The sequence below is a fragment of the Leptolyngbya sp. DQ-M1 genome (genome assembly GCF_039962505.1).
Lineage (GTDB): Bacteria > Cyanobacteriota > Cyanobacteriia > Leptolyngbyales > Leptolyngbyaceae > Leptolyngbya.
The window spans coordinates 914508-1029850 of sequence record NZ_JAMPLJ010000001.1; the positions used below are offsets into that span (position 1 = coordinate 914508).

The window sequence follows — 115343 nt, forward strand, 5'->3', positions numbered from 1 at the left end:
ACAGTTCGCGATCGTTGCGGATCAGTTAATTCTTGAGCATGATTTCGCGGTGATTTTTACAGGGACTGCGATCGAACTCGATATCGTGGCTCAAATTCGGGCAAAAATGCAGGCGACGGCTCACTCGCTGGTTTGTCAATTAAGCTTAGGTGAGTTCGCAGCACTGATCGAACTTGCACCCGTCGTCATCTCAAATAACACTGCACCCGCGCACCTTGCCGCCGCGCTCGGAACTCCAGTTGTTGATTTATACGCTTTGACCAATCCACAACACACGCCGTGGCAAGTTCCTCATCGACTGCTGTTTCAAGATGTGCCTTGTAAGTATTGCTATAAGAGCATTTGTCCAGAAGGACACCACAACTGTTTAGCGCAAGTTGCCCCTGAAACCGTGGTAAAAGCAACCTGTGAATTGCTCGAAGAAGTAACACAAATGCTTGAAGTTTCGGCTTAAAAGTTATCAGGCTTAAACGTTTGCAAGCAGTTTAGCTGATTCTAAAAAGTCTCTCTTCCCTGGGACATTTTTGATTATCACTTCTGACAGATGGGTAACTACGAAGTCACTTGATACTTTGTATCTGTGAGCTAAAAACTTTTAGGAGAAACTGATTATGAATCTTATCGCTTGGATTATTTTAGGTTTGATTGCAGGCGCGATCGCAAAGGCAATTTATCCTGGAGATCAAGGTGGCGGTATTCTTGGCACAATTATCTTGGGAATTATCGGCGCATTCATCGGTGGTAGCCTTTTCACCTTCCTGACGACAGGGGCATTGAATCTAACCGCCGCTTCCTTGAGCTTTGGTGGTATCTTGATTGCAATCTTGGGCGCGATTGTTGCAATCTTCCTGTGGGGTCTGTTGACTCGTCGTGCTGCTTAGTTCAGCGATCTAGAGCATCCGCAATCTTTCTAATGACAAAAGCTTTCTCTGCATAAGTTCAGAGAAAGCTTTTAATTTATGGAAATTATTTAGTTTTAGGCTTGATCCAGACTAATTTGGGGTTAATTATTCTCCTTTCGGTTTTGCTTTATTGACGCGAAGCTCCCGACCCATCCACTCCGCTCCATCGAGTTCACTGATTGCAGCGTCCTCTTGGCTATCTTCTTGCATCTCAACGAACGCAAAGCCTCGCATCCGTCCTGTTTCTCGATCGGTGGGTAAGACAACGCGCTTTACCGTTCCATATTCAGCGAACACAGATTTGAGGTCGTCTACAGTCGCGTTGTAAGAAAGATTTCCAACGTAAATGGTCATGAGAATTTCCGAAACAAAGAGCAAAACTGGATTTTAACGGCGATCTCACTCAACAAATTGCTACTGAGTGACGGTTTTTGCGACCGGACTCCAAAGGAAATACTTCAGAAGCTTTTTGCGATTCGGATCGAATGGTTAAAATTCCGCTCTAATCATCGCTCTTTTCTTGCCATTCGGTTTGTTTTACTGACTACATCTTCATAAAAATATCGAATTTATTTGAAGCAATTTTTCAATGGATGGATTTCTGGACGTTTTTGAAGCGGTGCTGCTCAAGTCATCATCTTGAGCAGCACCCAGGTTTAATACTTAAACAGTCCTACGCCTTGAACTTTATATCCGGTAGGTTCAAGAATCTTTTGAGCCGCTTGTTTCCCGGAAATTGTTGCGCCTTCCATGCTGTCGATATAGTCTTGCTGGGTGTAGCTTCCGGCTAAGAAGAAATTTGCGATCGGCGTTTTTTGCGAAGGGCGGTACGGGTCTTTACCAGGTTCTTCGCGATAAAGCGATTGTGCCAGTTTTACCACGTTGTACCAAGTCATATTCAATTCCCGTGATGAAGGGAAGAGATCATGAATCTGTTTGAGGGCGTGTTTGGCTATCTCCTCATTGCTCATCGGCACAAAGGGATCGCCAGGAGTGAGAACCACCTGCATTAGTGAACCTTGTCCCTCGCGGTAATAGTCTTTCGGGCTGGTGAGCGCTAAATCTGCAAAACAAGAGAAATCTGCATCGGAGCTGTAGAGGAGATTGTCAATTCCTGCCGATCGCTCGACTTGATGCCGCGCTTGGGGATCATTCATTTCTGTTACCCAGCCATCAAACCGCAGTTGCACGGTCGCAACGGGAACCGCTTCTAGCTTGTAAATATTGTCAAATTCCTTGATGCTGCGCCATTCTTGCGGCAAGAGTCGCTGAATTCCAGGCACATCACAAGCGGCAAGATACACATCAGCAGTAATGATTTCTTCGGTTTCACCGTTTGCTATTGCTAATCCAGTCACTTTGGTATTCTGCCCTTCTCCTTCAAACAAAATCCGTCGGGTTTGTCTACGGATGTGGATTTTTGTACCTTTCGCTTCGAGGTAGTCAACGATCGGTTTATGCAGGTATTCCGCAGGCGATCCCGATAGCATATTTAATCGTGATGCTTCCGTTTTTGAGGCGAACATCATAAAGATCGTCAGCATACAGCGAGCAGAAATATTTTCGGTGTCAATAAATCCCAACGCCAGTGCGATCGGATCCCACATTTTCTTCAGGCTATTCTGCGATCCGCCGTGACTGCGAAACCAATCGGCAAAGCTGACGTTATCGAGGGCGCGAATCATTTTCATCGCCACATCAAAATTGATTAAGCCGGGAACGATCGGGCTTGTCCCAAGCGCAATCGCATTCTGCAATTTGTCTTGAATCGTTAACTGTCCGGTTGTAAAAAATGCTTTTAATCCATGAAACGGCGCACCGACCAAAAAGCGAAAATCGAGTTTTCCTAACTCCCCGCCCCGATTTACAAACGTATGGACATGCTCTTTGGGCAAGAGTTCATCATAAACGCCCACCTTTTTCATCAGCGCAAAAAGGTTTGCATAGTTGTTGAAGAAAACGTGCAAGCCCATTTCGATGTGATTGCCGTCGGCATCAATCCAACTGCCGACCTTTCCACCCACAAACGATCGAGCTTCAAAGATTTCGACTTCGTGACCCGCATCGACTAATTCCACGGCGGCGGCTAATCCTGCCAAACCTGCCCCAACGATCGCAACACGCATTCTGCAATTCCACTCGCGACTTTCTTAAGAAATTTTAACGCTCTTGTGTAATCAAAAGCTGAAATCGAGGCATTCTAACTGGGTCGAATTTGTTCCACTGTATGGGCTTTGGTATGAGCTTCGGTTTGATCAAAGGACTGTCGATCGTTTCGCTTTTAGGGTTGCTGATTGGCTGTAACCCTCTGCCAACTCGCATTGTGCAATACACCCCGCCCCGCCCTGTCGATCCGACTCCTTATGAGAAAAAAGGCTTTGTTTCGGGAAAAACTGCCGATCGACTGCCACCAAAATCTGAGATCAAAGTCCCGCGTACTGTCGTAGCAAAGCCAGGCAAAAAACTCTCGGAAGAAGACTTAAACACTTTGCTGAGTCAGGCAGAAGATAAAGCGGTGAGTGCCCGGAACCTAGCAGGATCGGCACAGTCGAAAGACGATTGGAATTTGGTCATCGAGCGGTGGAGGCTGGCGATCGATATTCTCAAGCCTGCGGCACAGTTACCGCGTGTCCGCAAATCACTCACAGAATACGAGCGCAATTTATCCGAAGCTCAGGTGCAAGCTAAGACAAATCCGCGTCAGCTTGATACCAGTGGTCGATCGTCCAGCAATGGAATTCCGTTAACCGTTAAATCCTCGCCATCGCCTTCCCCGTCGCCCTCAGCCTCACCATCACCTTCAGCGTCACCTTCGCCTTCTCCCTCGCCGTAATTCGATCAAAGTCTGTTCGATGCCAATACCATAGAGACGTTTCGGCGAAACGTCTCTACCAGAAATCCTGCGATCGCCCTAAACCAACGGGTAGGTTGGCAAACCATCAATGCTGACCTCATTGTTATCTTTGCGGTACTGCTCCAAGCCTTTGCTGCCTTTCTTGATCGACCAATTGATCAAAGCGTCGCGATCGCCCACAAAGTCATAAAGCGGAACCCCGCCACCGCAAGAAGTCGAGAGCGAATCGATCGCTAGTCGAACAATTTGCCGCGCTCCGGGAATCGGCTCAAACAAGGAATACAGCATGTCCCACTTTTCATGATTGGGGGAAATGACCGATCCAGTTCCGTAAAGTCTTAAGATGACGGGCTTTCCGATAAAGCTGCAAAACATAATCGTCATCCGCCCATTTTCTAGCAGATGAGCGCTGGTTTCATTGCCGCTTCCGGTGAGATCGAGATAGGCAACGGTTTGACGATCGAGAACGCGAAACGAATTAATCCCTTTTGGAGAGGCATTCACTCGACCGGCGATCGGAGCTGTCGCCGTAAAAAAGATGTGTTGTTCTTCGATAAATTGCTGAAGCGCGTCTGTCAGTTCCGGGTAAAACTTTGGCATTGTTCAATGCAGTAAACATGGCGGTTCACATTAACACTCTTTAGTTTTATGAACCGCTCATCGTTACATTTCTTAGTACCCGCTAATCTCATGCCCGGTTGCGGTAATCGCTTGCTTGAAGGTTTCTTCTGAGGCTTTCGCTTCAACCGTTACAGTCCTTTGCTCCAGATCGATATCGACCTTCGCGTCGGGTTCGTGCGTCAAAATTGTTGCTTTGATATCTTCAGCAGCTTCGGGACTATCCAAAGTGGGAACGTGCAGTTTTAATGCCATAACATTCAACTCATACAACACTTTCAATGGTGTTGGGATTCGCGCGATCGAGACCCCCACTTGAGATAGATTTTGTTGCAGAATATTGCGTTGTCCGGATTAAATCTTCGCTCTAGTGGAGAACACAGGTGCAGACTGCATAACTTTTTTCAATCGTCCCTATTGATAAATGATGGTCGCAGCTAAACATGCGGTGCCATTAGTATCCCTTTTCAAAAACGCCCCTATGAACATCCATCGCGGTATCGTTGCAGCGAGTCTTTTAGCCTTTGCCTGGATGAGTCCAGCCCTAGCAGCATCCGATCTCCTGACTCGCGGCGAAGTTTATAAACTCACAAACAGAGCGCAACTGCTTCAGAATAATCGTCCTGCTCGTCCTGCTCGATTAGCGGATGTGTTAGCACCTCAAGATGCAATTCGGACGGCGGCTCGATCGAGAGCAGAACTGTTATTTAACGAAGGTTCCCTGGCGCGGATTGGATCGAATGCGATTTTCCGATTTATCCCAGGGATGCGAGGTTTTCAGTTGCGAAACGGAACAGCGCTGATCATGAGTCCACCCACAACCGTCGCAACTCGGATCGAAACGCTCGAAGGACAAGCCATTGCAGAGCTACCGCCCAGCGCAGTTGATGTTCCTTCCACTAGCGAGCAGTTTCCGCCCCGCAGCTTGGCAATGGCAATTGTAGTGGATGGCACAAATAACAAAGCGCAGTTTTTCAATCTCACTAACAATCCGATTCGAATTCTCGATGCAAAAGGCAACTCCGTTCTCCTCAATGCGGGTCAAACGGTTGCAGTGCAAAATGGCGTAATCGGACAGGTGCAAACCTTTGATCTCAGACGGTTTTATCAAACCAGTTCCCTTGCCCTCGGCTTAGCACCCGGACAAGAAGCGACGATCGCGGCTGAATCTGCGCGAGTCCAGCAGACGTTGAACTTAGTCCGAGCAGCAACGATCGCAGCCTTGAATTTACAGGCACGTCAGCTAGAGGGACTCTGCACCCTGAATGCACGAGGCGGAGCAAGCACACTCAGCACCAATTGTGTCACCACTGATTCAGATGACCCGCTCAGAACATTCGAGGAGCGGCGCGATCTCACAAATCCCCGACCTGATCAGGGAAGACCCACCGATATTCCTGTAGATACACAACCTCCCCAAACACAGCCTCCTGGAACAACGCAACCTGGAACAACACAACCTGGAACACAACCTACGACCGGCCAAGGAACCGTCATACGCTAGTTCACTTGAGTTCAGCATTCACCTAGTAATTCTTATGCGACATATTCTGATTGCTTTCTCTGCACTTGCAGTTGTGGGAGTGGGTTGTCCTACCGTTGCACAATCCATTCCCGATCCGGTTTCCTCTCCCATCGATCGCGCTCCCGAAAACAGCTCACAAAACAACTCACAGTCGAATCTCGAGCCGCTTGATCCAGAAGACACAAAATCCGAACTGGGTGAAATTCAGATTATTGATCGCCCCCCGCCTCCGCGCCGTCAGCCGGATGTGCAATTGTTGGTGCGATCGTCTGCTTTCTCAAGCTCTAACATCACCGCTTTAGATGCCCTCAGAATTGGTGATGCGGTCTTCGTCAACAGTGCCCACCTGCTTGCAACCCCCAAACTCGGCGAGAACACGCGACTGATTGCGGCGGCAGGCGGCGGTATTACCCGCTTTGCCTCAGAAGGCGCTTCTAACTACAACTTCGTCAATTACAACGTTGCTGTTCAGCAGCGTCTTGCACCGGGAACCTTTGGACAATTGGGATGGGTGCAAGATACGCTGTACCGAGATTCAAACGGACAGCGATTGCTGCAAGACAATGCGGTTCAACTGATCGTAGGGCGACAAGACCAGATCAGTGAACAACTGCGGCTAGATTCGTTTTATGAACTCAGAGCGAGTTTTGCCAATCCAAATGAGCAAAGCCGCGTTACCAATACGATCGGCGCGAGGTTGCGCTACGACATTACGCCCACTGTGCAAGGTGCATTAGATTATCGACTCACGTTCAAGAGCTTTACGCAGGTTGATCGATCCGACACCGAGCATCAAATCAGCGCGTTAATGACCTACAACATCAGCCCCGATGTCTTCTTGACGGGATCAGCCTCCTACTTATTGGGTCGATCGTCGAATAGCGCCATTAACCTAGATAACCTTTCCTTTGGTCTGGGATTGGGCTTTAACCTGCCGCTGTTCTAAGCCTGCATATTCTAAGCCTGCATATTCTAAGCCTGCATATTCTAAGCCTGCATATTCTAAGCCTGCAATTGTTTCCAGCGCTGCTGTAAGTCAACGATCGTATAAACCGCTCGAAACTTCAAGCCCTGCTGTTGATAAAACTCTGCCCCTCCTTGTTGACGATCGACGAGCGAAATGACTTCCTCGACTCGATAGCCCGCATCGCGCAGTCGATCAACTGCTTTCATCGCCGATTGTCCGGTTGTCACCACATCTTCTAACACCACAACCGGACTTCCCTGCGGCAGCGTTAATCCTTCGATATACGCCTGTGTGCCATGTCCTTTCGCTTCTTTACGCACAATCAGCGCCGCGATCGTGCGCCCTTCATACGCCGCGACAACGCTGGTTGCAGTGACGATCGGATCAGCCCCTAGCGTCAATCCCGCCACCGCCACCGTTTCCGCATCCAGCAGCGATAATAGGACTCGACCTACTGCCAGCGCTCCTTGAGGATGCAGCGTTACCTGTTTTCCGTTGATGTAGTACGTGCTGCGCTGTCCCGAAGATAAGAGAAAATCACCCTCGCGATACGCCCCTGCACAGAAGAGATCCAACAGCCGATCGCGCACCTCATCGATCGCGGCAGTTACCCAAGGAAATGATTTTGCGTCGAACTTAGTTACATTTGTCATATACGGGCAAACTAATGAATGTTACGTGGCAAAAATTAGAGACTTGGTTAAATTCATCACTCGAATCGCAAAATATACGGACTCGATCGAAGAAACACCAGTCTCGCTGTCACCCTTTAACCAATCATTGAGGATAAAGACTATGGGCGTTAGGATCAAGAGCCTGATTCGCGCAATTGGATTTAGCGCTGTTTCGAGCATGGTTGCCATGTCCGCGAACGCGCAAGATTCTGCATCTTCCGTGTTCCGTCCCCGCGAAGTCATCCCGAATGCAGTCGATCGTGCATTTTACGGTGCCTTGGGCGAGTTTTCTGATCGCAATCCCCTCAGAACCACGCAAACCATTCTAGGTACACCGTTTGGCTTTCCTGAGAACCAAATTTCTCGCGATGGTGAGCGGGTTCATCGCCTCTATGTGGATTTGCTCAATCAGCAAGTTTCAAGCGATCCGATTATTCGGACGGCTGATCTGCCCAATCCGTTTAATCTCTCAGTGTTGACGCTACCGACTGCCAGCAATCCGATCGCAGGCAGCGAATTCTCGATCGATCAGCCTTTAGATCCGCAATTCCCAGTCCAGGCCGTCCCGGTAGCGCAGCCCCCACGCCCAACACAACTGCTTCCCCAACGGTTTTAAAGGGTTTGGATTTTGGATTTTGGGTGACGCTAAAATCCAAAATCTTTTTAATCCAGGGTGCAGGAGTTGAACCCGCCTAAGGCGAATTATGAGTTCGCTGCCTAAACCGCTCGGCCAACCCTGGAACTAGCCGTATTGTAGCTGAGATTTTTCGGGTCTGTTCAAAAAATCGATCGCACACTCAAGTCTGCTCAAATTCAAATTTGCAGCATACAATTGCTGATGTAATCATTGCCCGATCGCTCATGAAAATCAATCCTACCGTTGCCCTCACGTTTTTATTGCTCGTTCTGATGACGGGAGCAGGCGTATTTACTGGAGCGTTGGGATTTGCGATCGGGCGGGAAGCGCTCAAGGGCATTACCCAACCAGATTCACGCCCAACGAATAAAGGAACAGCTCAAAACTCTAGTGTGCGCGAAGATATCGTGCTGCTTAAAGAAGAAGACATTCTAAAAACCGTGAAAGGACGAACAAGCGCTGGGCGTTCTAGTTCACCCAGTCCCAATGCTTCTCCTCAATCAAACTCAGAAGAAGCCAAGCCTGCGTCCAATGCCGCCGCTAAACTACCGATGACGACTCAAACGAATGGAGTCGCGATGGATGTCACAGGCATTCGCAAGCAGGGTGAGTTTCTCTTGCTTGATGTTGCGCTGAAAAACAACAGCAATCAACCCGTAAAATTTCTCTACAGTTTTCTCAATGTCACCGATGATAAAGGACGCTTGATTGTGGCGGATACCGCCGGATTGCCGCCTGAATTGCCGTCAAAGAGCGATCGCTTTACCGGAACGATTAGCATTTCCACGTCGATGCTTGATGATGCTCAAAAAATTTCGCTGCAACTGAGCGATTACCCCGATCAGAAGCTTCAACTTAAGATGGCAGATATTCCGATCAAATCCCCTTAAACTGATCTACTCTGGCAATGTTCATCTTAAGCGCTCAATGACTGCTTCTATTCCGCCCGTGTTGGCAGTTCCGACCCAGGATTTAAGTTTTACCGATATCGGATTGCGATTTCTTTCAGTATTGCTGCTGATTGCGATCAATGCCTTTTTTGTGACTGCGGAATTCTCGATCGTCTCGGTGCGCCGCTCCCGAATTAATCAATTAGTCGATGCTGGAGACGTGCAAGCCCGAACGGTGCAATCGCTCCAGCGCAGTATTGATCGATTGCTCTCCACCACGCAGCTTGGCATTACGCTGTCGAGTTTGGCGCTGGGCTGGATCGGGGAATCGACAATGGCAGTGGTCGTTGCGGTGTGGTTGAATCACTTGCCATTGCCCAGCGCATGGATTCAGCCAATTTCACACTCACTCTCGACGGCGATCGCGTTTCTGATGATTGCTTATTTACAGATCGTATTAGGTGAACTCTGTCCCAAATCCGTCGCGCTTTTATATTCAGAAGAAATTGCCAGATTTTTAGGTCCGTTTAGTTTAGCGATCGCTCGATTTTTCAATCCATTCGTCTGGGCATTAAATCAATCCACTCGATTACTATTGCGCTTGATCGGCATTCAGTACACCGGACAGGGTTGGTATAACCAGGTCACACCCGAAGAGTTGCAGCTCATCATCGCAACTTCAACCGAATCGAGCGGACTGGAGCAAGAAGAACGTGAACTGCTGAGTAATGTCTTTGAGTTTGCGGAAGTTTCAGCCGAATCGGTAATGGTACGTCGTCCTAGCATGATCACGTTACCGATCGATGCGACAGTCCGCGATCTACTCGTCGAAGTCGCGGAAAGCGGACATTCTCGCTTTCCCATTACCGGAGAATCGCTGGATGACATTTGCGGGTTTGTGCATCTGAAAGAATTTGCAGAACCGTTGGTACAAGGAACATTGGATCTAGAAAGTCCGATTAAACCCTGGATTCAGCCGGCTCGATTCGTGCCAGAGTACACGACTTTAGGAGAATTGCTCAGCTTGATGCAGCGCGATCGACAACATATGGTGCTAGTCGTCGATGAGTTCGGGGGTACAGCAGGATTAGTCACAATTCAGGATTTAGTCACTCAAATTATTGGGGATCCGCCTGAATCCGAAAGCGATGAAGATCAAGAGATTCAGATCGTCGATGAGAATACCTTCTTAATCCAAGCGCAAGTCGATGTCGAAGAAATCAACGATCGACTGCACCTCGGTTTGCCCATGATGGATGAGTACCAAACGCTGGGAGGCTTTCTGTTTTATCAGTGGCAGAAAATCCCACACAAGGGCGAAACGCTGCAATATGCCAACTATGAGCTAACCGTTGTCTCCGCAGAAGGGCCACGCCTACACGAAATTCGGGTGCATCGGATCGAAACACCCGCCATGCTCGATGAATTCTCTAAGCCGGATTAACCCGCATCAAAGGCTGTCCATATTCTACGGGTTGCCCGTTCTGCACTAGCACTTCGACAACCTCGCCCGCGACTTCGGCTTCGATTTCATTCATCACTTTCATCGCTTCGATGATGCAAACAACCTGCCCTTTTTGGATGCGAGTCCCAATATCAGCAAAAGGCGGCTCATCCGGAGAAGGAGCGCGGTAGAACGTGCCAACGATCGGCGAAACCACATCAACGAGCTTGCGATCGCTGATGGGTGCAGCGCTGGGTGCTTCCGGTTTTACAGGTTCAGGCGGCGGTGCAACTACAGGTTGAGGCATTACACCCGGAACAGGCGCGATCGCAGGCGCTTCGACTCGCGACCCGCGCCGTACCGTCAATTCAAAATCATCTGCTTTTAACGTTAATTCCGAAATATCTGTTTGATTTAACGTCGTTAATAATTCACGCAGTTCAGTGAGATCCAGTGGCACAGTATTGGTACTCCTCAAAAATCGGGGTCGAGATCAGAAAAAGCGAAGAGAGATTCTCTGATCTCTGACTCATTATTCTTTCTCTCTTCCCAAATAAGTATCATTTCGGGTATCGATTTTGATCTTTTCCCCGATGGTGATAAACAAGGGAACCATCACTTGTGCGCCTGTTTCGACGATCGCGGGTTTTGTGCCACCCGTTGCGGTATCGCCTTTCACGCCCGGATCGGTTTGCGTCACTTCGAGAACGACAGAGTTGGGCAGTTCTACTTCGAGAACTTGCTCGTTCCAGCGCACGACGTTCACTTCCATGCCTTCTTTGAGGTATTTGACGCGATCGCCAATTTGCGCCGCGCTGAGACGACCTTCATCGTAGGTCTCCATGTCCATAAACACATACTCATCACCTTCTTTGTAGGTGTGCTGCATCGTGCTTTTTTCGAGCGTAGCTTGGGGAACCGTTTCCCCTGCCCGGAAGGTGCGTTCAACCACGTTGCCGTTTTGAGCATTCTTCAGCTTGGTGCGAACAAATGCAGACCCTTTACCCGGTTTAACGTGCAAAAACTCCACCACGCGCCACACTGAGCCATCAAGCTCAATACTGACACCGGGGCGAAAATCGTTACTGGAAATCATGACTTTAAATAAATGGGGAGAACGTTCGGCACTTCATTTTACCGCTCACTGATCGCTTTTTATCGCTCCCCAACATGGGACAATCAAAGCGGGCTGACTGATCTCTAGGTTTTAAGCTGTATGTCTTTTTGTAATGTTTCCTTCAAACGCTCTGTTGGCGCACTGATTTGTACGATCGCGCTCTTGATCGGGGTTGCCGCGCCTGTTTACGCGCTTCCTCAAGGGAATGCGATCAAAGATCCAAAAGCATTATTGCGCTATGCGTTGCCGATCGACAATGACGAAATTCGCCAAGTGCAATCGAGTCTCGAAGAGATCTCGACTCAACTGCGAGCAAATCGTCGCTGGGGAGCGGTCACTTCAGATTTGAATCGAGCAGATCGGATTTTGTCGCTGAAAAAAGATAAAATTTTGGCAAGTGTGGTAGACGATCGCAAGCCCGAAGCCGAGCAATTAATCGAGCAGCTAAAAGCCGGAATCGCGGAACTGACGGAAGTTGCTGCTGCGAAAGATAAGTCAAAAACATTAGAGAAGCGGGCGGAATTGCTCGATAAAGTGGGCGATATTGAATCGGCGATGGTGACTGGCTTTCCGTATGAAGTGCCGCAAGAGTACAACAATCTGCCGCAACTGAAAGGACGAGCCACGATCGCAGCCAAAACCTCGAAAGGTGATTTAACGATCGTGGTGGATGGTTATAGTGCACCCGTGACGGCTGGAAACTTTGTCGATCTGGTACAGCGCGGTTTTTATAACGGCTTACCCTTTACTCGCGCTGAAGAATCTTACGTGCTGCAAGTTGGTGATCCACCCGGAAAGGAAGTGGGATTTGTTGACCCGAAAACAAACCAATATCGGGCAGTTCCACTCGAAGTCTTAGTGAAAGGCGATAAGGTTCCGACCTACGGCATTACTTTAGAAGATGCAGGACGCTACCTTGATCCCCCTGTGCTACCGTTCTCAGCGTATGGTGCTTTGGCGTTGGCACGTCCTGACTTTGATCCCAATGGTGGATCGTCTCAGTTCTTTTTCTTCCTGTTTGAGCCAGAATTAACTCCAGCAGGTGCAAACTTGCTCGACGGTCGATATTCGATTTTCGGCTTTGTGACGGACGGAGCAGATGTTTTGGGACAACTGAAAGCAGGAGATACGATCGAGTCAATGAAAGTTGTAGATGGCTTAGAAAACCTGGTCGAGCCAAAAGATGCTTAAAAGAAGCAGCGCTACTAACTTCAAAACTTAGTAGCGCTGCCTTCAAGATGATGCCGTAATTTGCTTTAGGATTCCTATGGACGAGAGTGACTTCAGTAGCAATCAGCGTAGCTATACGTTCCAAGCCGTTGAAGTATGCCTAGCATTCGTCACCTCTTAAATTTATGTCTCTGACCGTTCAAGATATCGGCGAACAAGGGTTATTAAAGCGAGTTCAGGCATTCTGTCCGAGTGCGATTGTTGGAGACGATGCTGCTGTTTTGCCCACAGAACCGGGAAAATCACTGGTCATTACTTCTGATGTTCTCGTCGATGGTGTGCATTTTAGTGACCGAACCACACCGCCAGAATCCGCAGGTTGGAGAGCGATCGCTGCAAATCTTTCGGATCTCGCTGCAATGGGAGCCTTACCGCTTGGTATCACAGTCGGTTTAGGTCTACCGAAAACAACGCCCGTAGAATGGGTCGAACGGCTTTATCAAGGAATGTCGGATTGTTTGAACCGGTTTGGTGGAACGATCGTCGGCGGAGATTTATGTCGATCGCCTGTAGTTACGTTGGCAATTACTGCGTTTGGACAAGTTGATCCAGATCGTGTGATTCAGAGATCGACCGCTCAACCAGGTGATGCCATTTTCGTCACCGGAGTTCATGGCTCATCTCGCGCAGGTTTAGAAATGTTGTTGAACTCTGATCACGCTCCAGAACGAGCTTCTCTGATTCGCGCTCATCAATATCCGATTCCGCGATTTGATCTACCCCAGTTTTCGGGTCGTGTTTCTGGCATGGATAGCAGCGATGGACTCGCAGACGCAGTGCTGCAAATTTGCCGGATGAGCGGAGTTGGGGCAAAGCTCGATCGTGCGTTGATTCCGATCAATCCTGCCTTAAAGCAATGGGTTTCACCCCAACAAGCGATCGACTGGGCACTCTACGGCGGTGAGGATTTCGAGCTTGTTTTATCTTTACCGTTCAAGCAGGCGCAACAGTGGGTGAAGCAAGTGAAAGGATCAGCGATCGTCGGTGAAATTACTTCTGATTTGGCAGTTCAATTAATTGATTCTTCGGGTGGGTTTGACGATCGACCTTTGAGCTTAGAACAGGGATTTCAGCATTTTAGCGGCTGAGAACCTGCGTTACTGTAGGCATAAGCGACTGAAATTCGCTGCGTTTTCTCTGGCAAGCTCCCATCTAACAAAAATTCCCGGTCGCACACTGGTGCGACCGGGAATTTCATCAAAAAGAACTCTCTTATTTTTCCCACTTCTGGGCAACAACTTCAGCCAGGTCAACCACTCGCTGAGAATAGCCCCACTCGTTGTCATACCAAGCGACCACCTTCACCATGTCGCCGCCCATCACCATCGTCAAAGCCGCATCGATAATCGATGATTCATCGGTTCCCGCGTGATCGCTGGACACCAACGGCAGATCGCAATATTTCAGAATTCCTTTGAGCGAAGTTTCTGAAGCCTCTTTCAGCACTGCATTCACTTGATCGGCGATCGTGCTTTTCTCCACGTTCACCACAAGATCCACAACCGAAACGTTCGGAGTCGGAACGCGCAATGCAATCCCGTTCAGCTTTCCAGCCAGTTCGGGGAGGACGAGCGCAACCGCTTTCGCTGCACCGGTCGAAGTCGGTACAATGTTAATCGCCGCTGCCCGTGCCCGACGCAAATCCCGGTGGCTCGCATCAAGAATCCGCTGATCCCCAGTGTAGCTGTGGGTCGTCGTCATCGTACCTTTGATAATGCCAAAGTTTTCGTGGATCACTTTCGCGATCGGCGCTAAGCAGTTCGTCGTACAGCTTGCGTTACTGATGATGTGGTGCTTGTGATGGTCGTAATCTTCGTGGTTCACTCCCACGACAAACGTCCCATCTTCATTCTTGCCAGGCGCAGTGATCAGAACCTTTTTTGCACCTGCATTGAGATGCTTGGTTGCGCCCTCTTTCGAGATGAACACACCCGTTGATTCGATGATCAGATCAATGTCCCAAGCCCCCCAGGGTAGGTTTTCGGGATTGCGATCGGAGGTGCATTTAATCGTCTTACCGTTCACCGTGATCGTATTCTCGTCCGCACTCACTTCGCCGGAGAATTTACCCAGCATCGAGTCATACTTGATCAAATGCGCGTTCGTTCTGGGATCAGACGTATCGTTAATCGCAACCAAATCCAGTCCCGTCGTCTGCCGCCCTGCCCAGCATCGCAAAAAGTTGCGTCCAATACGTCCAAAGCCGTTGATCGCTACTCTAACCACTGCGTCTTGCCCTCTGAATATAAATACCTATTGATGAGTCACATCATACCGTAAAAGGCAGCCGACTTCTCATCAACAAATGAATTGGGATCAGCAAGGCATAGCAAAGTCATTCGATCGCAGCCTCTACTCCTCAAGATAGAGCCAAAGAAGGTCAACCGAATCATTAATCTTCAGAACGACGACGGGCAAGCTAAAAAATAGATGCTATTTCAAAATAGTTGTGGCAAAATCTGTAGCACTCTGACGAATAAGACTGCAACTTGGGGGTGATTTTGGCAATAAATTGGAATTCGATCGAGGCACTCTTACAAGTCCTTTGAAAGAAGATTCGATCTAAAACAAATTTGAGTCAGCAGAACTTAGAAGCAGGGTTGATTCGGCGCTCTTCAGCGCATAAAAGATTTTAATTTTTCAGGAATCAGCCCGAATTTAAGTGAAGAGAATTGATTACAGTCCATCTAGAGTGACAACTTTGCAATCAGAATAATTCTTAGCTAGACTAAATCGTTTTGAATTGCGCTGAAGCGGCATTCTAGGAAGGCAAACTAGCTATCAAATTGTTTCAAATTACCGTATCGGTAAAAAGAGATCCTTGATATGATAGCGCGTGACATTGGTGTGGTGTGTAAGGAGAAAAATGCTGAGTTCCGTTGACTTCAGCGGCAGACCATTTCATTTTATCGGTATCGGTGGAATTGGAATGTCGGCCCTAGCTTATGTCTTGTTAGACCGTAAGTTACCTGTATCGGGTTCCGATCTGCGATCGAGCCATATTACCGAGCGATTGCAAACCTCAGGCGCACAGATTTTTATCGGGCAAGATGCCTCAAATTTTGATCGTTTGCGATCGCGGACGACAGTGCCGCACCCTGTCGCAATCGGGGCTAACGTTGCCACGCTGGTTCCGCCTCAGAGCAAAACCGAACTGCCGCAAGTGGTTTGCTCCACCGCAATCAATCCCGCCAATCCTGAATACCGAGCCGCATTAGAGTTAGGCTGTCCCATCTTTCATCGATCGGATATCCTCGCTGCATTAATTCAGGAATATCGCAGCATCGCAGTCGCCGGGACTCACGGCAAAACCACAACGAGCAGCCTGATTAGCTACATGCTTCACGGAGCAAATCTTGACCCTACCGTGATTGTCGGCGGTGAAGTGAAAGCTTGGGAAGGCAACGCCCGCATCGGCCAGGGCGAATACTTGGTTGCAGAAGCCGACGAATCCGATGGATCGCTCGTAAAATTTGCGCCTTACATCGGAATCATCACCAACGCCGAACTAGACCATCCCGACCACTACAGCACCCTTGATCAAGTCGTCGAAACGTTCCAAACCTTTGCGAATCGCTGCAAAGTGACGATCGGATCAATTGATTGTGAAACGGTACGAGATCGCATCACACCCACCATTAGCTACAGTCTTGATCCTGCCACAAACGCAGATTACACCGTCGATCAAGTCCAATATCGCGGAGATGGCACAACCGCGCGAGTGTGGGAGCGAGGACAAGTCTTAGGACAGATTAAACTCCAAATTCTCGGCCAGCATAATTTGAGTAATGCACTCGCCGCGATCGCGGTGGGTCGGTTATTGGGGCTGGAGTTTCAGACAATTGCAGCAGCGATCGCACCGTTTGAAGGAGCGCGTCGTCGGTTTGAGCATCGGGGTGATTATAACGACGTACTATTTATCGATGATTACGCTCACCATCCGAGCGAACTCCGGGTGACTTTGGCAGCCGCACGCCTGCAAGCCGGGAAAACTCATCCGCGTCGGCGCGTTGTAGCGATTTTTCAACCGCACCGCTACAGCCGCACTCAAACTTTTCTAGCAGAGTTTGCGGAATCGTTTGGGGATGCTGATGTGGTTGTTCTCAGTGACATCTACAGCGCTGGAGAAGCGAATACCGGGGAAATTAGCGGTCAGACGCTCGCGAATCTGGTTGCAACTCATCATTCCAGTGTGCACTACCAACCATCCCTTGCTGCGATGGGCGATTTTCTAGCCAAACTTCTGACTCCGGGCGATCTTGCGATCTTTCTAGGGGCTGGAAATTTGAATCAGATTATCCCCGATGTGATGGCTTACCAACAGGGCGTTGAGAAAGCTGCTTCCTAGAAGTCGCACCCCCAATCTTGCTTGTAAGTCGTGCTTGTTGTGTTTCGTGCAATGGAGATCTAACCGTAACTCTAGCGATAGGTTGCGGTTAGATCTCGGGTTGAAGCCATACCTGTAGAAATGTTATGACACTCTCTATTGATTCTCGGACTGTTCATTCACCTGGTTCCGACGGTTCTCGATCGCCTAATGCGCTGGATCAACCGATTCGGTCTAAGATACTCACGATTCCGATCGTTGGTAGCGACGCTGTGCTGAAAGCTAATGTTCTCCTCGCCTCACTGACTTCATTTCGAGTCGGCGGACCTGCGGACTGGTATGCCGCACCCCGAACCCTTGAAGAACTACAAGCCTGTTTAGAGTGGGCGCATTCACAGGACGTACCGGTGACGATGCTAGGAGCGGGGTCGAATTTGCTGGTCAGCGATGCAGGCTTACCGGGGTTAGTGGTTTCAACCCGGCATCTACGGCACATTGAATTTGACGATGCGAACGGGCAAGTCACCGTAGGCGCAGGTGAACCGTTACCGCGTCTCGCTTGGAAACTCGCCGATCGAGGATGGCAGGGATTTGAATGGGCGGTGGGAATTCCGGGAACGGTGGGGGGTGCAGTGGTGATGAATGCAGGCGCACACAGCAGCAGTGTCTCGGAAATCTTGGTGAGTGCAACGGTATTGCTACCCGATGGAACGACGCAGATTCTTACGCCAGAGGAGTTGAAGTACGAATATCGCACCTCGGCTCTACAGGGCGGTTCGCGCTACGTGACTCAAGCAACCCTTCAACTGCGTCCGGGTGCGGATCCCACCGCAGTGAACACGGTTACAGCGAACCACAAACAACAGCGCCAGAACACCCAGCCGTACCATTTACCGAGTTGCGGCAGCGTGTTCCGCAATCCCGGAAACTATAAGGCAGGCTGGCTGATTGAGCAGGTGGGCTTGAAGGGCTATCAGATCGGGGGCGCTCAGGTCGCGCAACGTCATGCGAATTTTATTCTCAACTGTGGGGGCGCGACAGCCTCGGATATTTTTCAACTGATTCATCATGTGCAACAGCGAGTGCAGCAGGAATGGTCGCTGTTGCTAGAGCCAGAAGTGAAAATGCTGGGTGAATTTTAGAGAGGGTAGGGAGATCCCTATACAATCGAGAATTTCCAAGTGCGTCGGATTTGCGCCTCGATGTCATAATAAAGCAGTTTGATGGTGTCTAGTGATTTCGATCGCTTTGGGCACCGCTATTCCACTCGTAACTTAATTAGAACGTTATGTCACAAGGACAGGGATTTGGCTTCGGGCTTGGCAAAATGCGCGAATTGACTGATGCCATTAAAAAAGCACAGCAGGTTCAAGAAGGCGCGAAACGGCTTCAGGAAGAACTAGAGCAAATGGAGATCGTGGGCGAATCTGGCGGCGGTCTGGTGAAAGTGACGATGAGTGGAAATCAGGAGCCGCTAAAGGTTGTGATTTCGCCAGATGCGCTGAAAGAAGATGCAGAAACGCTGTCTGATTTGGTTTTGGCAGCGACTCGTACCGCTTACGAAAACTCGACTGCAACCATGCGCCAGAAAATGGAAGACCTGACAGGCGGATTAAATTTGCCAGGATTGGGTTAAGGCGAGATCGTTCAAACTTATGATTAAACCGAGCTAGACTTTCATGGCTCGGTTTTTTAGCGTGGATGGATTAGAAACATGGCATATCGCTTATTGTTTGTGTGTTTGGGCAATATTTGTCGATCGCCCTCTGCCGAGAATATTATGAATCACTTAATTCAGCAGGCGGGATTAGAGCATGAGATTGTTTGTGATTCGGCGGGGACATCGAGCTATCACATCGGCAGTCCGCCCGATCGCAGAATGACGGCGGCGGCAAAACTGCGGGGAATTCAGTTAGTCGGGCGGGCGCGACAATTTGAACGATCGGATTTTGAAGAATTTGATCTGATTTTGGCGATGGATCACGACAATTATGAGGCGATTTGCTCGATCGATCCGGCTGGAACTTATCGCGATAAAGTTCAATTAATGTGTAATTTCTGCACAGAGCACACGCTGCGGGAGGTTCCTGATCCTTACTACGGTGGGCAAGAAGGATTTAACTTTGTGATCGATTTGCTGCTGGATGCGTGTCAAGGATTGTTGGACTTCATTATTAAGGAACAGAACTTAACGCCCTCTTCCGCCCGCTCGATCGAGCGATCGTGATAGACTAAACACATTCAACACAATTCCGAGCGGCATACCGGGAATAAATGCTTACGGCAGCTTGAGAATCATCAAGTGCCGCATTGCTGTCTTTAATTGTTGTCTTTACACCGATCGCAGCCAGTCACAAGTCAATGGTTATTTCTTCTACACCCATCGTCCGCAAACCCTCTAAAGTTGAAGGCATCAAAGAGCGCAGTAATTTCTTGCGTGAACCCGTTGCTTCAGAATTGAAACTCGACACAAAAGCATTCAGCGAAGACGGGATTCAACTGATCAAGTTTCACGGTTCCTATCAGCAAGATAATCGGGATAACCGCGTCAAAGGTCAGGAAAAAGACTACTCGATGATGCTGAGAACCCGATCGCCGGGAGGATTTGTACCGCCAGAGCTTTATTTGACGATCGATCGCTTATCAGATGAATACGGGAATCACACGATTCGGGTGACGACTCGTCAGGCGTTTCAGCTTCATGGCGTGTTGAAAAAGAATCTGAAGGCGACGATTAGCGCGATCGTGAACAGCATGGGATCAACGTTGAGTGCTTGCGGCGACGTGAATCGAAATGTCATGGCTCCGCCTGCTCCGTTTAGAAATCGCCCGGAATATGAATACGCTTGGAAGTACGCAAATAATATTGCAGATTTATTAACGCCCCAATCCGGAGCTTATTACGAAGTTTGGCTCGACGGTGAGAAAGCGATTACGGGCGAAGAAGATCCCGAAGTGGTGGAAGCTCGGAAACGGAATATCAATGGCTCAAACATTGAAGACTCTCCGGAGCCAATTTACGGTACACATTACCTACCGCGTAAGTTCAAGATTGGTGTGACGGTTCCGGGAGATAACTCGATCGATTTGTTCTCTCAAGATATTTCGTTAGTGGTCTTGACGAACGAACAAGGCGAACTTGAAGGATTTAACGTTTATGCAGGTGGCGGACTCGGACGCACCCACGGCAAGGAAGAAACCTTCCCGCGACTGGCAGATCCGATCGGTTACGTAGACAAAGCCGATGTGTATGACGTGGTGAAAGCGATCGTCGCCACCCAGCGCGATTATGGCGATCGCAGCGATCGCAGACATTCGCGGATGAAGTATCTGGTCGAAGAATGGGGCGTTGAGAAGTTCCGCGCCAAAGTTGAGGAATATTTTGGCAAAGCGATTCAGCCATTCCGATCGCTGCCTGAATTTGAATTCAAGAATTATTTGGGCTGGAATGAACAAGGTGACGGCAAGCTGTTCTACGGAATTTCGGTTCTGAATGGTCGGATCAAAGATGATAGCGGCTTCAGGCTGAAAACGGCGCTGCGGAAGATTGTCAGCAAATTTAATTTGCCGATGCTGCTCACACCGAGCCAAAATGTGTTGCTGTACGACATTCAGCCAGGAGATAGACAGCGAATCAATCGGATTCTGCGCGAACATGGCATTGAGCGACCGGAGAAAGTTGATCCGTTAGTTCGAGATTCGATGGCGTGTCCGGCGTTACCCACTTGTGGACTGGCAACGGCAGAATCTGAGCGTGTCAGTTTACCTGTGTTGACTCGAATCCGGCTTTTGCTAGATCAAGTCGGCTTGCCGAATGAGTCGTTTATTGTGCGGATGACGGGTTGCCCGAATGGATGTGCGCGTCCATATTTAGCAGAATTGGCATTTGTTGGAAATGGCCCAAATACGTATCAGGTTTGGATGGGAGCGGCTCCGAATCAAACGCGACTCGCGAAAGTGTTCATCGAAAAGATGAACATGGATGATTTGGAAGCGGTGTTTGAACCTGTGTTCATTCTGTTCAAAAAAGAGCGGAAACCCGGTGAAAGCTTTGGGGATTTCTGCGATCGTATCGGATTGGATGCCATTCACCAATTCGCTGGAGTCTAAAATAAAGGGGCGTGAACAGCGCCCTTTTTTAATGAGCCTACTAATTTCTTCCATGAGCGTTATCATTTCTGATGAAATTCTTCAAGCTGCACAAATTTCTGAGTCAGAGTTGAAGCGTGAAATTGCAATTTTGCTCTTTCAACAGAAGAAGCTAGATCTGAGGAAAGCACGAGAATTGGCAGGACTTCCACTAATTGAGTTTCAGCGAGAATTGGCGCATCGAGGCATCGCAATTTATGAAGATGTAACCAGCTTTCAGACAGAAGTAGAGAATTTGAAAGCTTGGGGTGATTTGCGACGATCGTCTGCAACACTTCTCCGATTACGAATCTTGCAGCGATTACCCAACTTGAGCTTCTACACTCGATTTTTGGTGAGATCGTAATTCCTCAAGCCGTTTACGACGAACTAACAAACGTGGGCTATCCTGTACCCGGAACGATAGAAGTTCAGACGGTGAGTTGGGTCAAAGTGATGAGGGTTCAAAATCGCGCTCAAGTTGCAAGTTTTCAGCAACGGGTTGATGCAGGTGAAGCCGAAGCAATTGTTCTAGCGTTGGAGCTTTTTGCTAAGCGATTATTAATTGATGAAGCAATTGGACGATCGATTGCGGAAGAAGCAGGGCTGAAAGTAACAGGAATTCTAGGCGTGCTGCTCATTGCCAAGCAACAAGACTTAATTTCGCTGGTTCAACCTCTAATCGATTCACTCATCGAGCGAGCGGGATTCCGAGTTAGCTCTGGCTTGTATCAAGCAATTCTCTCTGCGGCTCAGGAGTAGATTCAATGTCGCAACTACAACGATTAGTCATTGATCAATCACAGATACAAAACGCGATCGTCTCTTTATCCCCAGAGCAACAGCACTATCTTCAGCGCGTTTTAAGATTGAAAAATGGCGATCGCTTCATTGCACTCGACGGCAAAGGACAAACCTGGATTGCCAAGCTTGAATCAGATCAAGCAACACTAATCGAATCGCTGCAAGCATCATCAGAACTAACAGTATCAATCACATTAATGTTAGCGCTACCAAAAACGGGATTTGATGATGTAGTGCGACAAGTGACAGAATTAGGAGTGAGTTGTATTGCGCCTGTGGTGAGCGATCGTACTCTACTGAATCCGAGTGGAAATAAGCTCGATCGCTGGCGACGAATTACCCAAGAAGCCGCAGAACAATCGGAGCGCCAGATTGTGCCAACGATTTTAGAGCCAATGCCATTCAGATTAGCGCTAGAACAATTGCAAGCGGATTCACGCTATATCTGTGCAGAGCGGAGTTCATCGCAGCATTTGATTAACTGTAAATTTGAAAATTCCGTGATTGTTGCGATCGGCTGTGAAGGCGGTTGGACAACCCAGGAAATTGAAAGCGCGATCGCTCAGAACTATCAGCCTGTGACATTAGGCAAGCGAATTTTAAGGGCTGTTACCGCTCCGATCGCAGCCGCCGCATTAATCGCAGGCATGGTAGAAAGCCCCGCAGAAAGTGAAACCTAAAAAGGCAGATTTTCCCGTTGAACTATGTCACTGGATCAGATTGCAGCAGCGTTCGATCGCAAAGATTACAAAAGCGCGGCTCGATTGCTGAAAGCGTTTCTCCAAACTTCTCCCGATCATCCCTGGGGACAACTGTACAAAGCGCGATTGTACGAAGTGTCGAACAATTTCGAGGGTGCGATCGCCCTGTATCAGCAGCTTTTGAAAACGGTGACTCACCCGAAGATCATGTCTCAAGCAAGACAAGGACTCCAGCGGATCGCCAGCCAGATTGAGACTCAACGACAACAGGCGATCGAACAAGCCAAATCTGCACCCGAAAACACTGAGCCCGGTTTATTGGTTCTCGAAGCGATCGCGCCAGAATCCCGCACTCAAGCCGCTAAAGACTTTGCGCGGATTTTGAACCTTGATGTCTATACGGCTCGCCTACAGTTGCCCAATCGCGGCTGGAAAATGTATCGATTAGGCGCGATCGGAGAGCTAGATTTTTATACTCAACAACTCAGAGCCGCAAACATCCCTGCGTTCTGTGCACCTGAAGCGAGTTTGAAACAGATCGCAGTGTTTGAAGTCGCGTATTTTCTCGATTATGCACCGCAAGCGATCGTCGTCTGTCAGAATGACCAAGGGCAACTCGGATCATTAACGTTTGATTGGTCAGAAGTGAGTCAGCGCGTCGAGGGACAGTTACCAATTTTTGAGCGAGTAATTGATAGCTCAATGCGTGAAGGAGTGCAGCGGCAGCGCAAAGAGAAAACCCAAGATTATGTACAGATTTGTGATCTGCATTTACCAGCAAGACGCTGTATTCTACGGCTGTGTGACTGGCGCTATCGATTTGAGCAGGGCATTGAGTTCGGGGCGATGGGTGATGCAACGATCGAGCTTGATCAGGCGATTAATCGATTGCACTGGAATAGCTTGCTTAATTTTCTCACCGAGCAAACCTCTGAAAAATCGATTTGGTCGGATTTCACGTCGTTTGGAGAAACTGCGATCGAGTTTCCGTTATTGCTAGATCGTTTACCTGCACAAATCCATTCTTATGGCCAGGATGAAAGCTTATGGGGTGCAGCCTTTCAACTGTATAGCAATCTTGCTTTTATCCGCGATTCGCAATGATTTCGAGGCGTTGTTCGGGAGTGAATCGTGTTTGCTTTAACCATTCACTTGGCTGAACTACACTTGCATCAACATCAGCTCCCCATTCTTTCTGCAACGCTTGAAGTAATACATCTTGCTGATGTCGCAACTCTAGAATGTCTGTTCCACGGTTGATAATTGCAAAACAAACTAAACCACGATCGCGCGTTGGCAATACACCCGCTAAAGCACTCACTTGATTGAGCGTTCCAGTTTTAACCACTGATCGTGCTGGCATCGATCGATCTTCTAATGTTCCCTCACGATCAATGCTAGATGCAGGAAAGAAATCCGCGATCGATAGATTCAACGGGTGCATGATGCGATCGATTGCCGCAAACATTGCACAAGCCGCATGAGGTGAAACCTGATTCTCCATTCCGAGTCCAGATCCATTGATTAATCGAACTTCATCAGGTGAAATGTTCGCGGCAGTTGAGGCTTTCTGAATCACAGCGTTCACACCCCCTAGATTGTTTGCTAGCAGTTGCGACATCTCATTCTGGCTGTGAACATTGAGGTATTTGATTAGATGAACCAACGGAAGCGATCGGTACTTCATCAATAAAATCTGTTTTGGAGGGGCTGATCCAGTCTGCACTTTCCCTTTTATTTCGATCGCTGGGCGGATCATTTCTTTCGGCATTTCTCCGAACTCATCGCGAATGTCCTCATCCCAAGTTTTAGAATTAAATGCTTTTTTCAACAGTTCACCGGACTTAACAGCATCGTCGCGAAAGCTCATCATAAAGCTTCCGGTAACGATCAAATTGCCTGAAATGCGAGTGATACCCAACTGACGCAGAGCATTTCCAACCGCGATCGCATCTTCCCACAAGAACAATGGATCGCCGCCACCCTGAACGATGAGATCGCCTTGAAGTGTACCGTTTTCGATCGCACCTGTTGAGCTAATCAATGTTTCAAACTGGTGATCTGCTGACCAAGTTTGCAAGGCTGCTAAGGATGTTGCAACTTTGGTAATCGATGCCGCAGGAACCGGAGTTGTCCCCTGATTGCTCAATAGTAAATGAGATCCCGACTGTAGCCAAATTCCTTGTTCAGTTGGTTTTAACCCTTTACTGCTGAGAAGTTTCAGATAGTCACTGACGACTTTCTCTGCGGTTCGATCGCTAGCTTGCCAAAATGGAGATTGGATCGTTGTTTGAGCGAATATTTCACTTGGGTCAAACGAAGTAGGCAACCCTGCAAGCTTTAACCACCCTGAAACCAATCCAGCACTGATTAGATCTAGCAAACCGCATCCTCCCGTAAGGTAGGCTAAAAGAATACTGCGAAACCTGGAACGAAACTTTGAGCAATGGCAAAGCCTGATCCGAATCGAATTTTACGCCTTTTACCGATCGTTATTGGCGCTCTCGGTGGAAGTTTGTTGTTCACCAATCGCATTCTTACCCCTGCGCTCACCGATTCTCAAGCGCGATCGGATGCGCTGGGCGTAATTTTGAGTGCGATTCTGATTCTGACGGGCTTAATCTGGCAGCAAATTCAACCTCGCACTCCGGACAGTGTGGAACTTATTGGAGAGGAAGGCTTTGAACTCGATGCAGAATTACCGGATGCGGTGAAAACTGAGCTAGCTTGGGCTTCTCATATTTTGCTGACGAATACGGTGACGCGATCGCTCATTGTCTTCTATCGCGGTAAAGTTCTTTTACGTCGCGGCATTCTCAGCCCCAACAAAGAAGTAAAACCAGGTGCAATTTTACAGCGCGTTTTGGACAAGCAAAAACCAATTTATCTCGTCGCGCTGAATGTTTATCCAGGAAAAATTGAATTCAGCTATCTGCCCGAAAATACTCAAGGTGTGATTTGTCAGCCGATCGGTAAAGAAGGCGTTTTGATTTTGGGGGCAAATGCGCCACGGAGCTACACGCGGCAAGATGAGAAATGGGTGAGTGCGATCGCGGAAAAACTCGACAATACACTTAGCCAACCAATACACAGTTAAATTCATAATCTATACTGCTGAGCTACAGAATTTGATCGCTGCAAAATAAAACCACAAGTTGTAGCATAGTGAGATTACTTGGATCTCCTGACTATGACATCTGCCAAGGCTCACCCACTGCAACGGCTGTTTAACTACGATCGCATTTACCGTTCCGAAGCGATTCGAGCCAGCGTTTATTCGATTCTTAACAAAGTGTTTGATCTGGCTCCGCCTTACCTAATTGGGATTGCGGTCGATATTGTGGTGAGCCGCGATCGCTCTTGGATTGCTGCACTTGGAATTACCGATCTCATTGGTCAGCTTACGTTTATCTCATTCCTAACACTGTTGATTTGGGGATTAGAATCGCTGTTTGAATACTTGTACGATCGCAAATGGCGAAATCTTGCCCAAACCATGCAGCATGATTTGCGATTGGATGCTTACCAGCATTTACAAGAATTAGAGCTTGGCTTTTTTGAAACCGAAACTACAGGTAATCTTCTTGCGATTCTCAATGATGATATCAATCAGCTTGAAAGATTTCTTGATAGTGGTGTAAATCAGCTTTTGCAGTTTTTCACGACTGTATTGTTAGTGGGTGGAACTTTTATTGCATTTGCGCCTTCAGTATCGTGGCTTGCAATGTTGCCGATTCCATTCATTTTATGGGGATCGATCGTATTTCAAAAACGATTAGCACCCCGATATGCAGATGTGAGACAGAAATCGGGATTGATTAGCGCGAGATTGGCGAATAACTTATCGGGAATTGCGACGATTAAGAGCTTTACGGCTGAAGATTACGAACTCGATCGCGTTGGCTCTGAAAGTAACGCTTACCGGAATAGCAATCGAAAAGCGATCGAGCTTTCTGCCGCATTCGTTCCTTTGATTCGATTTGTGATTCTGATCGGATTTACGGCAACCCTGTTTTTGGGTGGACTTAAAGCCGCAAATGGTGAGCTTTCGGTCGGGACTTACGGCTTTATGGTGTTTATCATTCAGCGATTGCTGTGGCCCTTCACAACTTTGGGACAAACGTTGGATCAGTACCAACGTGCAATGGCATCAATCAATCGTGTGATGAATTTGTTAGATACACCGATCGCGATTCCCACAGGCAACCGATCGTTTCCCACGCACCAAGTTAAAGGTGATGTACAACTTCAGAACATTACCTTTGCATATGCGGATCGCACGGCTGCCCTGAAAGATCTTTCGTTGCATATTCCTGCCGGACAAACGATCGGAATCGTCGGCGCAACAGGCTCAGGCAAAAGTACGCTAGTAAAATTGCTGCTGAGATTTTACGAAATTCAGCAAGGACAAATCCTAATCGATGGCGTTGACATCCGAGAATTGCAGTTACGGGACTTACGACGCTGCATCGGTTGGGTGAGCCAAGAAGTTTTTCTGTTTCATGGAACTGTCGCCGAAAACATTGCTTACGGAACATTTGATACCAGTCGTGCAGAAGTTATTCAAGCTGCCAAACTTGCAGAAGCGCATGAATTCATTGAGCAATTACCGCAGGGCTATGACACGATCGTCGGTGAACGCGGTCAAAAGCTTTCCGGTGGACAACGACAACGACTGGCGATCGCAAGAGCAATCCTAAAAGATCCACCTATCTTGATTCTCGATGAAGCCACGTCTGCGGTTGATAACGAAACCGAAGCCGCGATTCAACGATCGCTCGAAACCATTACCCAACATCGCACCACAATCGCGATCGCGCACCGTCTTTCCACCATTCGACAAGCACACTGCATTTATGTGATGGAACACGGGCGCATCGTCGAGCAAGGCACTCACGAAGCACTGCTTGAACTGAATGGACTGTATGCCAGCCTATGGCGGGTTCAATCGGGAATTCGCGGCAATTGAGCATTGCAATGTGCCTGGAACAGGTGAGGTCGCAGGAGATTGAGCATGAGGCGATCGAGCACTGTGACTCTCTCAAGTCTCTGGCAAAGCCTGCCGCAAAAGTTCATAAGCTTTGTACTGTCGTCGAAAACGGTCAAGTCGGGGTTCGATCGAGTCGTCTAGACCTGAGTCGGAGTGATCGGCTCTGTGTCGTGAAAAGTTTTGTAATCAATAAAGCGGTGTCCTTCTGGTGTTCGATGTACCAAATCGATGAAGCGATGATTCCACAGAATTTCCTGTGGCACGTAGATGTGCCGATCGTTGAGCACTTGTGACACCGTTTCATCGAGCCCACTTAGCATCACTTGAATCATGCAGTGTGTTTTAACGAGCGACTCCGGAGTCATGCCGTAGAGCGGGCTATTTTCGTCGATCGGGTGCATGACGAGCCAAGTGAGCGCGAAGGTTGGAGTCTGGCTGCGAACCAGCGCGAGATCGTGAATGCGGCGAATGTAGTTTCCTTCTAGGGTCACTTCGTCTCGCAGCAAATAAACGCGCATTTGTGCTTCTAAGATCTGGTTGCGGCGCTGATTGGCGGCACGAAAGCAGAGCATTGGAATGCCGTCATGCGGTGCGATCGTGGCGACCTGACTAAAGGCAACGCGGGCAGTCGGACGAGAAAACCTGGCAAACGACAGTCCTGTAAGAATCGCGATCGCGAATAGTCCCGCGATCGCTTCGAGCGTCATCACCGAAAGCGCGTAAAACGTTTTCGGGTACATTGCCCCGTACCCGATCGACGCAAAGGTTTGAACACTAAAAAAGAAATGATCCCAAAACGATCCCGGTGTAGCATTGGCAATACAATCTCCACCAAGTAAGTACAGCAACGCAAATACGACGTTAATGCCAATGTAAGTGGCAGAGATGATGCTGATAAATCCCTGCCAAGGAACTGTGAGAACTAGGTGGTAAGGATCACGCCAGTAAGAATACCAAGCGTTCATGCCCACAACCTGAAAGCGTCCGTCTTCGATGTGGATGTTGATGCGCCGGGAGCGTCGATGTCTAAGTTTCAAGGGTCTAACCTCGTGGATCGAATCGCAAGTTACTCTAAGGAACCAAATTAACGAATGATAAGCTGATCGAGATTCAGCCAGTTTCGACTTCCCTTCGATTGATTAAAAATGATAGAAACTGTATTGTTTCCAGTTTTTAGTGCAACATTTGGAATCGTTGCCGTGTTCCAGGTTGTCCAATTTCCGGTTCCAGGAAACACATGAGCATTCACAAGTGCCCGACCATTGACAAAAATGAATCGAATAGCATTTCCTGCGGCTGCCGCATAGCGCAGAACTAAATCAAATCGTCCGGCGTTTGGCAAGGTGAAATTAAAGTCCACCCACTGCCCGTCCCGGTTCCAGCCTGCAATGTAGCCTGCACCTTCATAACCTGAGTGAACGGCTTCGATCGTTAAGTTATGCAGAACCGAAGTTTCGGCCTGCAGGATGAGTGGCGTTCGACTGGCGACGATCGAGGCATTGAGCGCGTCTACCGCAGCACTTTGGCGGGCAGCATCGGCTTGATCAAACTGCTGCGCCCAACATAACCCAAACTGATTCTTAGAATTGCGGCATTCTTCCCAGATCGAATCGGCGTTGCGGAGAATGAAATCACGGTACGAGATTTTATTTACGCTGCGATAGAGATCCGATAGGTTACGGATAAAAATTCCCTTGAATTGCGGCCCATCCAATCCGCAGTTGGGTTCACACGGTTCGCGCAACACGCCGTTGGGGGCGAGTGCTTTTGTTGCGGCATCTGCGATCGATTGTGCGACTGTTAATAGGGATCGATCGTTGGTGCATTTTGAGAGATCAATCAGCGCTCCCAAAATTACGCCCTGATTGTATGTCCAGGTGGGCTGACCATTGTTTTTACACTGAGCATTCAGCCCGTCATTGATCAAATTGTTTTGATTGATCATTCCGGTTCTGCGGAACCAGTTCCAGGTGCGATTTGCCCAGTCGAGATAGCGCTGATCCCGCGTTCTGAGAAACAATCGCGCTGCGATCGCCAGAAATAACTCATTCGCGATCGCGTTTTTATACTTATGTTCTTTGTTCCACCAGATTCCACCTCCGCAAGTGTTGTCCCATCCTTTCGTCATGTCGTTAAAAATAACCCTCGACATGTCCAAATACCGGGTTTCACCGGTGAGATCAAAGGCTTTGATCCAGGTCAACGCCCACCATCCCTCATCGTCGTAAAATTCGTTTAAGAAATTGTTACGTTTATTTTTCTCAAACGTATTGAAAATGTTTGTTCGGTACGTGAGCGAATCGGTGAAGGTCAAGTAATCGATCGTGGTTTCTAAAACATTGGCACTATTCCACCAGCCTGTCGTATTCCACAATCCAGTTGCCGTATTATAAAACGTTTGCAGCGTTGCCATTCCTGCATCGGCTCGTTCCCGGTAAGTTGCAGCACACATCTGTCTCTTCCAATCACATTACTGTGAGTTATAGCGCAATCATTCAAATTTGCTCTTCACTCATCCAGAAAGCTGTTACGATTAACCTCCGTATTCTAGAAATGCTGACCAGAAGCGATTTAAAACAGGCTGCTGGATGGTTAAGTTTAGAGTTGCCATTGCTGGGGCAATGGTTCGTTTACAATGGCTCGTTTACAATGCCACTTACGTTGAAGCCGAAATCAAAGCGTCTCCGCACATCCGCGTTAATTCTTAGCGCGATCGTCTTGAGTGCGATCGCGGCGGGTGGATATTGGTATGTTTTTGTCTTGGGCGCACCGCAACTCGACACGCCACCCGTTGAAGAAGTTGCGGGAATTAATTTCCAGGTTAAAAGCTTCTACAGCGAAGCTCTGGGACAACAGCGGCGATACGGCATACTTCTGCCGCCTGGATACGAAAAACATCGGGAACAACGCTATCCGGTCATCTTTTTGCTGCACGGCGGACATGGGGATGAGCGGGACTATTACGAAAAAGCGGCAATTACAACGACAGTAAAGAATCTATACCGCGATCAAAAGCTTCCTGCCTCGCTGATCATCATGCCAGATGGCAACGACAATCGCGGCACCAGTCCCTTTTGGGATACGGATTACTACGATGGTGAGAATGGAAAAATTGGAACTTACATTGGCGTGGACTTAGTGCAAGAAGTCAAGCAGCAGTTTCGCACGATCGAAGACTCACACTATTGGGCAATGGGCGGATTGTCTTCGGGCGGCTGGGGTGCGTTTAATATCGGACTGCGGCATTTAGCGCGATTTACGATCTTCTTCAGTCACACAGGATATTTCATGGATAACAGCGGCGCTCAGAACAGTCCGCAAGTGTTTGCTGAGCAAATTCCGATCACTGATCGCAAGCGTATCCGAGCTTATTTAGATGCGGGTGAGGCAGATGAAAAATACTTAGATGCCACCCGTGATTTTCACACGGTCTTAGATCGCTTAGGAATTTATAACGAATTCTATGTATTTCCTGGTGGTCACGGCATTGTCGGGCAGAATGTCGGCTGGAATTATTGGAGAACGCATCTAGCCGATTCTCTGAGTTTTGTCGGTCGCCAGTTCCGTGACGTTCAAGAGCAGAAAAACCATCGACATTTTTGAGTGTATGCAGCAGTTCCCTCCCAAACTCGGCTGGAATCGGAAACGTCTAGAAACCCTCGATCGTAGAACTCGCATCGGGGTATGGTCAGCCGCACTGCTTACGGGAATTATGGGGGTCGTCAATCTGTGGTCTGCGGTCGTGCCGAGTTATCCAGAGCGAACCGCTTGGTTAAAGCACTTTTTCCCATTCTCGGTGCGGGTTGGCGGACATTTGTTTGCAGCGCTGGCAGGATTCATTTTACTGACATTGGCAGCGAATTTATTACGCCGTAAGCGCGTTGCCTGGTATGTTACTGTTGCATTGCTATTTATATCAATCTTCAGTCATCTGATTAAAGGATTTGACGTTGAAGAAAGTGTTCTTGCAACAGTTCTATTAATTCAATTATTTGTGCTGAGAAAAGCCTACACAGCACAATCCGATCGACCGTCGATCGCTCAAGGCATTCGCGTTTTAATTGCAGCGATCGTGTTCACAATGGCGTATGGCACGATTGGATTTTATATTCTCGATGGTTACTTCAGTATTAATGGAGCGCCTATTAATTTCAGTTTTTCAGAATCTCTGTGGCAAACGCTTGCCATGTTCTTTACTGCTGATAATGCTGGGCTAGAACCGAGGCGACGTTATGCAGAATTCTTTGCGAATTCGATTTATGCAGTTGGAACGACTACGTTAACGTATGCGTTGTTTATGCTGTTGCGTCCAGTATTATTACGAGGTGATCCTGCGACGCTGCAAGACCGTAAAAGAGCGCAGCAAATTATTGATGAATTTGGTAAAACTTCGCTGGCGCGGTTGTCGTTGCTGCCGGATAAATCTTATTTTTTCAGTCCGTCGGGTAGAAGTGTGATTGCTTATGTTGCTAAAGGGCGAGCCGCGATCGCACTGGGTGATCCGATCGGGCATCCAGAGGATTTGAAAGAAGCGATCGTCTCTTTTCAGCAATTTTGTAATCAAAACGATTGGTTTCCCACGTTCTACGAAGTTTTGCCGGGTACTTTGTTGCTGTATCAAACTCTCGGCTATCGCTGGGCGCAAATCGGCGAAGAAGCAATTATTGATTTGCATACATTCAATCTTAAAGGCAAAGCAAATCAAGACTTTAGAACCGCAATGAATAAGCTCACGAAAGCAGGCTATCGACTGCAAGTGTACGAGCCACCGATCGATGATGGATTGATCACGCGATTAAAACCTGTGAGTGATGAATGGCTGCAATCGAAGCAGGGATCAGAAAAGCAGTTCTCGATCGGCTGGTTCGATCGTGAGTACCTGAGCGGTTGTCATATCGCGGTGGTTTACGATGCACACGCAAAAATCATTGCCTTCTCGAATCTGCTTTCTGGCTACAACCGCAAAGAAGTCACCGTAGATCTGATGCGGCATCGCAATGATGCGGAAAAAGGCACAATGGACTTTTTATTTGCCTCGCTGCTGCAACACTTTCAGCAGGCGGGATACGATAGCTTTAATTTCAGCTTATCGCCGCTAGCCGGTGTAGGTGAGACTTCTGATTCTTTGCGGGTTGAGAAGGGCTTGCACTACTTTTTTGAGCATCTCAACCAGTTTTACAACTTCAAAGGACTGCATCAATTCAAAGAGAAGTTTCGACCACGCTGGGAGCCTCGCTATTTGGTCTATCCGAGTCTAACGGTACTGCCCGATATTGCGGTGGGACTGGTTCGAGCCGATTCGGGCGATCGACTGCTCGACTACTTGAAATCCGACAGCTGAGCGTTATTCATCACCACGCCTGATAGAATTACGAAATGTAAAGCCGAGTAATGATGAACGATCGTATGCGAATGTTGCGAGTCTTTTTCGCGCTGATTTTGGCGCTCATGGTGCTAATTGGCTTGCCAGAAACGGTTCATGCTGCGAGTTCCGGTGCGATTCGAGCGATCGATGATGTTAAAGCTGTTACCAAGGATTATTCTGGACAGAATCTGATTCGAGCCGAGTTTAGCAATGCTCGACTCTCAGGCAGCAACTTTAGCGATGCAGATTTGCGCGGTGCTGTGTTTAGCGGTTCAGACTTGAGCAAATCGAATTGGCAAGGAGCCGATTTTGATAATGGCATCGCTTATCTCACTGACTTATCGGGCGCAAATCTACGGGATGCGGTTCTAACTTCTGCAATGATGATTGGATCGGTGTTCAAGGGCGCAGAGATCACCGGAGCAGATTTTAGCGAAGCCGTGTTGGATCGATCGCAGGTCGTTGAACTGTGTAAAACCGCAAGCGGCGTGAATCCGAAAACGGGAATCAGCACCCGCGACTCGCTGGAATGCCCCTAGCCGCCACAACTCGCGAATCGGTGATCTATCCTGGGAGCAGATCTGTCATCGCTCATCCTCATGCTGAAATCTATTCTTGCGGCAAGCATTCTGTTCAGCGCTGTGCCGACTGTGAGTCTTGCGGCTCCGTCTCAGTCGATTAACGCTCAAACTCCACCACAGCCCACTACCGAGCAGATTTACCAAGCCTGTACTCAAGATCGCGCAGAAACGCTGCCAAATCCGTTCGTTGATGTTGCTCCGAATCATTGGGCTTACAAGGCGGTGTTATCGATGCACTATTGCGGTGCATTTCGTCGTGCGGCTCCGAGAAGCTTATTTGAGCGCACTCAGCCTACACCGACGACACCTCAATCGACAACACCGCAATCTTAGATCGCAATCTTAGATTGCAATAGGTTCTAGAGGAGTGAGATCAAAATTCTTGCTCCTCTAAAGGATTTAAAGCGTCGATCGCACCTGACCCCAATACTCTAGAATCAAAGCTATTCTTGATTGAATTGCTCCCCGACTTGCTTGAGGGACAGCTATCTACATCGCTTATGCAAACGCCTCGTGAATCGCTCCGCAAGTTTCCGCAGCCGCTTGATCGGGTTGCGATCGGGTTAATGGTCGTTTTGATTGTGCTGATCGGAGTTTTGCTGCTCAGCGGCGATCGTAGCGCTCCTAGAATCAGAGAGTTTAACTGGGACGGAAAACAGGTCGGAGCCGACGATCGCGCCTTTTTGCTGGCGTTTAGTCGTCCGATGGATCACCCTAGCGTCGAGCAAAATCTCAAAATTCAGCCGGATTTGAGAGGAAGAATTAGCTGGGCTGGGCGACGGATGGCGTACACGCTCGATCAACCTGCGCCGTATGGCACAGAATTTACGGTTTCACTCACGAATGCTCGCGATCGCTTTAGTAAAGAGGGTGCAAATAACGGGATTTTGCGAGACTTTCAGGCAAAATTCAAGAGCCGCGATCGCGTCCTTGCGTTTATCGGAGCCGAAGGCAATGAAGCAGGACGGCTGATTCTCTACAACTTAACGCAGCAAGATAAAAAAATTCTCACACCGGAAAACTTAGCGGTCATGGATTTCAAAGCCTATCCGCAAAACGACAGAATTTTATTTAGCGCCGTTGAGCGCACCAACCCCCCGCAATCCTTAGCAGAACAAAAGCTTTTCACGGTCACAACTGGAATTCAAATTAACGCTCCGGCTGATCTGAGTGCTCCCTCGGCTCCGACCGCCTCTGCTTCTCCAACCCAACCTGGGCAAATTACCCAAATTCTCGACAATCGCGACTACCAGAACCTCAAGTTTGATTTATCTCAAGATGGTCGAACGGTCGTCGTTCAGCGCCTCAGTCGCCGCGATCCCAACGATGCGGGCGCTTGGCTGCTGCGAGACGGTCAACCCGCAAAACCGATTAGCAATCAACAAACAGGCGGCGATTTTCTGATCACACCGGATGGCGGTTCGATCGCGGTGGCTCAAGGGCAAGGACTCGCAATTTTGCCGCTACAACCCAACGCTGAGCAAGACCAAACCCAACCGCTCGACTTCTTACCAAAATTTGGCACCGTGTTAAATTTCTCCCCGGATGGAACGGCGGCAGTGATGGTGAAATTTAACACCGATTACACGCGATCGATGTTCCTCGTCTCGCAAGGGGTACAAAAGGAAATTCTCAAAATTTCAGGCTCGATTGTCAGAGCCAACTTTGCTCCGAATAATCAGGTGCTGTATTGCTTGTTAACGAATTTGATTCCGGGCAATACGTTTCAAGAACAGCCTTATCTTGCAGCGATCGACCTCAAAGCAGTGCGGGAAGGAAAGCCAATGGAGCAGACTCTACGCCCGTTAGTGTTGTTACCCAACCAGCGAGAAATTCAGGTTGATTTAGCTCCTGACGGAAAGGCATTGATTTTTGATCAAACGCAAGCAGATGATCGCGCCAAATCTGAAGTGAGTCAGGCTTTATCAGGAAGTAAACTGTGGCTGCTGCCGCTCAAAGGAGATCTCAGCGCCAAAACTCAGCCAGAAGAGTTGCCCTTCCGGGGTTTGCATCCACGATGGTTGCCCTAGTTTGCGTTACTTTAATAAAGAACATCTTTTGATAGCGCGATCGCCCTGACATGAACATTCTGAGCAATCTTCTTCCGACTCCCAAGCCTGCCAAAAACCGTCGCGGGATTGAAATTAAATCCGATCGAGAAATCGAAATCATGCGGCAAGCTTCGCGGATCGTCGCAACCGTTCTAAAAGAAATCTCAGAAATGGTCGAACCTGGCATGACAACCTGGGATCTTGATGTTCATGCAGAAAAACGAATCCGCGAAATGGGCGCAACTCCCAGCTTTAAGGGCTATCACGGGTTCCCGGCTTCGATTTGTTCGAGCATTAACCAAGAAGTGGTGCATGGGATTCCGAATAAGAAAAAGGTGATTCGGACGGGCGATGTTCTCAAGGTTGATACGGGGGCATTCTTTGAAGGATTCCACGGCGATTCTTGCATTACGATCGCAGTCGGTCAGGTTTCTCCAGACGCGGCAAAACTAATTCACGTAGCAGAGCAAGCCCTCTACAAAGGGATTGAGCAAGTCCGGGCGGGCGCATTCCTGCTCGATTTAGCAGGCGCAATCCAAGATTATGTCGAGTCGAACGGCTTCAAGATTGTGGAAGACTTCACCGGACATGGTGTGGGACGGAATCTACATGAAGAACCTTCTGTGTTTAATTTCAGAACTTATCGGATGCCGAATGTGAAATTGAAAGCGGGGATGACGTTGGCGATCGAGCCGATCGTCAACGCCGGATCAAAAAATACGCGAATTTTGCCCGATCGCTGGACAGCCGTAACTGTGGATCGATCGCTCTCGGCGCAGTTTGAGCACACGGTTTTGGTGACAGAAACCGGATATGAAATTTTGAGCGATCGCAGCTTGGTTTAGCACGATCGCTGGATGCGATACATTCATCCTGCCAGAGTTTTAATAGAATCAGGAGTATCATCTATGGCGATTGACTCTTTGAATGCTTGACTCTGGCACTTTTACACCCCAATCACATCCTGCGTCGGACAGCATACGTCCGCGATCGATCCGTCCAATCGGCACGTATGCGCTTTATGGGTTAGCGGTCTGGCGCGATCGATTCGTGGCGCTAGATACAATCCGGGGGTTTTTACTGCAAATTAATCCCCGAAATGACAACACGATCGTTCTCAACTCTTGCCACACTGACCAGTTTATCGATGCAAAAGGCTTTGCTATCTGGGAAGAAACAGTCTGGTTCACCAAAGACAACAGCGTTTACTTTTGCACGTTTGAGCAATTTGAGCCGCAACTGTTTACAACCTTGCCTTACGATATCGATGGTGTTGGCGTTTGGGAATCTACGATTTATGTGACTTCTCAGAAGTTAGGCTATGTCCTAATTTACGAGCGCAACACAAAGCGCAAAATCACGCAGTTTCCCTTGCCCGGAGTGGGTGTGACCAACTTAACGGTGCGGGGCGAAGAGTTGTGGCTGTGCGATCGTACAGAAGAAACGGTGTACTGCCTCGATCGTGCGACCGGAGAGCTTCAGTTTAGTCTGCTGACTCCGTTTGAAAATCCAACCGCGATCGCTTTTCTGAATGGTTCCAATACAGATCAGTCAACGCTATATGTATCCTATGCAGGAGAAGAAGCTTATATTCGCGACAATCCAAATGCTGATCCGAATTTAGAGTTAACGTATCGCGATCGTACTTTTATTCATCCGCTTTATTTTCGTTATTATCCCGATGAGCGCTATACGCTATCGAATGGATATTTAATTGAAATGACGTATGTTGAGGAATTACTGCCGCTCGATGAAGTAGAAATCCAGAATTTAGAATGGCGAATTGCATTACCCGCAGAGACGCATCGACAAAAAATTCGCAGCGTTGAAGCGATCGGTCTTCCGTTTACCGAAGATGTTCAGGAAGGGCAGCGAGTTGCTGTGTTTAAATTCAATTCGCTCAAATCTCAGGAGCGGCATATCTTTGGCTGGAAAGCTCTATTAGAGGTACGAGGCATCAAGTATCAATTCAACTTTGAAGCTGTCGAGAACGCTCCCGACTTGAGCGCAGAGTTTCGCGATCGTTATCTTGTGGACGATGATGAGTTGGCAATGGATACGCCTGTGATTCAGCAAGCGGCAAGAGAAGCGATCGGGACAGAAACGAATATCCTTCGTAAGATGCTGAAGATTCGCAATTATGTTTACGATCGCTTGTCTTACGGCATTAAACCTCACATTGATTCTCCTGATGTTGTTCTTGAACGCGGAATTGGTTCCTGTGGTGAGTACGTTGGTGTGCTATTAGCATTGGCGCGATTGAATGGAATTGCCTGTCGAACTGTAGGACGATATAAATGTCCGTCGTTTGCCGATCGTCAGAACGTACCGCTTGAACCCGACTACAATCACGTTTGGATTGAATTTTACATTCCCGGTTATGGTTGGTTGCCGATGGAGTCGAATCCCGATGATATTGTTGAACGTGGGCCGTACCCGACTCGATTTTTTATGGGATTACCCTGGTATCATGCGGAAATTGGTAAGGGGATTTCGTTTGAATCGCTGAGGTCTCAAGGGATGCCGCTAGGAGATTTGATGGATATTTCGATCGGCGATCTTGCCCTGAATCACATCCGGTTTATGATCCTCGAAGAGTTGCCACCGTTGTAATTGCGGGGTGACGATCGGATCTCCATCGTTTGGGCTAAAGTAATTAGATTCAATCATTTGAGCGATTGAGGAATGGAGCTTCTATTACTTGCAGGTTCGATCGTCATCACAGTCCTGGTTTTTCTCTGGCTGGTTCGAGTGATCAGAGCCACGCTGAAGACTGCGTTATTGATTGCTGCGATCGTGTTTGCGCTGCAATTTTTTGGCATTGGGGGCGATCGGATTTTCTCCGAAATTCGCAAGATTTTTGATTATCTCTGGCGCTTCGTTCCTGGACAGCAATCTTCTAATGTTGATTCTGTAATGTATCAAGTTGCACACACCGCCCATACTGCTTTCGGACAGCTTTCAAGCTGGTAGTCGCGCTGAGTTCAGCAGCAAAATGGTTGCGCAATTAATTCTCAGGAGAAAAATCTTAGCGCTCTTAACTCTGGAGTGGTAAGTATAATCGCAATGGTTCTTCACAGCCTGTAATAAAAGGCACTAGCTCATGCTGAAAAACGCCGCGATCGCGACTCTCATCCTTTCAAGTACCGCTCTAGCAACAACCTTACCTGCTCACGCTTTAACGATCGCTGGATACGATTTTGGTGCTACAGGATTCGAGACTTTAAATGCTACTACCACGGACTCTAATGTTACAGCTAGTCCCTTTGGTACAAGTGGTGTTATCGCAACCCCAAATTCACCCAGACCTGATGGATTCGCTGCTGGAGTTAACGGTCAGGGAACTCTCCATAACGATTGGGCATTGAATCCGACACTGATTGATCCAAATAAATACTACACATTCACTGTCACGCCTAACGCTGGCATCAGTATGAGCCTCAACCTTCTGACCTTTGCTGCACGGCGATCGAGCTTCGGACCTCAGAACATTGCAGTCCGCTCAAGCGTAGATAACTATGCCGCAACTCTGTCAACTTTAACACCCGGCACACCTAATTCTAACTCCGCAACTAACGATTTTAATACAGGTCTATCAACCAACCTTTCGGGTGCAGCATTCGAAAACCTAGCTACTGCTGTCACCTTTAGAATCTATGGCTATGGAGCAAGTAATACAGGCGGAACCCTCAGACTTGACAACGTAATTTTAGATGGGACAACTCAGGCAGCAGTCCCCGTTCCTTTTGGTTTTACTCCGATCTGGGGAATCGCTGCCAATGGAGTCGTGTTTGGATTGCGAAAATTGAGAAATAAACAGATGAAAAGCGGTTTCCAGAGCAGCGTTAAAGCTTAGACCCAGTTTTTGATGTGTTTGAATGTCGCGATCGGTGAGACGATCGCGCTATCCCTAATATCCGCCCAACTTACCGCGCCGCTTCGTTTCCCGCTCCGACCAGCGAAAGAGAAGAAGACCGATCGCGAAATAAACCGCTCCATTCAAAAACGCGGCTCCTAATGCAACCCAATCTAACCCCGCCTGCCGCGCCATCAAATCTCGAATGACTCCTGCACCCGTTGTCATCGGAATCAAATATCCCAAATAGCGCTGCACTCCTGTCCAAGTCTCAGTCGGAATGGTCAACACAAACAGAAGCGAGAAGTTGAGAATTCCGGCAATTTGTTGAACGGTTTTGAAAATCAGCGTTAGACTGCCGATCGCAAACGCGAGACCGTATGCGCCGAGAATCACAGTGATCAATGGCAAAATCAACAGGGGCGAAAATGTCAGCCATCGTCCAGTCAGCGCCATGATAATTAGTAGTACGAACGCAATTAGAATTAATTGAAAAACCAGATCAGAAACGGCTCTTAGCAAAATAATTCTTCTAACCTTGAACGGTGAGATGAATAGCTGCTCTAATGTTCCAACTTGTGCTTCTCGCTGCAAAGTTGCATTAATGCCATTCATAATAAAAATGATCAGCGACCACAGAATATATCCCACGATCACAGCATCTAAGCGATCGCCAAATCGAACATTTCCCCCCGCAATATATCCAACGCTGAGAAATAATCCGTAAAACGTCACGGTCAACGCAACAATGCCACCAAAAAGCTCATGGGCATAGCGTTTATACTGAATCCAGCTCCACTTAAGCTGGGCAACGAATAACTCAAACATTTACTTATTTACCAATTTCAGAAACACATCGACCAAATTTGCTTGATCTTTTTCCAACCGCACGATCGAGAACGGCTTCAAAATCTCCAGCGCGTGATACAGCAATTCAATTTGACGAACATAAACCGTTTTGCCTTCAATCACCGCATCGATCGCGCTTAATTTACTGATGCGATCGTCGTCTAGTTCCTGCTCCAATTCAATTCGATATGAATCGCCAGAAAACTGCTGAATGAGCGTCTCGGTTCTTTCTTGTGCGACAATTTCGCCTTCTTTGATAATTGCAACGCGATCGGACAATTCTTCAGCGATATCTAGCTGATGTGTGGTTAATAAAATTGCTCGACCTTCTGCGGCAATCTCTCGCACTAAGCGCTTCACGGTTTGAGTCGCTTCTACATCTAGCCCCAAAGTTGGTTCATCCAGCAGAAGTAACTGCGGTTCGTGAATTAATGCAACCGCGATCGCCAGCTTTTGCTGCATTCCGCGTGAGAGGTTCTGAACGATCGTTGTTCGCTTCGGCATCAGTTCAAATCGCTCTAGTAAAGCCTTGGCTCTCTGACGCGCCACATACCCGCTTAATCCCCGCAATACCCCGAAATACTCTAAATTTTCTTCTGGAGTCAGTCGCCAGTAGACATTTCGATTGCCTTCGAGAACGGCTCCGACGGACTTAAGCGCGATCGATTGACGATGCGGATCTCGTCCAGCGATTTTGACCTGTCCGCGATCGGGCAGAATCAATCCCGCAATCATTTTGATCGTGGTCGTTTTTCCTGCTCCGTTTGCGCCCAGAAACGCCAAGACTTCACCCGCACCGATATTGAATGAGACATTTCTTACAGCTTCAACGGTCTTTCCGCCGCTTTGATACGTCTTTTGTAATTGCTCAACTTCTAGAACTTGCATCAACTTGCACACGCAACATGCTTGTCTTCATCATGACAGACTGATTCCTCTGTCCGTGGTCTATTGCTGACCTACCCATTTCTGAGTATATTAAAATTTGTAAATTTAGGCTTGATTAAATATAACGGAAGTGATGAAGCTTCCGAATCAAAGCGTATAAGTGCTGTAGCTACTATTTACTCTCTCGAAGGGGCAGTGTTTATGACTGTATCTGTACTTTCTTCCACAGCGGATGATCAGTTGATCGAAGCGTTTTTTCAACAATCCGAAGGGCAATGGCGTTCGGAGCGTCGCTACTACACCTTGCCCGATGGTGAAGTGAAAGAAATGATCAGCATGATCACGATTCGCTTTTTACCGCAGGGAGCGCCCGAACTGGTCGAACTGGCTCATCTGCATGGACTCGAAGACGAAACTGCTATGACCTGCGGTGCAGCCGTCACCTGGGATAGCGAAAACACCGTTTCCGGGCGGACAGAATCGAAAGGCTCGACGTTATTTGGCGTGATTGGCTCAGTCTTATACCGCGATCGCGGATTCGCAACCACGAAACCCATCACCGCAGGCTTCTACTTCACCAATCCTGATACGCTCTGCCTCAGAACCGAATACAAAGGCTCGGTGTTTGAAGAAGAACTTAAACTGATTGGCAGTAAATACCGCACTCGACAAACGATCATTTCCCGCGCTGGCGAACAGCAAATGATCGGACAATACATCGAAAAGCGCATCGCTTAAGGCGTTTACCAAGGTGGGAAAAATTTTTCTCACCTTTTTTGTTGGCGACCTGCATAAAGCGCGATCGTTCCTCCTACTGAGTGAGTGTAGAGGATGAAACACCTCACAACACACACTCAAGCAAGGAAACTGATTATGAAACTCGTTCAATTCTCTGGCGCTTTGGTTCTCGCTTCGACTCTGTTTACTGGAATGATGCCTGCTCGCGCGAACGATGCTCTATTCGGCAAATTGGCAGACAAAATTCAATGCAGCACGGCGGATGTTGGATTGGGTAACAACACACAGAACAACATTCAAAGCAATAGTTCTTCCCGGCAATCCTCAAGCTCTAACAGCAACAACGCTTGGGGTAACGCCTCGAATAGCCAATCGAGCAGAAGAAATCAGAATGCGGGTGGGGGTGGCTCAGTTAGCGTATTTGGATTGGTCAGCGTTGGCGGTTCGGGCGGTTCACAAAGTAGCCAGCAAAGTCAATCGAGTCGCTCCAGTGCTTACGGGGGCAACAGTAGCGCTCAAAATTCGAGTCGCTCTAGCAATTCTTCGTTTAGCGATCGCAGTTCGTCCACCGTCGTTGTCGGTGAGGTGAAAGACTGCGATTCCAATAACGCTGCTGCCGCATCAGTCATTACAACGCTCGATAGCAACCGGACGGCTGAAAAAATGAACGCGGACAACAACCGGACTGCCATTGAGTTGTTCAACTCCCAACGCCGAGCAGGTCAAGTCAACAACCTGATTCAATGGTATACACCGCAGCGCTAATCAAATTGATTTGAACTCAGGGCTGAGGAGTGCGAGATGCGCCCCTTTTTTGGGATCGTTCTACTAGAACACAGCGAGACCGATTGATAGGAGATTGCTACGATGGCGAACGGACTTCTCAAGGTCGATCGAAGTCCGACGGAGGACGGAAGCGCTCAACCGGGACATCTTGCAGCGCTTGAGACATGAAATCACGCCAGATTGGAGCCACAAACGTGCCTCCCGTTGCCCCACCTCCCAGAGTTGTATAGTCATCATTCCCGACCCAAACGGCAGTCGAAAGCTGAGGCACATAGCCAACAAACCAGATATCACGCTCGGATGACGTGGTTCCGGTTTTACCTGCGGCGGGACGACCAATCTGCGCAGCAGTGGCAGTTCCGCGTGTGATCACCCCTTGAAGCGTATCGTTGGTTGCAGCAGATGCCCAGGGATCAAGCACCAGTCTCGGTTTCGGCGTGTTATCTAGGAGGACGTTGCCGCTACTATCGGTCACTTGTGCAATTAAAGTCGCTTCTGAGTACCACCCGTTATTTGCGAAGGCAGCGTAAGAGCTTGCCATTTCTAGCGGAGTCAGGTCAACGGCTCCCAAGGGCAGCGAAATCACGGGGTTAATCGGGCTTTTGATTCCAATGCTGCGACAAATTTCGACAATTTTATTAAGACCGATTTCTTGCCCAAGCTTCACGGCGGGAACGTTGCGAGATTGCTCTAGAGCGCGTCTCAGGGTCATGGCACCCCCGAAGCTACGATCGTAGTTCTGGGGGTAGTACATATCATAGCCATCGGGATATCCCACAGGCGCATCGAGGATGGTGGAATCTGGCGCGTACTTGCCGGACGCATAAGCCGCATAGTACACAAAAGGCTTAAACGCTGATCCCGGTTGCCGCAACGCTTGAATCGCGCGGTTGAACTGGCTCTTCTTTGCATTGACACCGCCGACCATCGCTTTCACAAACTGTGTCCGGGGATCAACCGCAACGATCGACATCTGATCCGCGCCGACTCCTTGAGCATTGATCGAGGCAAGCGATCGACGTGCTGTGTCTTCAGCGATGCGCTGCATTCGAGAATCGATCGTCGTTTGAATCCGCATTCCGCCCTTGAGGACTGCATCTCGCCCGAATTTGCGCGTCAGTTCTTGCACCACTGCATCGGTGACATACGGCATTTGACTGGTCTGGAACGAGGTAATTTTTCCGAGCTTGATCGGATATTTGCGGGCAGCAGCTTCTTCAGATGCTGTGATCCAACCGAGTTCTCGCATTCGATTCAGCACATCGGCTTGACGCGCTTTTGCCGCCTTCATGTCCGCAAAGGGGCTGAGGGCTTCGGGCGATTGAATCAGCCCTGCCATCATTGCCGATTCTGCCAAATTCAGACTGGCTGCATCTTTGTTGAAATAGCTTCTGGCGGCGGTCTGCGCTCCATAGGTGTTGTGCCCCCAATAGACCTGATTCAGATACATCTCAAGAATCTGGTCTTTTTTGAAAATCTGCTCGATTCTTAGCGCTAAGACGGCTTCCGCAACTTTTCGACTCAGGGCACGCTCCGGCGACAGAAATAGGTTCTTCACAAGCTGCATCGTCACCGTAGAACCGCCCTCAACGGTGCGCCCGGATGTGAAGTTTGCTACCCCTGCCCGTGCGATCGCCCCTGCATTCACGCCGCTATGCGAATAAAAATAGCTGTCTTCGATCGCGATTACTGCCCGTTTGAGATGCGGAGAAATGCTGTTGAGCGGCACGACTTCCCGGTTTGCTTCACCGTGAATACTGGTGAGCTTTTTGCCTTTTATGTCGTAGATATGCGTCGTTTCGCTGGGTTTAAAGGCACGCAGCGATCGTACATCCGGCAAATTACGAAAACTAATCGCGAGTCCGACAAGACCGCCTGCAACGACTGAACTCGACAGCATCGTAATCGCCAGCAGCGTTCCGCCCGTCACTTTGCCCACCGACTGGAAAAATTCCTTTGTGGTTTCGGGTTGTTGCTGCTGCTGCTTTTGTCTAAGGGTATTGGACGACACGGCAAACTCTCTTTCAGTTAAAGAATCAGTTAAAGAAGTAGGGCATGAGAAAGGATTCAGAGATTGGAAGAAAATTCCGTCAGACCTTGAATCGTTGAGACAATTTCCGAGATGAGGTGAAACAACTTTAGTAGGATAATTGAGACTCAGGCAAATGGAGCAAATCGATCGAGCAATATCGTTTAGTCGTGTGGATTCGATTTAGGTCAAAATAAGAAGCCGTTGTTTAGACTGTTGATTTTTCTCAAAAGTATAAAGTATGTCTCATTCTCTTGACTGGCTGTTTCGGGGTACGACCGAGATTTTCCCGGATCAGCCAGATTCGGCTCAGCCGACTGAAAATTTACGGGTGCGCTTGGAGAAGAGCAACCGCCCATTGCGGATTAAGTTTGGCATTGATCCGACGGGAACTGATATTCATTTGGGTCATAGTACCATTTACCGCAAGTTGCGGCAGTTTCAGGATGCTGGACATACAGCGGTGCTATTGATTGGAGATTTTACCGCGAGAATCGGCGATCCGACAGGAAAATCCGAGGTGCGGAAGCAATTGACCGAAGAGGAGGTGAAGGCAAATGCTGCAACTTATCTAAAGCAGTTGCGCCCGATTCTGGATTTTGAGACCCCAGGGCGGTTAGAGATACGCTACAACTCGGAATGGCTCTCTAAGCTGGATTTGAGCAAGATTCTCGAATTGCTGGCAACGATGACGGTCGGGCAAATGCTGGCGAAGGAAGGCTTTGCGGAGCGCTACAAGCAAGGAAGCGCGATTTATCTGCACGAATTTTTATACCCGTTGATGCAGGGCTACGATTCGGTGGCGCTAGAAGCCGATGTCGAACTCGGCGGAACCGATCAGAAGTTCAATCTCGCCGTCGGACGGGATTTGCAGCGTCATTTTGGGCAGACTCCGCAGTTTGGATTGCTGATGCCGATTTTGCCGGGGTTAGATGGCGTTCAGAAAATGTCTAAGTCTCTGGGGAACTATGTCGGATTGTCGGAAGATCCGCTCAGTATGTATTCGAAATTAGAGAAAGTTCCAGACAACGCGATCGAGCAATATTTTGAGCTTCTGACCGATTTACCGCTCGATCAACTGCCGGAGAAACCTCGCGATCGTCAAAAACTTCTGGCGCTGGATGTGGTGAGCCACTATCACGGCAAAGAACGCGCTCTTGAAGCGCAAAGCGCAGCGCTGAATCTGGTTCAAGGTGGGGGAACCGAGAGCGATTCGGTGCCAGAATTTTCGCTGTCTGGGGTGCAATTTCCGGCGAAACTGTTTTATCTCGTGAGTGCGGCGGGTCTGTGTAAAAGCAGCTCCGAAGCGCGGCGACAGATTCAAGGCGGAGCGGTGAAACTGGACGGTGAAAAAATGAGTGAGGTCGATCGTTTGTTTGAGTCACCAGAAGCGCTGAGCGGAAAAGTGCTTCAGCTTGGTAAAAGTAAGTTTGTGCGGTTTGTGCCATGAACGATCGCATCATTGTTCCGTTAGATGTGCCGTCGGAAGCAGCCGCGATCGCGCTCATCGATAAGCTGCCTCAAGTTACCTTTTGGAAAGTCGGCTTAGAACTCTTTGTCAGCAGTGGATCGAATATTTTGACGATTCTGAAGCAGCGTCAGAAACGGATTTTTCTTGATCTGAAGTTCCACGACATTCCGAATACGGTTGCGGGCGCTTGTGCGGCGGCGGCTCGATTTGGTGTGGATTTGATTACGATTCATGCGACTGCCGGGAAAACCGCATTAGAGCAGGCGCAACGAGCGATCGAGTCAAATACCCCAGAGGGGGCTACGCCGTCGAAGCTGATCGCAATTACGGTGTTAACGAGTTTATCGGCGCGATCGCTAGCGTTTGAGTTGAAGATTCCACTCGAACTGCCTGAATATGCGTTAGAAATGGCGCTTTTGGCAAAAGAAAGCGGGTTATCAGGGGCAGTTTGTTCGCCGCAGGAAGTCGCGCAACTGCGGCAAGTGTGCGGTGATGAATTTGTGCTGGTTTGTCCGGGGGTGCGTCCGACTTGGGCGGCTGCGGGAGATCAGCAGCGAATAATGACTCCGAAGCAGGCAATTGCGGCGGGCGCAACGTATTTGGTGATTGGGCGACCGATTACGGCAGCGGATGATCCGGTGGGGGCGTTCGATCGAATTTGTGAGGAACTTGCAGGATGAAAATTGCTCTACGGACTCCTAATGGCGACGTATATCAAAATACCCTGATTTCTCCTGGCGGTGTTGACCTTATGGATGAGACCGCCGGACTTTGAAGCAGTTTATTTCAAGCGTGGGGAGGATTCTTCTGTTTTGCGCTGCCTGGTAGTCTACCTCTTAATCTTGGTAGTCTTAACTACCATTTGATGATATTAAGGAGAAGATTTATGGTTAACAATACAAGCGACTCATCTAATCGGGTTAACAGAGATACCTACGATCGTGGAATTGTTCCAGCCGAAACAGCCGCCCGCAAGGAGCGCGAAGGTGAGCAATTCAAAACAACACCGACCGAAGCACGAGAAGCGAGTGCAGCAACTGATGATCAAACGGATGAAGGCAGCATCAAAATGACGGATGGGTATACCGTTGATCAAGAAGGCTTGCTGAACAACTATGCCATTGAGCCAGAGATGTACTACGAAGTGCCGGGAGATGCGCGGCAAGCTGAAGAGGAGGCAAAGGCAGAGCGGGCTGAAGAACTGCACGACATCAATCAAGATGAAGCAGGAGCTTTAACGATGGATGCTGACCAGCGCGGAAAAGGATCAGGGATAATCTAATTCTGGGAACTTCTGCAATGCAGATTCTCGTCGATCGTGGTTCAAACTACGATCGACATTTTATTTCTAAAGTCTCTGAATAACGATGCAGCGAATTATTGCTCTTGGTGTTGCGATCGCCACTCTCCTGCCAATTTCTCCGGCTCATGCGGCGCGTGTTGCCTGCCCGACCGAAGTTGAACCGATGATAAAAGCAATGCTGCCGGCTCTGCCTGGATATGCCAATCGCATTGCTGCTCGATCGCGCCTTGGCACCATTCGTTCACCGAGAAGCTCAGTCCTGCTAGCCGGACGACCTGAATTTGAGCCGTTACCGCTTAACAGCGATCGACCCGTTGATCCCACACTCAAACAAGCCTTTATCACAACGTTAGGACGTGAATTTGTCAGCGGTAAAGGAGTCGAGCTGCAACAATTTCACTGGCTATTTCTCACCCGCACTCCAGAAGGTTGGCAACTAGCGCTGATGTTTACTCGAATTGGTACGACTATCCCCAGTCAGCCGATCACTCCGCCCAGGGAAAGCCGTGACGGAGTAATTGGGCAAGCGGTTCAACTGTGGCTACGGGATTGCAATGCTCAAGGAATTCGAGTCCGCAGTGAGTGATCGACTAACTTCTAAAGCCTCTTGCTGCGTTGATATCCAGTTCGATGCTGATTGAATAGAGCGGTAATGCAACGTCTCATACCGAATCAATTTGTTAATGCGACAGATCCTTCGCCCCCTAAATCCCCCATACTGGGGGACTTTGAGAATCCGAAACAGATTGGGCTTGAAGTCCCCCAGTATGGGGGATTTAGGGGGCTTCCAAGATCTGTCGCATTAACAAATTGATTTGGTATCAAGAGACAATCTTTGCTTGGCAATGAGGACAGTAATACAATCGCCGTCCTGCAAGGATTTCTTTCACAATCAAGGTTCCACAGACAAAGCAGGGGCGATTCTCTCGATTAAACACAGAATGCCGATAGTCACTTCGCTTTTGTCCTTGGGCTTTTAATTGCATTGCAAGGGTTAAATCATTGGTGATGCCCTTTGTCTGATAAGACTGTTGTGTGACAGTTAGAACAGCTTGTGCTAGTGCATGAATTTGATTGTCAGAACAATCGATCGATCGCAACACCGGATACACTCGCGCTACAAATAGAATCTCACTGCGAAGATAGTTTCCCAATCCACCCAGGAAATGCTGGTCTAACAATAAAATCGGTAACTGTCTACGATAAAACCGCTTGTCTCGAAACCTTGCTTCAACCTGTTCGACAGTCACTGCTTCGTCTAACACATCTAATTCAATCCGACTCAAGAATGGATGCGTCGCTAACTCGGATTGTTGTAATACATCAATCTCAGAAGCACTGTACAGCAATGCAGATTTCTGAGCATTGTGAATAGCTAGCCGTAACTGTCGATTTGTTTGTGGATAAGAATGAGGTTGGCGTACATACCAGCGACCATAAAGCTGATTGTGGCTGTAGAGATAAAGCTGATTGCTAAAGCAAATCACCATGCCTTTGCCGCGAGTCCGCACCGCCGTTACACACTGCCCGATCAACTGAGATTCGTAGGGTTTTAATCGCTCAAACGCAAAGAAGATTTCTGTCACTCGTCGATCGACCAGTGCTGCTGCAATTTGGTCAGCCGAGATGCGAATTTCAGGGCCTTCAGGCATTGGGGTGCGCTAGATTAGAGGTATGTTAGAACTACATTGTCACACAACTTACTCAGACGGAATGCTGAGTCCGACCGAACTCGTAGGGATGGCGATCGAGTCCGGTGTGCGTGCGCTTGCGATTACCGATCACGACACAGTTTCCGGGTGGGATGAAGCGATTGCGGCGGCTCCTCCCGAACTCGAAATCGTTCCCGGTCTAGAATTAAGCACCGTTTGGCGCGATCGCTCTCTGCATATTTTGGGCTTTTATCCGGATCGCGATCGTCTCGTTCCCCCGTTGAGCGAACGCCTCGAAGGACGAAAACGCCGTGCTCAAGAGATGATCGATAAACTCGCAGCACTGGGATATGAAATTGAGCTTCCCTCGATGGGTGAAGGCATGGCTCCGGGTCGTCCGCATATTGCCTCTGCCCTGGTGAGAGCGGGTCATGTGGAATCGACGCGAGAAGCCTTCGATCGATTCTTAGCCGACGATCGCCCCGCCTTTGTGCAATACGAGAAATTTAGCGCGATCGCAGGCATTCAATTGCTGCGTGAGTGTGGTGCAGTTCCGATTTGGGCACATCCGTTTCTATTTCGAGGCGCACCTGTCAAAGAGGTTCTACCGCAACTGGTCGAAGCGGGATTGATGGGGCTGGAAGTCTATCATCCAAGCCATACACTTTGGCAAGCAGAACGGCTGAAAGAAATGTGCGCTCAGTACGGATTGTTGATGAGCGGGGGCAGTGATTTTCACGGCATTCCGGCGGATAGCAAGCCGGATGAATATCGATCGCTCAATAGCTTAAAGGTGTCGATCGATCTCCTTGAGCCGATCAAGCAGGCGGCGAACCACCTTAAGGGCTGAACAATTCTCAGGTTTCTCCGGATAAGTTCTAGAAGACTCGAATACGGTGATTGGTAGATGCACCCTGATGATTTAACCTCCGATGTTAAAGTCGGAGGTTTTTTGTGTTTTTGAAAGTTCTCAGTATCGATCGTTGCGACTGGAGATTCTGATAGAAACCCGCGAGCGCACGTCAGTTTCCTTTGGGATGATCTTTTGCCACCTGTGCGACTCGTTGAGAAATCTCTGGATTGTAAAGTCTCAGATAGTTCCAATAGTTGCCTAACACGGATTTCACATATCCTCTCGTTTCAGAATAGGGAATTGCTTCGACAAATTCATCTGGATCTTGTGATTTCGCTTTACTTACCCATCCTGCCACTGCACCGGGCCCGGCATTGTAGCTAGCTACTGCTAACATCGAATTATTGTCGTACTGCAAGTGTGTATAGTCTAGATACCAGGTTCCAAACTTGATATTCGTTTCAGGGTCAGCGAGTTTGAACTGCTTAACTTTAATATTGTTGGCAATGTATTCGCCTGTTTCGGGCATCACTTGCATCAGCCCAACCGCTCCTACGCTGGATTTGATGTCTGGTTCAAAGCGCGATTCTTGTCGAATCAAAGCCGTTACCAACATCGGATTAAGTTGGCGCTGCTGTGACCAATTCTCGATCGTTTCTACGTAAGGGAACGGATACAGCGCTTGCCAGTACCCGATCTGCTTTCTTAGCTCCTGATACTTCGCTTTATCTTCCGGTTTTTCACGATCGCGCAAACTCCCGACCATATAAAGCCCATCGAGATTTTCCCCAACGCCCAACCGCATTACGCCATCGGTGAATTGTTCTGCGATCGATGGTTGTACCCGATTCTGAAATTCGATCTGCCAATGTGACCAAGCATCGCGCTCTTGACCGAGTTGATAGAGCTCCTTGAGGGCAGGTGAACCTGCTGGAAGTTCTGGACGAGCGAGCGGCTTTTGCACTTGGGGATTCATTGATCGCACCGTGTTAAAGTCGCCCACATTCCAACCGAGCATCGCTGCCGATCTCCATGCGTAATAGGACTCTGAATGTTCGCTCAGGACTTTTTGAAACAGTTTTGCTGCTTGATCATTGTTGCCGATTCGTTGCGCCCATTTTCCTGCCCAAAACCCCGCTTCTGCTGCAATCTCACTGGTGGGATTGTGGGTTAACACAGGTTCTGCCCACTGTTTTGCAAGCTTGAGGTTTCCAGTTTTGGCGCTGCGTTGAGCATAGTCCCAGCGCATCTCAGCAGCAGCCTCCGAATTGGCATATTGAGTCAGAACCAACTGCCGCATTTGTGCAGCCGTTTTCGCACTGTTCATCTTGTCGAGCAGCTTCGACTTTTCTACTAAAGCCTCTGGTGCACGATCGGGAAAGTTTTGAATCACTTGATCAAGATACGCGATCGCAGTGGGGGGAGTGTCGGCTAATGCGGCTAATCGCGTCAACGCTAACCCTGCCTCTGGAGAGTTGGGAAACTGCTGCACCATTTGACGATAGCGTTCGACGGCTCCGGGTCTGCCGCTTAGATGCAGCCCTCGCGCCGATCGATATGCGGTCAGTGGAGTTTGAGGAGCGCGAGCATACGCGATCGCACCTTTATCATAAACTTGGTTCTCCCAGTAACCGAATGCGATCGCTTCCCAGTCCTGTGGCTGTAACTGAGTGCCATACTGCGAAACGAGTTTATCCAGTAGCTCAGTGTATCCATTGCTGCTTGTGCCGTATTTGGCAACAATCAACAGTAAGGGAAGCTGCTTCGGATTTTGCTTGAGGCGAGTTTTAGCGATCTCGATCGATCTTGGATGCGATGGAAATTGGGCTAAAGCTTGATCCCAATATTGGGAATTTTTGCGCCCTAAAGTAAAGAGTGCTTCTGCCGTGGCGGGTTCTTTCGGAAACTGTTTAACGATCGCTTGTAAGGTCTGCGCCGCTTCTTTCTGCTTGCCTGTAACTTCATACGCTTGGGCGCGTTTCATCCCAATTTGCGCCGCTAAAACTGGATAGCTTTTCTCTAGATCCTTCAGTTGCTCTAGTGCTTTTTCACCTTGACCTTGAGCAATCAAATCGGTTGCCAACAAATATCGAGCACGATCGCGCTCTAAAGTCGAACTGGCGCTTTGTGTCGCCTGCTTGAGCGCCCCGGCTCGCTCCGTCGCCGATTTTGCCACCAATGGGCTAATTAACCGGCTCGGAGTTCCAACGCCACCCGATGCGGGAGCTGTCACAGACTGTAGCGAATTTACAACATTCGAGGGCACTTGCGAGACTTGCTGAAGTTTTTCGATCGGGATCAGCGCACCCGCCACGATGCCGATCGCTCCAACTCCAGTTGCTAGCACTAACCAAAACTTCCGCGCTTGAAACAGTGGCTTTCGCATTGGAAAATCCAGAAAGAAGGGGCAATTTGACGCAAACTGTAAGCAGTTATAGCAAAGTTTTAATGATTCTGAAGCAATCAATTCAGCGAGGAGTGCGGAGATAGGGGCAAAGCCACATCATCTTTTGCAAAGGGAATAACGCCACACCCCAGAAAATCGCTTCCCCCTCCCGACTCCCGACTCCCCACTTTATGATCGATACTGGAAAACAGACGTTAGAACCCACTCTTAAGGGCGATTGGCATGAATTTAACAGTCACGGGAACTCCCCTACTCGAATGGTCAGGTGATGGCCTAGCGATCGGGCTATTTGAAGGCGCAGAATTGTCGAGCGATGTGGCAGCGCTTGACCAAAAATTATCCGGTGCGATCGCAGAATTAATCGCAGATGCTGAGTTCAAAGGGAAATCCGGCAGTACGGCATCGACTCGAATCGCAGGCAGCCCGATTCGGAAACTTCTCTTGGTGGGATTGGGTAAACCAGAGGCGTTCAATGGCGAGGCATTGCGGCGATCGGGTGCTGCGGTTGCCAAGTTAGCCAAGCGCGAACGCTGCAAAACGCTCGGTGTGAGCTTGCCGCTCTGCAACGATGATGCGGCGACAACCACGCAAGCGATCGTTGAAGGCATCGAACTGGGGCTTTACAAAGATGTGCGCTTTAAGTCAGAACCCGACGAAAACGGCAAGATCGACGCGATCGAGCTGCTTGGTTTAGCCGGACAAGAAGCAGCAATCGAAAAGGCGCGTCAAATCTGCTCTGGTGTATTTCTAGCGCGTGAACTGGTAGCGGCTCCAGCAAATTACGTCACTCCGGTCACGATGGCAGAAACCGCGCTGGCGATCGCGAATGAACACGGCTTAGAGATTCAAATTCTCGAAAAAGAAGATTGCGAAAAGCTGGGGATGGGAGCTTTTCTGGGTGTCGCTCAAGCGTCTGACCTGCCGCCGAAGTTCATTCACATCACCTACAAACCGCAAGGAACCCCGCGCAAGAAAGTGGCGATCATTGGTAAAGGTCTCACGTTCGATTCCGGTGGCTTGAATATCAAAGGTGCGGGAAGCGGCATCGAAATGATGAAGACCGACATGGGGGGCGCGGGTGCAACCTTTGGAGCCGTTAAAGCGATCGCGCAACTGAAACCCGATGTCGAGGTGCATTTTATCTCGGCAGTGACGGAAAACATGATCAGTGGTCGGGCGATTCACCCCGGAGATATTCTCACGGCATCGAACGGCAAGACGATCGAAATCAATAACACCGATGCGGAGGGACGCTTAACGCTGGCGGATGCATTGGTTTATACAGAGAAATTAGGGGTGGATGCGATCGTCGATCTAGCGACTCTTACCGGAGCTTGCGTGATTGCGTTAGGCGATAACATTGCGGGCTTGTGGAGTCCCAACGATGAACTTGCCGATCAACTCCTGAAAGCGAGTGAGCAATCGGGCGAAAAACTTTGGCGAATGCCGATGGAAGAAAAATACTTTGAAAGTATGAAGTCGGGCATTGCGGACATGAAGAACACCGGAGCACGGGCAGGTGGTGCAATTTCAGCAGCACTGTTTCTCAAGCAGTATGTCAAAGAGACTCCTTGGGCGCACCTAGATGTGGCAGGCCCAGTTTGGACGGATAAAGAGAATGGCTACAACGGGGCAGGCGCAACGGGTTACGGCGTCAGGCTGCTGGTAGATTGGGTGCTGAGTTAGGTTTAAAGATCTGTGAGTTGGGGAGGGTTGTATTCCCCAACTCACAGTACAGTCTGAAAAGCAATCCTCCCTCGATTCTGGGTGGAGGCTGAACGGCTTACAGCAACCATTTAGAGATTTGAGATCATACGGTGGCGGCTCTGGCGACGATTCCACGATCGAACACCAGTCCATCTGTGCCAATCCCTTCGATCTGGAGACGATCGGGATAAACTTCGATCGCGCTGAATCCATAGCGAGACACAGCGTACTCCGTCGTCTTTGAGCGTCCAACGCGGCGGAGATGCGCGCCACCAATTCCGGTCACTAAATAGGTTGTGCCGTCGATCGAGGTCGATCGCTCGTAATGATGTTCATGTCCATTGATATAAAGCTGGACTTGATGTTTCTTGAATAGCGGGGCGAACCTCTGAATCATGACTGGATCGGTGCCGTACACGCCCGACGAATAAATCGGATGATGCCCATAAACAACTTTCCAGGGTGCAGAACTGCGCCCCAACTCAGCATCGAGCCAAGCAATCTGGTCTTTCCAATCGGCGTTACCGTTAGTATCGAGCACAAAGAACTGGACATCTTTTTCGCGGTAAGTATAGTAACGTCCGTTCATGTTGAACCCGGCATAACGAACTTGCGGATCGCCGTTTTCGGTACGGATGTCATGATTTCCCAAGCAGGCGCGGAAGCGGACATTTTGCTTCAGAAGCGGGGCGTAAGGTTGCTCAAAGGCAACGCCAATCCGCTCCATTTCGCCACTGTCGTAAATGTTGTCGCCTGCTAGAGTGACCAGCGAATAGGGATTTTTGCGGTGATAGGCTGCCATCGCATCTGCTGAGGCAAACTGGTTGCGATCGCCTGCCCCTGAGTCTGCTACGGCAACAAAGCGCAGCATCAGTTCATTAGCAGAGGGCTTAGGCGGCTCAGACACGGTTTGAGCCATGCCCGAAGACGGTTCAGGGGAACGACTCAAGGTTTTTCCAGCAACCACGAGACCGAGGCTACCTAATCCTCCTAAAACCAGAAGTTGACGACGCTTTAGACTCATATCGGCTAGTTCTCAACAACAGTGCGATCGACAGATGATAGATTGAAAGTTCAACTGATTTTCACTCTACCGGACGCTAACGGATTTCATTTGTCGAGGAGATCACATCTATGTCACACCCAGACGCAAATTCCCCTACAAACTCACCGACAGAATCCCAGTCCAGTTTGCCACACTCTCAAGCCACCGCCCGCAAGATCCTGACGACGCTGAAAACGAGAACGATCGGGACACTCCGATCGACGAGCCGGATTCTAGAGAGCGCTGCCGATCGCGTCGAAGCGGCGAACGAACTCAATCCGCTACTGGTGAAAATTGCAACGGGTTTGACGATCGCCGCAGAACGATTCTTGCCTATTTGGAGAAAATTGCTGAGTGTGATTCGCGATCGTCTGCCTGCAACTCTGAACGGAAAACTGGGCGATCGAGCGTTGAGCGGCATTGTCGCAGGGGCGATCGTCGTTTTATTTTGGTTCACGTCTTCGCTCTTTGCCTCGAAACCTCCACAACCCGTTCAAGTTGCCAGTCGTCCACCTGTGACGGCTCCAGTTCAACCGACTCCATTCCCGACTAATCTCACTACTCCCGAAGCGGCTCCTGAGATTGTTTCGACTCCGGTAGAGGTGATTGAACCTGCTGAAATCTCTGTTGCCGAGGCTCCAGTAGCACCTTCGACAATTGAGCCGATCTCTGAACCAGCCCCTGAACTAATTGTTCCTGAACCAATGGTCGAAGAACCAATGGTCGAAGAACCAATGGTCGAAGCAGCACCCCAGCCTGAACCAGTCGCAGAACCGATTTCAACTCCTCCAGAACTCACCCCAGAACAAAAACAAGTTGCTGCAATTCAATCTCAAATCATGGAAATTAGCGATCGATTCATTGGGGGTTTGGTAATGGGAGTTGAACCGCAAATCGATCGCGCCCAGATGAAGGTGCGCGTCTCCAAAGATTGGTATCGCTTTAGTGCAGAGCAGCAGGATCAATTTGCCAACGAACTCTGGGCACGATCGCAGACCTTCGACTTGCCTAGACTTGAAATTACTGATGCTCAAGGATCTCTACTAGCGCGTCCCCCGATCGTCGGCGAAACAATGATCATCCTCAAACGCAAAGCTGCGCTCTCTTAGCTCTCTTAAATGTCATACTCATTTGATTGATGAACGTTGATTGGTGAACGTTGCACAGAATCGATCATGGCGGAATTGTTGGTAGCGACGCGATCGATCACATCTCTACAGTCATGCTATTTTTCAATCAACAAAAACTAAGATAGATCTGGGAGGCGGGTAAACTCTTAGACAATCTCTTTATCAAATCTAAGGTGCTGGGGTGATGGCAAAACAGCAACCCTTCCCCTGTGAGCAAGTCTCGCCAGAGGACTGGGAAAAAACACCAGAGTCTGTCAAGCTCTTAGTCGAGTCTCTGATTGCAGGCGCAACCGTATCCGGAGACGAACCTCGTCTAATTCAGTTTCTAGATGCTACGCCGATCGGGATTACTGTGCATAGTTCCGTTGGGAAAGTCGTCTATATCAATCAGGCTGGACGCTCATTGCTAGGGGTGCATTACGCAGCCCAAGTGCATTCCGAACGACTCTCTGAAACATTTCAACTGTATCAGCAAGGAACTCAGCAGCTTTACCCAGTGGATGCTTTACCCAGTCATCGCGCCTTAAAGGGCGAAGTCGTTTGGGTGGATGACATAGAAATTCACCATGCTGACCGTGTAATTCCTCTGGAAGTTTGGGCGACACCAATGCTGGATCAGCAGGGACAGGTGAGGTACGCGATCGCAACGTTTCAAGATATCAGCGAGAGAAAGCGCAGTGAGGCTGAACGCAAACGCCGCGAACTAGAGCAGCAGGTCGTGGAAAATACGCTGTTAGTTAGTGAATACCGCTACCGCCAGTTAGTACAGGCGCAAACAGACTTAATTTTACGATCGCTGCCAGATACCACGATTACCTTTGCCAATGATGCGCTCTGTCATGCGCTAGGTCGTACTCTAGATCAAATTGTTGGGACAAAGTGGAGTAGCTTTGTTCCCCAACATGACTTAGAAAAACTTCATTGCAAGATTGCTACGCTTAGCCCAAATCATCCGATCTTTGAAAGTATTAATCAAGACGTTCGTGCAAATGATCAAACGGGCTGGACGCAGTGGCTAGATTTGGGGATTTTTGATCAGCAGGGACAACTGATCGAAATTCAATCGGTGGGACGTGACGTTACTGCACTACAAGAAAAAATCCTCCGCGAACAGGCATTAAATCGAGTATTTCAGGCAATCCGTAACTCGTTAGACTTAGACACCATTTTTGCGACTGCCACTAAAGAAACGGCTCTGCTGTTGAAAAATCTCGATTGCTTTGTGGTGCAGTACCTACCAGAGCAAGAAATTTGGAAGTATGTTGCGGAATTTCATCATGATCCGAGCGCCCCAGCCATGATCGGGTTAGAAATTGCCGATGCGGGAAATCCGTTTGCAGAGCAACTCAAGCAATTGCAGCAAGTCCGAGTTGAAGATACATCCTGTCTGGAGGACTCGATTAACCAGGAAAATGTTCGATGCTTGCCCGGAGCACGGTTACTGATTCCCTTGGTGATTGACGGAAGAATTTGGGGTAGTTTTACGATCGCGACAACCCAACAATCCCTCGTCTGGCAAGACGATCAGCTTGAACTCGCTCAGTCCGTTGCAGACCAGCTAGAAGTTGCAATTCAGCAAGCCAATCTTTATCAGCAGGTACAACAGGAACTAGAAGAGCGCCGCCGCATAGAAACTGCACTTCGGGAAAGTGAAAGCCGATTTCAAAAGATGGCAGACAATGTGCCTGGAATTCTCTATGGTTATCGCCTCCGACCCGATGGTTCTGATCAATTCACTTACATTAGTTCTGGTTTTCGCGATGTCTATGGCTTTGAATTTGATGCAGCACTGCAAGATCCAACGGTTGTGTGGGGATTAACGCATCCTGATGATGCAGAACAACTGCACGCTTCTGTTGCAGTGTCTTACGAAAGCCTGCAAACCTGGCAATGTCAATATCGCGTGATTACTCCTGCGGGAACATTGAAATGGTTACAGGGAGTTGCACGCCCCACTCGACAATCCAATGGCGACGTGCTTTGGGATGGATTGATTGTTGATATTAGCGATCGCAAATTAGCGGAAGAAGCATTGCGAGAGAGCGAAACCCGCTATCGGTTATTAGCCGAGAACATAAACGATTTGGTTTGTCTTCACGATTTGCAGGGAAGATACTGCTATGTGAGTCCGTCTTGCGAAGGGCTTCTAGGGTATCGACATGACGAAATGTTGGGGAAAGATCCCTATTCATTTTTTCATCCTGACGATCGCGATTACATCCACAAACAAGCTCACATCACGGCAGTGCGTGGAAAACCGTTGCCCGTGACCTATCGAATTCGTCAGAAATCGGGTCACTACATCTGGTTTGAGACGTTGACAAAGCCGATTGTGAACGCGAAAGGGGAAATTGTTCAGCTCCAGACCACCTCTCGCGATGTCACAGAGCGTATTCAAGTTCAAAGTCAGCTCAAACATGATGCTTTACATGATGCACTAACGGGATTACCCAATCGCCATTTGTTAATAGAGCGGTTAGAACTTGCGATCAATCGAGCGGGATGTTTACAGGATCATTGCTTTGCTGTGCTATTTCTGGATCTCGATCGCTTCAAGGTGATTAACGATAGCTTGGGGCATTTAGCAGGCGACCAATTGCTAATTGCGATCTCCCAAAAATTGCAAACAACAGTCCGCCGCATTGATCTAGTCGCTCGATTAGGGGGGGATGAATTTGTCATCTTGCTCGATGAGATTCAGGACATGCAAGAAGCGATTCACGTCGCCGAGCGAATTTTCTTCACGCTACAGACTCCGCTCCTGATTGAAGAACGAGAGGTCTATACCTCAGCTAGCATCGGTATTGTGCTAGGCACGAAAGCGTATGCTGAAGCTTCTGACCTATTGCGCGATGCTGATATTGCGATGTATCGGGCAAAAACCAATGGCAAGGGACGGTATGAAATCTTTAATGCTTCAATGCACACGCAAGCATTGAAGCATCTGGATTTAGAAAACGACCTGCGCCGAGCGATCGACAATCAAGAATTTGTGCTGCACTATCAGCCGATTGTTGCGCTGGATACAGGCTGTGTGATTGGATTTGAAGCGCTGATTCGCTGGCAGCATCCGACTCAGGGCTTGAAACTCCCTGGAGAATTCATTGCAGTTGCGGAAGAAACAGGACTGATTACCCGGCTAGACTATTGGGCACTTCGGACAGCTTGCGATCAGCTTGCTAGATGGCAGTCAACTTTTCCTGAAGTTTCTGGAATGAAGATGAGCGTAAATCTTTCGGCTCTGGATTTACGCCGATCGGATCTGCTCAAAGAGATCGATCGTGTTCTTGCTCAAACCCGCCTGCAAGGCGATTCTCTGACTTTAGAGATTACTGAAAGTATGTTGATTGAGGATACTGAGTCTACGATTCGGTTGCTCGACCAGATTAAAGAACGAGGGATTCAAATTAGTATTGATGATTTTGGCACAGGATACTCATCGTTAAGCTACCTCCATCGTTTACCAATTGATAATCTCAAGGTCGATCGCTGCTTTGTGCATCAGATTCAGTCCGGCAAACGCGATCGTCAAATTGTTGAAACAATTGCGGCTTTGAGCAATCAGTTGGAACTGAACACGATCGCGGAAGGCATCGAAACCCAGCAGCAACTCGAAAGACTCCGAGAGCTGGGCTACAAATTTGGTCAAGGACGATTACTCTCAAAAGCCTTAAGCCAAGAAGCGATCACCACGCTCTTATCAAGCCAGCGCTTCTATAGAGCCGATTTAGCATAGGTGTGATACCGAATCAATTTGTTGATACGACAGATCCTTCGCCCCCTAAATCCCCCATACTGGGGGACTTTGAGAATCCGAAACAGATTTGGCTTGAAGTCCCCCACTCGTGGGGGATTTAGGGGGCTTCCAAGATCTGTCGCACTCAAAAATCAATTTGGTATGAGAGGATGTCAAAGCCAAATGAGCAAAAAAAACAAGGAGCAAGACCACGCCTTACTCCTCGCTTCTGGAAAAATTAAACTCTAATTCACCACTTCTGCAAGCTCTACCACTTGTCCAGAGTAGTCTTTTACCAAAAAATTCAGCGGTCTTTCGCGACGAATTTTGTGCTTAATGCCGCGAGCTTGAACGCGCAACAGAATTTGATCGAGACAATCGCGATCAAAACACACATGCCGCTGACGATCTTTCTCGCCCAGGGTCGCGCCCGAAATCACATGAAGCTGTGTATTTTTCTTCAACTGATACCACAGTCCATCATTGCCATTGCCACGCGCAGTTGTGCTACCCATCGAACCCGATAAATACATCGGATTAATCCCTGCCGTTCCCAGCGACTGTTCGTAGTTGTAGTAATAGTGCAACGGAACCTCAGCCACCGCCAGTTTCAACATTCCGCCATAAAAATCGCGGGCACTTTCAAGATCGGAAACCATGACCGTGTGAACTTTGGGTGCGCTCGTCAGGAAAAGCCACATTGCAACGGCATATGCACCGAGCAACATGATCATGATGCCTTGAGTAGAAAACAAGCTATCCATAGATTAATGACTAGAGCAACGGGCTGCCGAAAACGTTCTATTCATTCTATCAATACCAAAGCGGAGGCATCCGTAAGCTTTAGAAAAACACAGCGTTTTTCAGATAAACGACCAAAAAAAATGCGCCGTTTTCGCCATTGCCTGTATATAGTAGTTAACTCGACTCAGGCAGGATCTATGAAAGCCGTCACGATTCCAACTTTTCCAGAGGCAGATCATTCGATCGTTAAAGCGCTGTTTCATCACAGCGATCAAGAATTGCTGACGCTGTTTCAGCGCTACCCGGATTCAGGGCAGTTTTTTACGGCGCTATTTTGTCGCTACAGTCCGCTGGTGTATTCGCTGATTACGCGATCGGCGCGATCGCCCGTTCAAGCAGAATACTTGCTGGCCCTCATCTGGCGGCACGTCTTTCATGAACTGGCTGGAGTCGATTTACGCGCTTTTAGTCAAGGTGCAACGTTTCAAACTTGGCTCTTAGCCGTGACTGCATCGGGCATTAATGAAGCTGAACTGCCCGCAGTCGAAGAAATCCATTACGATATTCGCGCTTGCTCTCCGCCGTTTTGGTGTTATCTCGATCGGGCACTAGAACAGATGTCGCCTGCACTGCGATTAATGGTCGTCATGGCGCAAACGTTTCACTGGAGCGAAACCCGAATTGCGGCATATTTGCAGGCAGAAGGCGAAGAAGTTAATCCCGAAGAAGTGAAAGCGCGATTGCAGGAAGGCTACCAAGCGTTAGAAAAACTTTTACCCGACGATATTAGAACGATTTATCTAGGTGGGAATGCTAGAGAGCAAGAGTCAGTTTCCGAGTCGGCGGCTGATTCGCTCGATCAAAGCCTAGAAGAACTCGAATTTTTCTAATGTTGAATCTCAACCTCGTTTGCTCACTTGCGCTCAATTTGCTGATTAGCGGAGCGTTCATCGCGCCCAGTTTTGCCTCAGACTTGACTCGCCAACTGAATCCTGCGTTTGGCACTCAAGGCACAGTCCGGCAAACCGCCGATCGCTTGGTTCAGTCCGGTATTCAGGCGCAGCAAGCCGGAACACTAGAGCAGGCGATCTCCAACTGGCGGCAAGCGATCGAGCTTTATCACCAAGCAGGTGAAGTGCCGTCGCAGGGGCGCGTTTACGATCTGCTAGGCATGACCTACATCAGTTTAGGACGGCTGGATGAAGCGGAGAATGCGTTTCGGCGCAGCTTAGCAACGGCACGAGACGAGGGCAACACCATTCGTCAGATTCACGGCTATAACAACGTGGGGCAAGTGATTCTGCGGCGCGGACAAACCCGCGAGGCGGCACGATCGTTTGCAGAAGGGTTGAGACTGGCGCAGACCATTAAACATCGGCCCGGACAAGGCTTATCGCTGAGCAATCTGGGATTAGCAACTTACGCTCAAGGAAATTATCGCGGCGCGATCGCCTTGCTTGAGCAAGCACGAGGATTCCGCGATCAGGCGAAAGATCCGATCGGAGCCGCGAACACGCTGAATCATTTAGGTGAAGCTTATTTGGCGATCGGCGATGCGCGATCGGCATTCAGCGCTCACGATCGAGCCATGACCCTAGCGCGAGAAAACGGCGATTTACCGTCTCAATTTCGAGCCTTCGACGGACTGATGCTGGCGTATCGCGGCATGGGACAAGAAACTCGCTTCGTCGAAATGCTCAATCAACGTTTAGCAATGGCATCGGAGCGCAACGACACTTGGCAAATGCTTGCTTCCCTGAAAATGATGGCGCAGCATCAGCGGCAAACAGGCAAATTATCAACAGCAGAAACCTATTATCAACAGGCATTTTCGATCGCGCAACGACTCAATGCCGCTGAAGAGCAAAAAGAATTACGAGAGCAATTGAGACAACTGCGATCGCGCAAATTCAAATGGTAATGATCTTAAAATTCTGAACTGCCTGCAAGTAGGCAAACTGCATTAACCATCAGACCACCAATCTGCCCTCACCCCAGCCCTCTTGCGGAGCGTGGCGTTAGCCCAGTTCCGCAAGAGGGGATGAAGGTCTTCAATTCAATGACATCCACCGACTTAGACAGTCATGATGTCCTTTTCTTTCTCAGCCAAGACCTTTTCCACCTCAGCAATATATTTATCCGTCAGCTTCTGAATTTTCTCCTGCGTGTCGCGAGACTGGTCTTCAGAAACCTCCTTGTCTTTTTCCTGTTTCTTCACCGTATCCACGCCATCCCGCCGGATGTTACGGATCGAAACTTTTCCGGCTTCTGCATACTTCGCTGCCAGTTTGACCAGTTCTTTGCGTCGATCGCTGGTCAGCGGTGGAATATTCAACCGAATCGATGAGCCATCATTATTCGGCGTTAAACCGATGTCTGAGAGCGAAATCGCCTTCTCGATCGCGCTCATGCTGCTGCGATCGTAGGGCTGAATTTGAATCGTGGTTGAATCCGGGGTGGAAATATTTGCCAACTGTCTGAGCGGTGTTTCTGCACCGTAATACTCGACGGTAATTTTGTCGAGCAGACTCGCATTGGCGCGACCTGTCCGGATCGTATTGAAATCGCGGCGAACAGCCTCGATCGCCTTTTTCATGTGGTCTTCAACGTCAGCAAACTTCACAAAAACCTCCGACAATGGTTCCGATAGATTCTCCTGTGACTGCCCGCTTAATATTTCCGCGCACAGACAAGTCAAATACGATAATGGGGATAGCGTTATCTTTACACAATGCGATCGCGGTGCTGTCCATGACCTGCAAATCCTGCGTTAAAACGTGCGAGTAGGTTAAACTCTGGTATCGTTTGGCAGCGGGATTTTTAACCGGATCAGAGTCGTAGACTCCATCTACTTTTGTCGCTTTAAACAGCACTTCTGCATTGATTTCGGCGGCTCTCAGGGCGGCGGTGGTGTCTGTTGTGAAGAACGGATTGCCGGAACCCGCCCCAAAGACGACGACTCTTCCTTTTTCCAAATGCCGGATGGCGCGGCGACGGATATACGGTTCCGCCACTTCTTGCATTGCGATCGCGGTTTGGACTCGTGTTTGAATGCCGATCTGCTCTAGCGCATCTTGCAGCGTCATGGCGTTCATGACCGTGGCGATCATGCCGATATAGTCAGCGGTGGCGCGTTCCATGCCTGCGGCTGCACCCTTCATTCCTCGAAAAATATTTCCGCCGCCGACGACGATCGCGACTTGAATTCCTTCCTGCACCAATTCTGCCACTTCTTCGGCAATGCCATGAACGACGGCAGGATCAATCCCGTAGGAAAGCTCTCCCATTAGAGCTTCACCGCTAAGTTTCAGCAAAATCCGCCGATACGTGACTCCCATGTATTTTTTTGTCGATAGTTGTTCCAACTAAAGATAGCAGTTGATCGGAATTTTGTGACCCTATTTGGAGATCGCGTCGCAATTTTTGACCCGCTAAACTGAGGCAAAAACTAGATTGTTCAGGAGATGGCTCAAACTCTAGCAATTCCAGATTAGAGTGGCTGATGCAATGTGTTGCAAATTCTACAGTGCTTGAAAGTTTTATGGAATTGTTGAAAACTCAAGAAAATATTTTGCTGTGAGTTCGGGTTTTTCCAGGTGGGGAACGTGACCGCACTGCTCGATCCAGATGAGTTTGCTGTTGACGATCGCGCTTTCAAACCGAGTTGCGTCTTTCGTGCCTAAAATTTGATCTGAGTTGCCCCAAAGAATCAAGGTTGGACAAGTAATTTGAGAGATTTTATTGCTCAAGAAGTTATAGCCGCCGCTTTTTGTAAAGGCAATTAAGGCTTCATTCCAACGAGAAAGCTTCAAGTGCAGAGCAGCACAAAGTTCGGCATCTGCGGTGACAAAGGCTGGATCGTAATAAGCTTTCAGACTGACGCTGCGCCGCACATTCGGTCGTCTGAGAAATTCGGTGGCAAGATAGCCGAGCGGAGGAATGAGGAATTTACCGATCGCAGGCCCCGCCGCAAATCCTGCACTGTCCAGTAGAACTAATTTCGCAACCGCATCCGGATAAGTCAGAGCAAAATCGATCGCTGCCGCCCCGCCCATTGATGCACCCACTAAAATCACAGGCTGATCAATCTTCGCTTTCCAAAAATCATAAAGATGCGTTTTGATGGCTTCTGGGCTGAAGGGCAGATTGATGGGGCGATCGGTAAACCCAAATCCGAGTAGATCAACTATCCAAGTGTCATGATGCTCTGCAAGCTGCGGTAACAATCGACGAAATTCAAAGACTGAGCTATCAAAGCCATGAAGTAAAAGAATCGGAGTACCACCCGCGCCTTGATGCACGTATGCAGTTTCGATCGGTTCGGGACTGATTGAAGTGGGAATGGGCGATCGACGAATTTGACGGGCGAGCGCGATCGAGGTCTCTTCGGTGAGTTGAGCGACTTCGGGCGGTAGAAAGCTTTCAAACATTATCAATACAAGAGGTGCAGCTTCTACATCATTGTAAAACGATGTTTGCGCTTACCTTGCAACACTGAATCAGCTTCTTCTCAGGATTTTCCGCAGAGATTAGGCGACAGCAAGTAGTTTTACTGAGAAAATTGCGACGTTTGTGGCGAATGTCGTAACGTTTGCGATGAATGTTGTAATGTTCGTGGCGAATGCTGCGGTTTTCACCAAGAACGGCTTAACGATCGTAATGACAAGTTAAACCGATACGATGACAAGCAAAGCAGATACGGCGACAAGCAAAGCAGATACGGCGACAAGCTGAACGAATGCAACGACAAGCAGAGCGGATACGGTTCTAGCTGCGAATGAAGTCGAATCGGGTTATTTATTCGGGAATTTGCATTTAACCTCAATTTCAAAGTTACCTTCGCTCGTTGCTTCAGCCAGAAAAGGAATGCCCGTTTTACCACCAATTTTTAAGCCAAACTTTAAGTTAACTTCCTCGATGTGTTCTGTGCTGAAGTTTTTGAAAGCACCGATCGCATAACGAGTATAAGCCTGGATGGCTTGATGCACTTCCACCATTTCAACCATGACCGCTTGAAGATCAATGCCGTAGCTTTCACGATCGGAATCTTCGAAGGGAGGGAGAATATCAGCGTCATCATCTTTGACCGCAACATAGATGGTGTAAGTTTCGCCGTTTTCTTCTCGGATTTGCAGGGGTTGAATTTCTGACATCAAAGTTCTCCGAATTGGGGCTAGGCGATAGGGTTTCATTAGAGAAAGTATAAAATATAGGCAGTCTGTTTTCCGGGTTTATGGCGCGGTATGCACTCGTAATCGGCATCGATACCAACCAACTTCCGCTGAAATCGTTGAGTAAGACGAAAGGGGATGCAGAAGCGATCGCGCAAGTATTACATCGTGATGGCGGGTTTGAAGTGCAGCGACTCGTGGGGCAAGTTAAGCGTCGAGATTTGGAACAGGCAATTGAACGATTGCTGGAGCAGGCACAGAAGCAAGAAGCGCTGATTTATTATACGGGGCACGCATTTCCATTGAAAAAGGGGTTTGGGAAGACGGAGGCGTTTCTTGCCACTTCAGATTGCATCGTGAGTGTTGATCGAGAGCAGTCAGTGACCCAGCAGGCACAGGGATTGTCGCTCAATGATTTGAATGCGGTGCTAGGAGAGGCGGATCTGGGGAATTTGGTCTTGCTGTTGGATTGCTGTCACAGTGGATATTTGTTAGAGAAAGAGCTTTTAGCGCAGACCTTTAACAGTTTCTCGAAAAAAGATTATTTGGCGATTACGGCTTGTCGCAGTTTTGAGCAGGCTTATGCAAAGCGATCGGATCAGCATAGTTTGTTTACGGGGGCAGTGTTGGCAGGGTTGAGTCGAGACAATGCTGACCCGAAGACGCAAGCAGTGACGGGTGATCGCTTGTTTTCGTTTGTCTATGAGCAATTGAAGGGGACAGGACAAGAAGCGGTGCGGCTGAGTGTGGGTCGTCCGATCGAAGTGGTGCGGTTTCGGGTCGAGCCAGTCATGCCTCAACCGATCAATGAGACGAATCCTTATCAGGGATTGTTCGTCTTCACGCCTGCAACGAAGCAGTTTTTCTTTGGGCGCGATCGCGTGGTGCAAGATTTGGTGGGGAAATTGTATCAGTCGAACTTTGTGCCGCTAATCGGGGCGAGTGGGAGCGGGAAATCTTCGGTCGTTCGGGCGGGATTGATGCCACGGTTGGAAGAGTTGGGCTGGCGGGTGTTGGAGATGAAGCCAGGGGCAGAGCCGATTTATGAACTGAAGCGATCGTTTAACGAGGTGTTCGATCGCAAGAAGCATGATGAGATTTATCGGTTCATTGAGCAAGACGGACTGCGCGGCATCGTCGATCGCTTGCCGGATCAAAAGCATTTATTGGTGATTGATCAGTTTGAGGAAGTGTTTACGCTATCGAGCGATCGAGCAAAGCAGCGAGCGTTTATTGAGAAGTTGATGGGGTTAAGCGATCGATTGGTGATTGTGACGACGATGCGATCGGACTTTGTGGAGGATTGGCAGGCGCACAGTGATTTGGTGGAGATGCTGCAAGACCATACGGTGTGGATGCCGCCGCTAGAAGGTGAGGAATTGAAAAGCGCGATCGTGCGTCCGGCTCAAGTGCAGGGCTATGGGTTTGAGGCGGAACTGGAGGAGCTAATTTTAGAGGATGTGGCGGAAGAGGGGAATTGCTTGCCGCTGTTGGAATTTGCGCTGTCTGAGTTGTGGGCGCGGCGCGATCGACAGACGCATTGCTTGACGGTGGCAGCTTATCGGGAGATGGGGCGGTTAATGGGGGCGCTGAATCGGTATGCGACGGACTGGTATGCGGAGTTGCCGGAGGAGCAGCAGGGGTTAGTGCGGCGGGTGATGCTGGAACTGGTGCGCGTGGGGGTGGAGGCGAAGGATACGCGCTGGCGGCGGAAGCGGGCAGAGGTGGTGGCGCTGGGGGATGGCGCGGCGGAGGTGGTGGAACTGCTGGTCGATCGGCGGTTGTTGGTGCGGGAGGGAGAGGAGATTGATCTGGCGCATGAGCGGCTGATGGAGGGGTGGGAGTTGTTTGCTCAGTGGCGGCAGAGCGATCGAGATTTACGGCGATTGCGGCAACGGGTACAGGATGAGGAAAAGAACTGGCGAGAGAAGGGTCGGAATGATGAGTATTTGATGCAGGGGGGATTGCTTTCGGAGGTGCGGGAACAGTTTGAGGCTTTGTCGCTGAGTCCAGATGTTGCGGCGTTTTATCGGTTGAGTGAGCAGCGTCATCAGGAGAAGATTGAGTTTTTGGAGATGGCGTTAGCGGAAAGCCAACTGCAAGAACAAGCGATGCGGATTCTCAACTTGCTGCCTGCTCAGCCTCATCAAGCTGCGGTAGAAGCGATTCAGGCGACGGACAAGAGTGTGAGCAAGCTGCGAAAAAGAGTGTTGCCTCCTGCTCAAAGTAATCTTCGCCAGGTGATTGAAAAAGTTCGAGAACGCAATCGACTTCAAGGTCATAACAGTGGTGTCTTGTCAGTCGCATTCTCCCCGGATGGTCAAATGATCGTCAGTAGTAGTGAGGATGGCACGATTCGACTGTGGGACTTGAGCGGCAATGCCATCGGGCAACCCTTCCAGGGTCACAACAGTAGTGTCAGTTCAGTCGCATTCTCCCCGGATGGTCAAACGATTGTCAGTGGTAATGGCGATAAAACGATTCGACTGTGGGACTTGAACGGCAATGCCATCGGGCAACCCTTCCGAGGTCATAACAGTATTGTCTGGTCAGTCGCATTCTCCCCGGATGGTCAAACGATTGTCAGTGGTAGTGAGGATAAAACGATTCAACTGTGGGACTTGAGCGGCAATGCCATCGGGCAACCCTTCCGAGGTTATAACAGTGGTGTCTGGTCAGTCGCATTCTCCCCGGATGGTCAAACGATTGTCAGTGGTAATGGCGATAAAACGATTCGACTGTGGGACTTGAGCGGCAATGCCATCGGGCAACCCTTCCGAGGTCATAGCAATGGTGTCTTGTCAGTCGCATTCTCCCCGGATAGTCAAACGATTGTCAGTGGTAGTGGTGATAGAACGATTCGACTGTGGGACTTGAGCGGCAATGCCATCGGGCAACCCTTCCGAGGTCATAACAGTGGTGTCTGGTCAGTCGCATTCTCCCCGGATGGTCAAACGATTGTCAGTGGTAGTAATGATAGAACGATTCAACTGTGGGACTTGAGCGGCAATGCCATCGGGCAACCCTTCCAGGGTCACAACAGTAGTGTCAGTTCAGTCGCATTCTCCCCGGATGGTCAAACGATTGTCAGTGGTAGTGATGATGGAACGATTCGACTGTGGCTCGGTGGCACTTGGCAAGACTGGCTCCGCATCTGCTGTAACCGCTTCCGCCACCACCCCACCCTCAACGACCCCAACAATCCCGCCGCCGTCGAAGCTTGTGAAGTCTGCCGCAAGTACGTTTGGAACCAAGAGGAGTGAGGCGCTTAGATTGAGTCACGCCTCAGGATCGTATTCAACGCATTCGCGATCGACAAAACTAATCCTCCCAATCTTCCACATCCAACACTGAGAATTCAGCCAGTTCTGGATCGGTCTTATCTCATCTGATAGAGGAGCAGGAATCGATCGCTGTCTAAGATGGTTCGGCTAGATCAACAAATTGCTTCAAATCGTAAGTTAATCACGGAAACATCACGATGAAATATCGCAAGTTAGGAAACAGTGATCTCAACGCTTCAGAGATTATTTTAGGCTCTTGGTTAACTTACAGTGGTGGTGTAGAACGACAACAAGCTGAGGCCTGCATTCATCAGGCATTTGATGTGGGGATTAACTTCATCGATACCGCGAATGTCTATGGACGGGGTGCAGCAGAATCACTATTAGGGGAAGTATTGCAGGGTATTGATCGCGCTTCCTACATTCTGGCAACGAAGGTTTACTTTCCGATGTCCGATGTCGATCGAGGCTTATCTGCCGCCCAAATTCGCAAACAGATTGATGCTTCCCTTCAACGACTCAAAACCGATTACGTCGATCTGTATCAATGTCATCGCTATGATACGAACACGCCGTTAGAGGAAACAATGGAAGCCTTAACGGAAGTCGTTCGGCAAGGAAAAGCTCGATACATTGGCTTTAGTGAGTGGAATTCATCGCAGATTCAAGCCGCTTTGAACCTTCCGAATGCTGAGAAGTTCGTGTCGAGTCAACCTCAGTATTCAATGTTATGGCGCAAACCTGAAGCTGAAGTGTTTCCGTTGTGTGCGGCGAATGGGATTGGTCAGATTGTTTGGTCTCCGCTGGCTCAAGGAGTGCTCACAGGCAAGTACAAACCGGGTGAAGCCATTCCTCAAGATTCGCGTGCGGCAAACGATAAGATGAACGGATTTATGACGGATTTGCTCAACGATCGTGTTCTTGGTGCAGTGCAGAACTTAAAGCCGATCGCACAACAGCTAAACATTTCAATGGCACAACTTGCTTTAGCTTGGGTGTTGCGGGATCAGCGCGTGACCAGTGCAATTATTGGTGCAAGCCGTCCTGAGCAAGTGGTCGATAATGCGGCGGCGGTTGATGTGAACTTGGCGGATGATGTGCTGAAAGAAATCGATCGCATTCTTGAACCAGCCTTACCTTCTACAGCCGCTCGATAGTTATTAGTTATTCGAGTCCGTGGCTTTTTCCAATCACCCAATGTCGCTTGAAGAATCGCGCCAGGCTAGATTCTTCAAGCGAGAGATAAATCGGGCGACCATGCGGACAGGTGCGTGGATTTCGGGTTTTCTGCCAGCGATCGATCAAACTCTGCATCTGGTCGATCGACAACGACACCCCATTGCGAATGGCACTCCGACAGGCAACTGCCACTTGAGCCGCCTGCAAATCTCCGCCTAAGCTAAGTTCGATCAATGCGACGGCACAGTCTTCGCGTTGAGTGAGTAGCTCAGGAGCCGATCGCACTGCCCAAAGTTGCTCACCAAAGGGATCAACTTCAATGCCAATACGCTGTAATTGTTCGACTTGCGACAGGGAGAGTTGATTGAGAACGATCGCAGGCTCAAGCGGAATTAGTTGCCAGCGATCGCTAATCTCTTCAAACAGAATGCGCTCATGAGCAATGTGTTGTTCAATCAACCACATTCCTGAAGAATGCTCTGCCAGAATGTAGCGATTGTGAACTTGAGTCAGTGCTTTCAACGGAAATAAAGCGGAAGGTTCAGCAGGAACTTCACGCGAGACATGGTAGCCTGCATCCGATTCAGCAGCTTTGATCAGTTGGCTAACTTGTGAGGTGTAAAGACTATCGGGAACGGTTTCGGGATTGATGCGGAGGGCTTGAGCGATCGCAGCTTTAATCCGCTCTTTCCAATCATCAAGATTGTGTAAGTAAACTTCGGATTTAGCAGGGTGGCGATTCCAGTCGATGTGTTCGGGATTGAGTTGCAGATGAACAAGACAGATTGGATGTCGATCGCGGGGTAATGTTCTACGAAATGCGCCTAAGATAGTTTGCTCTAGTTCTGGAAATTGCACAAATCGACCATTAAGCGCCACTCTGACCCAATCCGGGCGATATCGATGTGTGCGATCGGGCAATCCTAGCACTAAAGAAATTGCAGTCGATCGAAGCTCGGTTAAATCATCAATTCGCACATCTTTTAATAGTTGCGGTAACAAGTCTTTTGCAGAACGACCGCCCCAAAGATTGAACCATAGTCGATCGTTCTGATAGACCTGCCAAGTAATGTGTGGATGAGCTAAAGCAATTTGATAAATCGTTTGTTGAACTGCTTTTAATTGTTGTGAGGTAGAAGGTAATCCTTCGCGTCTAGCTTCCCACGTTTCAAATAAGCGATCGACAATCACAATCGTTCCGGGTGCGATCGCGACCGATTCGACTTGATCGACTTCTCCTTCAGTTGTGTAAGTTACCCGCCAACCTGCATCATCCGCAGTCCGACTCAGAATTTCTAACTTTGAGAGTTGAGCCAGACTATGCAAAGCTTCCCCCCGAAATCCTAAGCTTTGAATGTGCCACAGATCGGCGCGATCGCGAATTTTGCTGGTACTATGCGGCTGTGCAGCTTGGCGCAAATTCTCTAAACTCATCCCTGCACCATTGTCTGCGACTCGCACGCGCCATTGATCAGCCCAAACGGAAACGGTAATGCGTGTGGCTCCGGCATCAATGGCATTCTCGACAAGTTCGCGCACGACTGCGGCAAGAGAATCGATCACTTCTCCGGCAGCAATGAGGTGAACGACTTCGATCGGTAGTGGTTGAATTTGATGTCCCATTTCTTCAGTTTACAAAAATGAAGTCGGGCTTGAAGTCGTAAGTCTCGTGAGCGAGTTCTAAATACTCGTGGTCGAGTTTCAAATACTCGTCATCGAGTTCTAAATACTCGTGGTCGAGTTTCAAATACTGGCGATTGAGTTCCAAATACTCGTCATCGAGTTCTAAATACTCGTGGTTGAGTTAAAAATACTCGTGGTTGAGTTAAAAATACTCGTGGTCGAGTTCTAAATACTCGTGGTCGAGTTCTAAATACTCGTGATTGAGTTCTAAATACTCGCGGCTGAGTTGTGAAGCATCACGATCGAATCCCGAATGCTCACCGTAGAGCGATAATGAAACTGACTTGTAAAGCGCGATCGCAAGAGGAAGCGAACATGACCGAACGCAACGCGGCACGAAGTGTTCGAGAACAACTCCTTCAAGAATTAGAACAAGCTCCTGACGAACTCATCATCGAAACCTTGAATTTTGTGCGATCGAAACTCAAACAATCCGCACCACAATCAATCGTTGAACCTCAACAACCTCGATCGCCTGAAGAACAAATCCAACAACTAAAAGAATGGATTGCGACTCTGCCAAAAAACGACACCCCATTGCCAGAAGAAGCCTTACATCGAGATAGTATGTACGACTGATGGCGCAATACCTGTTAGACACCAATATTCTCCTCCGACTCAGCGATCCTGCTTCACCGGATCAGACTCGAATGTTTGCGACGATCGCCCAAATCCTAACGCAAGGCGATCAGTGTTGCATCACTGCTCAAGTCCTAATTGAGCTTTGGGTTGTTGCGACTCGACCCACCAACGTCAACGGACTAGGCTGGACAATTGAGCAAACGGAGAACGCGATCGTCCGACTTTCAGCCCAGTTTTCCTTCCTCCGAGAAACAGAAGCAATTTATCCAACCTAGCGTAATCTCGTAACGGCTCATCGCGTCAAGGGAAAACGAACCCATGATCTACGCTTAATCGCTGTTATGCAAACCCACGCCGTGACACACTTGCTCACGCTCAATCCACGCGATTTTCCCGATGTTCTAGGCATCACGATCGTACATCCTCAAGACCTGTTGAATGCTTAAAGCGCGATCGCTTTCCTCAATGTCTTGTCAAGATTGGGCACCAAAACCTCGTGCAATTTCTCTGCATCATCCGTTTTGAAGCGCGATCGCAGTGTATCAATGAGAAAAGTTTCCTTCAATTGATATGACGATCGATCCCATTTCACAGGCAGTCATTACAAATCTGATCAAACTTGCGATCGAGGCAGGTTGGAAACAAGCCGGAAACCAAATCGATAAGGAACGCCATCAGCAAGTTGGCAGCGCGATGGAGGAGTATGTCAGAACTTATGAAAAACGCCACTGTACGCTGAAATATGATTGCTTGCGAATGGATAATTCACTGACGTTAGAGGATATCTATACGGATGTCCAAGTCTTGAATACTCGCGAGAGCCGCCGTTTTGAATCTCCCGAAGCGCTGAAGGAACTGTTTCTAGAAACGGGGCGAGGATTTGTCTTCGAGAAAACGACTCGTCAAAAAGGCATCCTAGAGGCAAATCTTGAACCTCGGCTGATGGTATTAGGCAGTCCGGGAATTGGAAAATCGACGTTTCTGAGAAAGGTTGGACTCGAAGCGCTCAAGTGGCAGACCGCAAGGTTTCGACACGAAGTGATTCCGGTGTTTATTGAATTGAAGCAATTCGGCGATCGACACTCGGAGATTGAGAAATTGATCGTAGAAGAGTTTGAAACTTGTGGGTTTCCGAATGCGGAAACATTCACGCAGAATCTTTTGCAAGCAGGAAAGCTGTTGATTTTGTTGGATGGGTTGGATGAAGTGCCGATCGCTTACTGCGATCGAGCGATCGAGCAGATTGGGAGGTTGGTCGATCGACATGACAAAAATCGCTTCATTGCCTCCTGTCGAATTGCAGCGTATAAAGGCGGATTTCCGCGCTTCAAAGATGTGACAATGGCGAATTTCAGCGATTCGCAAATCGAAACGTTTGTGCGGCAGTGGTTCAGACGGGAGCCGAAAATAGCCGATCAATACTGGGAATTGCTCAACAGTTCAGACTACAAAGCGGTCAAGGAGTTAGGACAAACACCGTTACTCTTAACCTTACTTTGCGCGGTTTACGATGAATCGCAGAGCTTACCCAAGCAAAGAGCCGCATTGTATGGTGAGGCGTTGGAAGTTTGGTTAAAGAAATGGGCAGCAGAACGACGAGTTCACCGTGATCCGATTTATCAAGAATTGAACCTTCAGCTAGAACAGGTCTTACTGTCTGAGATTGCTTACCAAAGTTTTGCAGAAGATCAGCTATTTTTCTCAAAGCGAGAACTGACCGACCAAATCCGAGCCTTTCTCGTCAACAATCTCAATGCACCGAAACATCTAGATGCGGAAGCTGCGCTCCACGCAATCCAAGTGCAACAAGGAATTTTAGTCGAACGCGCCAGAGATACTTTTTCGTTCTCGCATCTAACATTTCAGGAATATTTGACGGCTCAGTACATTGTTGATGAACAGCAAGTAGGAACGCTAGTCAAAAAACATCTAACCGATTGGCGTTGGCGCGAGGTTTTCTTCCTTGTCTCTGGTCTAATGCGAAATGCCGACGTACTCCTAACTCTAATGGAGACTAAAGCACAAAGGCTAATCCGCACAGAGAGACTCAAAGCATTGCTCAAATGGACAAATGATGTAACGAATGGTTCAGCAGGCGATTTCAAACCAGCGGCTAAAAGGGATGTTGCACTCTTCTACGCCCACAAACTCGTTCGTGACCGCGACCCCAAACTCGCCCGCAAACTCACCCTCGCCTGCGCCCTCACCCTCGCCTGCGCCCTCGACCTCGACCGCGCCCGCGACCTCAACCTCAACCACGACTTCGACCTCGACCACGCCCGCGACCTCGACCAGATTTTCACCTCTGTTGATTTCCAAGTTTTAGTCAACCAACTTGAAGCAATGAGAGAGGCTGTTTCCAGCGATAATGCACCATTAGAGGAGCGTCTAGCTTTTGCCGATCGCATTCGTCAAGCTTGGTACAATGCTCTCCATCTCAATCCCGAATGGCTTGAACTATCCGAAAAAGAAATCGAGTCACTCAACAATTATCTCTATGTCAACGAACTCATGATTCGCTGCAAAGAAGCTGCCTTGCGAGTGTCGCCGCAGGTGTGGAACGCGATCGAATCCCGAATGCTCACCGTTCAGGATGAATAGCGCGATCGTTTGCTTCAAGACTTGCCAAACTTATATAAGTAACTGATTGATAAAAGCGCGATCGCACCCCCAACTCAATGAAAGGCTACATCAAAAACAAAACAATCATCCTAATCGATCCCCTTCCTGACAACCTACAAGACGGGGATGAAGTCGAAGTGTCTGTTACCCCTGCTCCGAAGCAAGCGCTTCCCTTCCCGACCTTCAACTTCGGCATCAAAGACGAATATCTTGAGCGCGATCGCATTTATGAGCAAGACTCGAATTCTATTTGACACGAATGTTTTAGTTTACGCTCATGATACTGCCTCTCGTTATCACAGTGACTCCGCCGCTTTATTACTCCAAGCCTTCCAGCAGAATATTCAGGGAGTCTTAGCCGAACAGAACATCATTGAGCTTTACCGAATTCTCACCAATTCAGTCGCCATGACCGGAAATGCGCTCACGCCTCAACAAGCACAAACATTAATCAAGTCAACCTATCTCAATGGAAGCTTTGAAGTTATTTACCCTAATTTCTCGACTATCGATCGCCTCTTAGACTTAGCCGTAATTCGCAATATCACTTCAGCCAAGATTTTCGATCTGCGGCTCGCTGCTTTGGTTCTAGAGTCACAAATCGATCATTTCGCAACGTACAACCTTCGAGACTTTCAACAAATTAACCACCTAAACGCGATCGATCCTCCATCACTTCTTGCCTTGCTTGGTTTATAACGAATCCCGAATGCTCACCGTTCAGGATGAATAGTGCGATCGTCATCATTTAACGAATTTCTTGCCAAAATCGTATAAGCAGCCTCTCAAAAGTGACTGCGCCTCTATCCTTGTAAAAAACAATGCAAATTACGATCGAAATTCCTGACACATTAGCCCATCAGCTACAAATCAACTCAGAGGATTTAGAGCGAAAAATGCTCGAACTGTGCGTGATTGAAGCCTATCGAACCGCACGAATTAGTTCAGGCAAAGCCAGAGAATTGCTCGGATTTGAGACTCAGCTTGAACTCGATACGTTTTTCAAAGAACGATCGGTCGATCTCAACTATGATTTATCCGACTTACAACAAGATCTAGAGACGTTAGAAACCCTTCACCAAGAAGAGAATTTAGCGCAGACATGATCGTTATCTCTGATACTTCTACCCTCTGCTACCTGCTGCTGATCAATCTAATCGACTTGTTACCGGAGTTATACGATCGCGTCATCATTCCTGAAACCATTCGAGATGAGTTAGCTGCTTCAAAATCGCCCTCGATCGTTCAAGCTTGGATTGCTCAACCTCCGAGTTGGTTAGAAATTAAAGCAATAACCACCGCAACTAATCTTTTCGCAGATGAACTCGATCCAGGAGAGCGAGACGCAATTGCATTAGCAGAAGAATTGCAGGCTGATCTCATTCTTCTTGACGATCGGGCTGCAAGAAATATTGCCTCGAAGCGAGGACTTGCGATCGTTGGTGTTTTAGGAATCTTAGTTAAAGCAGGACAGCAAGGAAAGATCGATTTTCCCTCTGCAATTGCTCGACTAAAACAAACATCTTTTCGCGCTTCTGCCAGTTTGATTCAAGCATTACTTGACCAATTTACACAGACTTAGCGATCGAATCCCGAATGCTCACAGTTCAGGATGAATAGCGCGATCGTTTGCTTCAAGACTTGCCAAACTTGTATAAGTAACTTGTTGATAAAAGCGCGATCGCACATGACAACCGAAATCGTATTTCTCATCGAAGATGCACCCGAAGGAGGCTATACTGCCCGTGCATTAGGCGAATCGATCTTTACGGAAGCCGATGATGTCGCTCGCCTACGTGAAGAGATCCGCGATGCTGTCCGATGTCACTTCCCAGACGAGCAAGACCGCCCAAAATTAATTCGTCTACATTTCGTGCGAGATGAGGTCATTGCTTCGTGAAACTCCCTCGTGACCTCTCTGGCTTAGAACTTGCCAAGCTGCTTGAACAGTTCGACTACACTATCGATCATCAAACTGGTAGCCATCTGCGCTTAACCACAGAGCGAAATGGAGAGCATCATATTACAGTTCCTGCCCACAATCCGCTTAAAGTCGGAACCCTTTCTGCAATTTTGAGAGATGTCGCCGCTCATTTAGGTTTAAGCCGTGACGAATTGATCACTTACCTATTTCAAAAATGATTTGAATGCACTTGCTAATTAAACAAAAGCGGTTCGCGAGACCTAAAGGCAACGAATCCCGAATCCTCACCGTAGAGCGATAATGCAACTACGTAAAGCACGATCGCTGCATTTGTCCTTTGAATAGGTTTCTAATTCTGTAACTGCTCCTCTGATCTTCTTACCTCTCCGCCAGAATTAGGACACTCGGATCACTCCGATCGCACCCTCTCAATCTAGGACAAATGCAATGAAAACCCTACTGCAACGATACTCAGCAGTTCTCTTAGCAGGAACAGTTTTATTTAGTGCAGCCTTACCTCAAGCTTCAATCAGCGCTAAAACTCCAGCACAGATTCAAGCAACCGCAGACAAAGAGACTGCAAATTCTTCTAATGGGCTGCCTGCTGCGGTAGCGCGACGAGTCAAGCGTGAGATCGCCAGAACCTTTAGAATCCCAGCTTCACAACTGAAGATTTCAGCCGCACAAGCCCGCACCTGGAATGGCTGTTTTGGATTGCCTGCACCCAACGCCTTTTGTACTATGATTGCGCTTCCCGGTTGGCAAGTCATCGTCACAGGACAACAACGCAGCTGGGTCTACCACACGAATCAAAATGGCTCCCAACTGCGGCTGAATCAGACCGCAAGCCTAACAAACCCGTCACCAAGGCTTCAGCTAGGCTTCACCACCCCAGAAGATGGGACAAGCAACCCTGAAGAACCGATCGTGTTCCAATCTGTCTCCGAGGGAGGCATTGCCAACATCACCACGATTACAAAGCTCAACTCCGAAGGCATTGTGACTCGGCAAACGATCGCCCCGAACATTCGATCAACTCCAGTTATCGTTAAGCGATTGACTCGTGAACAGGTGAATACCTTTCTAGAGCAAGTGCGCCAGCAGCGATTCGATCACCTGAATCGACTGCGTTATTTTTCCGATCGTGGAGCCGATTTTGACACAATCAAGCTGACTCACGGCAATACAGCGATCGAGTATGCAAACCCATTGCACAATGAGTTACCTGCTCAACTAAAAGAAGTGATTGAACTCTGGCAGAAACTTTTACAGGCTTAGCAACTCTTACCAACGGTTAGCAAAGTTGAAAGCAGTCTTCGAGCTATCCAAGAGTTATGTCATCTCTAAGTTATTGACGCATTCGCTCGATCGCAAATCGCACCGATCGCAAAAGCTGCTGAATAGTAATCTCATCTTTGCTGAGGTAGTCCTGCACACCCGCCCGGATCGATGCGATTGCCAAATCGTCGTCACGTACCCCAGTAATGACGACGATAGGAATATCCGGGACTGCTCGGCGGAATTTGACAACGGTTTCTAGACCGCACGAATCGGGAAGCCGCAGATCCAGCAAAATCACGTCAAAATTTTTTCCGGTTTGGGAGTAATATTCTTTGCAGATGGCGATCGCTTCGTCCAGCCGTTCAACCTGCGCCAGCTTCCAATCATTTCTCCCCGCTCGAAGAAACGTGCGGCGAATGAGAACTGCATCATCAGGGTTGTTTTCGACTAGCAGAATATGAATCGGAATAGCGGTTGAATTAAGAGAACCGGGAGAAGCAACCATATCCAAACTTTCCCTATTAGCTCCTTGGGCTGGCTAAATTCATAATTTAGTTAAAAGTCATGAATATCCTACCAAACTTGGGTCGAAAGGATTCGTTACAAAAGATTCCTCTCGAAAACTTCAAAAAGAGCGCTCTTGTCTAGGGTTGGAAGTGCAAAAATGAAGAAGTCTGTCTACTCATCTTGAAATCTTATGCCTCCTCGCTGGTCTCGCGTTCCCGATCGCAAAGATGCTGATTATCGTCAACTCGACGATCGTATGACCTTTGCAACCCATGTTGCTTTATTTGCTGCGACTAATTCGGGAATTTGGTTTTTCCGAACGCTTCAGCAGGCAGATTGGGATTGGTCAATTTGGGTTACAAGCGGCTGGTTTGCCGCATTGGTAGCTCATGCGATTTATGTTTTTGCGATCGCGGACTATTCTGATACACCGATTCCTGCAACTTCTAAAGCAACCGGATTTAAACCGAAAGAAAAACCATCAAAATCAACCAAGAGGTAGGAGATTTCGGCTTCCTTAACCTAGTACGGTTAAAGAATTGAACCCGATTATAAACATATGGCTACCTCTAGTACCTCAGAAACGATCGAGGCATTAGCTGCCGAGATTGGTGAATCTGTCTATATTGATGTCGCAAAATGGCATCTTTATCTCAATGATGCTCATTTACATACCCTTTTAGCGGAGCGGCTTTTCCCCCTGATTTCCGGTGGAAAGACAATTCAAGAAGATGAAGTCCTCAAGATCGTTCAAAACATCCCGGTAAAGTTAGGCGGTGGGAAGCGAGAGGTTCCGCTGCTCGATTTGCTGCCGATGCAGTGTCAGGTGAATTTGATCGATACTCTGGAGGAGTTCCAGCGCAATTTGTAGATGGGATACGACTCTGCATTCAACCTCTGCATTCGACAACGTAGAGATAGTTCGCTGAGCTGTGTTTACAAGAGATATACGACCGCCCGATGAGTAGCCAATCGAATTCGGGCGATCGTCATTTTTAGGGGATGCTGCAAACGACTAAGCCAAATCAAACACTAGGATTTCGGCATCCGCTTGTCCGATTAGCTCTAACGTCGGTTCCGCTGCGATCGCTACTGCGTCTCCATCCGTCAGCACTTCGCCGTTCACAGTCGCAGATCCCCGCGCAATTTGCACCCAAAGATGGCGATCAGGCGCGATCGGATGTGTCAATTTCTCACCGTTGCTTAAGACCGTTGCGTACAAATTTAGATCTTGATGCACGGTTACGGAACCATTCCGCTCATCGCGTGAGGCAATTAGTCGCAGTTGTCCGCGCTTTTCTTCAGGGGGATAGAACTTTTGCTCATATCCAGGGGTTAAGCCCGATCGTTCCGGTAACACCCAGATTTGCAGAAGATGAACTGGATCGGTTTTAGAAGCGTTGTATTCGCTGTGAGTTACTCCTGTTCCAGCCGTCATGCGCTGCACTTCACCCGGACGAATGACCTCGCGATTCCCCATGCTGTCCTGGTGTTCTAATGCACCTCCCAGCACATAGGTAATAATTTCCATATCTCGGTGAGAATGTGGAGCAAAGCCACCCCCTCCGGCAACGCGGTCTTCATTAATCACGCGCAGTTTGCGAAATCCCATGTGGGATGGATCGTAATAGTTCGCAAATGAGAAAGTGTGGTAGGAATCCAGCCAGCCATGATTGGCGTGTCCACGATCGTTCGATTTGCGAAGCGTCAGCATAGAGACCTCCAAGATTTATTTTACCTAAATTGTTTGGATTCAAACTGTATGAATTTAGGATAGCACGCAGTTTGTTTGAGTGCAGACAGTTGGATTAGAATCGCCTTGGAAGCTTTACCCCAAATTCCTGAATACTCGCTACAGCATCTCTTCCATCAAAAATCCCTCAACTGCCTGAGTCGAGGGATACCGTCGTGAACTTATTCATAAGCTAATGCGAACAGTTGTCGAGCGACGCTACAGACGAAGCTTCATACAAGCCTAAACATCCGCAGCGCCTTCAGCGACCCGATTCTCGCCTTGATCACCTTCAGACTCATCGCGGTTGCCATCAAATCGTCTGCCCCGATTGCCAAAACGTCCCGTATTCGTGCGCTTACGAAATTTACGTGCGTATGCTTGGTTACGCAGAGCTTTTTCTTTCTTCTGGTTGCGGCGTTTAGCCATTGTTTACCCCTTACTTTGTCACAGTCTTTGCTGAATTTAGACACAGTTGACGATTATATTCCATAACTGAGAAGTTTTGCCAGTCTTTTGCTGTAATCAAATCGTTAACGGAATCCAGACTACAGCTTAACGTGAAAGCCCGATCGCAGAAGTTAAATTTCAAATCAATAACCGCGCCAGTTCCATCGCTTCCTCACGGCTGGAAACTTTGCCCTCGGCTCGTGCAAGTTGCAGCGCCGCCAAAAGTTTTCCAATTTTTGGACTCGGTGGAATCTGGAGCGCACTGATTAGATCCTGTCCGGTTAAAATTGGGCTCGGATGTGCCACGGGATCAGCGGGATCAAGGAACCGATCGATTAGCATTGCCACGCCTTCAACCGGAAGCTGAATCGCAAACCCAAGCAGCGCGATCGCCGGAAACACCGCACCCACCCTTTGAAAAAATTGATACTGCTCCGCCAGCGACCAATCGGAGATTGCTGCTCCCGATTTCAACTGCGGCAGCGCTTTCAAAACAGTACACACCGCTTGAATTTCTGCACGACTGTATTTCAACCGCCACAATTGCGCCTCAGCCGCTTCGGGATCATCAGGCAAAAGACTCGCAAGTTTCGCGATCGTCACCCAAGTTCGGACTGATCCTTTCGCTTCGGACGCCTTAGGAGTGCCACGCACTGTCCGACTCAGTTCTGACCAAAGCTCCGTCCAGGTTTCTTGCAAATGCACAGTGACGTGATCGATCGCGGCAATCTGCGCGAGGCGATCCGGCGATGCACCCGGAAACCAGTCGTGCAACACACCATCTTTCCAAGCAGTTTTGATCCAGCTTGTGCCGCGTGCCGTTCCTAAGAGATAGTTCAGCTCAGATTGCACCCGTTCAGCCGCAATTCTGCTCAGATTCGATGCCAGCTGGCGGATTGCGGCTTGGGTTTCGGACTCTAGCGAAAATCCAAGCTGAGCTGCTTGGCGGTAAGCTCTTAGCAGGCGGAGCGGATCTTCTGACAAGTTCTCAACCGACACCATTCTGAGGCGCTTTTGCTGCAAATCCTCATATCCGTGCAGCGGATCGAGCAAATCTTTGGTGTGGGGATTGTAGGCGATCGCATTCACGGTAAAATCTCGTCGCCGTAAGTCGTCTTCTAGCGTTTCTCCCACCTGAAGCGCAAAATCCGCCGTCCCTTGTGGAAACACGACGCGGGCGATTTGGCGCTCTGCATCTAACACCACAAATCCAGCACGATAATGCCGAGCGATCGCCTGTGCCGTCTCAACGGCATCACTCGGCAGGACAAAATCGAGATCGAGATATTCAGAATGACGATCAAGCAGCGCATCTCGTACCGTACCGCCGACTAGACTCGCGGACTTAGGCAACCACTTTAGACTGAAGGGCCATGTTTCCGGAGAGAGGGCCGACGAAACCAATGCCACGTTGCGATAATGTTCTAACTGCAAATTCACGCGGAGCTAACCTAGATCGAAGTCGTACTTTAACAAAAAAACCGAGTCGGAGAAAAGCTTTCCACCGTTCGAGCGCAACATAAATCAACCTATTTGGGGTGATCAATTGAGTGTGCCTGAGCTAGAGTAGCAGAAAAGCAAGCAACCCACCCCTCTATTGTGATGCAGAGGAACTGGAAACCATGTGTATTTGCGTAAACTGCCATTATGTCGATCGCTGCACTACCTACAATGCGGTCGAAACTCAGCACGAACAGCCTCATTTGACCGAAACCCCCAATTTTGAGGCAATTGAACCGACGATCAATGTCAATATTCGCGATCGCGGGGATCACATCGAAATGGAGTGGGATGTCGTCGGTTGCCTCAGCTTCAAAGAGGAAAAAGGAAAGTGGGCGAAGCTCAGACCCGGAGAATTAATCCCAACTTAGCAAACCACATCCGTAAATTCCGATTGTACTGTGTAATTTGAAACCTGCTTCTGGGGAAGGCTAGGAAAAACCTTACTCCGCGAGAAGCAGGTTTCAAATTATGCGTTTTATTCGTCGTTCTTCGTGTCATCTCACCGCCGCAATTGCCGCGATCGGGCTTGCTGCCGTTCCTGCATTGGCTCAAGATGCCAAACCTGATGTGCCAAAGCCGACTCCGGAGGCAGCAGAGCAAATTCAGCAAGCCAAAAACTTTTTCAGCCAGGGCGAAAATCGCGTCCGCGATGCCAAATATCGTGATGCGCTAGAGTCTTACAATCAGGCAATTCGACTAAATCCGAGCTGGAGCAGTCCTTATGTGAGTCGGGGGGCAGTGCGATCGCAGCTTGGCGATCATCAAGGCGCAATTCAAGACCTCGACCAAGCCGCAGGGATGAATCCGACCGATGCGATGATCTACGCGCATCGGGGTAGTGCGCGATTTAGCTTGGGAGAAACCGATGCTGCACTCGCGGACTTAAATCAAGCCATCCAGCTCAATCCCAACTTAGCCACTGCTTACGTGAATCGCGGGTATATTCGGACTCAACTGCAAAGCTGGGATGAAGCGATCGCGGATTTTGACCAGGCGTTACGAGTTGCGCCGAAGTTTGCGCCTGCTTTGGTAAATCGGGGCTTTGTCAAGTTACGCAAGGGCGATCGTCAAGCGGCACTGACTGATCTAAACGAAGCGATTAAGTTGCAGCCGAATTCTGCTGAAGCCTTTGTTGCCCGTGGCACCATTCAGCATGAAATCGGAGACTCAGACAGCGCGATCGCAGATTTTTCTCAAGCAATCCGGCTCAAACCGATGTTAGCCGATGCCTACTACAACCGCGCTCAGGTGAATGCAAAACTCGGCTTTCTGGAAGCGGCTGAAGCGGACTTAACCAAACTCACCACGCTCAATCCAAATCAGGCGGCTTTCTTCCATCAGCGTGGCATGATTCGCGCTGCGCTCAGCAATTCCGAAGGCGCGATCGCAGACTACAACCAAGCGTTAAAGCTCGATCCAAACTTTGCTCCGGCAATGAAGAGCCGGGGAGATGTGCGGGCAGCAAGTGGCGATAAACAAGGCGCGATCGCCGATTATTCTCAGGCGGTGCAAATTCAGCCGAATTTTGCAGCAGCGCTATCTCAACGGGCAGAATTGAGAGCGAAACTGGGCGATCGCTCTGGAGCAACTCAAGATTTTAGTGCTGCTGTAGATGCCGATAGCAGCAATCCAGATGCTTACGAAAATCGCGGCGAAGCGAGAATGAAGACCGGAGATTTGCAGGGTGCGATCGCGGATTTTAGCCAAGCGATTAGCCTGGATTCGAGCCGAGCGCAAGCGTTTTATCACCGAGGTGTCTTGCTAAAGCGGATGGGGAATCGGCAGAGCGCGATCGCGGATCTGCAACGAGCAGCCGATTTATATCTACAAAAAGGCGATGCGGAAGGCTATCGAAACACACTGGCTCAAATCAAAAATAGGGTTTGAACAATCTAGAGATCCTGAATTAAGGAACTCTAATCACTTAATTCAGGATTTTCTAGAACCAAGCAATTGAGCGCGCACCGTTTCTATCACTGAATGGCTTTCTTGTTGTTCTAACGTATCTAGCAACGCAAGCAATTTCACCGTAAGCGGCACTCCAAGTTGCAGCAATTCAAGTTTTTCTGTTTCTGCAAACACAGCTTCGGGTGTTCCTTCAAGGGCTAATGTCCCTTGATCAAGTACAATCACCCAGTCCGCCCAGCGATACACCCACTCTAGATCGTGAGTTGCCATAACGATCGTGGTTCCTGCTGCGTGAATGTTTTCTAAGCTTTGAGCAAGGGCGCGAGTATGGAGCGGATCGAGATAAGCTGTTGGCTCATCCAGCAGCAGTAATTCAGGCTGCAAAACCATTACACCTGCAAGAGAAACGCGCTTTTTTTGCCCTAAACTTAGCTGGTGAATTGGGCGATTTGCGAATTCAGTTAAACCGAATTCATTGAGCACCGGAGCGATCGCGCTTTCAATTTGTGAATCTTTCCAACCTAAATTACATAAACCGTAGGAAATATCTTCAATTACGGTTGAAGCGATGACTTGCTGTTCGGGGTTTTGGAAGACTAAGCCAACTTTTTGCCGTAAGTTAATTAATGATCGTCGATCGTATTTCAGCCGTTCTCCTTGCCAATAAATTTCGCCATTCTGCGGTTGATATAGCCCATTTGCTAGTAGAAATAAGGTCGTTTTGCCGCAGCCGTTTTGACCGATTAAAGCAATTCGTTTTGCGCTCGGAATTTGCAGCGTTAAGCCTCGAATTGCAGGCTCTGTTACACCTGAATATGTATAGTCAATCTCGCGAAATTCTAAAAGCATAGGCTCAGTAAAAGCAGAAAGCAGCCGAAACCAGCTTCGATCGTATATCGTCGTGAAGGTTGATATTGCTGCGGCGACCAAACTCGAAATGTCCCATTAAAGCCTCTTGCAGCCGTTGATAAAACAAATTGCTGATAGTTTTCCATTGTCTTACGAAAAAGTTGGCTCACCAAAAGGCTCAAACTATAAAACCAGCGTTGATAGGTGCAGTATCCATTTCGTGAATGTTGAGCCATCCAAAGTTGATTTGCAGTAGACAGCAAAATAAAAATAAATCGATACATCAGTAATAATAATTCAGTTAATATTTCCGGGCATCTTGCTTGACGCATTACCTTTAATATCTCTGAAAGGGGAGTTGTTAATAATAGGAAATATAAGGACGAAACTGTTGCGATCGTGCGCGTAAAAATCAACCCTGCTTGTAACATCCCTTGCTGACTCAGATACAGGTAATGTGAACCAATTGAGAAACCCGATAACACATCTGTCTGAATTCTTGACCGTTCAGATAAAGCAACACCAGCAATCAACAATGCAGGAATACTTGTAAACCAAAACGCGATCGCGACACTCAACATTCGCCCGTAAATCTTGCTCGGAATTCCGGCATAATTCACAATCCATACGCTCATCCATAGCGCGATTGCACACTGAACGATCGGGCGAGTAATCAATGCAAAAAGTAGAACAATCCCCGCAAACAGCACCTTCTGTTGCGGGGGTAATCTCCGTAGTCGATTGCGGTAAGAAAACGTATCAATCCAAAGCTGCATCGATTAACACGCTTGAGCGATCAAAGTACGATGACGCGGGGAATTGCAAGTGAGTGACGGTTGAGCAAATCCTGCCTGTACGATCGCCCCCTCCAAATCCAACGCAAAATACTGATCCAAATACGGCTCTGTACTTTTCAGTAAGGTCAGGATATACGGCGGCATTTTTGCATAAACTTCAGAGCGCGGATTCATATCCATAATCGCAAGATGACCGCCCGGACGCAGCAATCTTCTTGCTTCTTGAAGAATTGCGATCGCCGCATCCTGGGGCAATTCATGAAACAGCAAGCAAGCCGAAACTAAATCATACGAACCCGCCGGTAAATCCGTCGATTCAGCCGCAGCATGTCGCCAATGGACATCGGGACGATTTCCGACACGGTACTCAGCCACGGCTAAAAAATGGGGCGAAAGATCCACTCCTGTCACCGTTGAACCCGGAAACGTTTCTTGCAGCGCCACGGTGCTCATTCCCACACTGCACCCGAAGTCAATAATATCTTTGGGTGCAGTTGAAATCTCAGCTTTCAAAACATCGTGATAACTCTGCCGCAATCGGCGATCGCCATCTTTGCCAGCATCTTGCCAAATTCGAGCATGAACCGCATACGCTGCAACTTCCACTTCCGTTGCAGGTTCCCACCCTAAATTCCCGGCTTCATACGCATGAAACGGACGCAAATAATATTCGGGATATTTCAACTCCGGATTATTAACTCTTTCAAATTCTTTTGACCAATCTCGCGCTTGCAAATCGGCAACAATCTTTGTCCAAGGAACTCCAATTGATTCTGCGCGTTTCATCATCATGTTTCGAGCGCGAACCCTCGCCAAATTAAACACAGGCGGAATCGATAAAATGCCGTTGACAATCCGGGAAGTCAAACTAGGCTTGGTTTCGCGAGTAGCTGTCATATCTAAATTTAGGATTTCATTAACGTTCCTAATTCTACAACTCGCGATCGCTCGACAAATGACAGAATTAAAGATACAAATGTTCTTAAAATAATAAACAAATTTACTAGACGAGTGTGCAAATTCGTGATACAAGTGTTCTAAAATACTTTAGTTCTTCGTCATCTCTGTAGGAGTTTATGGAACCCCTTACCGAAGCCCAACAACAACTTTACGACTGGCTGGTCGAATACATCCGCGACCACCAACACGCTCCATCGATTCGGCAAATGATGACCGCGATGAATCTCAAGTCTCCGGCTCCGGTTCAAAGCCGCTTAGAGCATCTCCGCAACAAGGGCTACATCGGCTGGACAGAGGGACAAGCCCGTACAATTCGCATTCTTAATCCGCTACCTCAGGGAGTTCCCATTCGGGGCGCGATCGCGGCAACGAGCTTGGTAGAAACCTTCCCAGATGTCGAAGTTGAGTACCTCGATTTGTCGAATTTGCTGCTGAAGCCGAATCATTTTGCGCTGAAAGTCCGCGGTCACAGCATGATTGATGCCCTTATTGATGACGGCGATATTGTGATTTTGCAGCCCGTCAGTGATCCGAAAACGGTCAAAAATGACACGATCGTCGCAGCACACCATCAAGGTAAGTCCACGCTGAAATATTTTGAGCGCAAAGGCAATAAAGTCATTCTCAAACCCGGCAATCCCAATCGTGAGCTGTATCCAATGACCGAGGTTCCTGCTTCGGAAGTTGAGATTCAAGGAGTTCTAGTTGGTGTTTGGCGCGGTTACGGGAAAATCTAAACTAACCAAATTCTAGAATGAACAAATAAATGGGGGACGTTGCGATTTGATGTTCCCGTTTTTTCCAATTTTGTTAGATTACGGATCAATGCGTGAATGGTAGAGACGCGATTAATTGCGTCTCTACGGCATCGGGTAAATTCAACATTTGCCATATTGATTTGTTGAACGAAGATCAATGACGGAACAATCTTAGAGGTTGTGCGATCGAAAAATTCAAATTGCGCTGTCTGTGCGATGATGGCTAACGTTCTCGATTCGGCGCTTCATCCCCGTGAATATTCAACCCTATCTCAGAGTCTTTCAGAGTCGAAAAATGGCGGCTCTGATTTTGCTCGGCTTCTCATCTGGTTTGCCGTTTTACTTAACCGGAAAAGATCCGCTTCAGGCTTGGTTAAGTAAAGAAGGAGTCGATCTGAAGGTGATTGCAGCCTTTAGCGTTGCAGCAATCCCCTATTCGCTGAAATTCTTGTGGTCGCCGTTTCTCGATCGCTTTGTGCCCCCGCTGCTTGGACGCAGACGCGGCTGGCTGATTGTGAGTCAGGTTATTTTGCTACTCGCGATCGGCTGGATGGCATTTCAAGACACAAGCCAACTTCAGCAAGTCGCGGTTAATTCGGTAGATGTCTGTCGAAATCAAGCAGTATTCAAAGGCTTTTGCGAGTTTTGGCAGACCATACGGGCGCTTTCGGTTAGCCCGTTTTTCTTAGCTGCTTTGGTGGTGGCATTTTTTAGCGCGAGTCAAGATATTGTCGCAGATGCCTATCGAACCGAGGTTTTGCAAGAATACGAACGGGGTGCAGGGGCTTCGGTGTTTTTGCTTGGCTATCGGTTGGCGATTTTAGTTGCTGGAGCGGTGACATTTTATCTAGCGGGAGTCATGCCTTGGCGGTGGGTGTATGTGATTATGGCGTTATTGATGTCAATCGGTGTGATTAGTTCACTCATTGCGCCAGAGCCGACGACGCAAATTCGACCGCCTGAGACGCTAAAAGAATCAGTAGTATTGCCATTTCAGGATTTTATTGGGCGCAACGGAGCCGGACGAGCGATCGCAATTCTTGCGTTTATTGTGGTGTATCGGCTCGGAGATTCACTGCTGCGAAACGTTGCCACACCGTTTCTACTGGATAAAGGCTTAAAGTTTAGCCCGGAAGATTTAGCCACGCCGAGAGCATTGAGTATTGTTGCGGTGATTGTGGGGACGCTAGCAGGTGGGGCAATTATGACGCGGATGGGAGTGAATCGATCGCTCTGGTTTTTTGCGGTGCTGCAAGCGAGTGGAAATTTGCTTTATGTTCTGCTTGCCGAAGTTGGAAAAAATTTCCCCTTGATGATTCTGGCAATTAACTTAGAAAACTTTTGTGCAGGATTAGAATCGGCAGCGTTTGTGGCGTTTTTGATGAGCTTATGTAATCCTGGACTCTCTGCAACGCAGTACGCCTTGTTATCGAGCTTAGCTGCATTTAGTCGCGATATTTTGGTTGCACCTTCGGGACAGTGGGCACAGTCAATGGGCTGGACAGCATTCTTTCTGCTAACTGCAATTCTGGCATTACCCGGATTGTTGCTGCTGCCTCTCTTCGCACCGTGGAAGGAGAAAAAAGCAAATTAGCTTTCGAGGTCAAAAGTAACGCCTTCATAAAGGTCTGCGATCGTCAGTTCAATCCCCAACGATCGCAGCACAGTTGATTCTGCATCGGCTCCATACTCGCGTAACAACCAGCCCTCAGCAGTCTTTGTATAGTGTTCGACTTCAATCTGATACTGATTGATCAACACGTACTCTTGAAACTGAGGAATTGATCGATACATCTTGAATTTAGCTGAACGATCGTACTCTTCTGTTGATTTCGATAACACTTCTATAATCAAGGTGGGATTTGTCACGGTATCTTTACGATCGTCGAGAAAGATTGGCGCTCCTTCTATCACCATCACATCTGGATAGGTATACAGTTGATAGTCAGGAATCCAGAGCCGTAGATCGCCCCCGAAAACTTTAGCGTTCTTTCCGCGTAGCTGAGATTTAAGCAAGGCGCACCAGTTAATAAAGATTGTGTTGTGGTTGGCTGTTCCTCCGGTCATCGGGATCATTTCTCCATTGCGGTACTCACTGCGAAACTCGGCTTTGCGCTCAAGCTCTAGATATTCTTCGGGGGACACTCGCTTGACTTGCGTTTGCATGGGACGCTCCTGTTTAGCGATCGGATCTTCAACTTAACATCCTGTTCGATTTTTCACGCGGCTGAACCTTTTAGAATAGGAAAGTGAATAAAAACCAGCCATAGGATCGATTCATGGACATTGTTGAGTTTTTTGAACAAAGCGCGGGAAAATGGTCGTCAATGCGAACCAGCCACCATCTCGCGTTTAAGCAGCAGGAGGGTGGAAAATCCACGATCGAGATCGAACTTTTAGATAAAGCTGACCCGGCAGTCCTAGCGCTTTGCCAGATGTATGAAGTTGATCCAGCGACGGCATTATGCGGAGCGCGTGTGACTTGGGACGGCACGATGGAATGGGACGAAGAAAAGCACGCTGGATCGACCGTTCTTGTGCCGATCGCCGATCCAGAAAACCCGATGCAGGGCAAACTTCTTAGAGAAATGGGATATGCAGAGAAGGCTCCGGTTGCAGGACGCTATGAAATGGCTGAAAACAACGAATTAACGCTAATTACGGAATATGACACGATGTATTCCAAAGAGCGGCTGTGGTTTGAAAGCCCGAATGTACGGTTACGTCACAGCATTTTGAAGCGGTTTGGCGGGTTTAGTATGGCATCGTTCTGTTCTGAGGTGAGAATGGGCGGTGTGAAGCCTGATCCACAGACGGCAGATGCCGCAGCCGCAAACAGCTAATGAAATCGCCCTCGAAATCTAGAGTTTCGGGGGCTTGTTTATTAATACTCTGCAACTTTGTTGAGAGATTTACGACCTGATTTCTGATTTAAGAGATTCTGAGCAATTCGATGCCATTCGCTCCGAAGTCTTTGATCGGCTTGACCTTGATTTAACGGTTTGCCGCGTCGATCGGGATACTTGCGATAGAATTCCTCGTTCACTTGAACAATAAACTCACTGTAATCAATGCCAAGCTTTTGACATTCTGCTGCATAGTCGATCGCCTGCACTGTTGTCGGTTTCGGCATGACTTGATCAAGCCGGGGAACTGATTTTGCGACATAGGGAAACACTTGCGGCACAAGCCAAATCAGGCTAAACAGCGCGAGAATCCAAAACAACAGCTTCAAAATAAACTTGAAGATGCCAAATACCGTAAAGCGAACAATGCCAAACATCAGGCGGAACACTGCCTTAAGCGTTCTGTAGGTAAATTTGATTAGAGCTAACGGTAAATCAAAAGCAGCCTCAAACCAAGGGCGAGGATAATTTCCAGTTGTGGCGATCGTTGATCGGCGCGGATGTCTTCCTGCAAGTGCAACCGTTCCTTGATGCGTCGATCGAGTCGGTTGCGGCAGCACAGCAGGAATTAGGACACCTGGAGAAACCATCGACAGCGCATCCAAGACTTCACGAGCGGAATGATAACGATCGCTCGGTCGATTGCTCAACATGCGATCGATCACTTGAGCGAACAGCGCAGAAGGATTTGCATACTGTTTCCATTGACAAGTGAGATCACGTGGATCAAACAGGGATTGAGCATCTCGTCCGGTGAGCAGAACCACGATCGTCACCGCTAATGCATAAAGATCGCTGCTCGGTTCGGCGCTGCCTTTATGAAGCTGTTCGATCGGTGCATATCCCGGCTTTCCGACCAGCGTTTGAGCCGAATGAACGGCTTGAGTTGCCGCCGCTTTCACTACACCAAAATCAATTAAGACAGGCTTTTGATCCCACTGTCTCAAAATAATGTTATCGGGTGAAATATCTCGATGCACAATGCCTGCTTGATGAATGTAGTCCAAAACCGGCAAAAGCTGTTGCAGCAGTTGAACTGCTTCTAATTCGCTAAAAGTGAGATGTTGATTGCGGCGATCGTTGAGCAGTTCTTCGTAAGTCTTTCCTTCCACATAGTCTTGCACTAAGAACAATAGCTCTCGACTCTGCGTTTTCACCTGAAACAACTCGCGAAACTGCGGAATCTGCGGGTGATGAAGTTGATGCAGGACTTTAGCTTCGCGGGTGAATAGTTCTTCTGCTTTTTGAGCGTACTTTGAGCCTTGCGATCGTGGCTCGAATTCTTTGAGAACGCAGATTTCGTTAAACCGATTCGTGTCTTGTGCGAGATAAGTCCGCCCAAAACCGCCTTGCCCCAAGACTCGAAGAATCCGGTAGCGATTTTGAACGATCGTGCCATCAGAAAGCGGTAAGCTCATAGCTCGGTAAAGAAATGATGCTAATCAACTGTATCACTGGATTTCTACTTGAGCAGATTTATGCAGACGCTTTTTCGGGCGGTCAGCAGAGACTAGAATAATCTCACTGTCGATCGCTAAAATTCCGTGAACCGTCGAGAACTTTTAAGGCTGTTGGGACAAACATCAGGTGGCTTGATTGCAGCCAGCGTTTTGGGCGGCTGTCAGGCTAAGGCAATGGATCTGTTGTTTTCGATCGATCCCACTGCACCGCTCCCCGATCATTTGATTACACCGATTGATGAGTTCTATGTGCAGTCTTATGCGCTGGCTTCTCAGGTGAATGCAGAGAAATGGCAACTCAAAATTACAGGAGAAGTCAATCAGCCGATTACACTCACCCTACAAGACATTCTGAATGCACCGCAGGAAGAGTTTTACCTGACGATGGAATGTATCGGAAATCCGGCAGGTGGGAATTTGATCGGAAATGCACGGTGGACAGGCACACCGCTTTTACCCTTTCTCAAACGGGCAGGTGTGAAATCGAGCGCGATCGAGATTGCGATGAAGGGCGCAGATTGGTACGAAACGACGCTGCCTGTGGCGGAAGTGATGCGTCCAGAAGTGCGATTGGTACATCGGATGAATGGTGAGCCGTTGACGGCGGCACATGGCTATCCAGTGAGAATTCTGATTCCGGGACATTTTGGGCAGAAGCAACCGAAATGGATTGTCGGGATTGAGGCGATCGCGAAAACCAAAACCGGATTTTGGGAGAACCAAGGCTGGTCAAATACGGCTGAGATACCAACGCATTCATTGATGCGTCAGGTGCAAGATTCGAGAGTGTGGAATAAGCGCCATCAAGTAACATTGAGCCGCGATAACTGGGAGAAGGGCGTAATGCTTGCGGGGGTTGCGCTGGATCGATCGACTCCAATCCGATCAATTCAAATCAGTACGGACAATGGTTCAACCTGGCAAACTGCGGAACAAAATCGTCCAGAATCACCGCATGAATGGACGCTGTGGCGCTATTTGTGGAAGCCGGATCAAGCTGGAAAGTATAACTTGTTAGCAAAAGCAACATCGGAGCGACAACAGCAACCGATCGAGGACTCCAACGGCAAAGACGGCAGTTCTGGGATTTTGCGGATTCAAACTACACTAGAAGCTTAGACGACATCACGAGTTATTCGCCATGCGAGTCGTTCTAAACGTCACGTTTGAGCCTTCTTGCGTTTGCTCTAGCACCAGCAATGGCGTTGGTTTAGCGTTTTGATCCCAGCGCATATTGGCAATTCTGCCTTGTACCGCAGGTTGCCACGTATCATTCTCGTGGGTTGGGCTGAGGAAGGTTTCAAAGCAATCAATAATCTGATTAATGGTGACTGAAGTAGGCTGAGTTGGAAGCTTCAGAATCTTGATTTGAATGCGGAACAAAACTCTAGTCGATTGTGCCGTCTCACCTGTTTTGTATAGCACGTCAAAGATTTCATCGACTTGGCGACCTGTGCTGGCAATGCCAATTTCGCCTTGATTGGCTTGGGTCGGACGCAGGGCGACCGTGATTTTATCTTTAACGCGGATCTTAATTTGATTGACGATCGCAAAGTGAAACACTTCTTCCGCCATTCGCATCCGGAGATAATCGAGGTTAAATTCGCGCGAGTGAATCAGATCGGGGTTGCGCTCCATTTTGCCGATCGTTTCTACCGCATATTTCAATTTTTTCTGATACTCGCGATTTTTGAGCATCTCAAACTTCACTTGTTTTTTCAGCTTACTAGCTTGGATTGTGGAGAGAATTCCTAACACAACAAGCATCAAAAACAGCGCCCCCGAAGTCGTCATCCAAATGTTTGCCCCAGTTTGAACTTGTGGCTTAGGTGCGGGCTGAGTTTTGACAGCAGCTTGAGCAAGCAGGGGATAAGCGTGAGGTGACATAGGACTTTTTCAGGGCGAGAATCGTCGGTTTCAGAGTGCCCAGAAACCAGAGTAAATATTTCAGTGTTTCTACAACATGAAAGAATTAAGGAGTCAATGCGAGGCAGCTAACGATGATTCCGCTCAGTAGCGCTCCCGATTTGCAGTCAATTCAACTCATTGCAACTGATATGGATGGAACGTTAACCATCAATCAAAAATTTACGCCTCAACTGTTACAAGTCTTCGATCGGCTGAATCAAGCCGGAGTTGCGGTGCTGATTGTAACTGGACGATCAGCGGGTTGGGTGAATGGTTTAGTCCATTACTTACCGATCGTAGGGGCGATCGCCGAAAACGGCGGATTGTTTTATCAAGGTGAAACACAAGAATTATTAGTGCCGATCGCGGACTTGAAAGTGCATCGCCAGAAGTTAGCAGAAATGTTTTTAGAACTACGATCGCAGTTTCCACAGATTCAAGAATCCAGTGATAATGCGTTTCGTCTTACCGATTGGACATTTGATGTTGCTGGGTTAGCAGTTTCAGACCTTAATCAATTAAGCTTGCTCTGTCAAAAACGTGGTTTTGGCTTCACTTATAGCAATGTTCAATGTCACATTAAACGACTGCAACAAGACAAAGCACAGGGACTATTAAAGGTTTTAAGCGATCGATTTCCTCAGTACAACCTGAAGCAAGTTGCAACTGTTGGCGATAGTCCAAATGATGAAAGTTTATTTGATGCGGCTCAATTTCCTATGTCGATCGGAGTTGCCAACATTCAGCGCTATCAAACGCAACTAAAGCACTTACCAACCTACATCACCGCGCAGCCGGAAGGAATGGGATTTTGTGAATTCGCCGACGCAGTAATCTCGGTACACTAAAAGAAGCAAGATAGGAACTCACAAACGCTATGGAATCTTCAACCCCGATCGCGGCTCGTGTCCGCAATTTTCTGATTGTGATTAGCGCGATCGTGCTTACTGTTGCGATGGTGCTTGGACTCCGCACTCAAACGACAGGCGTTTCGCTGAATGAAATGTCTGCTGCTTCTACACCACTAGAAGTTGCCTTAACCAACGGCAAACCGACACTGATGGAGTTTTATGCCAATTGGTGTACAAGCTGTCAGGCAATGGCTCCAGAGCTAAAATCACTCAAAGATAGCTATGGCGATCGAGTGAATTTCGTCATGCTGAATGTGGATAACGACAAGTGGCTGCCCGAAATTCTGCATTATCGCGTCGATGGCATTCCGCACTTCGTTTATATGAATCAAACAGGGAATGCGATCGCTCAAGCGATTGGTGAGCAACCGCGATCGATCGTAGAAGAGAATTTGATTGCGTTATCGATGGGCACAGAACTTCCCCACGCCCAAAGCATCGGACAAACTTCGGCGTTTTCCTCACCTGCCAGCACCGAATCAAGCGCCAAACCAAGCGATCCACGCGGACACGGCGCTCAAGTCGTCGAGAAGTCTTAACACCATTTGACCGAATAGTATGCCGGATTAGTCGAATCAAGCGCGATCGTTTGCTCGTTGAGAAAGCAGCGATCGCGTTTTCTAACTGTAGAGCTATTCCGTGAGAACGTCCCTACCGACAAGCCGTTAATTATTTACGCTTGCAATACAGTCAATTTCAACCAACAAATCTTTGGGCAATCGTGCGACTTCCACACAAATTCGAGCAGGCGCACTTTCTTCCTCAAAATACTTGGCATACACCGCATTCATGGCTGCAAAATCATTGATATCTTTCAGAAACACCGTCGTCTTTACGACGTTTGCCATCGACGAACCCGCCGCCTCTAGAATTGCCTTCATGCTGGTTAAGGCTCGATCGGTTTGCGCCACAATATCACCCGCACCGACAATCTCACCCGTTCTAGGATCAAGCGAGATTTGCCCCGCGACAAAGACTAATCCTTGAGCGACGATCGCTTGATTGTAGGGGCCAACCGGAGCCGGAGCCGCATCAGTCCGAATTACTTTCTTCATAACCTTGGACGCATTCCATAATTTCTGTACTGTAAATAATCGTGCAAAATGCGATCGTGATCAAAGCATAAATTTGGTGGGATCTCCCAAATGTTGATCACGCGCACGGTTTTCGCATCGTCTCCCGCTCTGGGATCGCCTTTAGCAGTCGCAATATAAGCAACGCTCATCGTGTGCTGGCGCTCGTCGCGATCGGGAGCAGAATACACACCCAGCAGATCCACCAATTCGATTTCGAGTCCGGTTTCCTCGATCGCTTCGTTGTGTGCAGTCGTTTCAGCAGAATTGCCGTAATCAATAAATCCACCGGGAATTGCCCAACCGTGGGGAGGATTGAGGCGTTCGATTAAGACGATCGGACGATGAGGACGATCGATTAATTCGATAATGATGTCCACGGTGGGAGCGGGATTGCGATGAGCCATAGAAAGTTTACGTTTTCCGAATAAATCTTGATTCTTCTTTCGGCAGAGATTGCGCTTTTCGCTCTATGTTACAGTTCTGGGAGCCTTTTCCTCGCGTTGATTTTATGTCTTTGAAACGATCGAGCGGCGTTTTGCTGCATCCTACCTGTTTCCCTGGTCGATTTGGTATTGGTGAGTTGGGAGCTGAAGCTCATCGCTTTATTGAATTCTTGGTGCAGAGCGGTCAGCAGTATTGGCAAGTGTTGCCCCTTGGGCCAACAGGCTATGGAAATTCACCGTATGCGTCGTATTCATCAATGGCAGGGAATCCGTTGTTGATTAGTCTAGAAGCGCTGCGCGATCAGGGATTATTAGAAGAATCAGACTTTGCCAATCTGCCGGAGTTCTGGCTGAATGGAACGGATTACGATCGCGTTTATGCGACGAAAGCTCCGTTGTGGCGCAAAGCTTGTGAAGCCTTCAAGCATCGTGAATCTGAGCAACGAGAGTTTGCTGAGTTCTGTACTCGCAAAGCCTACTGGCTCGAAGATTATGCGCTGTTTATGGCGCTGAAAGAAGAAAGCGGTGGGAAAAGCTGGTACGAGTGGGAACCGGAACTGATGCGGTTTAAGCCGGAAGCGATCGGACACGCTCAAGAACGCTTACAAGACGAGATTTTCTACCAAAAATACCTCCAGTTCGAGTTTTTCCGGCAGTGGGTTAAGCTCAAACAACATGCAAATGAAAATGGGATTCAGATCATTGGAGATATTCCCATCTATGTCGCGCACGATAGTGCGGATGTGTGGGCAAACTCACAAAACTTCAGGCTTGATCCTGAAACGGGTCATCCCGAACTGATGGCGGGCGTTCCACCGGACTACTTTAGTGCAACTGGACAGCTTTGGGGCAATCCCATCTATGATTGGGAGTACCTTGAAAAGACTGACTTCAAGTGGTGGGTGCAGCGCTTTGAAGCTATGTTAGATTTAGTCGATTGGATTCGGATTGATCATTTCCGCGGTTTTCAAGCTTACTGGGCAGTGCCGCAGGGTGAAGAAACGGCAATAAATGGAAACTGGGTCGAAGCACCAGGAGAGTTGTTTTTTCAGATGCTCGATCGCAAGTTAGGTAAGCTGCCAATCTTAGCTGAAGACCTGGGTGTAATCACTCCCGAAGTAGAACAACTGAGAGACAAGTTTGAGTTTCCAGGCATGAAGATCATTCACTTTGCCTTTGGATCTGCTCCGGATAATCCCTATCTCCCGTTTAACTATCCACACAACTGTCTTGTTTATACCGGAACACACGATAACGATACAACGATCGGCTGGTATGAGCAGCTTTCAGACTATGAGCGCGATAACTTATTGAACTATCTTGGCTGCATTAGTCATCAAGGCATTCACTGGGATTTGATTCGCGTGGCAATGAGTTCAGTTGCCGTACTCTCTATCATTCCGCTGCAAGACCTGATGGGCTTAGGAACCGATGCCCGGATGAATGCACCAGGGCAAGCAGAAGGCAATTGGGGCTGGCGGTATCGATCGGAGATGCTGAGCGATGAGATTCGCGATCGATTTGCAAGCTTGACGCATCTATTCGGACGCGCTCCGCAAAGCCAGCATTCAAATTAACGCAGAACTATGCCTGAAACCGCGACAGAAACCGCGCCTTGAGAAGGGCGCGTGTCGTTCATCGACTGGTGTAATAGTTGCGAGTCCCTTTGGCATCGAGAGCTTCTCCCAATCGTTGCAGGGCATGAACATAGGCAGCCGTTCGGACGGGAATCGATAGTTCTTGTGCGATCGACCAAATGCACTCTGTTTCCTCAACCATCTTGCGCTGGAGCGTTTGATTCACTTCGCCTAATGTCCAGTACAAGCCATTGCGGTTCTGTACCCATTCAAAATAGCTGACAGTTACACCGCCCGCATTAACTAGAATATCTGGAAACACATAAATCCCTTTCTGCTCTAAAATTGCATCGGCAGCAGAGGTAATCGGCCCATTCGCAAGCTCAAAGATTAGCTTTGCTTTGATGTTGTTCGCATTTGCTTCGGTGATTTGATTTTCTAACGCAGCCGGCAGCAGCACATCGACATCCAGTTCAAGCAGTTCTTTGTTGGTGATGCGATCGTGCTCGGTCACCGTGCAGACGCTACCTTCGCAGTACACCGCTTGCAGAGCGCGAGTTTCATTTTTGTGTTGGCGAATGCTGGGAATATCTAGTCCAGCTTCGGAATAGATTGCACCTTTAGAATCGCTGACTGCAACCACTTTATATCCAGCCCGATGCAGCAATTCTGCGATCGTCGCTCCCGCATTCCCAAATCCTTGCACTGCGATCGTGGTGTCTTGGGGCTTTCTGTCAAACTTAGGTAACATTGCCTCGATCACAAACAACGCACCCATTGCCGTTGCCGTATCTCGTCCCAAACTGCCCCCCATCGCGATCGGCTTGCCTGTAACCACACCCGGAGTATTCTGCCGCCGAATGATGCTGTACTGATCCATCATCCAGCCCATCACCATTGCATTTGTATAAACGTCGGGAGCCAGAATATCCACATCCGGCCCAATAAAATCGGCGATCGCGTCAATATATCCCCGGCTCAAGCGCTCTAGCTCAAGCCGTGATAAGGCTTTTGGATTAACCGTAATGCCACCCTTCGCCCCCCCAAACGGCAAATTGAGCACGGCGCATTTGAACGTCATCCAAAATGCCAGCGATTGCACCTCATCCAGCGTCACATTTGGGTGATACCGCACTCCCCCTTTACCTGCGCCCCGTGAATCGTCATACCGCACCCGATAGCCCTGAAACACTTTCAGCGACCCGTCATCCATTCGCACCGGAATCGACACTGAAAGCGATGCCTTTGCGGATTTCAAAGACTCGATCGCGTCCTCTGAAAGCGAGGTGTACTTTAATGCTTGCTGTAATCGTTGTGAAGCGTCTGATAAAAGGGAAGACATAACCCATTGTGATGAAAGGCTGTTGCCACCCTATCAAGCTTTAGTATTTCTCAAAACAGTTTCGACGCAGAAATTAACTATCACACTGTTTGAGTGCCTAGAGATTAGATGCCTAGGGATTGAATGCCTAGAGACGCTGTAGCAAGCTCATTCCGTGAGTATCCGTTCCACAAGAACTCAACAAACCAAACTGAGTCTTTAGCTGCGTCACCCGCTCTGTTTCCTTGGGGCTAGACTTCCAAGGCTTCGGATTGTTATAAGCGTAAAACGTTTCTACCCCATCAATCCCCACCATTGCTGCGGCTGGAATTAATTCATCTGCCGATCGCCGATATCGCGCTGGATGCGCCAACACCGCAATTCCGCCTGCTTGATGAATGGCACTAATCACTCGTGCAGCTTGAGCGCATTCTCCTCGCGGTGCGCTGCCTTGCAAATAAGACGCGATCGCGCCATGCTCCGGATCAAACGCGAACCCTAGAATGTGTACTTCAGTTTCAAGCAATCTGGAGGTGATTTCAGCTCCTGTCCATAGCTGCGGAACTGTTGCACCGACCTGATGGGTTTCTAGATATCGCTGTGCCATTTTGTACCCGTTGATCTGGTGGTGATCTGTGATGGCAAATCCTTTGAGCGATAGGTCGATTGCCTGTTGTGCGAGTGCTTCGGGATGTAGCTGTCCATCCGAGTGCGTCGTGTGCATGTGGAAGTTGTAGGTGAGCGGGCAACTTTCAGCCGTTAGCGATGCGAAAACCTCTCGTAGCGCTACCGCATCTTGTGCGGCTGGTGTCGCGACCCTCGAACTGGAAGCAAGATTAGCAGCCATAAATCGCCTCAAACGTTACTGGCATTTCACGAGTCTATCTCTACTGTAATGTACCGCTTAAAAAAACGTTTCAGTATTTAACACTTAAGACATTGAGTATAGCTGATGTCGATCATCAGGTGTATTGACCGTTCTTGAGAGAAAACTGGCACATTCAGAGTATTCAACCTTGTATTTAATGGTAAATTATGATATTAAGCCCCAAATGCATGAGTCGTTAAGTTCCTTGCTAGTAAAAGTGTTTTTTGCATGGGTTGCAGAAATGTCGTGCAAGCCTCTGAACACTCTGAGATGGTGCATTGATGTTGCCCCTTGCTCAGTCGCCTTCGCAGCAGCACTCGGCTAATTTTGATTGAGTTCCTGAGACGTAAATGATTTCTAGTATGAATAACGGCGAGTTTGCCCAACAGATCGAAACGATCCGGCAAACCCTCGCCTCGATTCGCGATCGCTTGTTGACCCAAACGGCGCTAAATCCCACCTTTCAAACCGAGATTGATCAAGAGTTACAGACAGCAATTCAAGTTTTGCAAGCGGCACGATCGCTGATTCAGGCAAAAAGCTCTGCGATCGACCAGTTGCAAGCGACAGTGCAGCAAAAAGAGATGCTGCTGCGGGAAATTCACCACCGCATTAAGAACAATTTGCAGATTATTGCTAGTTTGATCGATCTGCAAGTGCTGCGATCGCAAGATGCCGCTGTTCAATCCTTGCTGCGGAATTACCAGACTTCAATCCGGCTGGTGGCGCTGGTGCATGAAAGATTATCTGAATCGAGTAATGCGACAACCATTCGCCTCGGTGGATATGTGCAGGAGTTAACTCTGTTATTGGCGCAAACTTATGAGATCGAGCCAGAGCGAATCACGCTGCAAACCCTTGTCCGTGGAGAAATCGAACTGGCTTCAAATCAAGTCGTTGCCGTTGGGTTGATTTTGAACGAACTGATTTCAAATGCGCTGAAACATGGACTTTCTGATCAAGCTGGAGAAATTGCAGTGTCGCTCCGGATCGAGGATTCGCAAGTTGCCCTCACCGTAAGCGACACGGGCGATCGGTTACCCGCAAATTTTGACCTGAGCAGCCCTCAAACTTTAGGCTTCCAGATCATCAATTCGCTCGTGTATCAGCTAAACGCGAACTTGACGATCGATCGCAGCCCCCACACTGCTATTACGCTCCAGTTTGACGTTGCTGATTGGGAGTCATGAGTCCGTGTTCCAGTGCGAATCTGACTAGCTCAGTGCGGCTATTGGTGCCCGTCTTGCTAAACAGGCGGCTGACGTATTTCTCGACGTTGCGGACGCTCGTATCGAGCCGACGGGCAATCTCTTTGTTCATCAACCCATCCACGACTAAATCGAGAACGCTTTGTTCTCTGGGGGTGAAATCGAGCTTCATCGGAGTGGTCTTTTGAGCGATCGCGCCTCGCCCTTTGAGTTCGGCTTGAATTTCAGCAATTTGGCGCGAAAGTGCTGCAAGATTGACATCACTATCGCCGCCTGTCGATTTGATATCTGCTCTTTGCTGAAGCAACCGTCCCACGATCGCCACGAGTTCTTCTGGATCAAACGGCTTGGGTAGATAAGCATCGCAGCCTGCATCGTAGCCCTGGATGCGATCGCTTTTCATGCCGCGTGCGGTGAGAAAGATCACGGGCAGCGTTTTGAAGCGGGGATCGTCGCGCAGTTGCTTGAGGAATTCGTAGCCGCTGACTTGGGGCATCATCACATCGGTGATCACGAGATCGGGCAGGACGCGCTGCACGGTTTCCCATCCTTCCTGTCCATTGGTCGCAGTGTGTACCGTATAGCCGCTGTCTTCGAGATAGGCTTGTACCGCTTCCCGGAGTCCAGGTTCGTCATCGACTAATAGAAGTTGCTCCGGCATGATCGATTCCTCTAACGCATAGGTTTGATGTGGGTTCAGTCGGGGTTTCGGCTTAGGGGACTTCCCAAGTCTAGAACCAAACGAAACGTCTCGCTAAACCCACGCATTTACTCAAATTTAGCGAATTTTGAATCAATTAAGTTTGGTAAGCAGGAATTGCTTACGGGTTCGATCGTATAGGCTGCTTTTGAAAGTTGCGCTTGTCGTTGCCCTTGGGCGCGAGCTTGCAGACAAAGCAGCCCGATCGGGGTACTGATCAAATCGACCCAGCTGGCTTTGCCTCGAAGCAGGTTCAGCGATGCGATCGGTAATTCTTTCAGGAGCCAGCGCAGCGCTCGGTAACGATATTCCGCAAAATTGGGTTCGCGCATCAGAGCGATGCCATGTAGCTCATGGAGATAGCGGTTTGAACGTCCGTATCTGCGCCATTGGCTCCGGAGTTCAGCCAGGGTAGCGCGATGACGGTGACGCACGATCGCGCTTTCTGCAAAGCGCAATTGCCAATCGGTTTGGCGCAAAATTCGCCAGCAAATATCCGCATCGCCGCCAGTGGTTAAGTAGGGACGAAATAAGCCGACTTTGGGCAGTGCTGCCCTCCGAACGGCGAGATTGGCAGTTTGACCGTAGGGACAGAAGGGATGATTCAGCGTGTGTTTTTGCGAGAGGGTTGCTTGACGATCGGCGTATTGCTCTAACAAGGTGCGTCCCGAAAGCGCTTTGATTTCTCCAGCGACCAATCCCACAGCTGGATCGATAAATGGCTGCACCAAATGGGTCAGCCAGTCCGGGTCGGGGCGACAGTCGGCATCGGTAAAGGCAAGAATTTCTCCGGTTGCATTTTGAATGCCCGTATTACGAGCCGCATAAGAACTTTGAATCTGGAATTGCTTCAGCGATCGGATGCGCTCCGATTCTGCTGCCTTTAAAAGTTCGGCGGTGCGATCGCTACTGTTGTTATCGACTAGCAAGCACTCGAAATGGGGATAAGTCTGTGCCCGTAGGCAATCGAGCAAGGCGGGTAAATCGGTTTCACTGTTGTAAATTGGCACAATAATCGAAACGAATGGTAAAAAACTCATATCCACGTTGCATCAGTTCTGTGATCAAAATGCCCAAAACGATCGTCGGGGTCATGGGAGTTGGAGAAGCGACTCCGCTCGAAATTCAAACGGCTTACGAACTCGGTGCGGGCATTGCGCGGTCTGGCTGGGTGGTCTTGAGCGGTGGGCGCAATGTTGGAGTCATGGATGCAGTCAGCCGAGGGGCAAAAAGCTGTGGTGGATTGACGATCGGCATTTTGCCGCACCAGAATTCCGCAATGAGCGATGCGATCGACATTCCGATCATCACGGATATGGGAAATGCGCGAAATAACATCAACGTGCTATCGAGTCAGGCGATCGTGACTTGCGGCATGGGGGCGGGAACGGCTTCAGAGATTGCTTTAGCGCTGAAAGCGAAAAAGTCTGTGATTTTGTTGGGCGCAGAGTCGATCGCGCAAACCTTTTGGCGATCGCTCGATCCAGAACGGGTGAGCATTGCAGCAACCGTAGAAGAAGCACTTTGTCAACTAAAAGCAATTCTTGCCGCACAAAAATAATTCATCTTCACTTTTCAGCACAGAATTGTCACCTTACAATACAGAGACAAGCGAAAACCAAGGGTGGAACTGTGGATAAGACACCAGAGCAACAAAAACAAGATTTTTTGTACCCGAATGCACACTACCGGGGAAACTTCACGCCGGAGCATCTAGCTTTCAATGCAAATTTACAGGAATTCGCCCAGCGGGTCTCCTTGTTATGCGGTTTAGAAACATCGGGAAAAATTTCACCCGATGATGCCTACCATCAGATCAAGGGGTTATGGAATGAGCTAAGAACGTCGAAAAAGAACCTTTTAGACAGCACACAAGGATCTAGCGATTCCTAGCTTTGTCCTCAATTCTCCCTTTCGTTCGATGTTTATTCGATCGCAATGTTCTTTCTTAAAGGGAGAATTAAATAGGACAGTCACTATGGCAAATCTTTTACAAACTGCATCCGAAGCGGGATCATTCAAAACGCTGGTTTCGGCGATCGACAAGGCTGGCATTGCTTCAGAGCTTGAAAATGATGGGACGTTCACCCTACTGGCTCCGACTGATGAAGCCTTTGCGAAGTTGCCCAAGGAAACCCTAAACGAACTGCTCGAAGACTTACCGAAGTTACGTCGTGTTCTGAGCTATCACATTCTAGATGGGGATGTGCGACTTGAGGATTTGACCGAGATCGAAGAAGCGCCAACGCTTGAAGGATCGGTGATTGCGGTCGATCATCAGGGTGGAATCAAAGTTAACGATATTGCTGTGACGAAAGCAGATATTTTGGCGGATAACGGTGTGATTCATGCGATCGATGGCATTTTGATGCCTGCTATTCTCGCGGGAAGCTAAACCGTTTCATATTCTAGGATCCTTCATTAATCGGGAATAAAGCGTTGAGTACGTTTGCCAAGTTAACCCCCCAGACACGGCAAAATCTGGGGGTATTGTTTACGGCAGGGTTGTTGTTTTGGGCAAGTTTAGCCAGCCTTTTACCCACTCTGCCGTTGTATTTACAGTCGATCGGCGCACCGGACAATCAGCTTGGAATTGTCATGGGCGCCTTTGCGATCGGCTTATTAATCTTTCGTCCCCAAGCTGGCAGAATGGCAGATCAGCAGGGACGCAAGATTGTCCTGCTGATTGGAATCGCGGTTGCAACACTGGCTCCGGTTTGTCATTTACTCACGCAGTCGATTCCGTTGTTAATGCTGGTTAGAGCCTTTCACGGGATTAGCATTGCCGCGCTGACAACGGCATATAGTTCGCTGGTCGTTGACCTCGCACCGGCTGAGAATCGGGGGGAACTGATCGGATATATGAGCTTAGTGAATCCGATCGGGATGGCATTAGGCCCAGCGCTGGGCGGGTATCTCCAAGAACTCACCACTTATGGCGCTGTGTTTGTGATGAGTTCACTGCTAGGCATGATGAGCCTGACTTGCGCCATGTTCGTTCATGCGCCGCCAGTCCAGCATCAACCGCAAAACTCTAAAACCCAAGGTGTATTTTGGCGATTGTTGCTCAGTGATCGTATCCGGGTTCCCACGATTACGATGTTGCTTGTGGGGATTGCATTTGGAGCAATTTCAACCTTTATTCCACTCCACATTAAGAGTGCTGGAGTAGAGCTAAATTCCGGACTGTTCTACACAGCCGGGGCGATTACGGGATTTCTGGCGCGGTTTGTGGCTGGAAAGGCAAGCGATCGCTATGGGCGGGGACGATTTATTACGATCGGGTTGCTTTGTTATACCGTTGCAATGCTTTTGTTGTGGCAAGCGAATTCTGCAAGCTTGTTTTTGCTCTCAGCCGCACTCCAAGGATTTGGCGGCGGAACAGTTCTGCCGATTATGATCGCGCTGGTTGCAGATCGCTGTCAGCCGTTTGAGCGCGGACGGATTTTCGGTTTGTTCGTCGGTGGCTTTGATCTTGGAATTGCTTTAGCAGGCCCGATTTTAGGCAGTGTTTCTAGTGCGATCGGCTATCGGGGATTGTATGCGGTTTCATCGATCGTCGTCTTCACGGCATTGATTGTGTTTATGACGCTGTCTAGTAAAAGCGTGGCGCATTCATTCCGGTTTGCTTTGGGATATGGCAAAGATCCCTATGCCATTCCCAAAGATCAGTTGTTGACGACTTAGAGCGATCGTTGCTCCGATTGAGAGGTTGCAATCGGATTGCCACAGTCATCGAGTGCTGCGCGATCGGGTTGAACGATCTGGACATTCAGCCGATGCAGCACTTGTTCGATGGGTAAAGCAAATCCCAGTCCTTCAATCCCTTTACTGGCGATCTTCTCAGTCACAATCCCAATGACTGCACCTTGGCGATTCATCAAAGGGCCGCCACTGTTACCTGGATTGATCGCGGTATCTGTTTGAATTAAGCTGCGATCGCCATCGCGTCGAAATCCGCTCACAATGCCCTGAGTCACACTATTAGAAAGGGATAAAGGATTGCCGATCGCAATCACCGATTCTCCGACTCGCACTGCATTCGTCTGACAAAGTGGTAAGCCAGAAATTTCGGTCGATTCGCCGTCGAGTTGAACCAGCGCGGCATCAAGTTCAGAATCGCGCCGCAAAACTCGCCCGATGCGGGTACTGCCATCATACAGATCGACATTCACCGTAAATGCAGAACCCACGACATGATGATTCGTGATCACCAGTCCCGAAGAATCGATCACAAATCCACTTCCACGTCCGCTAGTTGTGCGGATTCTGACGATCGCGGGAACGCTGCGTCCGGTTAATTGAGCGATCGAGAGCGGTTGGTTCGAGACGGCTAAGGCTGCCACTTCAAACCGAGATGGCGGTTGAACGATCGTCTCTACAGGGGTGGAGTTGAGTGCTGCTAAAAAGCCCGGTTCTTCAAGCAACTGTTTGATGCTGGCGCGAATGGCTTCATAGGTTGCGGCTGGATTATCAATGCCTTCTGCTTCGGCACTGCCGATAATTTCCTGACGGTACACCACTTTAGAGCGTTGGCGATCGAACAGTTCCCAGCGAATCGTGCGGTCGTCTTTGGTCACACCACCTTTGAACCAGGATTGATAGGAGTTGAGCCGTGCTTTGGTCAGGGTTCCACCAATCAGAAACCGTCCTGGTTCTGGATCGTGAGAGGCTTCTTCAAACACTGAACTCGGCTGCGATCGCGCGATATCAAATCCAGCTTGCACCAGTTCATCTTCGACTAAATAGCGGGCGGCTTCTTCCAGACGGTCATCGCGATCGCTGGAGGCGGTGTAGCGTTGCTGCACAATGTTCAACCAGCCTTCGTGATGTCCACCAATGATGACACCGGGGAGAACGCCGGATCGAATTCGAGCGATTTCGATTTTGGCGTTGGGCTGTTGAGATGCGATCGGTTCACTCAGAATGGGAGTTTGCAGCGTCAGCCACCAAAATACACTTGCTAGCACAACGCTCCAAATCGGGGTTTGAATCATAGTGATATGAGGAGGTAGGGACGAGGTAGCTGAAACGCCCAAATCGCCGCGCTACTAGACGTTTCAGCATTAACCGGGTAGGGTTCGATGATTATACATTGATTTTTTAATTTGGTCTTAATCTATTTCTAAGGTAGGATGACAAGTGATCGAGAAACTCCGATATCGTCAACTTAAAAATTCAGAATGGCTTTCCTAAGCCTCATTCAAAGCTTGGTAGTTTACATTAGTTCATTAACCTGAAGTGCCCACTCTGCCAGGGATTGAGTAATGCTTCCGCATAAAAATGTTTATCAAGAATCGTTTGATTTGTCACCTAACTCTAGTAATGTTGCGAATATAGAGTTTGTTCCGCTATCTTCATTTTAAATCGGAGTTGTGCTGACGTTGCTCGTTGCCAGACGCTGTGCTTTTGAGAGGTCAAACCGATGATCGAGAAGTTAGAAGATTGTCGTATTTTGCTTGTGGATGACGACCAGGATACAAGAATTCTATTAACCACAGTGCTTGAGATGGAAGGAGCGACTGTGCTCGCGGTCGGCTCGGCGATCGCTGCGTTAAACGCTTTAGAACAGTTCCAACCCGACTTGTTACTCAGCGATATTGTTATGCCTGTGATTGATGGATACAGCCTTTTGAAGCAGATTCGCAGCCAGACCCAGTGGAATTATCTTCCTGCGATCGCCTTTACTGCCCTAAGCGGGACTCACTATGAAGAACAATCCATCCGAGCAGGCTTTCAGGTGCATCTTGAAAAACCGATTGATTTCGAGCCACTGATTGAGGCAATTCAAGCTCTAGTCCCGATGAAAGATACAGTTTGTTCCATTCGCGCTTTTGATAGTGCGCTGAACCCAGCACGATTATCCCTCTGCGGGCTGCAACTGTCTGCTTGATGATTTCTAAGAGGGAGCCAGAAAAGCCTAATTTTCTCTCCTAATGCGATGGGTACTTCGCCAAAGTTTGCAGCGAATTCCGGTGCGGGTGGTGTTCGATCGTGACAGTGTTCGAGAATTTGAGCAGGCGACCACACAGGGATGTTGGTAGAAGTGACGGTTGAGACGGCAAGTAATTGAAAAAGGGCGATCGTATGGGCGATCGCCCCTGTTTTATGCAGCTTCAGTTTCTTCTTTGACGCGATCGAGATGGACATCCAAAACGGTCATTTCCAGCCCAGCTCTCGGCACATTTCCCACACTAGAAATATAAGGATTGGGTTCAACTGATCCGGTACAAATTACCAGCGATCCTTTCTTCAGATAGGGCAGTGCTCGCCAAGCTGAAGATTTTTCCCAAATACTGAGCGATACAGTAAACGACTCTTCCCGATTGCGAGACTTGCGGACATAAAGCGCTGCATTTGCAACCCCTGCCTCTCTACCATCTTTTAGCGTTACCGTCTTGATTGTGGCATCGGCGGCGAGATTGCCGCTCACAATCCACTGATTGAGTCCCGCGCTTGACATAAAATTTCCTCTTTGCTGGGGTTTAATTCAGAGTGCCCAGTGACCAGAGGTTAGACACAAAAAAGAGGCACGAGCGCTCGCGCCTCCTGATGTTGTTTCAAGGTGGGTTATTCAACGCCTTCGATCCGATCTTCGACTTCTTGATAGAGTTCGCGCAGTCGATCGAGGTTCTCTTCGCTAGTTTCCCAATAGCCGCGACCGTTGGCTTCGAGCAAGGTCGTCACCATCTTGCGGAACGAGTTGGGATTGAGGTCGAGCAGACGCTTACACATTTCCTCGTCTTTGAAGAACGTGGTGTTGGTGTCTTCGTAAACCCAGTTATCTACTGCGTTTGCGGTAGCTGACCAGCCCATTGTGTTGACCAATCGCTTCGACAGTTCCCGAACTCCTTCGTATCCGTGGCTCAACATGCCCTCATACCATTTTGGATTAAGCATTTTGGTACGGGCATCGAGTCGTACCGTTTCAGAAAGGGTGCGGATCTGAGCATTGGCGGTAGTGGTGTCTGCCATGTAAGAAGCAGGCATTTTACCGTCATCGCGCAGCCGAGACACAATTTTAGTCGGGTCAGAATCGTAGTAGTGCGAGACATCGGTAAGCGAGATCTCAGAAGAATCAAGGTTTTGGAAGGTCATATCCGCAGTCTTCAGCGAAGCGCGGAACAACTGCTCGCTTTGTTCCATCATTCCAGGATTATCTGAGGAGAAGGCGAACCCTTTGCGCGAGAGGTACATATTTTGTAGTTCCTCTTCGTTTTCCCAGGTGCCATTCTCAACGGCTAAGTTGATGTTTGACGAGTACGAACCGGAAGCATTAGAGAACACGCGAGTTGCAGCTTGACGCAGGTTGATTCCGAGTTCATCGGCTTGTTTCATCGCGTGTTTGCGAACGAAGTTCATCTCTAACGGTTCCTCGGCTTCGGCTGCCATTTTGACGGCTCGATCGAGCAATGCCATTTGGTTGATAAATAGGTCGCGGAACACACCAGAACAGTTCACCACGACATCGATCCGAGGTCTGCCCAACTCTTCGAGCGGAATTAGTTCAAGCTTGTTAATTCGTCCCAGTGAATCCGGCATCGGACGCACACCCACCATCCAGAGAATCTGCGCGAGAGATTCACCGTAGGTTTTGATGTTGTCGGTTCCCCAGAGGACGCAGGCGATCGTTTCAGGATAAGCGCCATTGTTTTCTGCACATTGACGAGCGATCAGACGATCGACCACAACTTTTGCCGACTTCACGGCTGCGGCAGTTGGAATCGATTGCGGATCAAGCGCGTGAATGTTCTTTCCGGTAGGTAAGACATCCGGATTCCGAATCGGGTCGCCGCCAGGCCCCGGCAGAATGTATTCCCCTTCGAGTGCGGTGAGCAATGCACCCAACTCATTATCTGCAACGACTTGCTTGAGGCAGAACTGCAAGAACTCGACCAACGGCTTCATCGCTTCTTGATCCACAGTCGGGTAGCCCGCTTCTTGGAGTGCTTCGATCCAAGGCTCTTTCTTGCCGCCGAAGTTGAACAGATTGCTCAACATCGAAGTTCTAGAAACGCGACCGTCTTGATCGACTTGGGCTTTTACCATTGCAGTTACCGCCGCACGAGTCGCTTGATTGATGTCGTTTAACAGTTGCACATCATCGAGAACGCCTCGATCGCTGTTCTGGAAAATCTCATCAATGTCACGGTTCAAGCTATTAGCAATGATCCGAGGCAAGCTCAGCATATTTTCTTCGGGTCGATCAAGGCTGGCAATGTTCACCAGCGTTGCGATCGCTTCATCGGCTGACGGCGGTTTACCAATGACGTGCAATCCACAGGGTAACAATCGCGATTCGATCTCCATCAGCTTGATGTAGACCTTACCAACGATCGTGTCGCGCTCTTCTTGCGTCAGTTCGCTGGCGTTATCCGGGAATGCAATGTCTTTATCCAGGTTGCAAATCCGGGCTTTGTCCATGATCGTATCGACGATCTGAATGCCTCGTCCCGAATCTTTCAGCGTTTGATACGAGCCGACTAATTCGCTGAGTTCTTTGAGACCTTTGTACAGTCCAGCATTCTCAGCAGGTGGAGTCAGATAGCTAATCGTTTCAGCATACGATCGACGTTTGGCGATCGTGGCTTCCGATGGATTGTTCGCTGCATAGTAATACAGGTTGGGAATCGTACCAATCAAGCTATCGGGGTAGCATTCCTCAGACATGCCGATCTGCTTACCGGGCATAAATTCGAGCGATCCATGCGTTCCGAAGTGCAGCACTGCATCTGCTTTCCAGATTTTTTCTAGATAGGTGTAGTAAGCTGCGAATCCGTGGTGGGGACTTGCCGATCGCGAGAACAACAACCGCATTGGGTCGCCTTCATAGCCAAAGGTCGGCTGAACTCCAATGAAGACATTGCCGAACGACTTGCCATACACCAATAGATTCTGTCCATCAGTGTTGAGATGTCCGGGAGCAGGACCCCAAGACGGAATCAATCGCTCATGATACGGAGTCAGTTCCTCGTACTCTGGCACCGACATTTTGTAGGCGATGTTGAGTTCTGGGCTGTTGTATTGTGCCCGTGCATCATGCAGCACTTCCAGCATCAACGCTTCAGCCGACTCCGGTAAATCCTGAACATCGTAGCCGTTTTGCTTCAGCGATTCCATCACTTTATGAATAGAGCCGAACACGTCAAGGTAAGCGGCTGTTCCCACATTTCCTTTATCCGGCGGGAAGCTGAATACGGTGATGGCAACTCGCTTGTGCAGTTTCGGCTTGCGTCGTAAATTCGCCCACTTGAGGGCGCGTTGGGCGATCGCTTCGACGCGATCTTGCAGGGCGATCGCTTTTCCGGTTGCGCCATCTCGACCGGAAACAATGATGGGTTCGATCGCGCCATCAAGTTCTGGAAGCGCAATTTGCAGCGCCACTTGAATCGGGTGTAAACCGAGTTCGCTATCTTGCCATTCCTCAGTAGTTTGGAACACGAGCGGCAATGCCACCATGTACGGGCGATTCAGACGGCGCAAGGCTTCGATCGCTTTCGGGTGATCTTGACGAGCAGGACCTCCGACCAAGGCAAATCCGGTGAGCGACACCACGACATCGACGATCGAGCTTCCGGTAATCGGATCATAAAAGAACGCATCAACAGGCTTCGAGAAGTCCAGTCCCCCGGCAAACACCGGAATCACCCGCGCTCCCATCGATTCGATTTCTTGCACCATTGCTACATAGTGAGCATCGTCACCTGTGACTAAGTGCGTTCTTTGCAGCACTAAGCCAACGGTTGGAACGAGCGGATCGCGCATATCTTCTCGAATATCTTTGCGCGAGTTAAACCAGTTTAGGTACTCTTTGAGATCCTCGAACATGGTCGGAGCCATTGGATGCCAAATACCCAGATCCGGGTAAACTTGCGGATCTTGAACGGTACCGCCGATTTCACCCTTAAACACATACTTATCTGCCAACATCAGCAGGAAGTTTTCCAGGTTCTCAGCGTTGCCACCGAGCCAATACTGGAAGCTCAGCATAAAGTTGCGAGCATCTTGCGCCTTGTCCATCGGCAGATATTTCAGCACTTTCGGCAGCGTGTTTAAGAGCTTCAGCATTGCGTCTTGGAAGCCTGCGCCAGAGTTTTCCTTGCGCTTCTTCATAAACTGCGCGATCGCGCTCTTCGACTGCCCTAACTGTGCCATCGAGAAGCTGCCTAATTTGTTCAGGCGCATCACTTGTGGCATCGACGGGAACACCACTGCGGCATCTAAGCGATCGCGATGCGGCTCGACTGCGGCAACGACTTTTTCAGCTAAATCTTCAAGAAAGATCAGCGAAGCAATGAAAATATTCGCTTCAGAAACATCTTTCTCAAAGGCTTCATAGTTCTCTGGGTTGCGGAGTTCCTCGATCAGATATCCACTGATTTCGACCGCAATTTTCGGATGATTCGCGTTAATTGATCGGACGGCGGCGGAGAGCGCACTTTGATATTGTGGCTCTAACACGACATAGACCACCTTGAGTAAAGACCGTCCTGCCAGGTTCTCAGGAACAATGTGTCGAACGGTGGGCTTGACGTGAGTGAACATTCGCTCAGACTCCTTGTATGCGTGTTCTCTTGTTAAAACAACCAGCGAACGAAGCACCCAGTTCAGATCTGAACCTGAACCAAGCTAGAGAATGTAACGCTTTGTAAAGCGATCTTCTCGGCTTTGCGATCGCGATCGGGATTTCATCTACATTTGTGTTTTTACCAGAAAACGTATGCAGAAAGAGCATTCCGGCGCTTATCCGACACAAATTGATAAAAAACCTGCAATTTTTTGTTACTTAGCGTTACAGAAATTTGAGAATCGTTTATTCTTTTGTTAATCTTTCTTCAAGATTCATTGTTACGAATCTTAATCTTTTACCTCTGCATCTTTCAGAATGACTTGTTGTACCCAATCTGGTAATCTCTCCGCTCGACCTAGAATCGACATTGAAAAGCCGACGACCATCAAGCTACTGACGATCGCGATGAGCGGGGAATGCTTGGCAATGCCGGAATCTCTCAGGATTCTGGCAATTGGGCGGCTTTGCCTGCGGAGCTGCTGACTCGATAATTTTTTCACCCGAAACGGATCGCGGACATAATGACCGCTCAGACTGACGACAAGGCGCGATCGGCAATGCGGGCAGGTAAGCAAACCACCCACCGATTTAACGGAAGGCAACCCACCGACGCGATGGCAAACCGGACAAGCATTAGAACCGCGATCAAAGGTATCAGCATTCATTGGACGCAGGAAAGCAGCGGGACAACAGGGTGAAGGTTGCTAAAGGCGCTTTTCTTAAATAGGGCAATGTGAGCTAGGGCAGCTCCTATTCAGGTTTGAGTAATGGAGCGTATGAGATTTTGAACTAGATTTTGAACTAATTTAGTTATAACCAGTCTACCCGCCATTGATAAGATCGACAGAAATTGTTCGGCAAGATCGCTGAAACTTGATACTTCCCTCATTCTTCCGAATCATTCTGCTTAGAAACGAGCGCAATCTGCTCCAAGCGCTTCACTACAACCAGGGTGATCAGAGTGAGCAAGGTTCCCAGGACGGTAAGCTGCCAAAGTCCTGCTCCAGCCGTGATGCCCAAAGCGGCTGTAACCCAAATTGAGGCAGCAGAGGTTAAGCCCTTGACTTCCTGGCTATTTCTGTTGGGGCGCGATCGGTGCAAAATTTCTCCGGCTCCCAAAAATCCAACACCCGTCGCTACACCTTGAATTGTGCGGCTTAAGCCATCGGCTGAACCGCTCACCTCGATCGGGACGAGAATAAACAAAGCAGATCCCAAGCTGACGAGCATATGGGTTCTGAGTCCCCCTGCTTTGTGGCGCTGCTGACGCTCCCAACCGATCGCGCCGCCTGCAACGATCGCGCTCCCTAATCGAAATAGCAATCCGCCCCAGTTGTGAATATCGATCGAATAATTTGCCATAACCTGTAAGCATTTACCATCACAAAACATCAATGCGAGAAACCAAGAACAATTCTCGTAGCCTCTTATTTCTTTTGATAACAACCCAATGATTTGATCGTATCTGGGATATTTTTTTGGTTATAGAAATCATTACCAAATTTAACTCGATGATCTAGGGAACTCCACCCACAGAACGGGTAGCTTGCCCATAGCGAAGATCAGGTTGCTCTTTTATCGTTTAAATAGGGCTGTGAGTGAAAACCAAAACACAGTAACGCCTCTATTCCAATTACGGTCAAAAGTCATGCCTGAATGTCCTTGTTGCTCTGAAAAGCTTTTACGTCACGTTCGTCATGGCAAATTGTACTGGTTCTGCACTCATTGTTGGCAAGAGATGCCAAATCTAGAAGCGCTTGTTTATCAAGCTGCGGCCGTACCCAAAGAAAGAGTCGCTAGAAAAGACGCTGTACTAACCTGATGGTATTTAGCTAGATTCGGGAGTACGATATGGCGCTGGGAATGATGGTAGACGGCACGTGGACAACCGATTGGAATGAACGCGATAAAAGCGGGAAATTCAATCGAACTCCCACAAAGTTTCGCGATCGCATCACTGCTGATGGCAAAAGCGGCTTTCAAGCTGCGCCTGATAGGTATCACCTTTATATCTCACTTGCTTGTCCTTGGGCGCATCGCACGCTAATTCTGCGATCGCTTAAAGGGCTAGAATCTGCGATTGGATTGTCGATTGTGGATGCAGTATTAAGCGATAAAGGCTGGTATTTCTCAAACAATCCTGGCGCAATTCCCGATTCTGTGAACCACACCGAATATCTGCAAGAAATCTATCTGAAAGCGGATG

At 48.8% G+C, this 115343-nt stretch carries 117 protein-coding genes, 1 tRNA gene and 1 pseudogene (2 of these 119 cut by a window edge); 72 read left to right on the forward strand and 47 right to left on the reverse strand.

The window, feature by feature from the left end:
• A protein-coding gene (waaF, locus tag NC981_RS04445) for a lipopolysaccharide heptosyltransferase II (protein WP_348241688.1) crosses the window boundary here: on the forward strand, positions 1-454 show its 3' end. Its footprint begins 629 nt before the window's first position; the window shows 454 of its 1083 coding nt (coding positions 630-1083); its start codon lies beyond the left edge, outside the window; its stop codon occupies positions 452-454.
• 157 nt (positions 455-611) lie between these two features.
• On the forward strand, positions 612-881 hold the full coding sequence (locus NC981_RS04450; RefSeq protein ID WP_190378841.1) for a GlsB/YeaQ/YmgE family stress response membrane protein: 270 nt from the start codon (positions 612-614) through the stop codon (positions 879-881).
• Positions 882-1007: 126 nt separating this feature from the next.
• Here the strand turns inward: NC981_RS04450 and NC981_RS04455 are convergent, their stop codons facing one another.
• A complete protein-coding gene (locus tag NC981_RS04455) occupies positions 1008-1256 on the reverse strand; it encodes an RNA-binding protein (RefSeq protein ID WP_190378842.1) in 249 nt (82 codons plus the stop codon).
• A gap of 302 nt (positions 1257-1558) precedes the next feature.
• Positions 1559-3028 (reverse strand): 9,9'-di-cis-zeta-carotene desaturase, encoded by a 1470-nt coding sequence (gene zds, locus NC981_RS04460; RefSeq protein ID WP_348241689.1) that lies wholly within the window; start codon positions 3026-3028, stop codon positions 1559-1561.
• 113 nt (positions 3029-3141) lie between these two features.
• Here zds and NC981_RS04465 point away from each other — a divergent pair, with 113 nt between their 5' ends.
• Positions 3142-3735, forward strand: coding sequence for a hypothetical protein (locus tag NC981_RS04465; RefSeq protein WP_348241690.1), 594 nt, complete (start codon positions 3142-3144; stop codon positions 3733-3735).
• A 78-nt stretch (positions 3736-3813) separates the two neighbouring features.
• On the opposite strand, the gene NC981_RS04470 is transcribed toward NC981_RS04465, so the two are convergent.
• The gene (locus NC981_RS04470; protein WP_348241691.1) at positions 3814-4356 is read right to left on the reverse strand and encodes a pyridoxamine 5'-phosphate oxidase family protein; all 543 of its coding nucleotides are present in this window, start codon (positions 4354-4356) and stop codon (positions 3814-3816) included.
• Between the two features lie 72 nt (positions 4357-4428).
• Complete coding sequence (locus tag NC981_RS04475; protein WP_190378846.1) at positions 4429-4629, reverse strand: cation transporter; 201 nt, start codon at positions 4627-4629, stop codon at positions 4429-4431.
• A gap of 226 nt (positions 4630-4855) precedes the next feature.
• Here NC981_RS04475 and NC981_RS04480 point away from each other — a divergent pair, with 226 nt between their 5' ends.
• Both NC981_RS04480 and NC981_RS04485 read left to right on the forward strand, forming a co-directional pair.
• The gene (locus NC981_RS04480; protein ID WP_348241692.1) at positions 4856-5878 is read left to right on the forward strand and encodes a hypothetical protein; all 1023 of its coding nucleotides are present in this window, start codon (positions 4856-4858) and stop codon (positions 5876-5878) included.
• A gap of 34 nt (positions 5879-5912) precedes the next feature.
• A complete protein-coding gene (locus tag NC981_RS04485; RefSeq protein WP_348241693.1) occupies positions 5913-6845 on the forward strand; it encodes an outer membrane beta-barrel protein in 933 nt (310 codons plus the stop codon).
• Between the two features lie 56 nt (positions 6846-6901).
• Here NC981_RS04485 and pyrE read toward each other — a convergent pair whose 3' ends face one another.
• The gene (gene pyrE / locus NC981_RS04490) at positions 6902-7519 is read right to left on the reverse strand and encodes an orotate phosphoribosyltransferase (protein WP_348241694.1); all 618 of its coding nucleotides are present in this window, start codon (positions 7517-7519) and stop codon (positions 6902-6904) included.
• Between the two features lie 142 nt (positions 7520-7661).
• Here pyrE and NC981_RS04495 point away from each other — a divergent pair, with 142 nt between their 5' ends.
• Positions 7662-8156: a hypothetical protein gene (locus NC981_RS04495; RefSeq protein ID WP_348241695.1), complete on the forward strand. Its 495-nt coding sequence runs from the start codon at positions 7662-7664 to the stop codon at positions 8154-8156.
• Between the two features lie 51 nt (positions 8157-8207).
• Here the strand turns inward: NC981_RS04495 and NC981_RS04500 are convergent.
• Positions 8208-8280 (reverse strand) — tRNA-Ile (locus tag NC981_RS04500).
• Between the two features lie 121 nt (positions 8281-8401).
• Here NC981_RS04500 and NC981_RS04505 point away from each other — a divergent pair.
• Both NC981_RS04505 and NC981_RS04510 read left to right on the forward strand, forming a co-directional pair.
• Entirely contained in the window at positions 8402-9067 is a 666-nt protein-coding gene (locus NC981_RS04505; RefSeq protein WP_348241696.1) for a hypothetical protein, read from the forward strand.
• 37 nt (positions 9068-9104) lie between these two features.
• On the forward strand, positions 9105-10511 hold the full coding sequence (locus NC981_RS04510) for a hemolysin family protein (RefSeq protein ID WP_348241697.1): 1407 nt from the start codon (positions 9105-9107) through the stop codon (positions 10509-10511).
• Here the strand turns inward: NC981_RS04510 and accB are convergent.
• Both accB and efp read right to left on the reverse strand, forming a co-directional pair.
• Entirely contained in the window at positions 10498-10971 is a 474-nt protein-coding gene (accB, locus tag NC981_RS04515) for an acetyl-CoA carboxylase biotin carboxyl carrier protein (protein WP_190378853.1), read from the reverse strand. The two genes, NC981_RS04510 and accB, sit on opposite strands and share 14 nt — an antisense overlap.
• 72 nt (positions 10972-11043) lie before the next feature.
• Positions 11044-11607, reverse strand: a complete 564-nt coding sequence (efp, locus tag NC981_RS04520; protein WP_190378854.1) for an elongation factor P — start codon at positions 11605-11607, stop codon at positions 11044-11046.
• Between the two features lie 120 nt (positions 11608-11727).
• Here efp and NC981_RS04525 point away from each other — a divergent pair, with 120 nt between their 5' ends.
• Positions 11728-12819, forward strand: coding sequence for a peptidylprolyl isomerase (locus NC981_RS04525; RefSeq protein ID WP_348241698.1), 1092 nt, complete (start codon positions 11728-11730; stop codon positions 12817-12819).
• Positions 12820-12983: 164 nt separating this feature from the next.
• A complete protein-coding gene (gene thiL, locus NC981_RS04530) occupies positions 12984-13946 on the forward strand; it encodes a thiamine-phosphate kinase (protein ID WP_348241699.1) in 963 nt (320 codons plus the stop codon).
• A 124-nt stretch (positions 13947-14070) separates the two neighbouring features.
• Here the strand turns inward: thiL and NC981_RS04535 are convergent, their stop codons facing one another.
• Entirely contained in the window at positions 14071-15084 is a 1014-nt protein-coding gene (locus NC981_RS04535) for a type I glyceraldehyde-3-phosphate dehydrogenase (protein ID WP_190378857.1), read from the reverse strand.
• A gap of 640 nt (positions 15085-15724) precedes the next feature.
• Here NC981_RS04535 and murC point away from each other — a divergent pair.
• The 9 genes from murC (at position 15725) to NC981_RS04580 (ending at position 23922) form a co-directional block, all read left to right on the forward strand.
• Positions 15725-17206 (forward strand): UDP-N-acetylmuramate--L-alanine ligase, encoded by a 1482-nt coding sequence (gene murC / locus NC981_RS04540; RefSeq protein ID WP_348241700.1) that lies wholly within the window; start codon positions 15725-15727, stop codon positions 17204-17206.
• 125 nt (positions 17207-17331) lie between these two features.
• Entirely contained in the window at positions 17332-18327 is a 996-nt protein-coding gene (murB, locus tag NC981_RS04545; RefSeq protein ID WP_190378859.1) for a UDP-N-acetylmuramate dehydrogenase, read from the forward strand.
• 146 nt (positions 18328-18473) lie between these two features.
• Positions 18474-18821, forward strand: a complete 348-nt coding sequence (locus NC981_RS04550; RefSeq protein WP_190378860.1) for a YbaB/EbfC family nucleoid-associated protein — start codon at positions 18474-18476, stop codon at positions 18819-18821.
• A 78-nt stretch (positions 18822-18899) separates the two neighbouring features.
• Complete coding sequence (locus NC981_RS04555; protein WP_190378861.1) at positions 18900-19412, forward strand: low molecular weight protein-tyrosine-phosphatase; 513 nt, start codon at positions 18900-18902, stop codon at positions 19410-19412.
• Between the two features lie 134 nt (positions 19413-19546).
• Positions 19547-21295, forward strand: a complete 1749-nt coding sequence (gene sir / locus NC981_RS04560; RefSeq protein ID WP_348241701.1) for a sulfite reductase, ferredoxin dependent — start codon at positions 19547-19549, stop codon at positions 21293-21295.
• A gap of 52 nt (positions 21296-21347) precedes the next feature.
• On the forward strand, positions 21348-21680 hold the full coding sequence (locus NC981_RS04565; protein WP_348241702.1) for a UPF0175 family protein: 333 nt from the start codon (positions 21348-21350) through the stop codon (positions 21678-21680).
• Entirely contained in the window at positions 21596-22075 is a 480-nt protein-coding gene (locus NC981_RS04570; RefSeq protein WP_348242045.1) for a DUF3368 domain-containing protein, read from the forward strand. The genes NC981_RS04565 and NC981_RS04570 overlap by 85 nt, the downstream gene beginning before the upstream one ends.
• A 5-nt stretch (positions 22076-22080) precedes the next feature.
• Positions 22081-22797, forward strand: coding sequence for a 16S rRNA (uracil(1498)-N(3))-methyltransferase (locus NC981_RS04575; protein ID WP_348241703.1), 717 nt, complete (start codon positions 22081-22083; stop codon positions 22795-22797).
• A gap of 24 nt (positions 22798-22821) precedes the next feature.
• Complete coding sequence (locus NC981_RS04580; RefSeq protein ID WP_348241704.1) at positions 22822-23922, forward strand: tetratricopeptide repeat protein; 1101 nt, start codon at positions 22822-22824, stop codon at positions 23920-23922.
• On the opposite strand, the gene NC981_RS04585 is transcribed toward NC981_RS04580, so the two are convergent.
• Complete coding sequence (locus NC981_RS04585; protein ID WP_348241705.1) at positions 23903-25201, reverse strand: D-alanyl-D-alanine carboxypeptidase; 1299 nt, start codon at positions 25199-25201, stop codon at positions 23903-23905. The genes NC981_RS04580 and NC981_RS04585 overlap by 20 nt on opposite strands.
• A gap of 63 nt (positions 25202-25264) precedes the next feature.
• On the opposite strand from NC981_RS04585, the gene NC981_RS04590 reads away from it, so the two are divergent.
• Both NC981_RS04590 and NC981_RS04595 read left to right on the forward strand, forming a co-directional pair.
• A complete protein-coding gene (locus NC981_RS04590; protein ID WP_348241706.1) occupies positions 25265-25915 on the forward strand; it encodes a cofactor assembly of complex C subunit B in 651 nt (216 codons plus the stop codon).
• A gap of 93 nt (positions 25916-26008) precedes the next feature.
• Positions 26009-27787, forward strand: a complete 1779-nt coding sequence (locus tag NC981_RS04595; protein ID WP_348241707.1) for an ABC transporter ATP-binding protein — start codon at positions 26009-26011, stop codon at positions 27785-27787.
• Positions 27788-27945: 158 nt separating this feature from the next.
• On the opposite strand, the gene NC981_RS04600 is transcribed toward NC981_RS04595, so the two are convergent.
• Both NC981_RS04600 and NC981_RS04605 read right to left on the reverse strand, forming a co-directional pair.
• Positions 27946-28845 (reverse strand): ion channel, encoded by a 900-nt coding sequence (locus tag NC981_RS04600; RefSeq protein WP_348241708.1) that lies wholly within the window; start codon positions 28843-28845, stop codon positions 27946-27948.
• 47 nt (positions 28846-28892) lie between these two features.
• Complete coding sequence (locus tag NC981_RS04605; RefSeq protein WP_348241709.1) at positions 28893-30260, reverse strand: glycoside hydrolase family 76 protein; 1368 nt, start codon at positions 30258-30260, stop codon at positions 28893-28895.
• 197 nt (positions 30261-30457) lie between these two features.
• On the opposite strand from NC981_RS04605, the gene NC981_RS04610 reads away from it, so the two are divergent.
• The 9 genes from NC981_RS04610 (at position 30458) to NC981_RS04650 (ending at position 39661) form a co-directional block, all read left to right on the forward strand.
• Positions 30458-31411 carry an alpha/beta hydrolase-fold protein gene (locus tag NC981_RS04610; protein WP_348242046.1) on the forward strand — a complete coding sequence of 318 codons (954 nt, stop codon included), beginning with the start codon at positions 30458-30460 and terminating at the stop codon, positions 31409-31411.
• Between the two features lie 4 nt (positions 31412-31415).
• Complete coding sequence (locus NC981_RS04615; RefSeq protein ID WP_348241710.1) at positions 31416-33149, forward strand: phosphatidylglycerol lysyltransferase domain-containing protein; 1734 nt, start codon at positions 31416-31418, stop codon at positions 33147-33149.
• Positions 33150-33199: 50 nt separating this feature from the next.
• Positions 33200-33712, forward strand: a complete 513-nt coding sequence (locus NC981_RS04620) for a pentapeptide repeat-containing protein (RefSeq protein ID WP_348241711.1) — start codon at positions 33200-33202, stop codon at positions 33710-33712.
• 60 nt (positions 33713-33772) lie between these two features.
• A complete protein-coding gene (locus NC981_RS04625) occupies positions 33773-34087 on the forward strand; it encodes a hypothetical protein (RefSeq protein WP_348241712.1) in 315 nt (104 codons plus the stop codon).
• 167 nt (positions 34088-34254) lie between these two features.
• Positions 34255-35784 carry a hypothetical protein gene (locus NC981_RS04630; RefSeq protein ID WP_348241713.1) on the forward strand — a complete coding sequence of 510 codons (1530 nt, stop codon included), beginning with the start codon at positions 34255-34257 and terminating at the stop codon, positions 35782-35784.
• A 50-nt stretch (positions 35785-35834) separates the two neighbouring features.
• Positions 35835-36650: a type I methionyl aminopeptidase gene (map, locus tag NC981_RS04635; protein WP_190378873.1), complete on the forward strand. Its 816-nt coding sequence runs from the start codon at positions 35835-35837 to the stop codon at positions 36648-36650.
• 82 nt (positions 36651-36732) lie between these two features.
• Positions 36733-38418: a transglutaminase family protein gene (locus tag NC981_RS04640; protein WP_348241714.1), complete on the forward strand. Its 1686-nt coding sequence runs from the start codon at positions 36733-36735 to the stop codon at positions 38416-38418.
• Positions 38419-38490: 72 nt separating this feature from the next.
• Positions 38491-38778 carry a hypothetical protein gene (locus tag NC981_RS04645; protein WP_348241715.1) on the forward strand — a complete coding sequence of 96 codons (288 nt, stop codon included), beginning with the start codon at positions 38491-38493 and terminating at the stop codon, positions 38776-38778.
• 130 nt (positions 38779-38908) lie between these two features.
• Positions 38909-39661, forward strand: coding sequence for a hypothetical protein (locus NC981_RS04650; RefSeq protein WP_348241716.1), 753 nt, complete (start codon positions 38909-38911; stop codon positions 39659-39661).
• Between the two features lie 54 nt (positions 39662-39715).
• On the opposite strand, the gene NC981_RS04655 is transcribed toward NC981_RS04650, so the two are convergent.
• Entirely contained in the window at positions 39716-40489 is a 774-nt protein-coding gene (locus NC981_RS04655) for an ABC transporter permease (protein WP_348241717.1), read from the reverse strand.
• The gene (locus NC981_RS04660; protein WP_348241718.1) at positions 40490-41398 is read right to left on the reverse strand and encodes an ABC transporter ATP-binding protein; all 909 of its coding nucleotides are present in this window, start codon (positions 41396-41398) and stop codon (positions 40490-40492) included.
• 201 nt (positions 41399-41599) lie between these two features.
• Here NC981_RS04660 and NC981_RS04665 point away from each other — a divergent pair, with 201 nt between their 5' ends.
• Both NC981_RS04665 and NC981_RS04670 read left to right on the forward strand, forming a co-directional pair.
• On the forward strand, positions 41600-42136 hold the full coding sequence (locus tag NC981_RS04665) for a phycobiliprotein lyase (protein WP_348241719.1): 537 nt from the start codon (positions 41600-41602) through the stop codon (positions 42134-42136).
• 135 nt (positions 42137-42271) lie between these two features.
• Positions 42272-42901, forward strand: a complete 630-nt coding sequence (locus NC981_RS04670) for a hypothetical protein (RefSeq protein ID WP_348241720.1) — start codon at positions 42272-42274, stop codon at positions 42899-42901.
• Between the two features lie 118 nt (positions 42902-43019).
• Here the strand turns inward: NC981_RS04670 and NC981_RS04675 are convergent, their stop codons facing one another.
• A complete protein-coding gene (locus NC981_RS04675; protein ID WP_348241721.1) occupies positions 43020-44933 on the reverse strand; it encodes a penicillin-binding protein 1A in 1914 nt (637 codons plus the stop codon).
• Positions 44934-45192: 259 nt separating this feature from the next.
• Here NC981_RS04675 and tyrS point away from each other — a divergent pair, with 259 nt between their 5' ends.
• From tyrS to NC981_RS04695, 4 genes are all read left to right on the forward strand, one after another.
• Complete coding sequence (gene tyrS, locus NC981_RS04680) at positions 45193-46401, forward strand: tyrosine--tRNA ligase (RefSeq protein WP_348241722.1); 1209 nt, start codon at positions 45193-45195, stop codon at positions 46399-46401.
• Complete coding sequence (pyrF, locus tag NC981_RS04685; protein ID WP_348241723.1) at positions 46398-47102, forward strand: orotidine-5'-phosphate decarboxylase; 705 nt, start codon at positions 46398-46400, stop codon at positions 47100-47102. Before tyrS ends, pyrF begins: the two co-directional genes overlap by 4 nt.
• A gap of 206 nt (positions 47103-47308) precedes the next feature.
• Complete coding sequence (locus NC981_RS04690; protein ID WP_348241724.1) at positions 47309-47704, forward strand: hypothetical protein; 396 nt, start codon at positions 47309-47311, stop codon at positions 47702-47704.
• A gap of 85 nt (positions 47705-47789) precedes the next feature.
• The gene (locus NC981_RS04695) at positions 47790-48311 is read left to right on the forward strand and encodes a hypothetical protein (RefSeq protein WP_190375388.1); all 522 of its coding nucleotides are present in this window, start codon (positions 47790-47792) and stop codon (positions 48309-48311) included.
• Between the two features lie 235 nt (positions 48312-48546).
• Here the strand turns inward: NC981_RS04695 and nei are convergent, their stop codons facing one another.
• Positions 48547-49377 carry an endonuclease VIII gene (nei, locus tag NC981_RS04700; protein ID WP_348241725.1) on the reverse strand — a complete coding sequence of 277 codons (831 nt, stop codon included), beginning with the start codon at positions 49375-49377 and terminating at the stop codon, positions 48547-48549.
• A gap of 22 nt (positions 49378-49399) precedes the next feature.
• Between nei and NC981_RS04705 the strand changes: the two genes are divergently transcribed.
• Positions 49400-50227 (forward strand): PHP domain-containing protein, encoded by an 828-nt coding sequence (locus tag NC981_RS04705; RefSeq protein WP_348241726.1) that lies wholly within the window; start codon positions 49400-49402, stop codon positions 50225-50227.
• 172 nt (positions 50228-50399) lie between these two features.
• Here NC981_RS04705 and NC981_RS04710 read toward each other — a convergent pair whose 3' ends face one another.
• Positions 50400-52616: a transglycosylase SLT domain-containing protein gene (locus NC981_RS04710; protein WP_348241727.1), complete on the reverse strand. Its 2217-nt coding sequence runs from the start codon at positions 52614-52616 to the stop codon at positions 50400-50402.
• Between the two features lie 243 nt (positions 52617-52859).
• On the opposite strand from NC981_RS04710, the gene NC981_RS04715 reads away from it, so the two are divergent.
• Complete coding sequence (locus tag NC981_RS04715; protein WP_348241728.1) at positions 52860-54323, forward strand: leucyl aminopeptidase; 1464 nt, start codon at positions 52860-52862, stop codon at positions 54321-54323.
• Positions 54324-54447: 124 nt separating this feature from the next.
• Here NC981_RS04715 and NC981_RS04720 read toward each other — a convergent pair whose 3' ends face one another.
• Positions 54448-55368 (reverse strand): metallophosphoesterase, encoded by a 921-nt coding sequence (locus tag NC981_RS04720; RefSeq protein WP_348241729.1) that lies wholly within the window; start codon positions 55366-55368, stop codon positions 54448-54450.
• A gap of 110 nt (positions 55369-55478) precedes the next feature.
• Between NC981_RS04720 and NC981_RS04725 the strand changes: the two genes are divergently transcribed.
• Together NC981_RS04725 and NC981_RS04730 are read left to right on the forward strand one after the other, a co-directional pair.
• The gene (locus NC981_RS04725; protein ID WP_348241730.1) at positions 55479-56498 is read left to right on the forward strand and encodes a hypothetical protein; all 1020 of its coding nucleotides are present in this window, start codon (positions 55479-55481) and stop codon (positions 56496-56498) included.
• Between the two features lie 205 nt (positions 56499-56703).
• The gene (locus tag NC981_RS04730; protein ID WP_348241731.1) at positions 56704-60255 is read left to right on the forward strand and encodes an EAL domain-containing protein; all 3552 of its coding nucleotides are present in this window, start codon (positions 56704-56706) and stop codon (positions 60253-60255) included.
• Positions 60256-60500: 245 nt separating this feature from the next.
• Here NC981_RS04730 and NC981_RS04735 read toward each other — a convergent pair whose 3' ends face one another.
• Positions 60501-61019 (reverse strand): VOC family protein, encoded by a 519-nt coding sequence (locus NC981_RS04735; protein WP_348241732.1) that lies wholly within the window; start codon positions 61017-61019, stop codon positions 60501-60503.
• A gap of 177 nt (positions 61020-61196) precedes the next feature.
• Here NC981_RS04735 and NC981_RS04740 point away from each other — a divergent pair, with 177 nt between their 5' ends.
• Positions 61197-61889, forward strand: a complete 693-nt coding sequence (locus tag NC981_RS04740) for a sigma-70 family RNA polymerase sigma factor (RefSeq protein ID WP_348241733.1) — start codon at positions 61197-61199, stop codon at positions 61887-61889.
• Positions 61889-62920 carry a tetratricopeptide repeat protein gene (locus NC981_RS04745; protein WP_348241734.1) on the forward strand — a complete coding sequence of 344 codons (1032 nt, stop codon included), beginning with the start codon at positions 61889-61891 and terminating at the stop codon, positions 62918-62920. The genes NC981_RS04740 and NC981_RS04745 overlap by 1 nt, the downstream gene beginning before the upstream one ends.
• Positions 62921-63073: 153 nt before the next feature.
• On the opposite strand, the gene frr is transcribed toward NC981_RS04745, so the two are convergent.
• The 4 genes from frr to NC981_RS04765 all read right to left on the reverse strand — a co-directional run bounded on the left by frr (position 63074) and on the right by NC981_RS04765 (position 66152).
• Positions 63074-63622, reverse strand: a complete 549-nt coding sequence (gene frr, locus NC981_RS04750; protein ID WP_190375398.1) for a ribosome recycling factor — start codon at positions 63620-63622, stop codon at positions 63074-63076.
• Positions 63609-64337, reverse strand: a complete 729-nt coding sequence (gene pyrH, locus NC981_RS04755; protein WP_348241735.1) for a UMP kinase — start codon at positions 64335-64337, stop codon at positions 63609-63611. The genes frr and pyrH overlap by 14 nt, the downstream gene beginning before the upstream one ends.
• 201 nt (positions 64338-64538) lie before the next feature.
• Positions 64539-65429, reverse strand: coding sequence for an alpha/beta fold hydrolase (locus NC981_RS04760; RefSeq protein ID WP_348241736.1), 891 nt, complete (start codon positions 65427-65429; stop codon positions 64539-64541).
• Positions 65430-65792: 363 nt separating this feature from the next.
• The gene (locus tag NC981_RS04765; protein WP_348241737.1) at positions 65793-66152 is read right to left on the reverse strand and encodes a CU044_2847 family protein; all 360 of its coding nucleotides are present in this window, start codon (positions 66150-66152) and stop codon (positions 65793-65795) included.
• Positions 66153-66232: 80 nt separating this feature from the next.
• Between NC981_RS04765 and NC981_RS04770 the strand changes: the two genes are divergently transcribed.
• Entirely contained in the window at positions 66233-69433 is a 3201-nt protein-coding gene (locus tag NC981_RS04770) for a caspase family protein (protein ID WP_348241738.1), read from the forward strand.
• A gap of 218 nt (positions 69434-69651) precedes the next feature.
• Positions 69652-70611, forward strand: a complete 960-nt coding sequence (locus NC981_RS04775) for an aldo/keto reductase family protein (RefSeq protein ID WP_348241739.1) — start codon at positions 69652-69654, stop codon at positions 70609-70611.
• A 7-nt stretch (positions 70612-70618) separates the two neighbouring features.
• Here NC981_RS04775 and mutL read toward each other — a convergent pair whose 3' ends face one another.
• The 3 genes from mutL to NC981_RS04790 are packed head-to-tail and all read right to left on the reverse strand — an operon-like array spanning position 70619 to position 72653.
• Positions 70619-72256 carry a DNA mismatch repair endonuclease MutL gene (mutL, locus tag NC981_RS04780; RefSeq protein ID WP_348241740.1) on the reverse strand — a complete coding sequence of 546 codons (1638 nt, stop codon included), beginning with the start codon at positions 72254-72256 and terminating at the stop codon, positions 70619-70621.
• A 4-nt stretch (positions 72257-72260) separates the two neighbouring features.
• Positions 72261-72401, reverse strand: coding sequence for a hypothetical protein (locus NC981_RS04785; protein ID WP_348241741.1), 141 nt, complete (start codon positions 72399-72401; stop codon positions 72261-72263).
• Positions 72402-72458: 57 nt separating this feature from the next.
• Positions 72459-72653: a hypothetical protein gene (locus NC981_RS04790; RefSeq protein WP_348241742.1), complete on the reverse strand. Its 195-nt coding sequence runs from the start codon at positions 72651-72653 to the stop codon at positions 72459-72461.
• Between NC981_RS04790 and NC981_RS04795 the strand changes: the two genes are divergently transcribed.
• The 10 genes and pseudogenes from NC981_RS04795 (at position 72632) to NC981_RS04840 (ending at position 78722) form a co-directional block, all read left to right on the forward strand.
• Positions 72632-72895 carry a hypothetical protein gene (locus NC981_RS04795; protein WP_348241743.1) on the forward strand — a complete coding sequence of 88 codons (264 nt, stop codon included), beginning with the start codon at positions 72632-72634 and terminating at the stop codon, positions 72893-72895. The genes NC981_RS04790 and NC981_RS04795 overlap by 22 nt on opposite strands.
• Positions 72895-73344 (forward strand): annotated as a pseudogene (locus NC981_RS04800) (PIN domain-containing protein). Before NC981_RS04795 ends, NC981_RS04800 begins: the two are co-directional and overlap by 1 nt.
• Before the next feature lie 124 nt (positions 73345-73468).
• On the forward strand, positions 73469-75499 hold the full coding sequence (locus NC981_RS04805) for an NACHT domain-containing protein (RefSeq protein WP_348241744.1): 2031 nt from the start codon (positions 73469-73471) through the stop codon (positions 75497-75499).
• Positions 75500-75576: 77 nt separating this feature from the next.
• Positions 75577-75774: a hypothetical protein gene (locus tag NC981_RS04810; RefSeq protein ID WP_348241745.1), complete on the forward strand. Its 198-nt coding sequence runs from the start codon at positions 75577-75579 to the stop codon at positions 75772-75774.
• Positions 75749-76219 (forward strand): PIN domain-containing protein, encoded by a 471-nt coding sequence (locus tag NC981_RS04815; protein ID WP_348241746.1) that lies wholly within the window; start codon positions 75749-75751, stop codon positions 76217-76219. The genes NC981_RS04810 and NC981_RS04815 overlap by 26 nt, the downstream gene beginning before the upstream one ends.
• A 122-nt stretch (positions 76220-76341) precedes the next feature.
• Positions 76342-76626, forward strand: coding sequence for a UPF0175 family protein (locus tag NC981_RS04820; protein WP_348241747.1), 285 nt, complete (start codon positions 76342-76344; stop codon positions 76624-76626).
• Complete coding sequence (locus NC981_RS04825; RefSeq protein WP_348241748.1) at positions 76623-77102, forward strand: DUF3368 domain-containing protein; 480 nt, start codon at positions 76623-76625, stop codon at positions 77100-77102. Before NC981_RS04820 ends, NC981_RS04825 begins: the two co-directional genes overlap by 4 nt.
• A 105-nt stretch (positions 77103-77207) precedes the next feature.
• A complete protein-coding gene (locus tag NC981_RS04830; protein WP_348241749.1) occupies positions 77208-77420 on the forward strand; it encodes a 2-oxoisovalerate dehydrogenase in 213 nt (70 codons plus the stop codon).
• The gene (locus tag NC981_RS04835) at positions 77417-77662 is read left to right on the forward strand and encodes a type II toxin-antitoxin system HicA family toxin (protein ID WP_348241750.1); all 246 of its coding nucleotides are present in this window, start codon (positions 77417-77419) and stop codon (positions 77660-77662) included. Before NC981_RS04830 ends, NC981_RS04835 begins: the two co-directional genes overlap by 4 nt.
• Positions 77663-77891: 229 nt before the next feature.
• Positions 77892-78722, forward strand: coding sequence for a hypothetical protein (locus NC981_RS04840; protein ID WP_348241751.1), 831 nt, complete (start codon positions 77892-77894; stop codon positions 78720-78722).
• 70 nt (positions 78723-78792) lie between these two features.
• Here the strand turns inward: NC981_RS04840 and NC981_RS04845 are convergent, their stop codons facing one another.
• Positions 78793-79230, reverse strand: coding sequence for a response regulator (locus tag NC981_RS04845; RefSeq protein ID WP_190375411.1), 438 nt, complete (start codon positions 79228-79230; stop codon positions 78793-78795).
• A 192-nt stretch (positions 79231-79422) separates the two neighbouring features.
• On the opposite strand from NC981_RS04845, the gene NC981_RS04850 reads away from it, so the two are divergent.
• The gene (locus tag NC981_RS04850; protein ID WP_190375412.1) at positions 79423-79734 is read left to right on the forward strand and encodes a 2TM domain-containing protein; all 312 of its coding nucleotides are present in this window, start codon (positions 79423-79425) and stop codon (positions 79732-79734) included.
• Positions 79735-79791: 57 nt separating this feature from the next.
• Positions 79792-80103 carry a DUF3181 family protein gene (locus NC981_RS04855; protein ID WP_348241752.1) on the forward strand — a complete coding sequence of 104 codons (312 nt, stop codon included), beginning with the start codon at positions 79792-79794 and terminating at the stop codon, positions 80101-80103.
• Positions 80104-80247: 144 nt separating this feature from the next.
• Here the strand turns inward: NC981_RS04855 and NC981_RS04860 are convergent, their stop codons facing one another.
• The 3 genes from NC981_RS04860 to NC981_RS04870 form a co-directional block, all read right to left on the reverse strand.
• On the reverse strand, positions 80248-80946 hold the full coding sequence (locus NC981_RS04860) for a pirin family protein (RefSeq protein WP_348241753.1): 699 nt from the start codon (positions 80944-80946) through the stop codon (positions 80248-80250).
• Positions 80947-81207: 261 nt separating this feature from the next.
• Positions 81208-81393 (reverse strand): hypothetical protein, encoded by a 186-nt coding sequence (locus tag NC981_RS04865; protein ID WP_190375415.1) that lies wholly within the window; start codon positions 81391-81393, stop codon positions 81208-81210.
• A 159-nt stretch (positions 81394-81552) separates the two neighbouring features.
• The gene (locus NC981_RS04870) at positions 81553-82767 is read right to left on the reverse strand and encodes a CCA tRNA nucleotidyltransferase (RefSeq protein WP_348241754.1); all 1215 of its coding nucleotides are present in this window, start codon (positions 82765-82767) and stop codon (positions 81553-81555) included.
• A 269-nt stretch (positions 82768-83036) separates the two neighbouring features.
• Here NC981_RS04870 and NC981_RS04875 point away from each other — a divergent pair, with 269 nt between their 5' ends.
• Positions 83037-83285: a Ycf34 family protein gene (locus NC981_RS04875; protein WP_348241755.1), complete on the forward strand. Its 249-nt coding sequence runs from the start codon at positions 83037-83039 to the stop codon at positions 83283-83285.
• A gap of 100 nt (positions 83286-83385) precedes the next feature.
• A complete protein-coding gene (locus NC981_RS04880) occupies positions 83386-84804 on the forward strand; it encodes a tetratricopeptide repeat protein (protein ID WP_348241756.1) in 1419 nt (472 codons plus the stop codon).
• Between the two features lie 42 nt (positions 84805-84846).
• On the opposite strand, the gene NC981_RS04885 is transcribed toward NC981_RS04880, so the two are convergent.
• From NC981_RS04885 to NC981_RS04895, 3 genes are read right to left on the reverse strand one after another with little or no spacing between them, the layout of a single operon-like run.
• Positions 84847-85674 (reverse strand): ABC transporter ATP-binding protein, encoded by an 828-nt coding sequence (locus NC981_RS04885; RefSeq protein WP_348241757.1) that lies wholly within the window; start codon positions 85672-85674, stop codon positions 84847-84849.
• Positions 85665-86450, reverse strand: coding sequence for a cobalt ECF transporter T component CbiQ (gene cbiQ, locus NC981_RS04890; RefSeq protein ID WP_348241758.1), 786 nt, complete (start codon positions 86448-86450; stop codon positions 85665-85667). The genes NC981_RS04885 and cbiQ overlap by 10 nt, the downstream gene beginning before the upstream one ends.
• A 3-nt stretch (positions 86451-86453) precedes the next feature.
• Complete coding sequence (locus NC981_RS04895; RefSeq protein ID WP_348241759.1) at positions 86454-87368, reverse strand: class I SAM-dependent methyltransferase; 915 nt, start codon at positions 87366-87368, stop codon at positions 86454-86456.
• Positions 87369-87547: 179 nt separating this feature from the next.
• Here NC981_RS04895 and lexA point away from each other — a divergent pair, with 179 nt between their 5' ends.
• Both lexA and NC981_RS04905 read left to right on the forward strand, forming a co-directional pair.
• On the forward strand, positions 87548-88168 hold the full coding sequence (lexA, locus tag NC981_RS04900; RefSeq protein ID WP_190375421.1) for a transcriptional repressor LexA: 621 nt from the start codon (positions 87548-87550) through the stop codon (positions 88166-88168).
• A gap of 316 nt (positions 88169-88484) precedes the next feature.
• Positions 88485-89783 (forward strand): AmpG family muropeptide MFS transporter, encoded by a 1299-nt coding sequence (locus NC981_RS04905; protein ID WP_348241760.1) that lies wholly within the window; start codon positions 88485-88487, stop codon positions 89781-89783.
• Here the strand turns inward: NC981_RS04905 and NC981_RS04910 are convergent.
• Positions 89780-90355, reverse strand: a complete 576-nt coding sequence (locus tag NC981_RS04910; RefSeq protein WP_348241761.1) for a Uma2 family endonuclease — start codon at positions 90353-90355, stop codon at positions 89780-89782. The two genes, NC981_RS04905 and NC981_RS04910, sit on opposite strands and share 4 nt — an antisense overlap.
• 113 nt (positions 90356-90468) lie before the next feature.
• Here NC981_RS04910 and NC981_RS04915 point away from each other — a divergent pair, with 113 nt between their 5' ends.
• Positions 90469-91032, forward strand: coding sequence for a phycobiliprotein lyase (locus NC981_RS04915; RefSeq protein WP_348241762.1), 564 nt, complete (start codon positions 90469-90471; stop codon positions 91030-91032).
• 41 nt (positions 91033-91073) lie between these two features.
• Here the strand turns inward: NC981_RS04915 and NC981_RS04920 are convergent, their stop codons facing one another.
• On the reverse strand, positions 91074-92513 hold the full coding sequence (locus tag NC981_RS04920; protein WP_348241763.1) for a serine/threonine-protein kinase: 1440 nt from the start codon (positions 92511-92513) through the stop codon (positions 91074-91076).
• A gap of 126 nt (positions 92514-92639) precedes the next feature.
• Between NC981_RS04920 and NC981_RS04925 the strand changes: the two genes are divergently transcribed.
• A complete protein-coding gene (locus tag NC981_RS04925) occupies positions 92640-93674 on the forward strand; it encodes a molybdopterin-dependent oxidoreductase (RefSeq protein WP_348241764.1) in 1035 nt (344 codons plus the stop codon).
• 6 nt (positions 93675-93680) lie between these two features.
• Here NC981_RS04925 and NC981_RS04930 read toward each other — a convergent pair whose 3' ends face one another.
• Positions 93681-94442 carry a hypothetical protein gene (locus NC981_RS04930; RefSeq protein ID WP_190375427.1) on the reverse strand — a complete coding sequence of 254 codons (762 nt, stop codon included), beginning with the start codon at positions 94440-94442 and terminating at the stop codon, positions 93681-93683.
• A gap of 113 nt (positions 94443-94555) precedes the next feature.
• Between NC981_RS04930 and NC981_RS04935 the strand changes: the two genes are divergently transcribed.
• Together NC981_RS04935 and NC981_RS04940 are read left to right on the forward strand one after the other, a co-directional pair.
• The gene (locus NC981_RS04935; protein ID WP_348241765.1) at positions 94556-95311 is read left to right on the forward strand and encodes an HAD family hydrolase; all 756 of its coding nucleotides are present in this window, start codon (positions 94556-94558) and stop codon (positions 95309-95311) included.
• Between the two features lie 29 nt (positions 95312-95340).
• Complete coding sequence (locus NC981_RS04940; RefSeq protein ID WP_348241766.1) at positions 95341-95913, forward strand: thioredoxin family protein; 573 nt, start codon at positions 95341-95343, stop codon at positions 95911-95913.
• Between the two features lie 126 nt (positions 95914-96039).
• On the opposite strand, the gene NC981_RS04945 is transcribed toward NC981_RS04940, so the two are convergent.
• Both NC981_RS04945 and NC981_RS04950 read right to left on the reverse strand, forming a co-directional pair.
• Positions 96040-96429 carry a RidA family protein gene (locus NC981_RS04945; RefSeq protein WP_190375430.1) on the reverse strand — a complete coding sequence of 130 codons (390 nt, stop codon included), beginning with the start codon at positions 96427-96429 and terminating at the stop codon, positions 96040-96042.
• A complete protein-coding gene (locus NC981_RS04950) occupies positions 96426-96854 on the reverse strand; it encodes an NUDIX hydrolase (RefSeq protein ID WP_348241767.1) in 429 nt (142 codons plus the stop codon). The genes NC981_RS04945 and NC981_RS04950 overlap by 4 nt, the downstream gene beginning before the upstream one ends.
• Before the next feature lie 104 nt (positions 96855-96958).
• Between NC981_RS04950 and malQ the strand changes: the two genes are divergently transcribed.
• Entirely contained in the window at positions 96959-98470 is a 1512-nt protein-coding gene (gene malQ / locus NC981_RS04955) for a 4-alpha-glucanotransferase (RefSeq protein ID WP_348241768.1), read from the forward strand.
• A gap of 58 nt (positions 98471-98528) precedes the next feature.
• On the opposite strand, the gene NC981_RS04960 is transcribed toward malQ, so the two are convergent.
• Entirely contained in the window at positions 98529-99812 is a 1284-nt protein-coding gene (locus NC981_RS04960) for a Glu/Leu/Phe/Val dehydrogenase (RefSeq protein ID WP_348241769.1), read from the reverse strand.
• Positions 99813-99939: 127 nt separating this feature from the next.
• Positions 99940-100638, reverse strand: coding sequence for a PHP domain-containing protein (locus NC981_RS04965; RefSeq protein WP_348241770.1), 699 nt, complete (start codon positions 100636-100638; stop codon positions 99940-99942).
• A 371-nt stretch (positions 100639-101009) separates the two neighbouring features.
• Between NC981_RS04965 and NC981_RS04970 the strand changes: the two genes are divergently transcribed.
• Positions 101010-101849 carry a histidine kinase dimerization/phosphoacceptor domain -containing protein gene (locus NC981_RS04970; RefSeq protein WP_348241771.1) on the forward strand — a complete coding sequence of 280 codons (840 nt, stop codon included), beginning with the start codon at positions 101010-101012 and terminating at the stop codon, positions 101847-101849.
• Here NC981_RS04970 and NC981_RS04975 read toward each other — a convergent pair.
• Positions 101812-102528: a response regulator transcription factor gene (locus NC981_RS04975; protein ID WP_190375437.1), complete on the reverse strand. Its 717-nt coding sequence runs from the start codon at positions 102526-102528 to the stop codon at positions 101812-101814. The genes NC981_RS04970 and NC981_RS04975 overlap by 38 nt on opposite strands.
• 107 nt (positions 102529-102635) lie before the next feature.
• The gene (locus NC981_RS04980) at positions 102636-103607 is read right to left on the reverse strand and encodes a glycosyltransferase (RefSeq protein ID WP_348241772.1); all 972 of its coding nucleotides are present in this window, start codon (positions 103605-103607) and stop codon (positions 102636-102638) included.
• Between the two features lie 29 nt (positions 103608-103636).
• On the opposite strand from NC981_RS04980, the gene NC981_RS04985 reads away from it, so the two are divergent.
• The 4 genes from NC981_RS04985 to NC981_RS05000 all read left to right on the forward strand — a co-directional run bounded on the left by NC981_RS04985 (position 103637) and on the right by NC981_RS05000 (position 106254).
• Positions 103637-104128 (forward strand): cytochrome, encoded by a 492-nt coding sequence (locus tag NC981_RS04985; protein WP_348242047.1) that lies wholly within the window; start codon positions 103637-103639, stop codon positions 104126-104128.
• Positions 104129-104199: 71 nt separating this feature from the next.
• Positions 104200-104460, forward strand: a complete 261-nt coding sequence (locus NC981_RS04990) for a hypothetical protein (protein ID WP_348241773.1) — start codon at positions 104200-104202, stop codon at positions 104458-104460.
• Between the two features lie 85 nt (positions 104461-104545).
• Positions 104546-104962 carry a fasciclin domain-containing protein gene (locus NC981_RS04995; RefSeq protein WP_348241774.1) on the forward strand — a complete coding sequence of 139 codons (417 nt, stop codon included), beginning with the start codon at positions 104546-104548 and terminating at the stop codon, positions 104960-104962.
• Positions 104963-105006: 44 nt separating this feature from the next.
• Entirely contained in the window at positions 105007-106254 is a 1248-nt protein-coding gene (locus NC981_RS05000) for an MFS transporter (protein ID WP_348241775.1), read from the forward strand.
• Here the strand turns inward: NC981_RS05000 and NC981_RS05005 are convergent.
• Entirely contained in the window at positions 106251-107564 is a 1314-nt protein-coding gene (locus NC981_RS05005; RefSeq protein ID WP_348241776.1) for a trypsin-like peptidase domain-containing protein, read from the reverse strand. The two genes, NC981_RS05000 and NC981_RS05005, sit on opposite strands and share 4 nt — an antisense overlap.
• A 428-nt stretch (positions 107565-107992) precedes the next feature.
• Between NC981_RS05005 and NC981_RS05010 the strand changes: the two genes are divergently transcribed.
• Entirely contained in the window at positions 107993-108460 is a 468-nt protein-coding gene (locus NC981_RS05010; protein WP_348241777.1) for a response regulator, read from the forward strand.
• A 213-nt stretch (positions 108461-108673) separates the two neighbouring features.
• On the opposite strand, the gene NC981_RS05015 is transcribed toward NC981_RS05010, so the two are convergent.
• The 4 genes from NC981_RS05015 to NC981_RS05030 all read right to left on the reverse strand — a co-directional run bounded on the left by NC981_RS05015 (position 108674) and on the right by NC981_RS05030 (position 114499).
• On the reverse strand, positions 108674-109030 hold the full coding sequence (locus NC981_RS05015; RefSeq protein ID WP_348241778.1) for a single-stranded DNA-binding protein: 357 nt from the start codon (positions 109028-109030) through the stop codon (positions 108674-108676).
• Positions 109031-109137: 107 nt separating this feature from the next.
• Positions 109138-113112, reverse strand: coding sequence for a magnesium chelatase subunit H (locus tag NC981_RS05020; RefSeq protein ID WP_348241779.1), 3975 nt, complete (start codon positions 113110-113112; stop codon positions 109138-109140).
• Between the two features lie 312 nt (positions 113113-113424).
• Positions 113425-113802, reverse strand: coding sequence for a hypothetical protein (locus NC981_RS05025; RefSeq protein WP_348241780.1), 378 nt, complete (start codon positions 113800-113802; stop codon positions 113425-113427).
• 220 nt (positions 113803-114022) lie between these two features.
• On the reverse strand, positions 114023-114499 hold the full coding sequence (locus NC981_RS05030) for an MgtC/SapB family protein (RefSeq protein ID WP_348241781.1): 477 nt from the start codon (positions 114497-114499) through the stop codon (positions 114023-114025).
• A gap of 489 nt (positions 114500-114988) precedes the next feature.
• Between NC981_RS05030 and NC981_RS05035 the strand changes: the two genes are divergently transcribed.
• Positions 114989-115343: the beginning of a glutathione S-transferase family protein gene (locus NC981_RS05035; RefSeq protein WP_348241782.1), read on the forward strand. The gene runs 611 nt beyond the window's last position; 355 of the gene's 966 nt are visible here — the first part of the coding sequence; it begins with the start codon at positions 114989-114991; the stop codon falls past the right edge of the window.

Bases quoted from the DNA above. Each gene is read 5' to 3' on its own strand.
- NC981_RS04450 (WP_190378841.1), top strand. From the start codon at position 612: ATGAATCTTATCGCTTGGATTATTTTAGGTTTGATTGCAGGCGCGATC.
- NC981_RS04455 (WP_190378842.1), bottom strand. From the start codon at position 1,256: ATGACCATTTACGTTGGAAATCTTTCTTACAACGCGACTGTAGACGAC.
- zds (WP_348241689.1), bottom strand. From the start codon at position 3,028: ATGCGTGTTGCGATCGTTGGGGCAGGTTTGGCAGGATTAGCCGCCGCC.
- NC981_RS04465 (WP_348241690.1), top strand. From the start codon at position 3,142: ATGAGCTTCGGTTTGATCAAAGGACTGTCGATCGTTTCGCTTTTAGGG.
- NC981_RS04470 (WP_348241691.1), bottom strand. From the start codon at position 4,356: ATGCCAAAGTTTTACCCGGAACTGACAGACGCGCTTCAGCAATTTATC.
- NC981_RS04475 (WP_190378846.1), bottom strand. From the start codon at position 4,629: ATGGCATTAAAACTGCACGTTCCCACTTTGGATAGTCCCGAAGCTGCT.
- NC981_RS04480 (WP_348241692.1), top strand. From the start codon at position 4,856: ATGAACATCCATCGCGGTATCGTTGCAGCGAGTCTTTTAGCCTTTGCC.
- NC981_RS04485 (WP_348241693.1), top strand. From the start codon at position 5,913: ATGCGACATATTCTGATTGCTTTCTCTGCACTTGCAGTTGTGGGAGTG.
- pyrE (WP_348241694.1), bottom strand. From the start codon at position 7,519: ATGACAAATGTAACTAAGTTCGACGCAAAATCATTTCCTTGGGTAACT.
- NC981_RS04495 (WP_348241695.1), top strand. From the start codon at position 7,662: ATGGGCGTTAGGATCAAGAGCCTGATTCGCGCAATTGGATTTAGCGCT.
- NC981_RS04505 (WP_348241696.1), top strand. From the start codon at position 8,402: ATGAAAATCAATCCTACCGTTGCCCTCACGTTTTTATTGCTCGTTCTG.
- NC981_RS04510 (WP_348241697.1), top strand. From the start codon at position 9,105: ATGACTGCTTCTATTCCGCCCGTGTTGGCAGTTCCGACCCAGGATTTA.
- efp (WP_190378854.1), bottom strand. From the start codon at position 11,607: ATGATTTCCAGTAACGATTTTCGCCCCGGTGTCAGTATTGAGCTTGAT.
- NC981_RS04525 (WP_348241698.1), top strand. From the start codon at position 11,728: ATGTCTTTTTGTAATGTTTCCTTCAAACGCTCTGTTGGCGCACTGATT.
- thiL (WP_348241699.1), top strand. From the start codon at position 12,984: ATGTCTCTGACCGTTCAAGATATCGGCGAACAAGGGTTATTAAAGCGA.
- murC (WP_348241700.1), top strand. From the start codon at position 15,725: ATGCTGAGTTCCGTTGACTTCAGCGGCAGACCATTTCATTTTATCGGT.
- murB (WP_190378859.1), top strand. From the start codon at position 17,332: ATGACACTCTCTATTGATTCTCGGACTGTTCATTCACCTGGTTCCGAC.
- NC981_RS04550 (WP_190378860.1), top strand. From the start codon at position 18,474: ATGTCACAAGGACAGGGATTTGGCTTCGGGCTTGGCAAAATGCGCGAA.
- NC981_RS04555 (WP_190378861.1), top strand. From the start codon at position 18,900: ATGGCATATCGCTTATTGTTTGTGTGTTTGGGCAATATTTGTCGATCG.
- sir (WP_348241701.1), top strand. From the start codon at position 19,547: ATGGTTATTTCTTCTACACCCATCGTCCGCAAACCCTCTAAAGTTGAA.
- NC981_RS04565 (WP_348241702.1), top strand. From the start codon at position 21,348: ATGAGCGTTATCATTTCTGATGAAATTCTTCAAGCTGCACAAATTTCT.
- NC981_RS04575 (WP_348241703.1), top strand. From the start codon at position 22,081: ATGTCGCAACTACAACGATTAGTCATTGATCAATCACAGATACAAAAC.
- NC981_RS04580 (WP_348241704.1), top strand. From the start codon at position 22,822: ATGTCACTGGATCAGATTGCAGCAGCGTTCGATCGCAAAGATTACAAA.
- NC981_RS04590 (WP_348241706.1), top strand. From the start codon at position 25,265: ATGGCAAAGCCTGATCCGAATCGAATTTTACGCCTTTTACCGATCGTT.
- NC981_RS04595 (WP_348241707.1), top strand. From the start codon at position 26,009: ATGACATCTGCCAAGGCTCACCCACTGCAACGGCTGTTTAACTACGAT.
- NC981_RS04605 (WP_348241709.1), bottom strand. From the start codon at position 30,260: ATGTGTGCTGCAACTTACCGGGAACGAGCCGATGCAGGAATGGCAACG.
- NC981_RS04610 (WP_348242046.1), top strand. From the start codon at position 30,458: ATGCCACTTACGTTGAAGCCGAAATCAAAGCGTCTCCGCACATCCGCG.
- NC981_RS04615 (WP_348241710.1), top strand. From the start codon at position 31,416: ATGCAGCAGTTCCCTCCCAAACTCGGCTGGAATCGGAAACGTCTAGAA.
- NC981_RS04620 (WP_348241711.1), top strand. From the start codon at position 33,200: ATGATGAACGATCGTATGCGAATGTTGCGAGTCTTTTTCGCGCTGATT.
- NC981_RS04625 (WP_348241712.1), top strand. From the start codon at position 33,773: ATGCTGAAATCTATTCTTGCGGCAAGCATTCTGTTCAGCGCTGTGCCG.
- NC981_RS04630 (WP_348241713.1), top strand. From the start codon at position 34,255: ATGCAAACGCCTCGTGAATCGCTCCGCAAGTTTCCGCAGCCGCTTGAT.
- map (WP_190378873.1), top strand. From the start codon at position 35,835: ATGAACATTCTGAGCAATCTTCTTCCGACTCCCAAGCCTGCCAAAAAC.
- NC981_RS04640 (WP_348241714.1), top strand. From the start codon at position 36,733: ATGCTTGACTCTGGCACTTTTACACCCCAATCACATCCTGCGTCGGAC.
- NC981_RS04645 (WP_348241715.1), top strand. From the start codon at position 38,491: ATGGAGCTTCTATTACTTGCAGGTTCGATCGTCATCACAGTCCTGGTT.
- NC981_RS04650 (WP_348241716.1), top strand. From the start codon at position 38,909: ATGCTGAAAAACGCCGCGATCGCGACTCTCATCCTTTCAAGTACCGCT.
- NC981_RS04655 (WP_348241717.1), bottom strand. From the start codon at position 40,489: ATGTTTGAGTTATTCGTTGCCCAGCTTAAGTGGAGCTGGATTCAGTAT.
- NC981_RS04660 (WP_348241718.1), bottom strand. From the start codon at position 41,398: ATGCAAGTTCTAGAAGTTGAGCAATTACAAAAGACGTATCAAAGCGGC.
- NC981_RS04665 (WP_348241719.1), top strand. From the start codon at position 41,600: ATGACTGTATCTGTACTTTCTTCCACAGCGGATGATCAGTTGATCGAA.
- NC981_RS04670 (WP_348241720.1), top strand. From the start codon at position 42,272: ATGAAACTCGTTCAATTCTCTGGCGCTTTGGTTCTCGCTTCGACTCTG.
- tyrS (WP_348241722.1), top strand. From the start codon at position 45,193: ATGTCTCATTCTCTTGACTGGCTGTTTCGGGGTACGACCGAGATTTTC.
- pyrF (WP_348241723.1), top strand. From the start codon at position 46,398: ATGAACGATCGCATCATTGTTCCGTTAGATGTGCCGTCGGAAGCAGCC.
- NC981_RS04690 (WP_348241724.1), top strand. From the start codon at position 47,309: ATGGTTAACAATACAAGCGACTCATCTAATCGGGTTAACAGAGATACC.
- NC981_RS04695 (WP_190375388.1), top strand. From the start codon at position 47,790: ATGCAGCGAATTATTGCTCTTGGTGTTGCGATCGCCACTCTCCTGCCA.
- nei (WP_348241725.1), bottom strand. From the start codon at position 49,377: ATGCCTGAAGGCCCTGAAATTCGCATCTCGGCTGACCAAATTGCAGCA.
- NC981_RS04705 (WP_348241726.1), top strand. From the start codon at position 49,400: ATGTTAGAACTACATTGTCACACAACTTACTCAGACGGAATGCTGAGT.
- NC981_RS04710 (WP_348241727.1), bottom strand. From the start codon at position 52,616: ATGCGAAAGCCACTGTTTCAAGCGCGGAAGTTTTGGTTAGTGCTAGCA.
- NC981_RS04715 (WP_348241728.1), top strand. From the start codon at position 52,860: ATGAATTTAACAGTCACGGGAACTCCCCTACTCGAATGGTCAGGTGAT.
- NC981_RS04720 (WP_348241729.1), bottom strand. From the start codon at position 55,368: ATGAGTCTAAAGCGTCGTCAACTTCTGGTTTTAGGAGGATTAGGTAGC.
- NC981_RS04725 (WP_348241730.1), top strand. From the start codon at position 55,479: ATGTCACACCCAGACGCAAATTCCCCTACAAACTCACCGACAGAATCC.
- NC981_RS04730 (WP_348241731.1), top strand. From the start codon at position 56,704: ATGGCAAAACAGCAACCCTTCCCCTGTGAGCAAGTCTCGCCAGAGGAC.
- NC981_RS04735 (WP_348241732.1), bottom strand. From the start codon at position 61,019: ATGGATAGCTTGTTTTCTACTCAAGGCATCATGATCATGTTGCTCGGT.
- NC981_RS04740 (WP_348241733.1), top strand. From the start codon at position 61,197: ATGAAAGCCGTCACGATTCCAACTTTTCCAGAGGCAGATCATTCGATC.
- NC981_RS04745 (WP_348241734.1), top strand. From the start codon at position 61,889: ATGTTGAATCTCAACCTCGTTTGCTCACTTGCGCTCAATTTGCTGATT.
- pyrH (WP_348241735.1), bottom strand. From the start codon at position 64,337: ATGGGAGTCACGTATCGGCGGATTTTGCTGAAACTTAGCGGTGAAGCT.
- NC981_RS04760 (WP_348241736.1), bottom strand. From the start codon at position 65,429: ATGTTTGAAAGCTTTCTACCGCCCGAAGTCGCTCAACTCACCGAAGAG.
- NC981_RS04765 (WP_348241737.1), bottom strand. From the start codon at position 66,152: ATGTCAGAAATTCAACCCCTGCAAATCCGAGAAGAAAACGGCGAAACT.
- NC981_RS04770 (WP_348241738.1), top strand. From the start codon at position 66,233: ATGGCGCGGTATGCACTCGTAATCGGCATCGATACCAACCAACTTCCG.
- NC981_RS04775 (WP_348241739.1), top strand. From the start codon at position 69,652: ATGAAATATCGCAAGTTAGGAAACAGTGATCTCAACGCTTCAGAGATT.
- mutL (WP_348241740.1), bottom strand. From the start codon at position 72,256: ATGGGACATCAAATTCAACCACTACCGATCGAAGTCGTTCACCTCATT.
- NC981_RS04795 (WP_348241743.1), top strand. From the start codon at position 72,632: ATGACCGAACGCAACGCGGCACGAAGTGTTCGAGAACAACTCCTTCAA.
- NC981_RS04805 (WP_348241744.1), top strand. From the start codon at position 73,469: ATGACGATCGATCCCATTTCACAGGCAGTCATTACAAATCTGATCAAA.
- NC981_RS04810 (WP_348241745.1), top strand. From the start codon at position 75,577: ATGAAAGGCTACATCAAAAACAAAACAATCATCCTAATCGATCCCCTT.
- NC981_RS04815 (WP_348241746.1), top strand. From the start codon at position 75,749: ATGAGCAAGACTCGAATTCTATTTGACACGAATGTTTTAGTTTACGCT.
- NC981_RS04820 (WP_348241747.1), top strand. From the start codon at position 76,342: ATGCAAATTACGATCGAAATTCCTGACACATTAGCCCATCAGCTACAA.
- NC981_RS04825 (WP_348241748.1), top strand. From the start codon at position 76,623: ATGATCGTTATCTCTGATACTTCTACCCTCTGCTACCTGCTGCTGATC.
- NC981_RS04830 (WP_348241749.1), top strand. From the start codon at position 77,208: ATGACAACCGAAATCGTATTTCTCATCGAAGATGCACCCGAAGGAGGC.
- NC981_RS04840 (WP_348241751.1), top strand. From the start codon at position 77,892: ATGAAAACCCTACTGCAACGATACTCAGCAGTTCTCTTAGCAGGAACA.
- NC981_RS04845 (WP_190375411.1), bottom strand. From the start codon at position 79,230: ATGGTTGCTTCTCCCGGTTCTCTTAATTCAACCGCTATTCCGATTCAT.
- NC981_RS04850 (WP_190375412.1), top strand. From the start codon at position 79,423: ATGCCTCCTCGCTGGTCTCGCGTTCCCGATCGCAAAGATGCTGATTAT.
- NC981_RS04855 (WP_348241752.1), top strand. From the start codon at position 79,792: ATGGCTACCTCTAGTACCTCAGAAACGATCGAGGCATTAGCTGCCGAG.
- NC981_RS04860 (WP_348241753.1), bottom strand. From the start codon at position 80,946: ATGCTGACGCTTCGCAAATCGAACGATCGTGGACACGCCAATCATGGC.
- NC981_RS04865 (WP_190375415.1), bottom strand. From the start codon at position 81,393: ATGGCTAAACGCCGCAACCAGAAGAAAGAAAAAGCTCTGCGTAACCAA.
- NC981_RS04875 (WP_348241755.1), top strand. From the start codon at position 83,037: ATGTGTATTTGCGTAAACTGCCATTATGTCGATCGCTGCACTACCTAC.
- NC981_RS04880 (WP_348241756.1), top strand. From the start codon at position 83,386: ATGCGTTTTATTCGTCGTTCTTCGTGTCATCTCACCGCCGCAATTGCC.
- NC981_RS04885 (WP_348241757.1), bottom strand. From the start codon at position 85,674: ATGCTTTTAGAATTTCGCGAGATTGACTATACATATTCAGGTGTAACA.
- cbiQ (WP_348241758.1), bottom strand. From the start codon at position 86,450: ATGCAGCTTTGGATTGATACGTTTTCTTACCGCAATCGACTACGGAGA.
- NC981_RS04895 (WP_348241759.1), bottom strand. From the start codon at position 87,368: ATGACAGCTACTCGCGAAACCAAGCCTAGTTTGACTTCCCGGATTGTC.
- lexA (WP_190375421.1), top strand. From the start codon at position 87,548: ATGGAACCCCTTACCGAAGCCCAACAACAACTTTACGACTGGCTGGTC.
- NC981_RS04905 (WP_348241760.1), top strand. From the start codon at position 88,485: ATGGCGGCTCTGATTTTGCTCGGCTTCTCATCTGGTTTGCCGTTTTAC.
- NC981_RS04910 (WP_348241761.1), bottom strand. From the start codon at position 90,355: ATGCAAACGCAAGTCAAGCGAGTGTCCCCCGAAGAATATCTAGAGCTT.
- NC981_RS04915 (WP_348241762.1), top strand. From the start codon at position 90,469: ATGGACATTGTTGAGTTTTTTGAACAAAGCGCGGGAAAATGGTCGTCA.
- NC981_RS04920 (WP_348241763.1), bottom strand. From the start codon at position 92,513: ATGAGCTTACCGCTTTCTGATGGCACGATCGTTCAAAATCGCTACCGG.
- NC981_RS04930 (WP_190375427.1), bottom strand. From the start codon at position 94,442: ATGTCACCTCACGCTTATCCCCTGCTTGCTCAAGCTGCTGTCAAAACT.
- NC981_RS04935 (WP_348241765.1), top strand. From the start codon at position 94,556: ATGATTCCGCTCAGTAGCGCTCCCGATTTGCAGTCAATTCAACTCATT.
- NC981_RS04940 (WP_348241766.1), top strand. From the start codon at position 95,341: ATGGAATCTTCAACCCCGATCGCGGCTCGTGTCCGCAATTTTCTGATT.
- NC981_RS04945 (WP_190375430.1), bottom strand. From the start codon at position 96,429: ATGAAGAAAGTAATTCGGACTGATGCGGCTCCGGCTCCGGTTGGCCCC.
- NC981_RS04950 (WP_348241767.1), bottom strand. From the start codon at position 96,854: ATGGCTCATCGCAATCCCGCTCCCACCGTGGACATCATTATCGAATTA.
- malQ (WP_348241768.1), top strand. From the start codon at position 96,959: ATGTCTTTGAAACGATCGAGCGGCGTTTTGCTGCATCCTACCTGTTTC.
- NC981_RS04960 (WP_348241769.1), bottom strand. From the start codon at position 99,812: ATGTCTTCCCTTTTATCAGACGCTTCACAACGATTACAGCAAGCATTA.
- NC981_RS04965 (WP_348241770.1), bottom strand. From the start codon at position 100,638: ATGGCTGCTAATCTTGCTTCCAGTTCGAGGGTCGCGACACCAGCCGCA.
- NC981_RS04970 (WP_348241771.1), top strand. From the start codon at position 101,010: ATGATTTCTAGTATGAATAACGGCGAGTTTGCCCAACAGATCGAAACG.
- NC981_RS04975 (WP_190375437.1), bottom strand. From the start codon at position 102,528: ATGCCGGAGCAACTTCTATTAGTCGATGACGAACCTGGACTCCGGGAA.
- NC981_RS04980 (WP_348241772.1), bottom strand. From the start codon at position 103,607: ATGAGTTTTTTACCATTCGTTTCGATTATTGTGCCAATTTACAACAGT.
- NC981_RS04985 (WP_348242047.1), top strand. From the start codon at position 103,637: ATGCCCAAAACGATCGTCGGGGTCATGGGAGTTGGAGAAGCGACTCCG.
- NC981_RS04995 (WP_348241774.1), top strand. From the start codon at position 104,546: ATGGCAAATCTTTTACAAACTGCATCCGAAGCGGGATCATTCAAAACG.
- NC981_RS05005 (WP_348241776.1), bottom strand. From the start codon at position 107,564: ATGATTCAAACCCCGATTTGGAGCGTTGTGCTAGCAAGTGTATTTTGG.
- NC981_RS05010 (WP_348241777.1), top strand. From the start codon at position 107,993: ATGATCGAGAAGTTAGAAGATTGTCGTATTTTGCTTGTGGATGACGAC.
- NC981_RS05015 (WP_348241778.1), bottom strand. From the start codon at position 109,030: ATGTCAAGCGCGGGACTCAATCAGTGGATTGTGAGCGGCAATCTCGCC.
- NC981_RS05020 (WP_348241779.1), bottom strand. From the start codon at position 113,112: ATGTTCACTCACGTCAAGCCCACCGTTCGACACATTGTTCCTGAGAAC.
- NC981_RS05025 (WP_348241780.1), bottom strand. From the start codon at position 113,802: ATGAATGCTGATACCTTTGATCGCGGTTCTAATGCTTGTCCGGTTTGC.
- NC981_RS05030 (WP_348241781.1), bottom strand. From the start codon at position 114,499: ATGGCAAATTATTCGATCGATATTCACAACTGGGGCGGATTGCTATTT.